Annotated in this window: 100 protein-coding genes, 1 other RNA gene and 1 pseudogene (2 of these 102 running past the window's edge); 51 read left to right on the top strand and 51 right to left on the bottom strand. The window is 53.3% G+C overall.

Annotation, left to right across the window (positions count from 1 at the left end; genetic code table 11):
- Window positions 1–266, top strand: the 3' portion of a protein-coding gene (locus tag ACJJIK_RS13545) for a hypothetical protein (RefSeq protein ID WP_444943047.1). It extends 61 nt beyond the left edge of the window; 266 of the gene's 327 nt are visible here — the last part of the coding sequence; its start codon lies off the left edge, out of view; the stop codon is at window positions 264–266.
- Window positions 267–570: 304 nt separating this feature from the next.
- Here the strand turns inward: ACJJIK_RS13545 and ACJJIK_RS13540 are convergent, their stop codons facing one another.
- The 4 genes from ACJJIK_RS13540 to ACJJIK_RS13525 all read right to left on the bottom strand — a co-directional run bounded on the left by ACJJIK_RS13540 (window position 571) and on the right by ACJJIK_RS13525 (window position 3,077).
- A complete protein-coding gene (locus ACJJIK_RS13540) occupies window positions 571–1,032 on the bottom strand; it encodes a YccF domain-containing protein (protein WP_444928830.1) in 462 nt (153 codons plus the stop codon).
- A gap of 233 nt (window positions 1,033–1,265) precedes the next feature.
- On the bottom strand, window positions 1,266–1,496 hold the full coding sequence (locus tag ACJJIK_RS13535) for a hexameric tyrosine-coordinated heme protein (protein WP_444943046.1): 231 nt from the start codon (window positions 1,494–1,496) through the stop codon (window positions 1,266–1,268).
- A gap of 79 nt (window positions 1,497–1,575) precedes the next feature.
- Window positions 1,576–1,953, bottom strand: coding sequence for a PH domain-containing protein (locus ACJJIK_RS13530; RefSeq protein WP_444928828.1), 378 nt, complete (start codon window positions 1,951–1,953; stop codon window positions 1,576–1,578).
- A 197-nt stretch (window positions 1,954–2,150) separates the two neighbouring features.
- Entirely contained in the window at window positions 2,151–3,077 is a 927-nt protein-coding gene (locus ACJJIK_RS13525) for a LysR family transcriptional regulator (RefSeq protein WP_444928827.1), read from the bottom strand.
- A gap of 160 nt (window positions 3,078–3,237) precedes the next feature.
- Here ACJJIK_RS13525 and ACJJIK_RS13520 point away from each other — a divergent pair, with 160 nt between their 5' ends.
- The 3 genes from ACJJIK_RS13520 to ACJJIK_RS13510 all read left to right on the top strand — a co-directional run bounded on the left by ACJJIK_RS13520 (window position 3,238) and on the right by ACJJIK_RS13510 (window position 6,908).
- Entirely contained in the window at window positions 3,238–4,683 is a 1,446-nt protein-coding gene (locus ACJJIK_RS13520; RefSeq protein ID WP_444943045.1) for an NAD-dependent succinate-semialdehyde dehydrogenase, read from the top strand.
- Between the two features lie 85 nt (window positions 4,684–4,768).
- Window positions 4,769–6,082, top strand: a complete 1,314-nt coding sequence (locus tag ACJJIK_RS13515) for an aspartate aminotransferase family protein (RefSeq protein WP_444943044.1) — start codon at window positions 4,769–4,771, stop codon at window positions 6,080–6,082.
- Between the two features lie 241 nt (window positions 6,083–6,323).
- Complete coding sequence (locus tag ACJJIK_RS13510) at window positions 6,324–6,908, top strand: HdeD family acid-resistance protein (protein WP_444928824.1); 585 nt, start codon at window positions 6,324–6,326, stop codon at window positions 6,906–6,908.
- A 97-nt stretch (window positions 6,909–7,005) separates the two neighbouring features.
- Here ACJJIK_RS13510 and ACJJIK_RS13505 read toward each other — a convergent pair whose 3' ends face one another.
- Window positions 7,006–9,738, bottom strand: coding sequence for a M1 family aminopeptidase (locus tag ACJJIK_RS13505; RefSeq protein WP_444943043.1), 2,733 nt, complete (start codon window positions 9,736–9,738; stop codon window positions 7,006–7,008).
- Window positions 9,739–9,878: 140 nt separating this feature from the next.
- Window positions 9,879–11,429 carry an alpha/beta fold hydrolase gene (locus ACJJIK_RS13500; RefSeq protein WP_444943042.1) on the bottom strand — a complete coding sequence of 517 codons (1,551 nt, stop codon included), beginning with the start codon at window positions 11,427–11,429 and terminating at the stop codon, window positions 9,879–9,881.
- A 326-nt stretch (window positions 11,430–11,755) separates the two neighbouring features.
- Between ACJJIK_RS13500 and ACJJIK_RS13495 the strand changes: the two genes are divergently transcribed.
- From ACJJIK_RS13495 to ACJJIK_RS13475, 5 genes are all read left to right on the top strand, one after another.
- Window positions 11,756–13,258 (top strand): hypothetical protein, encoded by a 1,503-nt coding sequence (locus tag ACJJIK_RS13495; RefSeq protein WP_444928821.1) that lies wholly within the window; start codon window positions 11,756–11,758, stop codon window positions 13,256–13,258.
- 222 nt (window positions 13,259–13,480) lie between these two features.
- Window positions 13,481–15,649 carry a transporter substrate-binding domain-containing protein gene (locus ACJJIK_RS13490; RefSeq protein WP_444943041.1) on the top strand — a complete coding sequence of 723 codons (2,169 nt, stop codon included), beginning with the start codon at window positions 13,481–13,483 and terminating at the stop codon, window positions 15,647–15,649.
- Window positions 15,650–15,845: 196 nt separating this feature from the next.
- Window positions 15,846–17,051 carry a hypothetical protein gene (locus tag ACJJIK_RS13485; protein ID WP_444928819.1) on the top strand — a complete coding sequence of 402 codons (1,206 nt, stop codon included), beginning with the start codon at window positions 15,846–15,848 and terminating at the stop codon, window positions 17,049–17,051.
- Entirely contained in the window at window positions 17,051–17,932 is an 882-nt protein-coding gene (locus tag ACJJIK_RS13480) for a hypothetical protein (protein WP_444943040.1), read from the top strand. Before ACJJIK_RS13485 ends, ACJJIK_RS13480 begins: the two co-directional genes overlap by 1 nt.
- A 244-nt stretch (window positions 17,933–18,176) precedes the next feature.
- Window positions 18,177–19,061: a hypothetical protein gene (locus ACJJIK_RS13475; protein WP_444943039.1), complete on the top strand. Its 885-nt coding sequence runs from the start codon at window positions 18,177–18,179 to the stop codon at window positions 19,059–19,061.
- Between the two features lie 430 nt (window positions 19,062–19,491).
- Here the strand turns inward: ACJJIK_RS13475 and ACJJIK_RS13470 are convergent, their stop codons facing one another.
- The 7 genes from ACJJIK_RS13470 to ACJJIK_RS13440 all read right to left on the bottom strand — a co-directional run bounded on the left by ACJJIK_RS13470 (window position 19,492) and on the right by ACJJIK_RS13440 (window position 28,840).
- Window positions 19,492–20,250, bottom strand: a complete 759-nt coding sequence (locus tag ACJJIK_RS13470) for a Kelch repeat-containing protein (protein ID WP_444943038.1) — start codon at window positions 20,248–20,250, stop codon at window positions 19,492–19,494.
- A 316-nt stretch (window positions 20,251–20,566) separates the two neighbouring features.
- On the bottom strand, window positions 20,567–21,028 hold the full coding sequence (locus tag ACJJIK_RS13465; protein WP_444943037.1) for a GNAT family N-acetyltransferase: 462 nt from the start codon (window positions 21,026–21,028) through the stop codon (window positions 20,567–20,569).
- 316 nt (window positions 21,029–21,344) lie between these two features.
- The gene (gene pepN, locus ACJJIK_RS13460) at window positions 21,345–24,038 is read right to left on the bottom strand and encodes an aminopeptidase N (protein WP_444943036.1); all 2,694 of its coding nucleotides are present in this window, start codon (window positions 24,036–24,038) and stop codon (window positions 21,345–21,347) included.
- A 141-nt stretch (window positions 24,039–24,179) separates the two neighbouring features.
- Window positions 24,180–25,520 (bottom strand): aspartate aminotransferase family protein, encoded by a 1,341-nt coding sequence (locus tag ACJJIK_RS13455; protein WP_444928812.1) that lies wholly within the window; start codon window positions 25,518–25,520, stop codon window positions 24,180–24,182.
- Between the two features lie 596 nt (window positions 25,521–26,116).
- Window positions 26,117–26,680 (bottom strand): phosphoribosyltransferase, encoded by a 564-nt coding sequence (locus ACJJIK_RS13450; RefSeq protein WP_444928811.1) that lies wholly within the window; start codon window positions 26,678–26,680, stop codon window positions 26,117–26,119.
- A gap of 11 nt (window positions 26,681–26,691) precedes the next feature.
- The gene (locus tag ACJJIK_RS13445) at window positions 26,692–28,053 is read right to left on the bottom strand and encodes an NCS2 family permease (RefSeq protein WP_444928810.1); all 1,362 of its coding nucleotides are present in this window, start codon (window positions 28,051–28,053) and stop codon (window positions 26,692–26,694) included.
- 1 nt (window position 28,054) lies between these two features.
- Complete coding sequence (locus ACJJIK_RS13440; RefSeq protein ID WP_444943035.1) at window positions 28,055–28,840, bottom strand: outer membrane protein OmpK; 786 nt, start codon at window positions 28,838–28,840, stop codon at window positions 28,055–28,057.
- A gap of 798 nt (window positions 28,841–29,638) precedes the next feature.
- On the opposite strand from ACJJIK_RS13440, the gene ACJJIK_RS13435 reads away from it, so the two are divergent.
- The gene (locus ACJJIK_RS13435; RefSeq protein WP_444928808.1) at window positions 29,639–30,055 is read left to right on the top strand and encodes a VOC family protein; all 417 of its coding nucleotides are present in this window, start codon (window positions 29,639–29,641) and stop codon (window positions 30,053–30,055) included.
- A gap of 56 nt (window positions 30,056–30,111) precedes the next feature.
- Here the strand turns inward: ACJJIK_RS13435 and ACJJIK_RS13430 are convergent, their stop codons facing one another.
- Window positions 30,112–31,638 carry a cryptochrome/photolyase family protein gene (locus ACJJIK_RS13430; RefSeq protein WP_444943034.1) on the bottom strand — a complete coding sequence of 509 codons (1,527 nt, stop codon included), beginning with the start codon at window positions 31,636–31,638 and terminating at the stop codon, window positions 30,112–30,114.
- Window positions 31,639–31,674: 36 nt separating this feature from the next.
- Window positions 31,675–33,234 (bottom strand): ATP-binding cassette domain-containing protein, encoded by a 1,560-nt coding sequence (locus tag ACJJIK_RS13425; RefSeq protein WP_444943033.1) that lies wholly within the window; start codon window positions 33,232–33,234, stop codon window positions 31,675–31,677.
- Between the two features lie 317 nt (window positions 33,235–33,551).
- Between ACJJIK_RS13425 and ACJJIK_RS13420 the strand changes: the two genes are divergently transcribed.
- Window positions 33,552–34,391, top strand: a complete 840-nt coding sequence (locus ACJJIK_RS13420) for a glycine-rich domain-containing protein (RefSeq protein WP_444943032.1) — start codon at window positions 33,552–33,554, stop codon at window positions 34,389–34,391.
- Window positions 34,392–34,430: 39 nt separating this feature from the next.
- On the opposite strand, the gene ACJJIK_RS13415 is transcribed toward ACJJIK_RS13420, so the two are convergent.
- The 4 genes from ACJJIK_RS13415 to ACJJIK_RS13400 form a co-directional block, all read right to left on the bottom strand.
- On the bottom strand, window positions 34,431–35,609 hold the full coding sequence (locus ACJJIK_RS13415; RefSeq protein WP_444943031.1) for a CaiB/BaiF CoA transferase family protein: 1,179 nt from the start codon (window positions 35,607–35,609) through the stop codon (window positions 34,431–34,433).
- A 66-nt stretch (window positions 35,610–35,675) separates the two neighbouring features.
- Window positions 35,676–36,824 (bottom strand): acyl-CoA dehydrogenase family protein, encoded by a 1,149-nt coding sequence (locus ACJJIK_RS13410; protein WP_444943030.1) that lies wholly within the window; start codon window positions 36,822–36,824, stop codon window positions 35,676–35,678.
- Between the two features lie 105 nt (window positions 36,825–36,929).
- Window positions 36,930–39,086: a 3-hydroxyacyl-CoA dehydrogenase NAD-binding domain-containing protein gene (locus tag ACJJIK_RS13405; protein WP_444943029.1), complete on the bottom strand. Its 2,157-nt coding sequence runs from the start codon at window positions 39,084–39,086 to the stop codon at window positions 36,930–36,932.
- Window positions 39,087–39,095: 9 nt separating this feature from the next.
- On the bottom strand, window positions 39,096–40,304 hold the full coding sequence (locus ACJJIK_RS13400; RefSeq protein ID WP_444928801.1) for an acetyl-CoA C-acetyltransferase: 1,209 nt from the start codon (window positions 40,302–40,304) through the stop codon (window positions 39,096–39,098).
- A 345-nt stretch (window positions 40,305–40,649) separates the two neighbouring features.
- On the opposite strand from ACJJIK_RS13400, the gene ACJJIK_RS13395 reads away from it, so the two are divergent.
- A complete protein-coding gene (locus tag ACJJIK_RS13395; RefSeq protein ID WP_444943028.1) occupies window positions 40,650–41,891 on the top strand; it encodes an OmpA family protein in 1,242 nt (413 codons plus the stop codon).
- A gap of 69 nt (window positions 41,892–41,960) precedes the next feature.
- Here ACJJIK_RS13395 and ACJJIK_RS13390 read toward each other — a convergent pair whose 3' ends face one another.
- Entirely contained in the window at window positions 41,961–42,995 is a 1,035-nt protein-coding gene (locus ACJJIK_RS13390; RefSeq protein WP_444928799.1) for an AraC family transcriptional regulator, read from the bottom strand.
- 375 nt (window positions 42,996–43,370) lie between these two features.
- Between ACJJIK_RS13390 and ACJJIK_RS13385 the strand changes: the two genes are divergently transcribed.
- Complete coding sequence (locus ACJJIK_RS13385; protein WP_444928798.1) at window positions 43,371–43,703, top strand: helix-turn-helix domain-containing protein; 333 nt, start codon at window positions 43,371–43,373, stop codon at window positions 43,701–43,703.
- Window positions 43,704–43,728: 25 nt separating this feature from the next.
- Here the strand turns inward: ACJJIK_RS13385 and ACJJIK_RS13380 are convergent, their stop codons facing one another.
- The 3 genes from ACJJIK_RS13380 to rpiA all read right to left on the bottom strand — a co-directional run bounded on the left by ACJJIK_RS13380 (window position 43,729) and on the right by rpiA (window position 45,700).
- A complete protein-coding gene (locus ACJJIK_RS13380; protein WP_444928797.1) occupies window positions 43,729–44,106 on the bottom strand; it encodes a DUF4168 domain-containing protein in 378 nt (125 codons plus the stop codon).
- Window positions 44,107–44,383: 277 nt separating this feature from the next.
- Window positions 44,384–45,010, bottom strand: coding sequence for a transglycosylase SLT domain-containing protein (locus tag ACJJIK_RS13375; RefSeq protein WP_444943027.1), 627 nt, complete (start codon window positions 45,008–45,010; stop codon window positions 44,384–44,386).
- A gap of 18 nt (window positions 45,011–45,028) precedes the next feature.
- Complete coding sequence (rpiA, locus tag ACJJIK_RS13370) at window positions 45,029–45,700, bottom strand: ribose-5-phosphate isomerase RpiA (RefSeq protein ID WP_444943026.1); 672 nt, start codon at window positions 45,698–45,700, stop codon at window positions 45,029–45,031.
- A gap of 215 nt (window positions 45,701–45,915) precedes the next feature.
- Between rpiA and ilvA the strand changes: the two genes are divergently transcribed.
- Together ilvA and ACJJIK_RS13360 are read left to right on the top strand one after the other, a co-directional pair.
- Window positions 45,916–47,430 (top strand): threonine ammonia-lyase, biosynthetic, encoded by a 1,515-nt coding sequence (gene ilvA / locus ACJJIK_RS13365; RefSeq protein WP_444943025.1) that lies wholly within the window; start codon window positions 45,916–45,918, stop codon window positions 47,428–47,430.
- 245 nt (window positions 47,431–47,675) lie between these two features.
- Window positions 47,676–47,813, top strand: coding sequence for a hypothetical protein (locus ACJJIK_RS13360; protein WP_444928793.1), 138 nt, complete (start codon window positions 47,676–47,678; stop codon window positions 47,811–47,813).
- Between the two features lie 99 nt (window positions 47,814–47,912).
- Here the strand turns inward: ACJJIK_RS13360 and ACJJIK_RS13355 are convergent, their stop codons facing one another.
- From ACJJIK_RS13355 to ACJJIK_RS13340, 4 genes are all read right to left on the bottom strand, one after another.
- On the bottom strand, window positions 47,913–48,491 hold the full coding sequence (locus ACJJIK_RS13355) for a 5-formyltetrahydrofolate cyclo-ligase (RefSeq protein ID WP_444943024.1): 579 nt from the start codon (window positions 48,489–48,491) through the stop codon (window positions 47,913–47,915).
- A 24-nt stretch (window positions 48,492–48,515) separates the two neighbouring features.
- Window positions 48,516–48,696, bottom strand: a non-coding RNA gene (ssrS, locus tag ACJJIK_RS13350) — 6S RNA.
- An 85-nt stretch (window positions 48,697–48,781) separates the two neighbouring features.
- Window positions 48,782–49,114, bottom strand: coding sequence for a cell division protein ZapA (locus ACJJIK_RS13345; RefSeq protein ID WP_444943023.1), 333 nt, complete (start codon window positions 49,112–49,114; stop codon window positions 48,782–48,784).
- Window positions 49,114–49,317 carry a TIGR02449 family protein gene (locus tag ACJJIK_RS13340; RefSeq protein ID WP_444928790.1) on the bottom strand — a complete coding sequence of 68 codons (204 nt, stop codon included), beginning with the start codon at window positions 49,315–49,317 and terminating at the stop codon, window positions 49,114–49,116. The genes ACJJIK_RS13345 and ACJJIK_RS13340 overlap by 1 nt, the downstream gene beginning before the upstream one ends.
- 195 nt (window positions 49,318–49,512) lie before the next feature.
- Here ACJJIK_RS13340 and ACJJIK_RS13335 point away from each other — a divergent pair, with 195 nt between their 5' ends.
- The 8 genes from ACJJIK_RS13335 (at window position 49,513) to gcvH (ending at window position 58,014) form a co-directional block, all read left to right on the top strand.
- Window positions 49,513–50,067: a UPF0149 family protein gene (locus tag ACJJIK_RS13335; RefSeq protein ID WP_444943022.1), complete on the top strand. Its 555-nt coding sequence runs from the start codon at window positions 49,513–49,515 to the stop codon at window positions 50,065–50,067.
- Window positions 50,067–51,419 (top strand): aminopeptidase P N-terminal domain-containing protein, encoded by a 1,353-nt coding sequence (locus tag ACJJIK_RS13330; RefSeq protein WP_444943021.1) that lies wholly within the window; start codon window positions 50,067–50,069, stop codon window positions 51,417–51,419. The genes ACJJIK_RS13335 and ACJJIK_RS13330 overlap by 1 nt, the downstream gene beginning before the upstream one ends.
- A gap of 64 nt (window positions 51,420–51,483) precedes the next feature.
- Complete coding sequence (locus ACJJIK_RS13325; protein WP_444928787.1) at window positions 51,484–52,722, top strand: FAD-dependent monooxygenase; 1,239 nt, start codon at window positions 51,484–51,486, stop codon at window positions 52,720–52,722.
- 49 nt (window positions 52,723–52,771) lie between these two features.
- Window positions 52,772–54,010 carry a UbiH/UbiF/VisC/COQ6 family ubiquinone biosynthesis hydroxylase gene (locus tag ACJJIK_RS13320; RefSeq protein WP_444943020.1) on the top strand — a complete coding sequence of 413 codons (1,239 nt, stop codon included), beginning with the start codon at window positions 52,772–52,774 and terminating at the stop codon, window positions 54,008–54,010.
- A gap of 142 nt (window positions 54,011–54,152) precedes the next feature.
- A complete protein-coding gene (locus ACJJIK_RS13315; RefSeq protein ID WP_444943019.1) occupies window positions 54,153–55,094 on the top strand; it encodes a rhomboid family intramembrane serine protease in 942 nt (313 codons plus the stop codon).
- A gap of 5 nt (window positions 55,095–55,099) precedes the next feature.
- Window positions 55,100–56,215: a CNNM domain-containing protein gene (locus ACJJIK_RS13310; protein WP_444928784.1), complete on the top strand. Its 1,116-nt coding sequence runs from the start codon at window positions 55,100–55,102 to the stop codon at window positions 56,213–56,215.
- 269 nt (window positions 56,216–56,484) lie between these two features.
- The gene (gene gcvT / locus ACJJIK_RS13305; protein WP_444928783.1) at window positions 56,485–57,573 is read left to right on the top strand and encodes a glycine cleavage system aminomethyltransferase GcvT; all 1,089 of its coding nucleotides are present in this window, start codon (window positions 56,485–56,487) and stop codon (window positions 57,571–57,573) included.
- A 54-nt stretch (window positions 57,574–57,627) separates the two neighbouring features.
- On the top strand, window positions 57,628–58,014 hold the full coding sequence (gcvH, locus tag ACJJIK_RS13300) for a glycine cleavage system protein GcvH (RefSeq protein WP_444928782.1): 387 nt from the start codon (window positions 57,628–57,630) through the stop codon (window positions 58,012–58,014).
- A 594-nt stretch (window positions 58,015–58,608) separates the two neighbouring features.
- Here gcvH and ACJJIK_RS13295 read toward each other — a convergent pair.
- The 4 genes from ACJJIK_RS13295 to ACJJIK_RS13280 all read right to left on the bottom strand — a co-directional run bounded on the left by ACJJIK_RS13295 (window position 58,609) and on the right by ACJJIK_RS13280 (window position 60,980).
- Window positions 58,609–58,971: a lysozyme inhibitor LprI family protein gene (locus ACJJIK_RS13295; RefSeq protein WP_444943018.1), complete on the bottom strand. Its 363-nt coding sequence runs from the start codon at window positions 58,969–58,971 to the stop codon at window positions 58,609–58,611.
- A 79-nt stretch (window positions 58,972–59,050) separates the two neighbouring features.
- Window positions 59,051–59,617 (bottom strand): hypothetical protein, encoded by a 567-nt coding sequence (locus ACJJIK_RS13290; RefSeq protein WP_444943017.1) that lies wholly within the window; start codon window positions 59,615–59,617, stop codon window positions 59,051–59,053.
- Window positions 59,618–59,700: 83 nt separating this feature from the next.
- Complete coding sequence (locus tag ACJJIK_RS13285; protein ID WP_444943016.1) at window positions 59,701–60,450, bottom strand: tetratricopeptide repeat protein; 750 nt, start codon at window positions 60,448–60,450, stop codon at window positions 59,701–59,703.
- Between the two features lie 74 nt (window positions 60,451–60,524).
- Entirely contained in the window at window positions 60,525–60,980 is a 456-nt protein-coding gene (locus tag ACJJIK_RS13280; RefSeq protein WP_444928778.1) for a macro domain-containing protein, read from the bottom strand.
- Between the two features lie 232 nt (window positions 60,981–61,212).
- On the opposite strand from ACJJIK_RS13280, the gene ACJJIK_RS13275 reads away from it, so the two are divergent.
- Entirely contained in the window at window positions 61,213–61,440 is a 228-nt protein-coding gene (locus tag ACJJIK_RS13275; RefSeq protein WP_444943015.1) for a hypothetical protein, read from the top strand.
- Between the two features lie 924 nt (window positions 61,441–62,364).
- On the opposite strand, the gene ACJJIK_RS13270 is transcribed toward ACJJIK_RS13275, so the two are convergent.
- The 3 genes from ACJJIK_RS13270 to ACJJIK_RS13260 form a co-directional block, all read right to left on the bottom strand.
- A complete protein-coding gene (locus ACJJIK_RS13270) occupies window positions 62,365–62,790 on the bottom strand; it encodes a hypothetical protein (RefSeq protein ID WP_444928776.1) in 426 nt (141 codons plus the stop codon).
- A gap of 1,222 nt (window positions 62,791–64,012) precedes the next feature.
- Window positions 64,013–66,265 (bottom strand): phosphoenolpyruvate--protein phosphotransferase, encoded by a 2,253-nt coding sequence (gene ptsP, locus ACJJIK_RS13265; protein WP_444928775.1) that lies wholly within the window; start codon window positions 66,263–66,265, stop codon window positions 64,013–64,015.
- Window positions 66,266–66,368: 103 nt separating this feature from the next.
- Complete coding sequence (locus ACJJIK_RS13260; RefSeq protein WP_444932350.1) at window positions 66,369–66,875, bottom strand: RNA pyrophosphohydrolase; 507 nt, start codon at window positions 66,873–66,875, stop codon at window positions 66,369–66,371.
- A 333-nt stretch (window positions 66,876–67,208) separates the two neighbouring features.
- On the opposite strand from ACJJIK_RS13260, the gene ACJJIK_RS13255 reads away from it, so the two are divergent.
- Together ACJJIK_RS13255 and ACJJIK_RS13250 are read left to right on the top strand one after the other, a co-directional pair.
- Complete coding sequence (locus tag ACJJIK_RS13255) at window positions 67,209–67,877, top strand: HAD family hydrolase (RefSeq protein ID WP_444945066.1); 669 nt, start codon at window positions 67,209–67,211, stop codon at window positions 67,875–67,877.
- 41 nt (window positions 67,878–67,918) lie between these two features.
- On the top strand, window positions 67,919–69,106 hold the full coding sequence (locus ACJJIK_RS13250; RefSeq protein ID WP_444943014.1) for an imelysin family protein: 1,188 nt from the start codon (window positions 67,919–67,921) through the stop codon (window positions 69,104–69,106).
- Window positions 69,107–69,171: 65 nt separating this feature from the next.
- Here ACJJIK_RS13250 and ACJJIK_RS13245 read toward each other — a convergent pair whose 3' ends face one another.
- Window positions 69,172–69,705, bottom strand: coding sequence for a DUF882 domain-containing protein (locus ACJJIK_RS13245; protein ID WP_444943013.1), 534 nt, complete (start codon window positions 69,703–69,705; stop codon window positions 69,172–69,174).
- A gap of 595 nt (window positions 69,706–70,300) precedes the next feature.
- Here ACJJIK_RS13245 and ACJJIK_RS13240 point away from each other — a divergent pair.
- Window positions 70,301–70,498, top strand: coding sequence for a hypothetical protein (locus tag ACJJIK_RS13240; protein WP_444943012.1), 198 nt, complete (start codon window positions 70,301–70,303; stop codon window positions 70,496–70,498).
- Here the strand turns inward: ACJJIK_RS13240 and ACJJIK_RS13235 are convergent.
- From ACJJIK_RS13235 to ACJJIK_RS13220, 4 genes are all read right to left on the bottom strand, one after another.
- A complete protein-coding gene (locus ACJJIK_RS13235; RefSeq protein WP_444943011.1) occupies window positions 70,471–71,625 on the bottom strand; it encodes a L,D-transpeptidase family protein in 1,155 nt (384 codons plus the stop codon). The genes ACJJIK_RS13240 and ACJJIK_RS13235 overlap by 28 nt on opposite strands.
- Before the next feature lie 55 nt (window positions 71,626–71,680).
- Window positions 71,681–72,907, bottom strand: coding sequence for a L,D-transpeptidase family protein (locus ACJJIK_RS13230; RefSeq protein WP_444943010.1), 1,227 nt, complete (start codon window positions 72,905–72,907; stop codon window positions 71,681–71,683).
- Window positions 72,908–73,094: 187 nt separating this feature from the next.
- The gene (locus tag ACJJIK_RS13225) at window positions 73,095–75,026 is read right to left on the bottom strand and encodes a L,D-transpeptidase family protein (protein ID WP_444943009.1); all 1,932 of its coding nucleotides are present in this window, start codon (window positions 75,024–75,026) and stop codon (window positions 73,095–73,097) included.
- A 408-nt stretch (window positions 75,027–75,434) separates the two neighbouring features.
- Complete coding sequence (locus ACJJIK_RS13220) at window positions 75,435–76,316, bottom strand: NRDE family protein (protein WP_444943008.1); 882 nt, start codon at window positions 76,314–76,316, stop codon at window positions 75,435–75,437.
- Window positions 76,317–76,351: 35 nt separating this feature from the next.
- Here ACJJIK_RS13220 and lgt point away from each other — a divergent pair, with 35 nt between their 5' ends.
- The 10 genes from lgt to ACJJIK_RS13170 all read left to right on the top strand — a co-directional run bounded on the left by lgt (window position 76,352) and on the right by ACJJIK_RS13170 (window position 84,918).
- The gene (gene lgt / locus ACJJIK_RS13215) at window positions 76,352–77,206 is read left to right on the top strand and encodes a prolipoprotein diacylglyceryl transferase (protein ID WP_444928767.1); all 855 of its coding nucleotides are present in this window, start codon (window positions 76,352–76,354) and stop codon (window positions 77,204–77,206) included.
- Window positions 77,207–77,212: 6 nt separating this feature from the next.
- Window positions 77,213–78,046, top strand: a complete 834-nt coding sequence (locus tag ACJJIK_RS13210) for a thymidylate synthase (RefSeq protein ID WP_444943007.1) — start codon at window positions 77,213–77,215, stop codon at window positions 78,044–78,046.
- Window positions 78,047–78,055: 9 nt separating this feature from the next.
- Window positions 78,056–78,565, top strand: a complete 510-nt coding sequence (locus ACJJIK_RS13205; protein ID WP_444928765.1) for a dihydrofolate reductase — start codon at window positions 78,056–78,058, stop codon at window positions 78,563–78,565.
- A gap of 287 nt (window positions 78,566–78,852) precedes the next feature.
- A complete protein-coding gene (locus tag ACJJIK_RS13200; RefSeq protein ID WP_444928764.1) occupies window positions 78,853–79,635 on the top strand; it encodes a DUF3450 domain-containing protein in 783 nt (260 codons plus the stop codon).
- Complete coding sequence (locus tag ACJJIK_RS13195) at window positions 79,632–81,002, top strand: MotA/TolQ/ExbB proton channel family protein (protein ID WP_444943006.1); 1,371 nt, start codon at window positions 79,632–79,634, stop codon at window positions 81,000–81,002. The genes ACJJIK_RS13200 and ACJJIK_RS13195 overlap by 4 nt, the downstream gene beginning before the upstream one ends.
- A 14-nt stretch (window positions 81,003–81,016) precedes the next feature.
- Window positions 81,017–81,544, top strand: coding sequence for a MotA/TolQ/ExbB proton channel family protein (locus ACJJIK_RS13190; RefSeq protein WP_444915343.1), 528 nt, complete (start codon window positions 81,017–81,019; stop codon window positions 81,542–81,544).
- A 112-nt stretch (window positions 81,545–81,656) separates the two neighbouring features.
- Window positions 81,657–82,058 carry an ExbD/TolR family protein gene (locus ACJJIK_RS13185; protein ID WP_444915344.1) on the top strand — a complete coding sequence of 134 codons (402 nt, stop codon included), beginning with the start codon at window positions 81,657–81,659 and terminating at the stop codon, window positions 82,056–82,058.
- 5 nt (window positions 82,059–82,063) lie between these two features.
- Window positions 82,064–82,681 carry an energy transducer TonB gene (locus ACJJIK_RS13180; protein WP_444943005.1) on the top strand — a complete coding sequence of 206 codons (618 nt, stop codon included), beginning with the start codon at window positions 82,064–82,066 and terminating at the stop codon, window positions 82,679–82,681.
- A 14-nt stretch (window positions 82,682–82,695) separates the two neighbouring features.
- Window positions 82,696–84,048: a tetratricopeptide repeat protein gene (locus tag ACJJIK_RS13175; RefSeq protein WP_444943004.1), complete on the top strand. Its 1,353-nt coding sequence runs from the start codon at window positions 82,696–82,698 to the stop codon at window positions 84,046–84,048.
- 225 nt (window positions 84,049–84,273) lie between these two features.
- Window positions 84,274–84,918: a TonB family protein gene (locus ACJJIK_RS13170; RefSeq protein WP_444943003.1), complete on the top strand. Its 645-nt coding sequence runs from the start codon at window positions 84,274–84,276 to the stop codon at window positions 84,916–84,918.
- Between the two features lie 39 nt (window positions 84,919–84,957).
- On the opposite strand, the gene ilvD is transcribed toward ACJJIK_RS13170, so the two are convergent.
- From ilvD to ACJJIK_RS13140, 6 genes are all read right to left on the bottom strand, one after another.
- Window positions 84,958–86,790, bottom strand: coding sequence for a dihydroxy-acid dehydratase (gene ilvD / locus ACJJIK_RS13165; protein ID WP_444928759.1), 1,833 nt, complete (start codon window positions 86,788–86,790; stop codon window positions 84,958–84,960).
- A gap of 135 nt (window positions 86,791–86,925) precedes the next feature.
- A complete protein-coding gene (argA, locus tag ACJJIK_RS13160) occupies window positions 86,926–88,239 on the bottom strand; it encodes an amino-acid N-acetyltransferase (protein ID WP_444943002.1) in 1,314 nt (437 codons plus the stop codon).
- Window positions 88,240–88,297: 58 nt separating this feature from the next.
- Window positions 88,298–89,461, bottom strand: a complete 1,164-nt coding sequence (gene argE, locus ACJJIK_RS13155; RefSeq protein ID WP_444928757.1) for an acetylornithine deacetylase — start codon at window positions 89,459–89,461, stop codon at window positions 88,298–88,300.
- Window positions 89,439–90,317: a carboxylate/amino acid/amine transporter gene (locus ACJJIK_RS13150; protein ID WP_444928756.1), complete on the bottom strand. Its 879-nt coding sequence runs from the start codon at window positions 90,315–90,317 to the stop codon at window positions 89,439–89,441. Before ACJJIK_RS13150 ends, argE begins: the two co-directional genes overlap by 23 nt.
- A 189-nt stretch (window positions 90,318–90,506) precedes the next feature.
- Window positions 90,507–91,781 carry an inorganic phosphate transporter gene (locus ACJJIK_RS13145; protein ID WP_444928755.1) on the bottom strand — a complete coding sequence of 425 codons (1,275 nt, stop codon included), beginning with the start codon at window positions 91,779–91,781 and terminating at the stop codon, window positions 90,507–90,509.
- Window positions 91,782–91,791: 10 nt separating this feature from the next.
- The gene (locus ACJJIK_RS13140; protein ID WP_444928754.1) at window positions 91,792–92,469 is read right to left on the bottom strand and encodes a TIGR00153 family protein; all 678 of its coding nucleotides are present in this window, start codon (window positions 92,467–92,469) and stop codon (window positions 91,792–91,794) included.
- 146 nt (window positions 92,470–92,615) lie between these two features.
- On the opposite strand from ACJJIK_RS13140, the gene ACJJIK_RS13135 reads away from it, so the two are divergent.
- From ACJJIK_RS13135 to ACJJIK_RS13125, 3 genes are all read left to right on the top strand, one after another.
- On the top strand, window positions 92,616–94,391 hold the full coding sequence (locus ACJJIK_RS13135; RefSeq protein WP_444928753.1) for a GspE/PulE family protein: 1,776 nt from the start codon (window positions 92,616–92,618) through the stop codon (window positions 94,389–94,391).
- A 155-nt stretch (window positions 94,392–94,546) separates the two neighbouring features.
- Entirely contained in the window at window positions 94,547–97,390 is a 2,844-nt protein-coding gene (gene glnE, locus ACJJIK_RS13130; RefSeq protein ID WP_444943001.1) for a bifunctional [glutamate--ammonia ligase]-adenylyl-L-tyrosine phosphorylase/[glutamate--ammonia-ligase] adenylyltransferase, read from the top strand.
- Between the two features lie 59 nt (window positions 97,391–97,449).
- Window positions 97,450–98,403: a branched-chain amino acid transaminase gene (locus tag ACJJIK_RS13125; RefSeq protein WP_444928751.1), complete on the top strand. Its 954-nt coding sequence runs from the start codon at window positions 97,450–97,452 to the stop codon at window positions 98,401–98,403.
- Between the two features lie 56 nt (window positions 98,404–98,459).
- Here the strand turns inward: ACJJIK_RS13125 and ACJJIK_RS13120 are convergent, their stop codons facing one another.
- Window positions 98,460–99,803 carry a UDP-glucose dehydrogenase family protein gene (locus ACJJIK_RS13120; RefSeq protein WP_444943000.1) on the bottom strand — a complete coding sequence of 448 codons (1,344 nt, stop codon included), beginning with the start codon at window positions 99,801–99,803 and terminating at the stop codon, window positions 98,460–98,462.
- An 18-nt stretch (window positions 99,804–99,821) separates the two neighbouring features.
- Entirely contained in the window at window positions 99,822–101,105 is a 1,284-nt protein-coding gene (locus ACJJIK_RS13115) for an O-antigen ligase family protein (protein WP_444942999.1), read from the bottom strand.
- A 325-nt stretch (window positions 101,106–101,430) separates the two neighbouring features.
- Between ACJJIK_RS13115 and ACJJIK_RS13110 the strand changes: the two genes are divergently transcribed.
- Entirely contained in the window at window positions 101,431–102,318 is an 888-nt protein-coding gene (locus ACJJIK_RS13110) for an ELM1/GtrOC1 family putative glycosyltransferase (protein ID WP_444928748.1), read from the top strand.
- On the opposite strand, the gene ACJJIK_RS13105 is transcribed toward ACJJIK_RS13110, so the two are convergent.
- Together ACJJIK_RS13105 and ACJJIK_RS13100 are read right to left on the bottom strand one after the other, a co-directional pair.
- Window positions 102,315–102,980, bottom strand: a complete 666-nt coding sequence (locus ACJJIK_RS13105; protein ID WP_444942998.1) for a YrbL family protein — start codon at window positions 102,978–102,980, stop codon at window positions 102,315–102,317. The two genes, ACJJIK_RS13110 and ACJJIK_RS13105, sit on opposite strands and share 4 nt — an antisense overlap.
- Complete coding sequence (locus tag ACJJIK_RS13100) at window positions 102,973–104,103, bottom strand: glycosyltransferase family 4 protein (protein ID WP_444928746.1); 1,131 nt, start codon at window positions 104,101–104,103, stop codon at window positions 102,973–102,975. Before ACJJIK_RS13100 ends, ACJJIK_RS13105 begins: the two co-directional genes overlap by 8 nt.
- Before the next feature lie 230 nt (window positions 104,104–104,333).
- On the opposite strand from ACJJIK_RS13100, the gene ACJJIK_RS13095 reads away from it, so the two are divergent.
- A complete protein-coding gene (locus ACJJIK_RS13095) occupies window positions 104,334–105,254 on the top strand; it encodes a glycosyltransferase family 2 protein (RefSeq protein WP_444928745.1) in 921 nt (306 codons plus the stop codon).
- Window positions 105,255–105,357: 103 nt separating this feature from the next.
- Window positions 105,358–106,683: a lipid IV(A) 3-deoxy-D-manno-octulosonic acid transferase gene (gene waaA / locus ACJJIK_RS13090; protein ID WP_444942997.1), complete on the top strand. Its 1,326-nt coding sequence runs from the start codon at window positions 105,358–105,360 to the stop codon at window positions 106,681–106,683.
- Window positions 106,684–106,696: 13 nt separating this feature from the next.
- On the opposite strand, the gene ACJJIK_RS13085 is transcribed toward waaA, so the two are convergent.
- Window positions 106,697–108,220 (bottom strand): TolC family outer membrane protein, encoded by a 1,524-nt coding sequence (locus tag ACJJIK_RS13085; RefSeq protein ID WP_444928743.1) that lies wholly within the window; start codon window positions 108,218–108,220, stop codon window positions 106,697–106,699.
- A 350-nt stretch (window positions 108,221–108,570) separates the two neighbouring features.
- On the opposite strand from ACJJIK_RS13085, the gene ACJJIK_RS13080 reads away from it, so the two are divergent.
- The 4 genes from ACJJIK_RS13080 to ACJJIK_RS13065 all read left to right on the top strand — a co-directional run bounded on the left by ACJJIK_RS13080 (window position 108,571) and on the right by ACJJIK_RS13065 (window position 112,849).
- Window positions 108,571–109,221 carry a paraquat-inducible protein A gene (locus ACJJIK_RS13080; RefSeq protein WP_444928742.1) on the top strand — a complete coding sequence of 217 codons (651 nt, stop codon included), beginning with the start codon at window positions 108,571–108,573 and terminating at the stop codon, window positions 109,219–109,221.
- 140 nt (window positions 109,222–109,361) lie between these two features.
- A complete protein-coding gene (locus tag ACJJIK_RS13075) occupies window positions 109,362–109,898 on the top strand; it encodes a paraquat-inducible protein A (RefSeq protein WP_444942996.1) in 537 nt (178 codons plus the stop codon).
- Complete coding sequence (locus ACJJIK_RS13070; protein WP_444928740.1) at window positions 109,891–112,275, top strand: MlaD family protein; 2,385 nt, start codon at window positions 109,891–109,893, stop codon at window positions 112,273–112,275. Before ACJJIK_RS13075 ends, ACJJIK_RS13070 begins: the two co-directional genes overlap by 8 nt.
- Window positions 112,276–112,297: 22 nt before the next feature.
- The gene (locus ACJJIK_RS13065; protein WP_444942995.1) at window positions 112,298–112,849 is read left to right on the top strand and encodes a DUF4136 domain-containing protein; all 552 of its coding nucleotides are present in this window, start codon (window positions 112,298–112,300) and stop codon (window positions 112,847–112,849) included.
- 90 nt (window positions 112,850–112,939) lie between these two features.
- On the opposite strand, the gene ACJJIK_RS13060 is transcribed toward ACJJIK_RS13065, so the two are convergent.
- Window positions 112,940–113,356, bottom strand: a complete 417-nt coding sequence (locus ACJJIK_RS13060; protein WP_444942994.1) for a phage integrase N-terminal SAM-like domain-containing protein — start codon at window positions 113,354–113,356, stop codon at window positions 112,940–112,942.
- 226 nt (window positions 113,357–113,582) lie between these two features.
- Here ACJJIK_RS13060 and ACJJIK_RS13055 point away from each other — a divergent pair, with 226 nt between their 5' ends.
- The 4 genes and pseudogenes from ACJJIK_RS13055 to ACJJIK_RS13040 all read left to right on the top strand — a co-directional run.
- Entirely contained in the window at window positions 113,583–114,479 is an 897-nt protein-coding gene (locus tag ACJJIK_RS13055) for a DUF4261 domain-containing protein (RefSeq protein ID WP_444928737.1), read from the top strand.
- 331 nt (window positions 114,480–114,810) lie between these two features.
- Window positions 114,811–114,954: a hypothetical protein gene (locus tag ACJJIK_RS13050; RefSeq protein WP_444942993.1), complete on the top strand. Its 144-nt coding sequence runs from the start codon at window positions 114,811–114,813 to the stop codon at window positions 114,952–114,954.
- A 152-nt stretch (window positions 114,955–115,106) separates the two neighbouring features.
- Window positions 115,107–115,238: pseudogene (locus ACJJIK_RS13045) on the top strand (IS3 family transposase); the annotation flags it as partial.
- A protein-coding gene (locus ACJJIK_RS13040; RefSeq protein WP_444945065.1) for an IS3 family transposase crosses the window boundary here: on the top strand, window positions 115,224–115,343 show its 5' end (the start). Its footprint extends 156 nt past the window's final position; the window shows 120 of its 276 coding nt (coding positions 1–120); its start codon is at window positions 115,224–115,226; its stop codon lies beyond the right edge, outside the window. The pseudogene ACJJIK_RS13045 and the gene ACJJIK_RS13040, both read left to right, overlap by 15 nt.

The raw sequence follows: 115,343 nt of genomic DNA, 5'->3' as shown, positions 1-115,343 counted from the left end.
TACTGGATTTAAGGGACGAGCCTAGCTTTGACGAAGCCTGGGTAGAGGCAAATGAGCTTGTGGGCGGGACCGAAACCTTCAATAGTGAGCAAAGTTGTTTCAGTCAACTGTTGGGAGTCACCGGGCAGCATGAAGTGTGTTCGTATATTTTAGATGACCTCAACCTTCTATATAGAGCTCGTACCAAGAATATAAATACACCTTTTATTCAGTACCTTAAAGGGTGCTACGAGCAAGGGGCTGTGCCACATCAATGGCCCAGCTAATAAGGCAGGTAACCCGACGGCTACGCCGCCGGTTCGCTTAAATTTATAATTTTCTTACTTAAGGAGCCTCTGAATAATTCCGTAATACCTCTGCGGGTCTTGAAGGCTACAGATGTTAGGCGCAGTTCGCCGCGAATGGCCCTAGTCCTTTGCAAGAGCTGCAACGCAGCAGCTGTGGCCTTCAAGCCCCACCCTTCGGGGCTTACAGAGCGATTCACACTCCGCGTTGCGACTTCTTGAAAGGTCTAGACATTCCTGCGAAGCCGCGCCTTGATTGTGAACCGCTCTGTAAGCCAGAGGCTCCTTAAGTACCACCTCGCAACCGGGTAACTTCAGAATCTGCGTTGCGCATTTTGGCGGATTGCGCCACTTCCTTGCTGACAATCGTTTTGCCGATTGGTGAGAGCGATATTGCTGCAAGCTTTAGGTGCTGTAGACCAAAGGGTATACCGATAATGGTAATAAAGCAGACAATGGCATGCAGAAGGTGGCCAATAGCCAGCCAGATGCCCGCGAGCAGAAACCAGATAATATTCCCAATTAAGCCAAAGCCACTAGTGCCAATATCTCCGCGCAGGGTGAGCTCCTCCCGGGAGATGGCTTCTTTGCCGAAGGGGAAGAAGGAAAATTTGCCCATCACAAAGCAGGCTCTTCCCCAGGGAATACCGATAAGACTGACAAAAGCGATCAGTGAGAAAAACCACCAGCAGAGCCCCATAAAGACGCCACCAAGAATAAACCACAGAAAATTTCCAAGTGTTCGCATAAGACTCTCCTGTTAGTGAATAAAAGTTATAAATAAGAGATAAGTATTTTGTACCATTTCTGGTGTAACTTATAAGTTACTATTATCTCTGATATTTAGACGCAGACAAACCCCTATTTGGATGCGCCTTAATTGTCATACCGGTTGGATTGTCTGAAGAAGAGAGATGGGCTAGTGCTATTTGGCTGGGAGGGTGGGTGTTTCATCTCAAGCGGATGAAACACCGGGCTAAATTAGCTGCGCCAGTAGTTATTGGCCGCTGCAACTGTTTGGAAGTTGATCGCAACTACCTGGGAGGAGGCGATTAGACTATCTGCATTTTCCTCGTAGGCGGATCTTAGCTTTCTCCGCACTTCATCTGAAGGCTGTGTGTACTTTACTCCCATTCTGGATAGTTTCATCGCAAGCTCAAAGCCCTGTTGTGCATTTTCAGTAATCAGGCTTTCTAACCAGACTTGTGACATGGATGTCCCTCTCTACTATCGAGTTGATTGATAAAGCTGTGGGCGCTATTGCCCGCTATTTTTTATTCCGCTGGCGATATCAGTCCAAAATGTACTGACTGATATACTTGTTGAACTGAATAAGGTCGAATGAACCCCTTATCTCGAATCTAACCTTGCCGATCTCACTTAAATAAACTTCTATTTCACAGTCCAAGTCGAAAGTACCGGCAGTCTCTACAGAAAATGCTTGGATTTTGCTGAAAGGTAAGGAAGTGTAATCTACTTTTGAGCCAGTGATACCCTGGACATTGGCGGCAATAATACGCTTGTTGGTAAATACAACCTGATCGCGAATAGTTTTAAATCCCGCAAAAATAAACTCGCCTTCGATTAGAAATTTGTTGAAGTCATCTCTGGTTTCAGCGGTATCTATGGGTTTAAGCTTAAAAACCGATGAGTTTTTGAAGTCTATCACGACCTATTCCTGTTACTTGTTGGTTGCTGAGATTACCACTGTGGCGGGTCAAATTACAGTTGATTTGTACGTCAGTGTGCTTTTGTTATTTGAATTTATTTAATCATTATGCTGGGTGATCAATACACGAGGGAGCATAATTTGCTCAGTATTATTGGAGAGGCTATTGCAGTATCAGCGCTGATAAAGCGAATTTGTTAAGTCTGTTGATTGACTTGCAGGGCTTGTAAAAAAAGTTGTACGGCGGGATGAGTGGTTGCGCTTTTTTTGAATGTGGCAGCATTTTGAATTTGATAGTGGAATCTCTCTGGCAGCAGGGGCAGAAGGGTTCCGGCCTCGACATATTTGCGGGCCAGGTATTCGGGTAAAAAACCGACAAAACAGCCCGACAATATCATCGCCAGTCTCGCCGCCATATGGTTGGCGGTAGAGCGCTTGGGAAACAGCCGGTACAGGTGCGCCGCCCCGGAGAGCACACTGTGGCTGGGCGCGGCCAGCTCCTGCTGGGTGAGCAGTTCCTCATCAATGCTCGAAGCCCGGGCACAGGGGTGGGTGTTACTGCAATAGAGGATCGACTGGTGGTAGAACAGGGGCTGGTATTCCAGCCCGGGCCGGCGCGAGTGCAGGGGGTTGATACCGATATCGGCGCGACCGGCGAGGATTTCCAACTCCAGTTCCTGGGGGGCGGCCAGCTGTACCTCCAGGCGCAGTTGCGGGGCCTTCTCCCGCAGCTGGGCGATGGTTGCGGGAAGATTCAACTGCGGTATTTCCAGCACGTCGTCGGGCATGACCAGACGCAGGGTGCCGGTGAGCTGGGATTGGATCGCATTGACCTGGCTTTTGAAGGTGTCCAGGTGCCCATCGAGCTCCAGAATAGCCCGGTACAGGGCCTCTCCCTCCGGGGTCAGCTTGAAGTCGGCCCGGCCCCGGGAGCGCAGGCACAGCGGCATGCCCAGACGGGTCTCCAGGTCGGAGATATGCACACTAATAGTGGAGCGGCTGATATTCAGGGTGACTTCGGCGGGGGTGATCCCGCCGGCGTGTACAACCTCGCGGAAGACCCGCAGCAGGCGCAAATCCATATCGCTGAGGCGGCCTCCCAGGGCATTTTTGGTCTTGCTCATAGGTGCACTTCCAGGTTGTTTCCGGCGCTACGGGCTGCGGATTCGATTAAAGTTTGATAAATATAAACTTTAGTTGGAAAAATACTACTATTCTCCTCAGTCAGCTGCGGCCAGAATCGCCGCATACTACTAATAACATCTATTTACTAGGATTTTCCCTGTGGAACTAGCAAATTCGGACCTGTTGAAATTTCAGAACTATATTGCGGGCGAATGGCGTGACGCTGCCGCCACTGTGGCTGTATGCGATCCGGCAAACGGCGAGCTACTGGGCCGTGTGGCCGACGGTAGTGCCGCAGATGCCGAGGCCGCAGTCGCTGCTGCCAGTGCGGCCTTCCCGGCCTGGAGCCGCCGCACAGCCACTGAGAGAGCTGCGTTGCTCAAGCGTTGGTACCAGCTGATCGTGGATAACAGCGACGATCTGGCCATGATCCTCAGCCTGGAGCAGGGTAAGCCGGTGGCGGAAGCGAAAGGTGAGATCCTCTACGGCGCCTCCTTTATTGAGTGGTTCGCGGAAGAGTGTCGCCGGGCCTACGGCCAGACGATCCCGACCCACAATCCGGCCATGCGCCTGAATACCATCCGCCAGCCGGTGGGTGTGGTGTCCTGTATTACCCCCTGGAACTTCCCCAACGCCATGATTACCCGCAAGGCGGGCCCGGCCCTGGCGGCGGGTTGTACCGTGGTGATTAAACCGGCCCTGGAGACCCCGCTATCGGCCCTGGCGCTGTGCCAGTTAGCTGAACAAGCGGGCCTGCCCAAGGGGACTATCAACGTAGTTACCGGCAGCGATTCCCCGGGCATTGGCAAGGTTCTGACCCAAGATCCCCGCGTGGCCAAATTCACCTTCACCGGCTCTACTGCGGTGGGCAAACTGTTGATGTCCCAGTGCGCCAGCACCGTAAAGAAAATGTCCATGGAACTCGGCGGCAACGCACCGTTTATCGTATTTGACGATGCGGATATGGATACCGCCATCAGCGCCTGTATGGCGACCAAGTTCCGCAATGCGGGCCAGGTGTGCGTGGCGACCAACCGTATCTATGTACACGAATCGCGTCACGATGAATTCGTGGAAAAGCTGCGTGAGCAGGTTGCCGCCCTGAAGATTGGCCACGGGACTGAGGAGGGGGTCAATATGGGCCCGATGATCTTCCGCAGGGCCGTAGACCGGGTTCAGAGGTTGGTCCAGGATGCCGTTGCGGCCGGCGCAAAAATTGAAATTGGCGGCGAGCAGCTGGCTAATGGCGATAACTTTTTTGCGCCAACCATCCTCACGGGCGTTACCGATAGCATGCGTATTGCCCAGGAGGAAATTTTTGGCCCGCTGGCGGCGATACAGAAGTTCTCCGATGAGGAGGATGTAGTTCGCCGCGCCAATGAAACGCCGTACGGCTTGGCCGCTTACGTTATGAGTGAAAATATTCGCCGCGCCAATCGCGTGGTAGAGGCGCTCGACTACGGCATGATCGCCTGTAATACCGGGGTTTTCTCCACCACTGTGGCGCCCTTCGGCGGGGTTAAAGAGTCCGGTATTGGCCGAGAGGGCGGCGTCGAGGGGATGGCCGAGTTTTACGAGACCAAATACTGCTGTTTCGGGGCTTGAGCCTCAGCCCGAACAGATTTCCGGGAGCCTGCGGCTCCCCTAATTAACAGTTTAAAACTTCAGGGAACTTGCGGAGATTAATACTATGTCTGAGATGCAAACCGATGCTTTCTGGATGCCGTTTACCCCCAACCGCACTTTTAAGTCGGCGCCGAGAATTGTAGAGCACGCCGAGGGGATTTATCTCACCGAGAAGGGCGGTCGCCAGGTGATTGATGCGACGGCGGGCCTGTGGTGCAGCAATGCGGGACACTGCCGCTCTGAAATTGCCGAGGCAATTTACCAGCAGGCAAAAACCCTCGACTACAGCTCTATTTTTAATTTCGGTCACGAGTTGGGCTTTGAATACTCCGAGCGCCTGGTAAAGCACACTCCAGATGGCCTGGATCATGTGTTTTTCGGTAACTCCGGTTCCGAGGCGGTTGAGAGCGCCCTGAAAATTGCCCTGCAATACCAGCGTGTGCGCGGCAAGGGCACTCGCACTATGTTTATCGGCCGTGAGAAGGGTTATCACGGGGTAAACTTCGGCGGTATTTCTGTGGGCGGTATTGCGCCCAACTACCAGGGCTTCGGCCAGCCGCTGAAAGCCAACCATATGCGCCACACTCTGGATATCGAGCGCAATGCGTTCAGCCGCGGCCTGCCGGAACACGGTATTGAGCTGGCTGAAGACCTGGAGAGGCTGGTCGCCTTCCACGGTGCCGAGCAGATTGCCGCTGTGATTGTCGAGCCGTTTGCCGGTGCCGGTGGTGTGGTACTGCCACCTAAAGGCTATCTGCAACGCCTGCGGGAAATCTGCGATAAGCACGATCTGCTGCTGATTTTTGATGAGGTGATTTCCGGCTGGGGCCGTACCGGTTCTGCGTTTGCCTCCACGGAGTTCGGTGTGACTCCGGATATGATCACCTCTGCGAAGGGAATTACCAATGCCACCGTGCCCCTGAGTGCGGTATTTGTTAGCGATGAAATTTATAAAACCGTGATGAATGCGGCCCCTGAGGGTGCGGTGGAATTCTTCCACGGTTACACCTACTCCGCACACCCGGTGGCCTGTGCTGCGGGTATGGCGACCCTGGATATTTACGAGCGCGAAGGCCTGCTGACCCGCGCCGCCGGTGAAATTGGCCAGCACTGGGAGAATGCCCTGCACAGCTTGGCCGATCTGGACAATGTGATCGATGTGCGCAATTACGGTTTAGTCGGTGCGATTGAACTGCGTGCGCCGCAGGACCTGAAAGGGAAATACGGAGCCAAAGTCTCTGGCATGGCCTGGGAGGCCGGAGTGATGGCCCGGGGTATCGGCGATGCCCTGTGTATGTCTCCACCGCTGATTATCGAGAAACACGAGATCGACGCGGTTGTGGATAAACTGCGCGGTGTGATCGGCTCTCTGGCCTGATTGTGCTGTTGCGGCAGCCCGCCTGGGCTGCCGCTCCCTCCAGAGTATTTCCCTCCTTTTTTTCTGACCCGCAGGGCAGTTTGCATAATTCTCCGATTGTCGTTTAGAGCTACACTGAAATTAGTGGCCTGCGGCGCGGTCGCAATCTTTGCAGAGTCGACTGCTTGGCTGCGCTCGCAGGTTGCTTTTAAAACGGTTGCGGATCTGGCCGTGGCTGCGGGCTCAACCTGGGGGCTTTTTTATGTCCGCTGAAACACCTTCCCTGGCGACCGGTCCTATTTTGCAGGTGCTGTCTGCCAATTGGTGGTTACTGCTACTGCGCGGTATCGTCGCGGTGATTTTTGGTGTGCTGACATTTGTCTGGCCGGAGCTGTCCCTGTTGACCCTGGTACTGCTTTTTGGGGTTTACGCTTTTCTGGATGGTGTCTTTTCCCTGGTGGCGGCGGTGATCGGGCGGCATAAGTCCACGCCGCTGTGGTGGTTGATTATCTCGGGGCTGATCAGTCTGGCCGCAGGTATTGTGACTTTTATTTTCCCGCAGGTTACCGCTTTGGTATTGGTGGTTTTTATCGGTGCCTGGGCCCTGGTGCGGGGTCTCTTCGAAATTATTGGCGCTATCCACCTGCGCAAGGAAATTGATAACGAGTGGCTGCTTATCGTTATCGGGGCTCTCTCGGTGATTTTCGGAGTTGCGATTTTAGTCAGCCCGGCTATCGGAGCCCTGGCACTGCTCTGGGTTATCGGCGGTTATGCCATTATTTTGGGGCTGCCATTGATTTGGCTGGCATTCCGGCTGCGCAAGCACAGCAAGTCCATAATGTCATAGGAACCTCAGTCAAATGCGAACAGCGATAAAAAAGGCCGGTATTACCAAGTAATACCGGCCTTTTTGAATCGCTATTTAAATAACAGCTTTTATTTTTTTATTGTTTAGCGGCGATATTGACTGCCTTCGGCAGGGCTCCCATTAATGCCTTGCCCTTTTTCTCTAGTGCCATACACAGCTGGATTCTCTCCTCGGCTTGCGCCAGGCTGCGCGGGTATCCGGGGGTTAAATCACCTTTCTGGGCAAAGAGCTGTTGCAGTTCACCCAGATGCTGTTTATCGCAGAAACCAGCGGCAAGTGAGGGGGTGCGGCGGCGGATCTGCGCCGGAATCTTATCTACCACCTTGTCAAAGTTCTGTTGCAGCCACGCCCAGTGCTGCTCCTGAACCCTGGATTGGGTCAGGGCGTAATGGATCAGGCCAAAGGATTCCCTCGGTCCCATTTCGTCGCTGAGCGCCAGTGCCTGAATGGTTTCCACTTGCTTGGGATTGTTGCTGCTGCCGATGGCATTGGCACTGGCATTTTCAAAGCGGGGATCATCCAGCTCGGCGCGCACTTTGATCAGGTGTGCGAGGAAATCTTCCCCCGCATCCTGTACTGCCACACTCAGGGCAGCCTGGTATAGGTCAGAGCTTAACGCCTTCGGGTCCCGTTCCTGCTTAAAGCCGGTAAAGGCGGTTGCCATTTGCTGTAATTGTTTGCGTGCATCTGGATCTTCGGCAACTTGCGCCATAAAGGTGAGCAGGTCGCTGTGCAGCATCTGCTGGTCGCTATCACCGCTGTCGGCGCTGCGCTTGAGTATCGGCAGGTACAGCTTCTGGGCAAAGTTCAGGAAGGCAGAGCGCTGGGATTTATCCAGGTAGTTATCCCGGTATTTCTGCAAATAGCGCAGCGGCATGGTGATCACCTGGCGCTTGTCCGCCAGCGCGGATTTACGCACCACTTCCAGTAGTGGCGCGGCGGTGAGATTGCCGGCTTCAAAAGCGGAGAAGGCGCTGTCGATAATGGATAGCTGCTCAGTGGCAGAGAACTGGGCAAATTGTTGAATCAGTGCCTGCCACTGCGCTTGGGGCAGGTTCCAGCGATAGTAGCCGCTGCCCTGGGCGTTGGGCATTACCCAGTTCGGGCAGGCAGTGCCGGTGATTTCCAGAGTCTCGCGCGGTTCGGTCAGGATCTGGCACTGCTGCGCGCCGCTATCGGTGCTGAAGCAGAAGGGGATACTCCACTTATCCTTGGTGTCGGCGATCGGGGAGCCGAGGGGTTTGTAACGGCTCTGCTGAACCACCAGTGAGGCCTTGCCAGCGCTATTGCAGTCCACAGAGATATCCAGTTGTGGAACACCTTTCTGCTCGACAAAACTGCGGAAGGTCTCGGTCAGCTCCGGGGTGTTGGTTTCCCGGCCGATCACTTGGTAGAAGGGCGGCGAGTCGGCCACGCTGTCGGAGAAGGTTTCCAGGTAGCGCCCCAGTGCCGGGCGGAAGTTCTCAGCGCCGAAATAGGTGTCCACCATGTGGATAACCCCCAGGCTCTTCGAGTAAGTGATCGAGTCGTAGGCGTTGCGGATATTGTTGTTGTCCGCGATGGGCTCGCGGATCGCGCGGGTACTGGCCAGTGAGTCCAGTTGCATGGCGCCGATCGCATAGGTGGCTGCGTTGAGGTCGTGCCCCTCTTCAGGTTCCATAATGGTGAGGGCCAGTGCCTCTCCCCAGGTAGCGAAACCTTCCTTCAGCCACAGGTCGTCCCACCAGGGCGGGGTAACCTGATTGCCAAACCACATATGGGCAATTTCGTGCGCATGCACTTCTACCAGGGCCAGGCGGGTGCCCGGTGCCGGGTTGTCGCCCACAAGGATACGCTGTTCGCGATAGGTAATTGCCGCAGACAACTCAGTCGCGCCACTGGGCCACTGGGGGGCGGCAATAATGTCCAGCTTCTTGAACGGGTAGGGGCGCTGTAGCTGGGTCTCGAAGGTCTCCACCATTTTGGGGGTGATATCGAGGATGTAATTCATATCCTCACCGCGACCTTTGCGGGCGAAGCCGCGCAGGGGGATCGGGTCCTTGCGATATTTGTTCGGCGGAATGGCCGGGCGCTCAACCAGGTCAAAGGGGCCCACCGACAGGGACAGCAGGTAGGTGGACATCGGTGGTGTGGTGGCGAAAGTGACTTTCTCCATGCCGTCACCCGCCGTTTCGCGCTTCAGCTCGGGCCCATTGCTGATAGCTGTGTAGCCTGTGGGAATGGTCAGGCTGACAGTAAAGGGCGCCTTCAGGCCGGGTTCGTCAAAGCCGGGTAAATACTTGCGGGCCTGGATGGATTCAGATTTTGCCAGGGCATAGGTATCGCCCTGTTCCTCGACCTTAAAAAGCCCGGCCAGGTTGCGGTCAAATGCAGCGCTGTAGTCGATATGCAGTTTGAAAGTGCCCGCATCAATCTTCTGCGCAAATTCTATTATGGCGACACCGCTGTCTAGTACTTCCCGGTATTCGGCCGGGATCTGGCGGCCGTCCTCAAGCTGTGCGTAAGCTTCGCGCACACTCAGGTTCTTGCCGTGCAGCCAGATATGCTGGGCGGCTTGCGCCAGCTGGATATCGATATCCACCTTGCCGGTGAAGGTGTCTTTGCGCGGGTCCAGCACCAACTCCAGCTGGTAATCCAGGGGGGTGGTTCCCTCGGGCAGACGGCCCTCTGGCGCCTTAGCCGGGGTCTTTGTTTCGACTTCCTGGGAGCTGAGGGGTTTTGTCGATTCCGCTGCTTTTTCTGCGGGGTTACAACCTGCTACTGAGAGCAGGGCCGCAGTCAGCAGGGCGAGCGGGATATTCTTTTTCATGGTGGGCGAACACTCGGCCAAAGATTGCAAAAGATTGATTGTACCGATTTGGAGAAAAATTACGCGCTGCAAAATAGCTGGAGAGAGGGGAAGGTGGGAGGAAACCCGGCGCTGAGTGCCGGGTTTCTGTGGAGTGAGACTTACAGGTGCGGTATGGTCAGGCTGGAGACCTTACTGCTGCTGTAGGGTACCGTGATACTGTAATTAGTATCCTCCGGCTTTTGGTAGACATAGCCCTGAGTATCAATGGCGAGGACCACACGGTGACCAACGGGTACATCGTAGCTGGTGGTGAAAAAGTCCACTTCAAATTTCTGCTCTTGTCCGGCCCTGTCTGAGTGCAGGGTGATTGGGGCATGGGTGATCAGGCGTCCCAGTCCCAAAGGGCCCACATCGTAGAGGTGTACATTGAGCTGGACTTCCTCTTTGCTGGGTTCCACCCACATTTCCAGTTTGGGTTCACCGCGAATCTTGAGGGTCTCCCATTGGGTGGGCGAGTTGTACTCTATGGCGTAATACCCATTGATGGCCATCATCGGGGCGTAAACGGGGATACCGAAGCCCTCAAGGGCATCGGAAATCAGCGGAATCCCGGTGCCGGCAAAGGTATCTGAGCCGCCGTGGAACTCATTGCTCCAGCTCCAGCCGTCGTACTTGTCAGTCTCCATACTGCCATTGTTGAACAGGGTGAAGCGGGGTTGCAGATGCCAGGTGGTGCTCTCGTCCGTTACCGGATAGTCCTCGAACTGCTCCAGCTTATTGCTGATACGTACCGTCATATCCACCTTGGGCTCGGTGTCGATGCCGTTGTCCTCACCCTTCAGGTGGTGGTCGAACCAGCGGAAACTGGTAGACCAGATATGGCCGTCATTACCGCCGAGGATCTCGGTAATCGCGTGGGTGCCGGGGTTTAGCATCAGTTTTTTAGGCCCTTCGAGCAGGGAGTAAAAATCGGTCATGCTGTTGGGTTTAAACAGGTAGTCGGCGAAATTGTTTGAGAGCAATACCGCTGTACCGTTTTGATTAATTTCGTTCACATAACCGACTGCGGAGCGCTGCGCACCGAAATTGATGACCTGATCCATATTTTCGCCATCGCGCAGATCACTCCATATCTGTTCGAGTTCCGCCTCTTTTTGGAAGGCGGTGGCAACAAGCAGCGTACCCCACACCAGATTGACGGTTTCATTGGGGTATAGGGCTTCCACTACATCGGCCCAACCGGAGAGTGCGGCCACGGCGTCGACGCGCGGGTGCTTGGCAGCGCTCATTAGTGAAATACCACCGCCGTAGGAAATTCCGGCCATCCCCAGTTTGCCCACTGGGTAATTGCTTTCCAGCCAATCGATCAGCACACCCACATCCTTGATGCTGTTATCCCCAGCGACGTCAACCAGACCTCCCGAATGCCCAAAGCCCCGGGTGGAGTAGCTGAGCACCAGGTAGCCGTTTTCTGCCAGCTCTTTGGCTTGGAAGTGATATTGGTGTTTTTCCAGCCCCCAGCTATTGGTAAAAATAACTGTGGGGTAACCCTCTGTCGGCGCGGGAGTCTCGGGGATAAACAGGTTTGCATCCAGGACTGTACCGTCAAAAGAAGTAATATCCACGTCGGCGAGATACTCCGGTGCCGACCAGGCATGGGCAGACATTAAGGCGCCGCCAAGCAGCGCCAGTAGTGGCTTGGTATTCATTAGCTTTCTCTCATTTACTGAAATCATTATTATTTTTTTGACCAGGATTCCCTCCTTGGTCGACCACGTACTATAGAAGTTTGCCCTGGTTTTGTGCATAAACAGGCTCAAATTTGAGATGCTCGTCTCTCTTCTTGTCGCAAGCTACCCCGAGAAATTTCTCCCGTCAGTCATTTATTTCGTGTCTTTTTGGTCACAAAAAAATTAGGCGAAAAGCTACTTTGCGATCAGTTTGCTCTTTTTTTGATCAGTAAAAGCCGCTACTGTGTCGTCTTCGCGAATCGGCTAGGGAGGGCTTGTGCAACAATGACTCGGTGGCCCGAATTATGGTTTCTCGTTCAGTTGTTCTATTAGTACTTTGTTTCGGATTTATCGCTTCTGCCTACGCCGCGCCGCGCAGCTTGGGGCAGGAGACCTGGTATGAAGTCGACAGTGATAATTTTCGTGTGATTACCGATGGCGATCCCAACGCCGTCAAAAGCCTGGTGGCAGATCTGGAGCGCTATCGCGCAGTAGCGTTGGAATTACTCGACGCAGATCCGAAGGGTGAGCGATTAACCATCTATGCCGCAGCCGACCGGGATACCTATGCGAATCTGGTGGGGGTTGAGCTGGCGGATATGACCAACGGTTTGTTCGACACCTCCGCAGAGGGCAACTACGCCCTGGTGAACTTAGATGGCCGCAGTGTTGAGAGACAGCTCAAAGCGCGCGAATTCCTGTTCCACGAATACACCCACTTCCTGAGCTATAACGGCAACACCACCCACTACCCCTATTGGTACAGTGAGGGTTTTGCCGAGTTTATGGCCACCATGTCCTTCCCGGAAAAGGGGCGCTACGAGATTGGCTCTATTCCCAGTGAGCGGGCTATGACCCTGATGTATACCGGGCTTATGCCGCTGGAAGACCTGCTGCGTGCCACGGTGTACAACACCGATGCGGAGGAAAAGGCCGATGTCTATGCCGGGGGCTGGATTTTGTCTCACTGGTTGATGATGAAAAGTGGTAAGCAGGACAATTTTGAGAATTTCGTCAAAGCCTATAACGAAGGTGCCGATCCGGTAGCCGCCCTGGAAGAGGCGCTGGGGATGTCGGTGAAAGAAATTGAGAAGGCCTATGTAGCAACTTATAAGGCGGATAGCTTCGAACATTTCAGTGGCGCTATCCCGGCGGACTTTAAAGAGGCCAGCCCTACGGTTAAGCGCCTCAGTAAAAGGGAGTCGGTGAGTATCCTGGCTGGATTTATTGCCCAGTCTGGTTACAACCTGCTGGCCCTGGACGAGCTGATTGAGTATGCATACAGCACCGGTATTTACAGTACTGAACTGGCGGCGATCAAAGCGAGCGCCGACCTGCGTCTGGGTAACTTCCCCCAGGCCAGCCACCTGCTCGCCAGTGTTCCCAGCCAGGACCGCAGACAACTCTGGTATCTGAGTGCCCACGCCTGGTTAACCGTTAATCAGCAGGCGATGGCGCCGGGCAGCCAGCGGGACTCGCACAGCTTGAAAATGGCGCAAGAGGAGTTCGACTTTTTGGTGGAGGAAGAGCCACAAAATGCATCCCACTGGTTTGGCCTGGCGATGGCGATGGAGATGCTGGATTACCCCCGAGAAAAGTACTTAGAGAAGCTCGAGCAGGCCTATAAGCGCGCTCCCCGCGAACTGCATATTGCCCAGTGGCTGGCAGAAGAGCTCTACCAAAAGAAAGATGCGGAATACTTTGCCCGGGTGGCGAAGCCACTGATGTTTGAGCTTTCCGATGAGGAGCAGAATCAACAAATAAAAATGAGGTTGGCAGAGCTGAAGGGCAAACCCAAGTCGTCATAGCAACAATAACAGTGCTCATTGAATAAGAAAGCTTGTCACTCTGTGTAAGAGACATCCAACATCCGCCAACGTATATTTGCCCGGCAATTAAGTTTGTCGGGCTTTTTTATAGGGGCTCGCCATAAGTTGGTACGATTGTCTGCGATAGCAGCAATCCCCTATCATAAGGTGCGTTAGTAGTTTCTATAGCGCAACACCTCATAAAATAAGAAAGGGTGCACTGTGGGCAGAAAGCGGCTTTCCGTTATCTTTTTGGTACTTATCTCACTATTATTAGTTGCCGCTTGCGAGCGGGGTGATGCTCCTATTGACAACAGCTCAGCGGCATTAATAGAACCCAGCAAAAAAGTAGAGCTGGCAGCACAAAAAAAGACAGCGACTGAACCCTCGTTTAACAATTATGTAGAGTTGGGGGATTTAGCGGCTTTGCTGGAGCGGGGGGTATTGCGCCTGCTTGCGCCGAAGGGGCCCCTGGAGAACACCCTGCCCCGCGAGGGGCTGCCAGCGGGGGAGTGGCGCAAACTCGCGGAAGAATTTGCCCACAGCCGGGGGTTAAAGCCCCAGTGGGTCTATGTGGATAACTTTGCCGATTTGATTCCCGCGCTTATTGACGGGCGCGGAGATGTGATTGCCACTAATTTTTCCCGCACCGAAGAGCGCAAGGCACTTGTGGCCTTTACCCGTCCGCTCAAATATGTCGATGAGTTATTAATTACCCAGCGGCAAGCGGGGCAAAAAGCGCAGCCCCTACAAGTAGCCCTGCGTCGTGGCAGCGCTTTTGCAGAAACGCTGCGGCAAAGGGCCGATGCAAAAAATTATCAAGTTACCTACCTGGATGGACCGCTAGGAAGTAGCGACCTGCTTGCTGCGGTGGCTGCCGGTGAATACCCGGCAACTATTATTGATAGTAATTTGGCCGATGTACTTCTGGGGGATTTCCCACAACTGGCAATTAGTCGAGAGCTGGATTCGCGCAGGGCAATTGCCTGGGCGGTACGCAGAGAGGCTACAGCACTAAGGCGTGAACTGAATGAATTCTTTACCGCCGAGCTGGTACTGGCCAGCCAGAACCGCGAACAACCACTGCGAGATTGGCCGGAAATTCAAGAGAGTGGAACCCTGAGGGTAGTTACGCGCAATCATCCGGCCTCCTATTTTATCTGGCGCGGTGAGTTGATGGGGTTTGATTATGACCTGCTAAAAGAATTTGCCCGCGAGCATAAGTTGCGTTTAAGTATGGTCGTACCTGACAAGGATCAGGACTTGAGCGAGGCATTAAATGATGGGCTCGGGGATATGATTGCCGCATCGCTCACTATAACCGAAGCTCGTCGCCAGCAGGGGCTGGCATTTTCCCGACCTTATATAACCGTTAAGGAACAAATAGTAGCTGCTAAGCCAAGTGCATCGGCTAACGAATTACTGCCTGCGGAGATTCTGCTTTCCGGGCAAACTGTCGCGGTTAATCCGACAACCAGTTATTACGAGAGTTTGCTAAAATTAATACAGAGGCAGCGCGAACAGAATATAGTGCCACTACAGATCCACCGCCTAAAAGGTTCTACCAGCGAATCTCTTATTGATGCCGTCGCCCGTGGTCTTTTTCCCTATACCGTGGTTGATTCACACTTGGCGGCTATTGAGAGTACTTACCGGGACGACTTTACCCTAGTGGGTGAGTTATCCGGCGAGCGGGATATTGCTTGGGCTGTTCGAACTGGTCAGCCGCTATTACTGGAGCAGCTGAACAGCTTTCTGAATAAGCATAACCGGGACCTGTTTTTTAACGTTACTTACAATAAATACTTCAAGGAACATAAACGTATCCTTCGACATCAGGGGCAGCGCCTGCGCGGCACTGATGAGTTATCGCCCTTTGATCCCATTGTAAAAAAATATACAGAGGCTACAGATCGGGATTGGCGTATGGTGGTTGCGCAGATGTACCAAGAGAGTCAATTTAACCCCCGCGCACGCTCTTTTGCCGGCGCCCAGGGTCTGATGCAGGTATTGCCCCGTACAGCCAAGCAGTTGGGCGTTAACGATCTTTATACTCCAGAAAACGGTATCCGCGCAGGAGTATCCTATTTGGGGTGGCTGGATAAACGCTTCCCACAAGATATACCTCTGGAGCAGAAAATCTATTTTACCCTGGCTGCATATAATGCGGGTCACGGCCATGTTCGTGATGCCAGGACGTTGGCTCAGCAGTTGGAATTAGATCCCAATCAATGGTTTGGCCATGTGGAACAGGCAATGCTGCTGTTATCCCGGCCGGAATACTACCGCCAAAGCCGCTTTGGTTATGTACGGGGGCGGGAACCGGTTAAATATGTGCGGGAGATTAGAGATAGGTACCTGGGCTATATCTATATTAATCGAAATTTATAATAAGCCAATATTTGAGCGCAGGGTTAGGGGAAAAAGAGAAGTGCCTCACAAAAGAACCTAATAGAATTTATCTGCTTATCGGTTTTGTACTGACTATCAGGTTTTATGTTTTGTTGGAGGGTTGGATTGAGGATATATACAATTATAGTTTTATATGATTGTAGATGTATGTATCTATCGGTAAGTTGAGTTAAATATGTTTTCAAATGAAATATTTAAGCGTGAATTGATGGTTGCGGGTAATGCAGCAGGAAAACCGGAAACCATTACCTCTCAGGCCGAGCCTATATATCATGAGATGATAAGTAAAGCGAGAAGAGGAAATTTCTGGGCGCAAATTTCGGTAAACGGACTGCACCAGTTCGTGTCAGGGGGGGTGCACCAAAATAATATCTTTATCAAACGGAGTGCGGTGCGTAGAGATGGAGCGGAAGAGTTTTATATGATTCTGCCCGGCTGTAAGGCAACAGTAGAAAAGCTGCCATCTAATACTTTTAAAATACTTTTTCTGGAAGCGAACTTGAACTTTTATGAGTTGCAGAAGCAGGAAGATAGGTCGGGACTTTTCTTGGCTTCTTTTAAAAGTGGTAAATGGAATACAAGATTTAAAAGAAAAAAAGGTATTGAAGAAAAGACATGCAGAAAAGTCGCGATTGTCGATGGTAGTTATGCTGATGCAGATGAAGCAGCTAAGGTTATATTTAAACGTCTTGCAAAGGCTCCTTTTACTTCAGGTGCCAACCTTGAAGCAACTGGATATGATTTACATTATACCCCTAAGTTAGAGAAGCTCCCTGGGTTGAAGTCATACCGCAATGCACTAGAGGATAAGCGTATACACGAATCAGCGCTTCTGCTGGCAAAAACCATGTATGATGCCAGAGAGACTATAGCTGTATGCTGGATTTCCGAATTTGGCGGGTCTGCGGTTTTGACTCAGGCGATGAAAATCCTGGCGGACCAAGATGTTCGATTGGAAAATCATTTTGTGTATATGCACAGGCCGACTACCCCGCCCCTGGATGCGATAAAGGCGGCACATAAACTCGGACTTAATATTGATAGACATTTCTCTAAAACAGGGCTAACCGATTGGGTAGGGAATAAAACGAATTTTAGAACGATTCTTGCCAGATGGAGAAATGCAGAGGATATATATAAGGGGACTCAGGCCATAATAGATACACTTGCCCTTGTAAAGAGTGCGCAGGGCGTGGCTGTATTAAGTGTGGCTGCTGCTATCTTGGCCGGATTGTCTATCTTTTTTCCGGCCATTCCTGAGATCTTAAAATTTGTGGGGGCTTATACAGTATCTGCTGTTGTGGCATTAAAAATGGCGAATGCCCTAACCAGAGGTTTTGCTCCCAGGTTTCATAATAAACATATTCAAGGTCGCCTTTGATGCGAAATTTTCTGAAATATTCAAGGTTGAGTCTGCGCGAGGTTGAAGTCCCGGTCACGCCTGTGGGGCCTGATTTTGAGAGTGCCAGGCGTAAGCAAATAATGATTGCTGGAGCTCAATTAAGCCTCCAGTTGCCCCGCCATGACGGAGGTGGGCGCAAGTATGAAACGATAAATCCTGGAGGAGATCATGTCAAAAAAGGCTATACCGATCGTTATCTTTCTAGCGGTATAAAAAACCAAGGCTGGGAGCGTTGGCCCATATTAAACCGTGTCTGGGCATTTTATGGCAGTTGGTTTACGGGATGCCTATCTAATATTCGATTTAATATTGCAGCTTATCGCTGGAAGTATCAGCCAGACAATACATCCGTTTTCCATCCCAAAATATTTGAATTGACGGTTGCGCATTTGCTCAATTCCGATTATGGGTATAGATCATCTGAAGGATCTCCCACGCATCAGGCGCCGGTCAATTGGCAGGTTGTTAATACTCTGCCGGTACCTGCGGCTAGATTTAGAGTTGAAGCTGAGCCGGGGTATAGCCCATCGGTAATGCAAGTATTGCTGTTTCCTGTGACTGATAACGTTATTGTCAATATTCAAGCAACCTTTGGTCAGAACTGTTCGAGGCTTATCGGCAAACTTGGCAAGGAAATTAGTGACAAGGAAATGCAGAGCCTTTTGGATAAGGTATTTGCAAGCGTGCAACTAGAATTTGACGATGCCGGTAAGCAGAGTTTGGCTAAATCCTTAAAAGTCAGTGGGAACACCACTTTAACTGAAGACTTTGCTCCGCTTAAATGGCCTATTTATGTCGATAAATACGGTAAGGAATCAGAGGAAATTAAAAAGAAAATTATTGAGGATAGAGGTTATTAGTTAAGTCATTATTTAGGCTGAATAGGGTTTTCTTGACCTCTTGATGTGTTTGCAGTCGCTTGGGGAAGTCTGCCCGGTGGGTCGCAAGTTAAGAGGCTGCTGTTATGGGGCCTTATGCCGAATCACTGAGCGGGCTATATTTTGCTGCTGGCGGTTAAGGTTGTAATCGGTAGTCGGCGTCAAATAAGGTGGCTGAATTTATGCATTTCAAGTTTTATCATAAATCAATTCAAGGTCGCCTTTGATGCGAAATTTTCTGAAATATTCAAGGTTGCGTCTGCGCGAGGTTGAAGTCCCGATCACGCCTGTGGGGCCTGATTTTGAGAGTGCCAGGCGTAAGCAAATAATGATTTCTGGAACTCAATTAAGCCTCCAGTTGCCCCGCCATGACGGAGGTGGGCGCAAGTATGAAACGATAAATCCTGGAGGAGATCATGTCAAAAAAGGCTATACCGATCGTTATCTTTCTAGCGGTATAAAAAACCAAGGCTGGGAGCGTTGGCCCATATTAAACCGTGTCTGGGCATTTTATGGCAGTTGGTTTACGGGATGCCTATCTAATATTCGATTTAATATTGCAGCTTATCGCTGGAAGTATCAGCCAGACAATACATCCGTTTTCCATCCCAAAATATTTGAATTGACGGTTGCGCATTTGCTCAATTCCGATTATGGGTATAGATCATCTGAAGGATCTCCCACGCATCAGGCGCCGGTCAATTGGCAGGTTGTTAATACTCTGCCGGTACCTGCGGCTAGATTTAGAGTTGAAGCTGAGCCGGGGTATAGCCCATCGGTAATGCAAGTATTGCTGTTTCCTGTGACTGATAACGTTATTGTCAATATTCAAGCAATCTTTAGTCAGAACTGTTCGAGGCTTATCGGCAAACTTGGTAAGGAAATTAGTGACAAGGAAATGCAGAGCCTTTTGGATAAGGTATTTGCAAGCGTGCAACTAGAATTTGACGATGCCGGTAAGCAGAGTTTGGCTAAATCCTTAAAAGTCAGTGGGGACACCACTTTATCTGAGGACTTTGCCCCGCTTAAGTGGCCTATTTATGTCGATAAATACGGTAAGGAATCAGAGGAAATTAAAAAGAAAATTATTGAGGAGAGAGGTTGTTATTAATTAGGTGGAATTGTTGTTCAGTGTAGGGAGCCTTGCTTAGTGTACTACTTGATTAATTGTACAGCATAAAGGAGCTCTTGGTTCGCTTGGATTAATAGATAAGTAATTGTTTAGGCGGGGTAGGATTTTTTTTGACTTGTTGCTGTGTGTACAGCTGGCTCGGGAATTCTGTTCAGTGGTTTGGGAGTATTGAGGAGGTCGTAAATACTATCGCGATAGCCGTTTGGTTATATGTATGGTGGAGAGCTAGTTAAGTATATAGGCGAGATTCGGGGTGGATGCATTAGATATTTAGGCGTTGACTGCCACCAAATCCATACAGGTATTGATGGCAGTATTGCTTCCCGCTTGATTAATGGGCCCTATAAGATCGTCGCTGAAATCCAGAGGCATAAAGGATTTGTTTGAGAGCACTTTTATAGCTAAAGCTTTAGCTCCAGCGCAGCTGTATTGTGGAAGCGAGAGTTTCTTGCGGTCCAACTTTAGAGGCTCCACCAATCAAGTAGAGGCTTTCTCCTAGGGCTACTGCTCCGTGGCCGTGTCGTGCCTGGGGCAAATGACCCTGGTTGTTCCAATCATCTGTGACTGGATCGTAAATCCAAATATTGTTAAATGCAGTACCAGTCTTCCAGTTGCCATTGGGGCCAAATGCCTCACCGCCGGTAACTATTAATTTATTATTTAATGGGGTTACTGTGAGTCCGGCAGCAGCCTGGGGGAGGGGGCGGATCTTTTCCCATTTGTCCAGGCTGGGGTCATAAACTTCGGCATAAGCTAGATTCCTGGCCTTGCTACCGCTGTCGCTAACCTGGCGGCCACCAACAACATAAATTCTGTTATTTAAAGTTGCCCCACCTGCGGAGGTTCGCTTGATGCTGGCTGGCGCTACTTGCTCCCAATTATCCCCTCTTGTAAGCACATAATGATAATTGGTATCTCTATTTTTAGACTGTTCGTTGGGGGCCCTACCGCCAATGACATGGATGTTCTCCCCGATGTTGGTGTAAATAGATTCAGCCAAGGGCCGGGGGAGAGGGCTGGTTTCTATCCAATGCTTATATTCGCTGGAAAGTTTATAAACGGTATTTCGGGCTTGCCAAGCGCTATCAGAATCGCCAAAAAATCCACCGATGCCATATAGGCTGTTGGAGTTACTGGCCATACCGAGGTGATGTCTTACCTCAGGCAAATTAGGCCCGGGCCTCCAGTTTTGTTCCCTCAGAGAAAAGATATGTGTTTGTTTAGTTGGAGAGAGACCGAAGAAAACTGCTGTATCCGCCCTGCCACATAGATATCGCCAGAAAAGACTGCGGGGTATATCTCCTGCAAAGGCATTTCCAGGCTGGGAAGACTTGATATTGATAGACTGGAATTAGCCTCTTTAGCGCTTAGATTGACTCCACCGAAAGTAAGAGAAGCTAAGCTGGAATATTTAATAAAGGATCTTCTGGATAGCGCCATGGTAACAAACACTCTCACTCTGACTGATAAAGAATACCTATTTATTATAATTTTTTACTTAAAAATAGGCTAAAAGGATCATTTGTATAGTTGCTGAAAGGGTCGCAATCTTCAAATCCATAACGGCGATAGAGCGCGATAGCCGGAGCAAAAGCTTCAGTGCGGCCTGTCTCCAGTTTTATCTCTTTATATTTACGCTGCTTTGCCTCCGCTAATATTTTTTCTATCAGGGCACCGGCAACACCTTTGCGCAGAAAACGTGAATCAGTTTTCATGGACTTGATTTCCCCCAAGCTAGAAGTGATCTCTTTTAGGGCACCGCAACCGGCCAAAACTCCGTCAATTCTAGCCCCCCAAAAGGTAACCATCGGGTCATTCAGCTTATCCGGGTTGAGAGCGTGAACGCTACCGGGTGGGGAATGTCGATACATTTCCTTTAGATGAGCTTCGAGAAGCTTGTTAATGGCGCCGTCGGATAGGTTGTCTAATTGTACGGATATATACATCTTTGTTTATTGGTCTTTTTTGTTGGCTAGAGGCAGGGTGACTTAGCCAGTTTTCAGGCTTTGAAATATCACTGTAACAAGAATCTCAGAAGAGGATAAGTAGAAGTTAACGGTTGTATTAAAATGCTTTATTAGAGTGCGTTGAGAGAAAATATGCACGTTTTTGCACTATTTTATTTCGCATAATCTCCTGCCGAAAGCCCGCCAGAGAAAGCTAAGGGCTTGGTTTAGCCCTTAGTTCAATATTAATATCTGGGGAGCTTCTGAAAACTAGAGATATCACGAAGTTATTCAGTGGCTCCCTGCTGTAATGAGGTTATAGTAGCCGCTTGCCGATATTGATACAGCGCTCTCCTGAGTAGCGATGATTTTTTAACGCTTTCACCAATATGGGCTTAAGTTGTTGTTTCTCCTGTAGTGACTTGGTGATTTTATCTACATTTTCCCTGGAGCACATTAATGGCAGGGCATAGGCATAAGCGCTAAGTAATTCCTGAGAATCATCTTCATTGATTTTATCCAGTGAGTCAAAAATAGGTTGGCTGTGGATATTAAACAGCTCTACTTGCTCTGCGGTGAAAAGAGACTCTGAAATTCTTCTAATTTCGCTTAACTTAAACTTATCTCGGTTAGATATAAGGTTGTCTACCCACTTGGATTTGTTTTCCTCCAGGGGGCGAATAACTTCGGCGGACAGCGCATTGAGCTTGGATCTATCGGAGTTATCTTTTGCCAGTTCTCTAGTGATCGCCTGCTCATAATCCGAGAATAGATAGCGATTCTGCAACTTGATAAGTTTCCAGCGCATATCGGGGTCAAGTTCCAAGCCCTCTATTGCAAACTCTCCCATCAATAGCTCTCTCGCGCTCGATAGAGCCGGAGTGGAGTGGGCGATATGGGTAAAAACATCGAACCAGATTTTTTGTTGGTCACTGCCTTCAGCGGCTCTTAGTAGTTGATCCCAGCTAAAGCGCTCCACAGCCTGAGTAAGCTCATTGCGACGTTGCGTATTTAGAGGGATTTGAGTGAGAAAATCGTAAGTGAATCCAATATATCTCGCATTTAAACGAATAACATTGATGTCCTGCTCGTCGGCGCCACTATTTACAATAAAGCTAATATACTCATCCAGAGGCAGCTTTGCGTCATAAGTGCTGTCGAATAGGCTTTGCCAGAACATTAGTCGTGCAAACGGTTCTTCAATATCATTGAGATGCTGAACCATATTCTTGATGGTAACTTTATCCAGATTTACCTTCACATAGGCCCAGTCTTCTTCATTGGGGTAGAGCCCCTGTGGACAGGGCAGTCCCTCGGCCTCTTGTACCTCGGTTCTGGCACCGCTATACAGCACTGGCAGAGTTGCAACCCGTTTCATGGTTCCAGCTACCATTTGGTAAAAGCCCAGTTGTGTGCGCTGTTCCCTTAATATCGGGTATTCTTCCGGTGCTGTTTGCTGAATTACTAAATGGCTGATTTGATTATTGTCACACTGGAAGCTGGCTTCAATTGTGTTGAGGCCGGCCTGGTAAAGCCACTGTTGTTGCCAGCTGTGGAGATCTTTGCCGGCAGCTTTGCCCAGGTGCTTGATAAAGTCACTGAGTGTTGAGTTATCGTAGGATAAGGCTTTTAAATAATTGCTGACGCCTTGGCGAAACTCCTCTTTCCCCAAGTAGTAGGGCAATTGCTTGAGTACCGAGCCGCCTTTGCCATAGGTGATGCCATCAAAATTGCTAAAGGCTTCATCGGTATTACTGACGGGTAATTGGATGGCATGGGTGGTTGGGCGTTGATCGGAATGATAGGCCCATTGTTTCGCTCCCAGGTAATAGTTCTCCCAGGCATTGTCGAATTCACTGTTTTCTGCCAGGGCGAGGTTGGCCATGTAGGTGGCAAAGCTCTCGTTGAGCCAAAGATCATCCCACCAATTCATCGTTACCAGATTGCCAAACCACTGATGGGCCAGTTCGTGAGCGATGACATTGGCCAAATGCATACGTTGTGCCTGGGTCTTGCCACCGCGTGAGATGTAACTATCGTTGAAGGTAACGGCCCCTACATTCTCCATAGCGCCGGCATTAAAATCGGGCACTAGAATTTGATCGTATTTTTCGAAGGGGTAGTCAATGTCAAAGTAAGGTTGGAAAAACTCAAAAGACTGTTTGGTAAATGTAAACCAGTCTTCAGTTTTTACATATTTTGACAGGCTCTGTCGCGCGAGCAAGCGTAGGGGGATTCCATTGGCTTCATCCTCCCAGGTATGGTAGGGGCCTGCATGTAAGGAGAAAATATAGGAAGAAAATTTCTTTGTCTGGGGGAAAAACCAGTGGTTTTTTTGCCCTTTTTTTTCTATTCGCTGCTCTCTCCGCGCGCTAACGACAAGCCAGTGATCGGGTGCGATTACATCGAGAGTATATCGCGCCTTTAAGTTGGGTTGATCGAAGTGGGGAAAGAGGCGATTGGCATCGTAGGGTTCAAAGTCGGTATACATATAGACTTTGCCATCGATAGGATCTTTGAAGCGGTGTAGGCCCGAGCCATTATTGGAGTAGGGGTGTTGGTAATTGACGGTGATACGGTGCGTTTTCTCGGCCAGGTATTTATGATCAATTGTAATAAAGTAACCATTATATCCGAAGGGAATCGATTTTCCGTCGACTTGTATTGAGTTAACGGCACCATTGGAAAAGTCGATGGTGAGCGGTTGTTTTAGTGGATGGTTAAACCTTATATCGCTGTGTACAGTTCCAGAGAAGTTGTTGCCCTCGTTATCGAGATTGACACTCAGTTGGTAATCGACTTGCGCGATTTGCTGGTGGCGGAGTCGGGCATAGGCCTCTGACAGCCCGGGCCCGTCTACTCTGACTATAGGAGTGTCTGTTTGGGCGGGTGTTGTTTGTTCTTGAGTCTCAGAAGGCCGTCCGCAGGAGGCCAGTAAGACACTGCATAAAATAGATATAGCGAGCTTATACTTTAGTAAAACTCTGCTAAAGATCGTAAGATTATTCATAGCATTATTTTTATAGGAAGTTTTGGGGGTATTGTTTTTCAGGCGCTATATAACCTTAATGGCATATAGGAGATGATACAAATGTTGTTTTAGCTTGAAGTAGCCTATTAATGGGTAAAAAAGTGGGGATAACAATTAAAACTATTGGCCATTTGCCACTTCCAAAACAGATTCGGCTAATGCGTTGATTACTCCGTCAATTTCCTCGGCCTGAGTAATAAAAGGTACTCCCAGTTGCAGTGTGTCACCCCCGTAGCGGATATAGAATCCTTTGTGCCACATTTTCATGGCGATTAGATAGGGCCTAAGTAGAGGCTCAGCTGGAGCGGATTCGATGGTCAATCCCGCAGCCAGTCCACAGTTGCGAATATCATCAATAAACGGCAGCCCTTTGAGCTGGTGGATATACTCCTCCAGGGTAGAGGCAAGTTCTGCGGAGCGCTTAAATAGCTCCTCTTTCGCGAGAATATCCAGGGTTGCCAGAGCCGCAGCGCAGGCCAGTGGGTGCCCGGAGTAGGTATAGCCGTGGGGCAGCTCCAGCTGGTAATCGGGCCCACCGGTCTGCATAAATAGTTCGTAGATATCCTGACGCGCCGCCACAGCCCCCATCGGGACTGCGCCATTGGTGAGCTGTTTGGCAGTATTGAGGATATCTGGGGTTACTCCAAAGAACTCTGCCCCAGTAGCTTTGCCCATTCGCCCAAACGCGGTTATTACCTCATCGAAAATCAGCAATATTTTATATTGGGTACAAATTTCGCGCAGGCGATCTAGATAGCCCTTCGGTGGTGGCAGCACGCCGGCGGAGCCTGCTACCGGTTCGATAATCAGAGCGGCGATAGTTTCTGCGCCGTGTAACTTGATCAGCTGTAACAGTTCGTCGGCTAAAGCTTTCCCTTGTTCCGGCTGCCCCCTGCTGAAACGATTCTCGGGAATCAGGGTGTGGGATAGGTGATCGGAATCGATAGCGGGGCCGAACATCATTTGATTTGCGCTAATCCCCCCTACACCAATACCGCCAAAGTTCACGCCGTGATAGCCCTTGGCACGACCAATAAACTTGGTCTTTCCCGGTAGCCCCATTTTCAGCCAGTAGGCCCGGGCGATTTTCAGGGCGGTTTCGGCGGATTCTGACCCGGAGCCGGTGAAGAAAATACGGTTGAGTCCCTCGGGCATAAGCTGGCTGATTCGTTCGGCCAACGCAAAAGCCTTGCTGTGACCAAATTGAAAGGCGGGAGCGTAATCCAGGGTGTTGGCCTGTTGTGAGATGGCGTCGATTATTTCCCGGCGATTGTGCCCAGCACCGCAGGTCCATAAGCCGGAGAGACCGTCGAATATCTGGCGACCATCGGCACTCCGGTAATAGCAGCCGCTGGCGGTGCTGATTATACGGGGGTCTCGTTTGAATTGGCGGTTGCCGGTAAAGGGCATCCAATAGGCATTGAGCTGTGCTTGCGAGAGCCCGGCTGATTTGTCGTTCATTTTTATTTTCCGACACTTGGCCTTATCGTATTAAGGAGCTATTGAGTCATTCCGTAATACCTCTGCGGGCCTTGCAGATTATAGATGTTAGGCACAGAACGCCGCGCATGACCTGCAGTCCCCGGATGTGGTAGCCGTGACCTTCAAGGCCCGCTCTACGGGGCTTACAGAGCGATTCACGCACCGCGTTGTGACTTTTGCAAAGGTCCAGACATTCCTACAAAACCGCGCTCTGATTGTGAGTCGCTCTGCAAACCAGAGGTATTGCGGAATTGTTTAGAGCTCCCTTAATTCTGGATCAAATCCCCCCGCTTTATAACTTATATTTTGAGCCGCACTCACTTTATTTTATCGACGGGATTGATTAAGCGGAGGCTTTGGATAGCGCCGTTATATCGCTGCGTATAACTATAACTTTATAAGATTGGCGGATATGAACCCGGCTCTGGATTGGCTCGCGCGGTTGCGCCTTGACTGTAAACTCCTCTGGGAGCTGTTATAGGCACGATAGCCATATACCAAGTGGAAGGGGGGGCAGATAGGGAGCAGGGGGAGAGAAAAGAACCGGGGGCACAGGCCCCCGGTAGTGTCACCGATTAAACAGCGGTGGCGATTTTGTCTACGTAAGGGGCGAGTTCTGGTTTGTTTTCCAGAATTTCCTCACGGGACAGACCGTCGATCTCGTGGGGGAATACCAGCCACTCTTCGGTCTTGTGGATAAAGTAATCCGGCTCGCGCTTGGCCTTGTTATTCTTCGGCTTGTAGTAAGGAGTCGCGATACGAATCTCCGGCGTGTTCTTTTTACAGGCAGCGCGCAGGTCTTCGATAGTTTGCTCAATACTCAGGCCGGAGTCGTGCACATCATCTACGATCAGCAGGGAATCGTGGGATTCCAGGCGCTTGATCAGGTAGTTCAGGCCGTGGACACGCACTTTCTTGTCGCGCTCACCGATACCGAGATAGGAGGAGGTGCGGATCGCGATATGATCTGCATCCACTCCCATTACATGCAGCAGCTCTTGTACGGCGATACCTACAGGGGCACCACCGCGCCAAACGCCGACGATATAGTTGGGGCGAAAGCCGTCACTATAGATTTGTTCGGCGAGAGCGTAAGAGTCTACTAGGAGCTGCTGTGCGCTAATAAAGTGCTTTTTCATCAATGTACCCCTCAGAAAAAGGCAAACTTGGCAACAAAGAGTGCCGCTAACACGTACACACTGATGCTGACGTCTTTGCTACGTCCGCTCAGTGTCTTAATAACTGCGTAGGAAATAAAGCCCAGGGCGATTCCGTGCGCGATAGAGAACGACAGAGGCATCATCACTGCGGCAATCACTGCCGGTGCGGCCTCGGTAATGTCATCCCAGTCAATAGATGACATACCTGAAGTCATCAGGACGCCAACATACAGCAGAGCGCCGGCAGTTGCATAGGCCGGAATCATACCGATTAGCGGAGAGAAGAAGGTCGCCAACAGGAATAGACCGGCGCAGACTACGGCGGTCAGCCCCGTGCGGCCACCGGCGGTAATGCCCGCCGTGCTCTCTACATAACAGGTGGTGGTGGAGGAGCCCAGTACAGAGCCGACCACAGAGGCGGAGCTGTCGGCCATCAGGGCCTTGCCCATACCGGGCAACTTGCCATTTTCATCCAGCAGTTTGGCGCGGTCGGAGACACTCAACAGGGTGCCGGCGGTGTCGAACAGATCCACAAATAGGAAGGCAAAGATCACGCTGATCATGCCCACTTCGAAGGCGCCGGCGATATCCAGCTCAAGGTAAGTGGGAGCCAGGCTGGGGGGCGCAGAGATCAGGCCGGTGAACTCTACCTTGCCAATTGCCAGGGCGATAACCGTTACCGCGAGGATACCGATCATTACCGAGCCCAGCATCTGGCGATAGGACAGGGCCACGATAATAAAGAAGCCCAGTGCCGCCAGAATCGCCTCAATGGACTTGAGATCGCCCAGGGTAACCAGGGTAGCCGGGCTGGCTACCACGATACCGGCACTCTTCAGAGCGATGATCGCCAGGAACAGGCCGATACCCGCAGCCAGGGATTGCCGCAGAGAGAGTGGGATACTGTCGATAATCCACTCTCGCAACTTGAAGATACTGAGCAGTAAGAAGATGATCCCTGATATAAACACGGCGCCCAGCGCCACCTGCCAGCTGTAGCCCATTTCACCGACGACAACGTAGGCAAAGAAGGCGTTGAGGCCCATACCCGGTGCCAGTGCGATGGGGTAGTTGGCGTAGAGCCCCATAATCAGACAGCCAATAGCGGCGGCAAGACAGGTCGCCATAAATACGGCGCCCTTATCCATACCCGCTGCGGCCAGGATATTGGGGTTCACAAAGATGATGTAGGCCATCGTCAGGAAGGTGGTCACACCAGCAATGACTTCCCGGCGAACATTGGTCTGGCGCTCGGAGAGCTTAAACAACTTCTCCAGAAAAGAGGCCTGGCCTCCAGCCTGGGGGATGTCGGACCCTGGGGTCGCCGATGTTTGAATATCAGTGGGTTTCATATCAGAAGTGGTACTTTACTAGCAGGTTAACGTTGCGCTCGTTGGAAGCGACACCATAGGTGCCATCCTTGATGCCAAACTTGTCATTCCAGTGTACGTACTCAATACCCGCGTACAGGGTCTTCGGTTCGCCCCAGGCGGCGCCGGCATCCCACTTCAGCTGGGAGGTGAAGTTGGTGCTCGGGTGCGCATCTTCTGAAGCGCTGCTCCAATCGATAAAGCCGTCGTAGACAAAGCTGGCATCGCCCAGGGTAAAGGGCATAGCCCAAACCAGGGTCAGCTGTTCGTTGCTGGCTTTGTCATCGTTATCGCGGTGGTAAACATTCGCCTGTACAAAGGAGAAACCGGGAACGGCGAGATCGAAGCCCACACCGGTCAGGTAATTGGTAAAGTGCGGGCCGGTGGCCGTTAAGTGATCCGGATCATCCATATTGCCCAGCTCAACCGTTGTGGCAATCAGCACATCGGTAACCGGTCCGAAAGCCAGCTCACTGCCGCTGAGCTTGCCCAAGCTCAGGCGGGGAGAAATCTCACTATACAGTTCATCGGAGCCATCTTCCGAGTCCAGGTAGTCGGCAAAAATAAACAGGTCGCCCCAGCTGTGGCCGCTGGCGTGTTCGAAAGTGACTACGGATCTCTCAGAATCATCCGTGTTGAGGCTGTAGTTAACCTCGTAATCGCGCCCGTAAAGTAGGCTCAGGCTGTTGTCACTCCAGGTCATCTCAGCTTGGGCAGCTGCGGACAACAGGCTAGAGGCCAGCAGTAGCAGGGGCTTGGTTGGTTTCATTCTATTACCTCTGTTACAGCGACAGGCGAAATTCGCACTGGCGGCCGATGAGAAAATCGGCAGTTGGTTAAAAAATAGTCGCGGAATGTACCAGAACTTGTCCCCTGTTTTCCAGTGTTTTTTCTCGGGATTTACCCTTTTTTCCGGGCTTTTTAAGTAACTCTGCACCAAAAAATCCCCTGGAGAAAAAATGGAATACTCACTTGTTGGGCGGTGCTGGCGGGCTGTAGCAAAAAAGTGCTGTCTGCTCAGTTTTAGCGCCGAGTATCGCCAATTTGCGGGAGTAATCTGCGAGAATTGTCCATAGGGTCAGCTTTTGCCCCGCGAAGGTGCTCTCCGGGGAGGGATGGGTGGTTTTGGTGCTTTTGCCGTTGTCCGCCAGCTATCGATCCCGGGCCGGTAGCGCTAGTCGTTCCCCACTAACGACCCAAAGGGGCTGAGTGATAGTAGTACATATAGTGCCCTATAAATGGGATGAAAATTTTAAATATCGGTATAATAGGCTGATTGAAGTGCTCCTTTTGGGAGCATTTCAGGCTCGGGGTTCAAAAGCGGCCCTCTTTTACTCCCTCCTTTATATGGATGGGGAGTGGCCTGTGGGCAAAGGGGGGGCGGAGCGCTTTTAGGCGCAGTGCGGCCTTCTATTAGCTGAGGCCCCGAATTGTAATCATTATTAGGATTGTTCCGCCGGGGGCTCCCCGTTCATAAGCCATAAGAATGAGAGCCAGTACTAGCTGGCCGGCATTTACCCTGACTTATGGGTCGATGAAAGGGCAATCAGTAGATATGGGAGACAGTATGAAATCGAATTGTTTGCACCTTGCGATTCCGGCAGGGGATCTGGAAACCGCCAAGAAATTTTACTGCGATGTTCTCGGCTGTAAGACTGGTAACAGTGAGGAAGGACGCTGGGTAGATATCGATTTTTGGGGTAATGAGCTAACTCTACACCAGAGCGAAGAAAAGCTTCCCAATGTTCGCCATAAAGTGGATATGGGCGAGGTCGCTGTCCCCCACTTTGGTATCCACCTGCCGGAAGATGAGTTTCAGGCTCTGAAAGGTCGCATCGAAGCTGCCGAGCTGGAATATCTGGATAAGCCCTATCGCCGCTTTGTCGGTAATGAATATGAGCAGGAAACGTTCTTTATCGAAGATCCAAACGGCAACGTTCTGGAAATGAAAACGATGGTTAATCCTGAGCTGATGTTCAAGTAATAACCCGGGCCCCGCAGATTGCTGAGTCTGTGGGGCTAAAGCCCCGCTTAAATAAGCTATGATCTCTTTGTTATAAATTCCTTTGCCCGCTGTTGTATTGCCGCCACTTCATGCCTTTCCAGCTTATCCAGAAGGCTGAACATCATCGCCATTCTAGGGTTGCCCTCTAGCATTTTTCTTTTCTCGATAAGAAAGTTCCAATAGAGGCTGTTAAATGGGCAGGCCTGATCCCCTGTGCGCTGTTTGACGTTATAAATACAGTCGCGGCAATAGCTGCTCATTTTATTGATATAGGAGCCACTACAGATATAGGGTTTGCTTGCCACTAGTCCGCCGTCGGCAAATTGACTCATGCCCCGGGTATTGGGCAGTTCGACCCACTGAATGGCGTCGATATAAATACCGAGATACCAGCTGTCCACCTGGTCCGGGTCTGTTTGTGTCAACAGGGCAAAGTTGCCAGTAATCATAAGTCTTTGGATATGGTGAGCATAGGCATTGTCGAGACTGTTTTTGATGGTGTGGTGAAGGCAGTTCATGGAGGTTTTAGCATTCCAGAAGAAGCCGGATAGCGGGTTGTTATTTTTCAGTTTGTTCTCAGATTTATAGCCCGGCATCGACATCCAGTAGACACCGCGCATATACTCCCGCCAGCCCAAGATTTGCCGGACAAACCCCTCGATCTGGTTGAGGGTTATGGTGGCTTTATTCTCTTGCCAATGCTTGAGCGCTGTATCGATCACCTCTTTTGGACTTATGAGTTTGCTGTTAAGTGAAAAGCTTATGCGGCTGTGATACAGAAAGATTTCATCGGAGTCCATGGCATCCTGGAAGTCACCGAAGTGTATCAATAGATGTTTGCAAAAGTGGTGCAGTAATCTGAGTGATTCCCCTCTGCTCGTTGGCCAGGTAAAACGTTCTGCATCGATGTTGCCGATAGTTTTTACTCCCGCTTTTTTTATTCTGGATAAAGTGGAGGTAACGTTATTTTGTATCTGATATTGCCTGGGCTTGCCCGAGCGTTGATGCCATTTGTTGCGATTGCTCTGGTCGAAGTTCCACTTGCCCCCCTCAGGTTTACCTTTATTCATCAAGATATTGTGCTTTTTGCGCATATGGTGATAGAAGCTCTCCATAAGTAGCGTCTTTTTTCCTTGAAAAAAATCACGCAGCTCTTCCCGGTCGGTTAAGAAGTGTTCGGTGTCGTAAGCCTGGGATTCTATCGCGAGTTTTTTCTGCAATTGCTGTAGCTGTTGATCTAATCGATACTCATCGGGCAGTTGATATTCAAATTTGTCGATTTTATATTTGCTGATAATCGCTTGGATATTTTGGCTGAGATCTTGTGTGTTGTTTTTATCATTTAGTCGATAGTAAATAACTTTAATTCCTTTACTTTGCAGCCATTTAGCGAAATTTTGCATGGCTTCAAAAAAAGCAACGATCTTTTGGATATGGTGAACCGTGTAATCGGTCTCCTGGCGCATTTCAGCGATAAAGTAGATGGTATTTTCCTGGCTTCGGCGAAACCAGGAGTGCTTCTGATTCAGTTGGTCTCCCAATAGCAAGCGTAGTGTTTTCATCTCACACTTCCCGTATTGAACCCATTTTAGGTTGAGCTATAGATAGATCTTTCTGTCTATACCCACCTGTTCGACAAAGGTGGAATCGTGGGATACCAACAGGAAGGTGCCGGGATAATCTATCAGCGCAGCTTCCAGCGCTATACGAGACTCCAAATCTAAGTGGTTGTCTGGCTCGTCCAGTAGTAGCAGGTCCGCTGCTCTGGTGCCACGGGTAGCGGCGAGTAAAGCGACTTTTAGTCGCTCTCCGCCACTTAAGGTCTTTATCGGCTGAAGTGCGCTGTCACCTCGAAGCTTGAGCGTTGCCAGGGCTGTGCGCCAGTGCTTGGTTTCTTTATCTGGATGCAGGAGAGACAAATTTTCCAGGGCGGATAGTTTTTCGTCAAATTGACTTAGGTGTTGATCTAAGTAAAAACAGCTGCCGTAAGTTCTACATAAGCCCCCGGCAGGTTTCAATTGACCGGCAATAATTTTTAACAATGTGGACTTTCCGCTACCGTTTGCCCCACAAATCTGCCAGCGCTGGCCACTGTGCATGGTTAATGAGATAGGCCCAGTTTGATGGCCGTAGGGTAGTCTCAGCGCTTCCAAATGCAGGCGGATGCCGCCAGTGAGCCCCGTTTTATTGAGGTGTATGTTCAAGGGTTTGTGCTCTTTATAATCTTTTTGGGCGTTACGTAGCGTCTGTTTGAGCTTGTTGTGCTGTCGATCCAGGTTTCTGGTCAATTTCCCCAAGCTTTGTCCTGCGCGATCTTTCTTGGCGTCCAGTAGCACCTTGCATTGAGAACCCTGTAATTTTTTACCCTGATTTCTGCGGTTGGCAGATTTTTCCGCAGCGTTTTGTTTCAGCTTGTTTAGCGCGTTTATTCTTTTTTTGGTACTGTCGATTTCTTTTTCTATTGATTGGTTCTGTCTGTTTTTTAACGTGTGATAGTGCGCGTAATTGCCGCCATAGGCTTGGATTTTGCCTCGCTTTAATTCCAGTATGGTATCTACCCGTTGCAGCACATCACGATCGTGGCTGACTATGAGGGCCCCCGCGCGATGATCGAGAATTTTGCGGTGCAGCCAGTCCCTGCTGCTTGAATCTAGGTGGTTGCTGGGTTCATCTAGCAACAAATAGTGATCTTTGCGAGAGAATGCATTGATTAAGGTTAGGCGCCTTCTCTCCCCACCGCTAAGGTCTGCGATCGGCGTATCTAGCGCGAGGTTTATGCCGGCACTGAGCAAATGTTGCTGCCACACTGTAGGTAGCGTCCATGCATCTGCGACTCGTGTTAGATCTTCCTCGCAATAAATGCCGGACTGTATACGGGCAAAACTGTCATACAGGCCCATAGGGTCGAATATATCCACAATTCTCTGCCCGCAAAGGCGCTCTGCCTGGTCGACAGCAAAGTGATCGCGGTACCAGGTAATATTTCCCCGCCCGGGCTTTATCTGTCCTGTGAGGAGTTGCAAAAGTGTGGATTTTCCACAGCCGTTATCTCCCACCAGGCCGACAAGCCCCGCAGGTAACTCAAGGTTGAGTCGGGTAAATAGCGATTTACCCGATACATTAAAATAGAGGTTTTTTATAGAGCAAATGTTCTGCATATCACCCTCCGCTAGTCGGAATGGGTGGCGCAGCACCATTATTTAGGAATAAGTTTGCAGGAAATGGAGTACGCCACTTGCACAGGAATTGATGGCCTCAGCTAAAGCCGGTTTATATCCAGTGTGTGCAAGTCCTAATTCATTGGCGTAGGTGACTCCGAAAAGAAAGGTTCGAGGTGCTTTAGCTTAGTTAATATGCAGTGAGACTTCAACCCCAAGCGCCCAATTGGTACGCTCGCCGCTAAAAAAGACACTGGCGCAATCGTTTGATTCCTATTACATTGCGACGCGATGATTTTAATTAATAATGGAATATTATGACATTTGAAGTATTTGTCGCAGCAGGTCTGGCCGTTGGTCTGTTAGTTCTTAGTATAGTGATTTTTTTCTTTTATCGAAGGTCAGTGCGAAATCGCCTGGCATCGACACAAGTTCGTTTTGTAAAAGAATATCAATTTCACCCATCGATTAAACGGCGGGTGAAGAAACAGTATCCCCATCTCAATGCACAACAACTGAATACGGTGATTGATGGTTTAAGGGACTATTTTCTTATTTGCCAGACGGCGGGCAAAAAAATGGTGGCCATGCCATCTCAAGTTGTCGATGCTGCCTGGCATGAGTTTATATTGAGCACGCGCCTATATGACGATTTCTGCCAAAAGTCTTTCGGCCGCTTTCTACATCACACGCCCAATGAGGTGATGCCCAGTAAGAAATCACCGAGTGAAGGTATCAAAAGGGCGTGGCGCATTGCCTGTGCGCATAGCAAAATTGATCCATCCAGACCAGACTCGTTACCGCTTATTTTTTCGATTGATAAAAAGCTGAAAATTAAGGATGGTTTTCATTATTCATTGAACTGCCGCTCCAAGAAAAATTCCGGCAAAGATTACTGTGCCAGCCATATGGGCTGTGCATCGGATTGTGCCGGAGATATGGACTCTGATGGATTGTGGCGTAGTGATTATTCTGCGGATTCCGATGGCAGTTCTTACAACAGTTCCAGCAGTGATACTAGTAGCAGTTCCAGTAGTGATACTAGTCGTAGTTCCAGCAGCAGTTCTTACAGTAGTTCCAGCAGCGGCTCTGGTAGCAGTTGTAGCAGCGGCTCTGGTAGCAGCTGTGGCAGTAGCTGTGGTGGAGGCGGAGATTAGAGGCAGCCGTAGCTGTCCTCTCTCCGCTATAGTCTGTGATTACTGGGGCGCGCCTTGAACGTCACAGATCTCCTCAATTTCCTCAGTGCTAAAACCGAGTTCGCTCAGCACGCTCTGGTTGTGTTCCCCCAGTGTGGCCCCGCGCTTGAAGGCGTGGGGCTTGCGGTTATTAAACCTAAAGGGCGTATTGATTTGTTTTATTTCCTCATCTACTGAGCAAACCATCCCTCGGGATTGCATAAGCTCGCTATCGGCGGCTTCGGCAAAGCTGAGTACCGGTTCAATACACGCATCGACATCCTGAAAAAGAGCAACCCATTCCGTTTGGGTTTTGCTGGCGATAACGCTGGCAATATCCTCTTTGAGTGTTTCCTGCTGATCTTCTTGCACAATGCGACTGAGCCATTCTCTATGGCCTATTTGGGTAAAGAAGCGCTCGGCAAACTGGGGTTCTAAACTGCCTACCGCGAGATAGCGATTGTCTGCTGTGCGATAGTAGTCATAGTAGCTACCGCCATTTAACAGCTCGGATTCCAGTTGTGGGGAGGTATTTAAGGCCAGGGCATTGGCGCCGCTGATGGCATTTAAAGCAAAGCAGCAGTCGGTCATACTGATATCGATATAGCTACCCTTGCCGCTATTCTGTCGCTGGTATACCGCTGCCAGTATCGACATGACCGCATGGTGGGAGCCGCCGGCGATATCCGCCAGCTGGGTACCGCTCAGACTGGGGCCGCTATTGCGCTTGCCGGAGTAGCTGGCCAACCCGGATAAGGCAAGGTAATTGATATCGTGGCCAGCGCGCTGTTTGAGCGGGCCGCTTTGCCCGTAACCGGTGATGGAGCAGTAGATAATATCGGGGCAATGCTGCTTTAAATCTTCATAACTCAGTCCCAGCCGAGCCATAACACCAGGGCGAAATTGTTCTATTACCACGTCGTACTGTTCGAGCAAGCGCCGGATCACCTCTTTGGCTTTGGGGCTTTTCAGATCCAGTGCCAGGGAGCGTTTATTCCGGTTAATCGTTGCGTGTGCCGCTGAGACTGAATTTCCCCCCACCATGGGGGGAAAGCCTCTCAGTAGATCGGGGCGCGATGGAGACTCTATACGCAGTACTTGCGCGCCCAAATCCGCCAGCAACATCGTTGCGTAGGGACCGGGGAGAAGGGTGGAAAAGTCGAGAACTTTGAGCCCGTCTAAGGGGGTACAACCGATCATCGCATTAACCTTCACTACTGTTATCGTTATATTGGGGGCGATAAGTTATGGAAGTTGAATCTTTCGCTAAGTTTCTTTCAGTAACTCGCGAGAAATAATCAGCTTCATAATCTCATTGGTTCCGGCAAAAATACGGGCTACACGGGAATCTGCCCAGGCGCGCGCTACGGGGTATTCCCACATATAGCCATAACCGCCGTGCAGCTGGACACATTCGTCGAGCAACTTGCACTGGAAATCGGTACACAATAATTTTGCCTTGGCTGCGGTGGGAACATCGAGCTCCTTTTTGTAATGGAGTTCCAGGCAGCGGTCGACAAATACACGCAGGGCGGTCAATTCGCTATCCAGCTCGGCCAATTTAAATTGGGTGTTTTGAAATGCGGAGATGGGTTTACCAAAGGCCTTGCGTTCACGCACGTAGTCGATAGTCCATTGCAGGGCCGCTTCGGCATTGGCAATCGCATAAATGGCCACGCTCAGTCTTTCCTGGGGTAATTCCTGCATCAGGTAAACAAAACCCTGGCCCTCAGCACCCAGCAGATTTTCTGCTGGGACGCGCACATCGTTGAAGAAAAGCTCGGAGGTATCCTGGGCTTTCATGCCGATTTTTTCCAGATTACTGCCCCGCTTGACCCCTGGGCTGTCCGCCTCCACAAGCAGTAAGCTGACGCCGGAGGCACCCTCGTGGGGGGCAGTTTTGGCGACCACCACAATCAAATCCGCCTGCTGGCCATTGGTAATAAAGGTCTTGGAACCATTCAGTAGATAGTGATCGCCATGACGAATGGCGCTGCTCCTGACGCCCTGGAGGTCCGATCCGGCTCCGGGCTCGGACATGGCGATAGCGGTAATCATCTCTCCACTAATACATTTGGGGAGATATTTCTTTTTCTGTGCCTCTGAACCGTAATTAATAATGTAAGGTACAGCGATATTCGAGTGCAGACCCCAACCAATACCCGAGAGTCCCGCTCTGGCTATTTCCTCGTCAATAATGGAGTTGTAGCCATAGTCCAGGCCCAGACCACCGTAGGCCTCATCAATTTGTGGACAGAGAAACCCCATCTCTCCGGCTTTATGCCACAACTTGCGATCGACCTGCCCCTCTTTTTCCCATTGCGGGTGATAGGGCACGGCTTCGTTTTCCAAAAACTTGCGCACCGTGTTGCGAAATTGTTCGTGATCTTCGTTGTAAACTGTTCTTGGTACCATCCTTTTACCACCGCATTATATTATTGAGTTATTGATCCCGTATTTTCACAGCGGTGCGAATATTGGCTGTAAGACAAACCTATTCGCACCGCTGAAAACGCTGAGTTACGGATTGTCGGTCAAGGTTTTTTCGGTCTCTGCCAGTTCGAGTAAAATGGCTGGTGGACTAAATCGCTCACCATAGGCTTCGGCCAGCTGTTGCGCCCGCTGGGTAAATGCCTTTAGGCCAAACTGGTTGATATATTGCAGAGCGCCCCCGGTCCAAGGCGGGAAACCGATACCGAAGATAGAGCCGATATTTGCATCGCGCACACTGCGGAGAACGCCCCCCTCATAGCAGCGGAGGGTCTCCAGGGCCATAATAAACAGCAGCCGCTCCTTCACATCGTCGATAGGCAGTGGCGCTTTGGGGGCGAACTCTTTTTGCAGCCCACTCCAAAGGTGCTTTTTACCGCCCTCGGGGTAGGAGTAAAAACCGCCACCTGCGGCTTTACCCCCGCGCCCCAGCTCAAGCATGCGATCGATAACCGCATCTGCCGGGTGGGTGGGGGCGGGTTTGCCCTCTCTCTGTAGGTCGTTAATGGTCTGTTGGCGTATTCTCCCCATCAGGGTCAGAGAGACCTCGTCGCTGACTGCCAGAGGGCCGACTGGGAATCCGGCCAGGGCGGCGGCATTTTCAATTGCGGCGGGATTGACTCCCTCGCTGAGCATGCTGATGCCCTCGTTGGTAAAACAGCCAAATACCCTGGAGGTGAAAAAGCCCCGGCTGTCGTTGACTACAATTGGCGTTTTGCCAATTTCCAGCACGAAGGCGAAGGCCTGCGCGAGGGTTTCATCGCTGGTTTGCTCCCCGCAAATAATTTCTACCAGGGGCATCTTGTCGGCGGGGGAGAAGAAGTGCAGGCCGATAAATTGTTGTGGGCGAGCGGAGGCCTGAGCCAGTCCGGTAATCGGCAGTGTCGAGGTATTCGAGGCAAATACCGCATTGCTCGGCAGTTGTTCCTCGGCCTCCTGGGTCACTTTGCGCTTGAGTTCCCGGTCTTCGAAAACCGCCTCTATCACCAGCTGGCAGTCGGCCAGGTCCGTATTGCTGTCTGTGGGCGTGATACGGGAGAGAATTCCATGGGCTTTATCCTCGGCAATACGGCCCCGTTGCAAACGTTTTTGCAGGGATTTTTCCGCATATTGTTTGCCGGCTGCGGCAGCTTCCATGGAGATATCTTTTAATACGACCTCTACCCCTTTACTGGCACAGGCGTAGGCAATTGCCGAGCCCATCATGCCGGCGCCGAGTATGCCAATTTTCTGCACGGGCGAGGTTTTATCATCGCGCGCGGCGGCGGGTAGGGATGCGCCGGCTTTGACCTCATTGAGTGCAAACCAAAAGGTGCCAATCATATTTTTGGCAACCTGGCCGCAGGCGAGGTTTACAAACTGGCGGGATTCAATTCGCGTTGCGGTTTCGAAGTCGACCTGGGACCCTTCGACAACGGTTGCCATAATGGCTTCCGGTGCGGGCAGGCAGCCCTTGGTTTTTTTCTCCAACATGGCCGGGGCTATCATTAATAGCTGGGCATTTTCAGGGTTTTTGGCATCTCCGCCGGGCATTCGATAGTCCGCTTGATCCCAGGGCTGCGCGGCAGCTTGCTTGCCGTGCTCGCGAATAAAAGCGACGGCCCGCTGAAGTAATTCCTCTTCGCTGGCAGCCAGCTGATGTATCAGCCCGGCCTTGAGTGCCTGTTGTGGCCTCACCTGTTTTCCCTCCAGCAGGTAAGGCAGGGCCCCCTGAATACCCAGGAGGCGGGGCATACGCACGCAACCGCCACCGCCGGGCAGCAATCCCAATGTGACCTCAGGTAATCCCAGTTTTATGGCTGTGCTATCGATAACTATGCGCTGGTGACAGCTGAGGGCAATCTCCCAGCCGCCCCCCAGGGCTGTGCCATTAATGGCGGCGACTACCGGTTTACCCTGAGTCTCCAGCCAGCGCAGGTTGGTTTTTAACCGTTCGCAGGAGTCAAAAAAGGACTTGGCCTCTGCAATTTTTGCAGCATATAAAGAGTTGAGGTCGCCACCGGCAAAAAAAGTATTTTTTGTGGAGCGAACGATAATTCCAGAAAACTCTACCCGCTTGAGCTGCTCAACCGCTGCGCTCAGCGACTCGGTAAAATCCCGATCCATCACATTGGCTGAGGCATTGGGGTTGTCCATTATCAGGTGGACAATGTTGTGATCGTCTTTTTCCAGGCGAATGGATTTCATAGTCTGCCCCTAAACGCGTTCGATAATGGTTGCTACACCCATGCCGCCGCCCACACACAGTGTGACCAGGCCGTAGCGCAGCTGTCGCTGTTCCAGTTCATCCAATACTGTGCCGATCAGCATTGCGCCGGTCGCGCCGAGGGGATGCCCCATGGCGATTGAGCCGCCGTTAACATTGAGTTTCTGTGGGTCCACATCCAGTTCCTGCTGGAAGCGCAACACCACTGCGGCAAAGGCCTCATTCACCTCAAAGAGGTCGATATCCTGTGCGCTCAGACCTGCGGCCTTTAGGGCTTTGTGCGTGGCCGGAGCGGGGCCAGTGAGCATAATGGTGGGCTCGGTTCCCACCACTGCGGCGGAGACGATGCGGGCGCGGGGACTGAGCCCCAGATCCCGCCCGGCCCCTTCGCTGCCGATAAGCAGGGCGGCGGCGCCATCGACGATACCGGAGGAATTGCCCGCAGTGTGAACATGTTCGATAGATTCGACCTGGGGGTAACGGGATAGGGCAATGCTGTCGAAGCACAGATCTCCCATGCCGGCAAAAGAGGGCTTGAGCTGTGCCAGGGCCTCCATGGAGGCATCGGGGCGTACAAGCTGATCGTGATCGAGTAGTGTCAGGCCATTTTGGTCGCGCACGGGAATAACGGATTTCTCGAAAGCCCCGCGTTTCCAGGCGGCCGCCGCTTTGCGCTGGGAGTCCAGCGCAAACTTATCCACATCCTCGCGGGAAAACCCGCCGAGGGTGGCGATCAGATCGGCGCCGATGCCCTGGGGGGCAAAGCCCGTGTCCATAGCGGTGCGGGGGTCCAGTGCCCAGGCGCCGCCGTCGCTGCCCATGGGCACCCGCGACATGGACTCTATACCACCGGCCACCACCAGGTGCTCCCAGCCCGAGCGAACTTTGCTGGCAGCCAGGTTGACCGCTTCGGCACCGGAGGCGCAGAAGCGATTAAGCGTCACTCCGCCGATATTCCAATCCCAATTGGCAGCTAATGCCGCAACTTTTGCGATATCGGCGCCCTGGTCTCCGATCGGCGTGACACACCCCATCACGATATCGTCCACCTTGGCGCTATCGAATTGACTGCGGGTTTGCAGTTCTGTCAGCAGGTCTGCAAGCAGGGTAATAGGTTTGACTTCGTGAAGGGCACCGCTGGATTTCCCTCTGCCCCGCGGAGTGCGGATAGCATCGTAGATATAGGCTTCTGTGGGCACGGTTTTGGCCTCTATTTATTTTATGGTTGCGGCTATAACCATAGTGCGGCGCGCCCCGGGTTCAATGATAAAAGGTGCCAGGGAAGATGACTCTGCTTCCAGGCCAGAGCGGGGCATTCCTAGTCAAATATCTTTTTATTTATTCCAAATTAGACTAACCGTGTGGAGGTACTGCCGTACACTCAAGTAAGGCGCCTAAATCTATTGAAATTTTGGCGATAAAAACTGGCATTTAAATTATCTTTGTACGGGAGATTTATTTTCTTCCGGCAAGGGGAGTTGTGGGTGGCCCCGGGCAAATAAATCGACTTTGCCGGTCCCTGCGGTGGTGAGTGAGGTTTGGCGATGGCGGATAATGTATTGGATATGGCTAGCGCCCAGTTGGGCTCCGGGAGTATCGATGCTCTGGCACAGCATTTAAAATTGCCGGCGGGACAGGGGGAGGCTGCGCTCTGTTCAGGCGTCGCCTATATACTGGCCGGCATGTTGAATCGGGCCAGCAGTAAAACCGGGATGGGTTATTTATTTAATTTGGTGTCCGAGAGTGAAGCACTGGATTTAGCCAATTTTGCCGGAGTTGTCTCCTCCCCGGAAAAATGGCTGTCGATCAAGAGTAGCGGCGCTAAGATGCTGGATAAAATCTACAGCGGCCGGAAAAGGGAAGTGTTGGAAGTCGCCGCCAGCAATTTGGGCGACGGGGCTGAAGATTTGCTGACAATATCTGCACCCATCGTAGTTTCACTGATGCAAAATCAGGCCAAAGCGCAAAATATGGATGTTTCCGACTTGGCGTCATTTCTGATCGGTCAGCGGGATCACTTGCAGGGCTATGTACCGGATAACCTGTTGCAGGCGATTGATGTTTCCAGTTTTGACAAGCTGGGAGAAACCCTGATAACCCATGGCCACGAGCAGCCGCAGGAACCTCGGGTTGCGGCAATACAGGGGCCTGAGGAGAAGAGAAAGCCCGTCAGCTTCAGCAGCTGGTTTTTTCCCCTGTTGTTGGTGTTGGTGGTTCTCTATGCGCTGAACATGTATATGCTGAAGGGGAAGGATAAATCGTCGCAAGAGAGTCCCGCAAAGGTCTCTCAGGAGGCGAGCTTTATGGAGTCGCCCTCGGAGCCCGTGGGCAGTTCGCCCCTGGCCAGAAAAGTGGTGGAGGCGGAGCTGGGGCCCGATGATTTTTCCAGTAATTTGCGTGACTACCTCAGCAGTTTTGCCGAAAACCCCGATCGGGAATTTCCCATGCGGGTACACTTTGCCAAGGGGACGGCAAAAATTATCAATGCCTCGGCCGCTGATATCACGGCGTTGGCGAAAATTATGCAGGATAACCCCAATTTATTTATTGCCATTGAGGGGCGTGTAAAAGGCGAGGGCAATGAAATTGCCGAGCAACAAATTTCCCAGGAGCGCGCGAATGTGGTGAGAGACCTGCTGTTGCAAAAGGGTGTCTCAGCAAACCGGGTTACCGCAACGGGTATGGGGTCGAGTAGTCCGCTAACGGAAGATGTGCCGGGAAAAAAGGAGAAGAAGGTCTTCGATGCAGAGAGAATCAGCGTGCGGGTGGTCACCAATGCACAGTAGTCGAGGGGTTGTTTAATTGCCCCAGACAAAAAATCCCGGTGCTTGAACCGGGATTTCTTATCAGCGGACTCAATTTCGGAATTTGTCCCGGTAGGCCCCGGGAGCGAGGCCGGTCCACTTTTTAAATGCGCGGTTAAAGGCGCTGGGCTCGGAAAAACCCAGGCGCTCGGCAATTTCTGCCACCGCAGTCTCCTGCTGCTTCAGTTGATAGACCGCCATATCCCGCCGGACAGAATCTTTAATATCCTGCCAGCTGTTGCCCTCCTCTTTGAGACGGCGGCGCAGTGTCTGCGGCGATGTATACAGTCGCGCGGCAACATCGTCGAGAGAAAGGTTCTCGATACTGTTTTGTTGCTGCAACATACGGCGAATGCGACCGGTGAAGCTGTGGTCGGACTTATATTGAGTCAGCAGGCACTCGGGCGCGCGGGAGAGAAAGTCTGCCAGTTGCTGCTCATCGCGTACCAATGGCATCTGCAAGTAGCGGGTGTTAAATACCAGGCAGGTTTCACTCTGGTTAAAGTAGTGCCTGCAAGGAAACATATCGCTGTAGTCTTCGTTGTAGTCGGGGGGAGGAAAAGCCAACAGGACCCGCTCCAACAAAATGGTACGATCGATCAACCAGCTGAAAAAGCGCAGCCAAATAACGGCGATGGATTCGACGAAAATCTGGTTGGGGAGGTTTTTTTCGTTGCTGTGGTGAATGATCAGGCGGGCTTCTTCACCATCCTCTACCAGCTTGATATGCAGATCGTCGCTGACCATGCTGATAAATCGGCCGGAGCGGAGCAGAGCGCGACGCAGATTGGGACAGCTGACACAGGCGTGTCCCATCATGGCAAAGGTCCCGGGCAGCCAGGGGCGCGCCAGGAAACCACCTGACTCATCATTCAGAAAGTCCCACTCAAGGCGCAACAAGTTAGCCATCTGCTCCCGGCCTACACGGCTGTCGGGGTCATCCAGCTGAGCGGGGGCTATGCCACTATCGATGAGCAGTTGTTGGCAATCCAGTCCGGCTGCCTGTGCACCAATCAGATGGGCCTTTACCGCAGCGGCGGGAATACCTAGCCCCACTTCGCGGAGTTTGGGGTTTTCATTGTCCACTCTCTCAGCCTCACAATTATTTTCTGTCTGCTGCTGCTGTTGTTTCAGATATACGGTGTGGATTATGCGCAAAGAGAGAGAAAAAGTCAGGCTTCTGTCTAATTTATATGCAGTGGTTTATAAGCTTATTGGCACTAAAAGTTCTGTTCGTAAGGCGCCGATAGAATAAAAGTTGTCGAGTTCCGACCCTCGACGTGTATTTTTTGCGCTAACGGCTGAACTCCCCGGGTTGTTTACAGCCGTTGGATACGCCGAGTTCTGTAGGAATTGCGAGTGTCTATGGGGCGCTGTGCCGTTAACGCCTCAGTATTTTCTCGACCTGTAAGTCAGATTCGTCAACAATAGGAAAAATTATTTTAATGAAGGACTGGTCGAATGCCATCTACGCCTGTTGCAAGTCTGTTAAACCCGACCATTTGCCGGCGAATGTTAATCGCTTATCTGATCGACTATATTCCGCGCCCTAATAACCCCGCTTTAGAAGAGGCGACCGGTTGGCCACGGCGAACCGTGCAGGACATTATTGCCAAGGGACTGCCCGGACACGGCACTATTGTAGAGTTTATTCAGGAGGGAGTGCGCCATAATGATGGCTATTACCTGTTGCGCGACTGGGGCTCTTTCGACAGGGATTGGGTGAAGGATAATCTGCCAATTATTTGCCAGGTGTTGAAGGTTAAACTGGATTTGAGCGGCGTGAAGAACTGACCAGCACGCCGCCCGGAAACTGCAATTACTGTTGTGGGGCGTGGGCCTGCTGAAGGATTTTATTAACCTTATCCAGTAGATCCGGATTCGATTTAATACTGTTGGCAATTTCCTGGTATTTGTTTTTGGAAAGCCCAGCTTTTTCAATAGCGGCAATCATTTTTCCCTGAGCCTCCTGATTAATCGCCTCCGCCTCCTTGATATCGGCGGCCGCTTTCAACTTGGGGGCGTATTCGCGGCTCAACATCACAATGGAGCGGTAGGCGTCGGCAAACTGCTTTAGTTGTGGCTCGCTAAATGCGGCTTTGGGGGTGTTTGCCTGAGAGCTGGCGGGCTGTGCAAAGGCCAGTGGCACGCTGAATAATATTGCCAATACAGCCAGGGATTTTACCAAGAGTTTCATTGGGTACTCCAAAAAGTATGTGGACGCTTTCGCTTCTCTGGGGAGCACCCAGCGTCACGTTAGGGCTGTAAAGTTATACTTGTCACAGCACCGCTACAGCGGCCTGAAGCCAGGCCCAAATCTCGGGCTATTAATTTCCAGCGTAGTCAGTTTTTGACACCCGGGAGCGCCATTTTCCGCCAGCACTGAGAATTTTTTCCGAAGTCGTTGGAGGGGGAGGCAATAAGGTGGCCTGCCAGTACCGTCCCTGGTACAACACGGGATTGCCGCTGTGACACTAAAAAAACCAGAGAAACTTCTTGCGCCTTTTTAGTGACTGCTCACAACTGTTGAGTTGCTGTTGGTACTTTTGTGCCCTGGCAGATACCTTGTGCGAGACGGTTTTCAGCCAGGCCTTGTTTTGAAAGGTGCGCCGGTTAAAGCCGCCGTGTCCCTCGTGATAGGCCAGGTACAGGCTGTAGCTGTCACTGGTGCGTATCTGACACTGGCGCGCACTGGTATTGTTGTACCAGCCGATAAAATCGATAGCATCCCCAAAATCATCCCGGTCGGCACCGTAGTTAAAGGAAGACCTTTGGTAGGTGCGCCAGGTAGTTCCCAGGGCCTGTGGATAGCCGTAGGCATCTGAGGGGCGGGGGCCGGGAATAAAGCCGAGAATCTTTGTGCGCGGCGGTTTGGCATCGTGCACAAAGCGGGACTCCTGGTGCATGATTGCCATCATGACCGCGACAGGAGAGCCCCACTTGTCTTCAGCCCGCTTGGCCTCGCCATACCACTTCTTTTTTTCCTGGAAAATAGCGCAGATATTGTCGAGATTTTGCGGGGGGCTGGTCGCGCAGCCTGTGCTCAGTGCCGCAACACCGAGCAGAAGGGCCAGCCCGCATTTTTTATTTTTCTTGTGCATAACTTTTTCAGAACAGATTTATATGGTGATCGTTTTCACCCCAGCACTGCTGCCAAGCAGCAAAATATCGGCGGAGCGTTTGGCAAATATACCGTTGGTAACTACCCCGGTGATATTGTTAATCGTTTCCTCAAGGGCTGTGGGGTTGTCGATTTGCAGATTGTATACGTCGAGGATGGCATTGCCGTTATCGGTGATCACACCTTGGCGATAAACCGGGTCACCGCCCAGTTTTACCAGCTCCCGGGCCACCAGAGAGCGGGCCATGGGGATGACTTCAACCGGTAGGGGAAATGCGCCCAGCACTTCTACCCACTTGCTCTCATCGGCGATACAGATAAATTCCTCGGAGCAGGCCGCGACAATTTTTTCCCGCGTCAGCGCCGCGCCGCCGCCTTTGATCAACTCCAGCGCCGGGTTGGTCTCATCGGCCCCATCGATATAGAACTGAATGCTATCGACCGCATTGAGTTCATATACCGGGATACCGTGGGACTTGAGCCGCTCTGCGGAGGCCTCGGAGCTCGCCACCGTGCCGTCAAAGGTCCCCTTGATCTCCGCCAGGTAATCGATAAAGAAGTTAGCGGTGGAACCGGTACCTACGCCGACAATGGAATTGTCCTCCAGGCGCGGGGCGATATAGTCGATAGCGGCGCGCGCAGTCGCCTGTTTCAGTTCATCCTGGGTCATACTCTGGATAGTTTCCTTTGCAATTATTTCGCCTCAATTTAAATCTGACGATAAAAAAAAGCGCGATAGGTTGTTTTGTGTGGCAAATATGTTTCTCAAGCCTTAGACTGTCATGCCGATATTGCGCCCCTTCAGCGGGGGTATCAGCGGCTTTTGTCGCCGATCGACGCTGAGTTGCGCACAGAAATTCACTGTTACGGCCGTCAAGACACGTCATGCCCAAGTCCTATATCAAGCGCATTTTAGACGCACGTATTTACGATGTCGCTACCGAGACGCCGTTGGAGCCGATGCGCCAACTGTCCCACCGCTTCAACAATCGCATTTTGCTAAAGCGCGAAGACCTACAGCCGGTGTTTTCCTTCAAGATCCGCGGTGCTTACAACAAGCTCCTGCAACTGCCCGCCGAGGAGAGGGCCCGGGGGGTCATAGCGGCATCGGCGGGCAATCACGCTCAGGGGCTTGCCCTGAGTGCGGCGCAAATGGGGGTGCGGGCCACGATCGTGATGCCGAAAACCACCCCGCAGATCAAGGTTGGCGCTGTGCGTATGCGCGGGGCTGAGGTGGTGCTGCACGGGGATACCTTTGACGAGGCGGCGGCGAGGGCCCGCGAGCTGGTCGAGGAGCGGGGGTTAGTGTTTATCCACCCCTATGATGACCCGGATGTGATTGCCGGACAGGGCACCGTTGCTATGGAGCTGCTGCGCCAGCACCCGGGCAATCTGGATGCGGTGTTTATCCCTGTGGGAGGCGGGGGATTGGCTGCGGGTATGGCCACTTATATTAAGTATGTGCGCCCGGAGACCAAAGTGTACGGCGTTGAGCCCCAGGACGCGGCCTGCCTCAAGGCCGCCCTGGAGAGCGGTGAGCGGGCGCGCTTGCCGGAGGTGGGGCTGTTTGCCGATGGGGTTGCCGTTGCCCAAATTGGCGAGGAGACCTTCCGGGTTTTGCGGGAAACCATCGATGGGGTTATCACGGTCAGTACCGATGAAATTTGTGCGGCGATCAAGGATATCTTCGAGGATACCCGCTCCATCGCCGAACCGGCCGGGGCCGTTGGCCTGGCGGGGTTGAAGAAACACCTGGAGCAAAGTGGCAACCGCAACGGTGCTTTTGCGACCGTGTGCAGTGGGGCCAATATTAATTTTGATCGCCTGCGCTATATCAGCGAGCGCACCGAGATCGGCGAAAAGCGCGAGGCGGTCCTCGCGGTGCAAATTGCCGAGCGGCCGGGCAGTTACTTGCAGTTTTGCCGGGATCTGGGCGATCGCTCAATCACCGAGTTTAACTATCGTTTTGCCAGTGATAGCGAAGCGCATATCTTTGTCGGCCTACAGGTGGTATCCGATGAAGACCGGCGCCAGTTGATCAGTCAGCTTGAGAGTAAAGATTACCAGGTCACCGATCTGACCGATAACGAAATGGCAAAGTTACATATTCGCCACCTGGTGGGCGGCAGGGTGGCGGGCCTGCCCGATGAAGTCATTTATCGCTTCGAATTTCCCGAGCGCCCGGGGGCTCTGCGCAAATTTCTCGAGCACCTGGCCGGGCGCTGGAATATCACCCTGTTTCACTACCGCAACCACGGGGCAGCTTACGGGCGGGTTTTGGTCGGATTGCAGGTGGAGCAGGCCGCGCGGGGCGAGTTACAGGCGCTGTTACAGCAGCTTCAATTCCGCTTTTGGGATGAGACGGAGAACCCGGCTTACCGATTATTTTTGGGCGCTTAAGCCATCGCTTACCCGTATTTGAGCAAGACGTCTTATTTATTGAGGGGTGTATAGACTGCAAATCCTGTTTTGTCGAACTTGCTTGTCTAATTATGAGACAAAAAACTCATAAAATATCCAATAAACGGTTACTATTAGCCGGTTTCTTGAGTATCTCCGATTCGCGTGGAACTTTTGCTGTGGCCCCGGTCATAAGCGGGGCGAAACGCATATAAAAACAAAATTGATCGTACAGGATGGTCCCTATGAAAGCCGATGCGCTGACAATCGCTGTGGTTGTCTTTGTCGCGGGCGTTCTGTTGAGTACCAGTGGTTTATCTGAGGTCTTTTCCTCTGAAGTTGAACCGCCGGCCGCTCTGCAACAGGGAGTGGTTACCCGTTAGGCTAATGCCGGGGGGGCGCTCTGCCCACGCGCAAACAAAAAAGCCGAACACCCAGGTGTTCGGCTTTTTTTATTCCAGCTTTATTCCTGTGGCCCTTTTTTAGTGGCAGCGGTAGATCTGCTGCTCCGTGACCACCATATCCAGCGGAATATCCCAGTTGTCTGTGGGCAGGTGATCGACACACTGTAGTTGGTGGGCGGCACCGATAAGCTGTGGCCCTGTACCTGGTAATAACTGTTTGTGCTCAAAAGTGCGGTCGTAAAAACCGGCTCCCATTCCCAGGCGCGCGCCACTGGGGTCGAAGGCAACCAGTGGCACCAACACCAGGTCCAGCAGTTTGGGCGCGCGATAGGTGGTGCGCACGGGTTCGGGAATCCGATAGCGATTGCGAAAAGCCAGGGGCTCGCCCTGCCAGCGCCTGAATCTAAGGTGGGGGTGTGGCTCTGCCGGCAGCTGCGGTAAATAAAAGTGTTTTGTCGGGAAGCGACTCAGCAGGTAGCGAATATCCAGCTCGCCGTCCATCGGCCAGTAGATACCGACGTGCGCTGCGCGGTTCATTTGCGGAATACGGCTCAAAAGAGTGATGGCTGCACGGCCATGCAGGCGCTGCTGGTAGGCGCTGAGTGCCCGTCGTCCCGCGCGCATACGGCGTCGCAATTGCGCTTTGCTTTCAGTCATGCTGGGAGATGAGTGGAAAAAATAGGTTACCCCGAGTGTGCGGCTGTAGACGGAGCCTTGAACCGTAAGGTTCAAGGTGGTGGTGTCCGGAGTACATAAGGCTTTCCGCTTCAAGGCGGACCTGCGCACCAGCACCCGCTGGAAACCACCGGGGTAAGATTATCGGCTCAAGGACATAGTCTGCTGGCCAACACCCCAGGGTATGGGCCAATTATAACTTGTAGAGGGGGGGGCTGTTAACCGGAAATTTACATGAATTGACTGGTAGCAGAAAGTGGCCTCTTGTCACCTTACTTTGTCGGTGTTTCTGCCGGGTCTATTTCACCCAGTGCATTTTGCACTTTATCTGTGAGCCGCTCTAACATTTCCTCTTGCAGGGGAATGGAGCTGAGTTCCGCTTTCGCCTGGATAAGCTCGTGGGCAATATTAAGCGCAGCCATTACGGCGATACGCTCTAAACCGATAACCGTTCCCGTTGCGCGGATACGGGACATGCGCTCGTGCAGCAGGTGTGCCGAAGCCTGTAACCCGGCGCGCTCGCTTTCCGCACAGGCGACACGGTACTCTTTATCGAGAATAGAGACAGTTACGGTTTCGGAGAGTGGTGATGCGGTTTCGGACATCAGGTATCTTGCGTTAGCCCCTTAAGACGGTTAATCATTGCTTCTACCCGCGAGCGGGCAGCCTCGTTATTTTTTATCAGGCGCTGGCGTTCCCGCAGCCAGTCGGCTTCCTGCCGGCGCAGCTCACGATTGTCATCCGCCAATTGTTGGCAGCGGGCAATCAGTGCATCCACGGTGCTCTCTAGCGCTTGCAGCTTATCCATATTTCCTGCATTTGAGGTCGACGTCGGAGTTCGCAACACGACAGACTGCGAGGGATTCCGCTACTATATTGCCGGCGTATTGGTGGGTCAATCGCTGCACCTGCGCGGACAATCACAAAATTGTCTCTTAATACCTCAATTTCCCGGTTTCGTACCGGATTGAAAGCCCAATTCACGAAAAGCTGTACGGTAACCATGACTTCTGACGCAAGCCGATTTGAACTTCTCGCCAACGCCATTCTCTCTGCCGGGGGGCAGGCTGACCCCAGTGAATTGCACGGTTTTATCTGCGGTATCCTGGCGGCGGGTGAGCGCCCGGACAAACAGCGCTGGCAAAATGAGCTGGCCAGACTACTGGATGTGGAGGCGGTGCCGGCAGATCTCAACCGGGATTTTTTTCAGCTGGCGAAAGAGAGCCACAAACAACTCGACGGTTCCAATTTCGATTTTCAATTGGTGCTGTGCGATGACGAAGATGTGATCTCCCGCGCGCTGGCGCTGGGCCACTGGTGCGATGGATTTCTGCACGGCTTTGGCGTCGGCGGCGCCCGGGAAAAATTGCTGCCCACCAGCGATGAGGCACTCAAAGATATCAGTGCCATCGCCCAGTTGGATGCCGAACAGGTTGAAGAGGGCGAGGAGACAGAGCAGCAACTATTGGAATTACAGGAGTACGTACGAGTTGCCGTACTCAATATATTTACCGAGGTAAAGGGCAAGTCATCCGACAGCGAGCGCACTATTCACTGATGGCAGAGAACTCGACAACTACAGCGGGTATCAGTCGATCTGAATACACCCGCCGACGCGAGCGCCTGATGGCAGAGCTGCCTGCGGGCAGCTTGGCAATTGTGTCATCCGCCGGGGAGCAGTTGCGCTCCCGGGACACTTTTTTCCCGTTTCGCCAGGACAGTGATTTTTTATATCTCACCGGGTTTGATGAGCCCGAGGCACTGCTGGTCCTGGTGCCGGGGCGGGCGCAGGGAGAGGCGCTGTTATTCTGTCGCGAGCGCGACCCGGAGAAAGAGAGGTGGGACGGTCCGCGCCTGGGCCCTGAGTGTGCGGTGCAACAGTGCGGACTGAGCGATGCATTTCCCATCGGCGACCTGGATGATATTTTGCCGGGGCTGCTGGAGGGGCGCGAGCGGGTCTACTTCCCCATGGGGCGCTATGCCCATCTGGACCGGCGTCTCCGCAACTATTTGGAGCGGATAGCCATGGCGCCGGGGGCGGGCAGGGCACCGGAGATGGTAGATCTCGATTACCAGTTGCGCGAGCTGCGCCTGTTCAAGTCGGCACAGGAAATACGCCTGATGGCGCAGGCGGCAAAAATCAGCGCCGAGGCCCATTGCCGCGCCATGACCCGCTGTCAGCCGGGCCTCTACGAATACCAGTTGGAGGCCGCCCTCCTGCATACTTTTGTGGATTCCGGAGCCCGTGAAATCGCCTATCCCACCATCGTTGGGGGAGGGCGCAATGCGCTGGTTATGCACTACTGTAGCAACCACGCACCACTGCGCGACGGGGATATGGTATTGGTGGACGCTGGCTGTGAGTACCGGGGCTATGTCGCTGATATTACCCGCACCTACCCGGTCAACGGGGTATTTAGCGGGCCGCAGCGCGCACTTTACGACATTGTACTGGCCGCCCAACAAGCGGCGATCGAACAGGTTGCCGTGGGCAATCACTGGGACCATCCCCACGCCGCCAGTGTCGAGACCATCACCCGGGGGCTGGTGGATCTGGGACTGCTGCGAGGCGATATCCAGGGACTGATTGAATCCGGCGCCTACCAGCGCTTTTATATGCACCGGGTGGGCCACTGGCTCGGTATGGATGTGCACGATGTGGGTGATTATCGCGTCCACGGCGCTTGGCGCCAGTTGGAAGCTGGTATGGTAATGACGATCGAGCCCGGTATTTATATCCCGGAGGACGATGAGAGTATTCCCGCAGAATTTCGCGGGATCGGAATTCGTATCGAGGACGATGTTGCGCTCACTCACAAGGGGCCACAGATCCTCTCAGCGGCGGCTCCGAAAACGATTGAAGATATTGAATACACCATGCTTCACGGGCGCGATTTACTGACCCGTTAGAAGTGATTGTTGGATTGTTCGGCCATTATTATCACCATGCCGAATAATCATAGGGGGAATTGGGATGGGTGAGCCGGCGCGTAAAGTGGATGTAGCTATTGTCGGTGGCGGTATGGCGGGGGCCAGCCTGGCATTGATGTTGGCACATTTTTGTCCGCAGCTCAGTGTGGCGCTTCTGGAGCAGAGGGCGCTGCCGGATGCCGCAGCCAGCATTCAGCTGCCGAGTTTTGATACGCGGGCCACGGCAATTGCCGCAGGCAGTTTGCAGCTGTTTGCAGAGCTGGGGCTCTGGCCCGCCCTACAGGCCTACAGTGCGCCCATCGAACGTATCCATGTGAGCGATCGGGGCCATGCCTTTGGCGCCTCCCTCTCGGCACGCGAAGGACGGGAGGTGAATTTTGCCGGCATGCTGGGCGCCGTAATAGAAAATGCAGCGCTGGGTCCGATTCTCCACAGTGCCCTGAGCGGCACTGCCACCCAATTATTGGCGCCGGCGCAGGTGACTGACATTACCATGACCTCTGCAGGGGCAAACCTGCTGTGGCGAGGCGCTGAAAATGCCCCCGAGCAGGCGTTGTCCTGCGGGCTACTGGTGGTTGCCGACGGGGTGAACTCGCCGCTGTGCCGCCAGCTGGGGATAGAAATTAGCTCGGTTAAGTACCCGCAGAGAGCCCTGGTCGCGACAGTCGGCCTACAACAGCCCCACCGGGGGGTGGCTTACGAACGCTTTACCCGCCTGGGACCCATGGCACTTTTACCGCTGCCGGACAGAGAGGGCCAGCACCGCGCAGCACTGGTGTGGGCCTGTGCCGAGGGTGAGGCTGAAGCGGTCAGTGCAATGTCCGAGAGTGAGCGCCTGGAAAAACTGCAACGGGTATTTGGCTGGCGCGCCGGGCGCTTTGCCAGGGTGGGATCTGTACAGGGGTATCCACTGAGTTTGTCCCTCGCCCGGGAGCAGTGGCGGCGCAATCTGGTGCTGATGGGCAACTGCGCCCACTTTTTACACCCGGTCGCGGGCCAGGGGTTTAACCTGACGTTGCGGGACTGTTACGGCCTGGCGCAGGCGCTGTCGACGGTATCGCCGGATACACTGCCCGAGCGGCTGGACTTTTTGCGGCAATACGCGGAGTCGCGCCAGTTGGACCAGCGTTTGACTATTGGCTTCAGTGATCGTATCCCCACACTGTTCTCCTCCTCCGGCTGGTTGCAGCAGGGAATTCGCCAGTTGGGAATGCTCGGTCTTACAATGGTCCCGCCGCTGCGCCGGGAGTTTGTCAGCCAGGCGGCGGGATTTGGGCTTTAACGGTGCAGGGTCGGGGACGACTGCTGCCACTTCAGCGGAATGGGCTTTTATGAACAGACATCGTTTGGATTTTGCCATCGTGGGTGCGGGCATGGTGGGTATGGCCCAGGCGGCACTGCTGGCGGTTCGATACCCGGGTATGCGTCTGGCCCTGCTGGAGGCATCCCACGAGACAGCGCCGCAATTATCGCAGCAGTATGAACCCCGCGTGGTGGCCCTAACCCAGGCCTCCCGCGAGCTGCTCGAAGAGGTGGGCGCCTGGGAGGCTATCGCCGGCCGCCGCGCCTGCCCCTATGTGGAAATGCGCGTTTGGGATGCGGATGGCACCGGATCGGTCAGCTTTAACAGCCGCGATGTGCAGCTGCCCAACCTCGGGCATATTGTTGAAAACAATGTCATTGTCGCCGCTTTGCGAGCGCGGCTGGAAGCGCTGCCCAACGTAGAATTGGTTAATGGCTTTCGCCTGGAGAGCTGGTGGCGCGACTGTGGTCTCTGGCATTTACAGCCTCGCGGTGACGAGCGCTTAAATGAAGAGGAAGACCTGCGCGAACAACCCGAAACCGTGCGCACGCGCCTGTTAATCGGTGCCGATGGCGCCCGCTCGAAAGTGCGCGATTTGTTGCATATTCGCTCCCAGGATACCGATTACCATCAAACCGCACTGGTGTGCGTGGCGCGCTGTGAAAAGTCGCACCGCCACACCGCCTGGCAGCGCTTTTTACAAACCGGCCCGCTGGCATTTTTACCTCTGGCCGGACTGGGGGATGACAATCACTGTGCCGTGGTTTGGTCTGCAGATAAAGATCTGGCGCAGGAACTATTAATGCTGGATGACCAGGCCTTTGCCCTGAGTTTGCAGCAAGCCTTAGAGCGCCGCCTGGGGGTGGTTGAATCTGTGAGCGAGCGCTTCTCTTTCCCTCTACGCGCGCGTCATGCGGAGCGCTATTGCGGCCCCGGCGCCGTCTTAGTGGGCGATGCGGCCCACAGTATCCACCCCCTGGCGGGCCAGGGCGTCAACTTGGGGCTGCAAGATGTGCGGGTGCTGGTGGATGAAATAGATCGCGCCCTGGCGCGAGGCCTGGAACCCTCGCACCCCTCGGTTTTGGCTCGCTACGAGCGCCGCCGTCGCGGCGACAATGCCGCCACTATGAAAGCGATGAGTGCCTTTAAGTCCCTGTTTGGGGCCGGCGATGTGCACTGGCGCTGGCTGCGCAATACCGGCTTGAGCATGGTGGATGCCAGCCCCATGTTAAAGAAACGAATTATTATGCGAGCTATGGCGGTTTAAAAATCTCTGCACAGTGAATTGGGATAAAACGTCCAGTGAGCGGTCAGAGCAATAGCGAGTGCTTACCTGTTTATTCAGAGGCTTTTTTCCCTGGGGTGGTGGGGTATAAAGCCTTGTCGTCGGTTAAAAAGGTTAATTTCAATTGAGTCAGTGGATTACGGTTTACTCTTTTCCTATATCAAGGGATCTCAGCGCGCTTTTTCGCCTAATACAGCGTTACCAGTTACCTTTGAGAATTGCTGAGGAGGAAAATCAGCAAGCCTTACTGACAACAGAGCCCTGCATAGCCAAATTCATAACCCCTCTGCTGGAGGACTGGGAGCGGGGATTAGTGGATCTGGATAAAGTCCAGCTCAACAGGGCGGAGCCGGCGGCGGGTGACGATTTACACAGTGAAGAGGAGCAAGCACAAGGAGAGGAGGCGTTGGCTAGGCCCCCATTGATTCCCACGTTTCCACTAGATAAAACACCGATCAGCCTACTACTGATCGCGCTGTGTTTTTTCGGTTGGTTTTTACATGCGAATAATTTATCTGATGCATTTTTAATATATCCAGATAGTAATAGCGGTCAAAATTTTTCCCAGTCGTCACTTATGTGGCATTTGCAGAACGGAGAGTTTTGGCGATTGTGGACCCCCGCGATTATCAACTTCTCTTTTCAGCACGCCCTGTTTAATGCCCTGGCTATCTGGGTATTCGGGCGCTCGCTAGAGGCGCGCGGAGGGCCGCTTATTTACTGTGCTTTGGTGTTGCTCGGTGGGGTGGCTGCCAATTTATCCCAGTACGCCTGGAGGCCCGAGGCAGTTTTCGCTGGGATGTCCGGTGTTGTATATACCCTGGTCGGGTTTGCTTTGGTAATGCAGCGCTGGCAGCCGGCGTGGAGAGATATTCCCCCGGGTATGATTACTCTGATGACAGCGTGGATGATATTGTGCACTCTTGGGGTGATTAACTACCTGATTGGAATTCGTATCGCCAATGCCGCGCACTTTGGAGGCTTTGTTGCCGGCCTTTTGGTTGCACTGGTTTACTGCGCTGCCGGTGGTGCGCGAAAATTTAACTCTTATCCCGCTTCAACCTAAGTTATATGATTTTACTGATTACCTATATCTTTATTGCCCTCGGCTTTTCCTTTCTGTGCTCTATCGCCGAATCGGTGATCCTCAGTGTGACCACGCCATACGTGCGGCTGATGGAGCGGGAGGGACATAAAGCGGGCCCACTGCTGCGCAAATTGAAGTCGGATATCAATGCCCCCCTGGCTGCAATTCTCACCCTGAATACCATCGCGCACACAGCCGGCGCTGCGGGTGCGGGGGCCCAGGCCGCAGCGGTTTTTGGCAATGAATACCTGGGGATTGCCTCTGCGATCCTGACGCTGTTGATCCTGATCTTTTCTGAAATTATCCCCAAGACCCTGGGCGCGGTGTACTGGCGCCAGCTGGCCCCCGGCACCGCCTATGTCCTGCGCGGCCTGGTATGGCTATTACACCCGTTTGTAAAAATGTCCGAGTGGTTGACCAAAGGCCTGTCCCACGGCCCGACGCTGACCGGCTTCAGCCGCGATGAATTCGCCATTATGGCGGAGATTGGCGAGGCGGAAGGGCAATTGGAGCAGCGGGAGTCCAGCATCCTGCGCAACCTGTTCTTTACCCTGCGCGATCACTCCGTGCGCGAAGTGATGACCCCGCGCACCGTGGTTTTCTCTCTACCGCAGGATATCAGTGTGGAAGAGGCCTACGAGGACGCGGAGAAAGGGCGCTTTTCCCGCATCCCGGTGTATGAAAATCGCGATCCCGATTGTGTCGTGGGTTTTGTCTTGCGACAGGAGCTGCTGCTGGCCTATGCCAAGGGTGAACACCAAAAATCACTGGCCGAATTTCGTCGTGAAATGTTGATCCTGCCGGAAACGGCCACGATTTACCAAGCGTTCCAGAAAATGTTGTCCCGCCGCGTGCAGATCAGTGCGGTTATGGATGAGTACGGTAGCTTGGAAGGCCTGGTGACTCTGGAAGACTTGCTGGAGACCCTGCTCGGCGAAGAAATTGTCGATGAGGCAGATAAAACTCCCGATCGCCAAGAGCTGGCCAAGCGCTTGTGGCGCTGGAGATCGAAGAAGTACGGCCTCAAAGTGGATGAATCCGCAAGAGCCAGCGAGGACACAGAAGGGGCGAGCCAGGGGCGCGATCGCGACAGCGACTGAGGAAACCTTCAGCGGGTTAAAAAATGCCCAGATGTATTCTGGGCGAACGCGGGAGACAGGCAGCAATGCGCCATTCGCGCAGGTAAATGACTGCCGGGTTAAGTCTCAGCGGAATCTTTGACGGCCTGTGTGAATCTGGACAGGTTTTACTATCGATGCCTGCTAGGCTTGCAGAGCATATATATTGCTGTGCTTGCCCCGCTGGCAAGGCCAGTGCCCAAGCCGCTAGAATACGCCGCTTCGGAACCTGACGGACTGAGATTTTAAAAATGGGAAATAGAACGTCTCTGTATGACACACATGTCGCTATGGGCGGCAAAATGGTGGATTTCGGTGGATGGGACATGCCACTGCACTACGGCTCTCAGCTGGATGAGCACAATAAGGTGCGCACCGATGCGGGGATGTTCGATGTCTCCCATATGACCGTGGTCGACGTCGATGGCGCCGGTGCCCGCGATTACCTGCGCTACCTGCTGGCCAATGATGTGGCCAAGCTGGATGGCAACCCGGGCAAGGCCCTCTACACCGGCATGCTCAATGAGCAGGGCGGAGTCATTGACGACCTGATCGTCTACCTGCGCGACCCGGGCTATCGGGTGGTGGTTAACTGTGCAACTCGCGAGAAAGATCTGGCGTGGATGCGCAAGCAGGCAGAATCCTTCGACGTGACCCTGAGCGAATGCCCGGATGTAGCGATGATTGCGATTCAGGGCCCCAATGCCATTGAGAAAACCAAAGAGGTTTTGGGTATTGAGTGGACCGCCGCGATCGATGCGCTGAAAGTTTTCCAGAGCGTTGCCCGAGGTGGCTGGTTTGTCGCGCGCACCGGTTATACCGGTGAAGACGGCCTGGAAATTATGTTGCCGCAAGAGGACGCCAGTGGTTTCTGGCGCGCCCTGGCCGAGGCAGGTGTGGCTCCCAGTGGACTGGGTGCTCGCGATACCCTGCGCCTGGAGGCGGGAATGAACCTCTATGGGCACGAGATGGACGACGATACCTCGCCACTGGCTGCCAATATGGCCTGGACCGTTGCCTGGGCACCGGAGAGCCGCAACTTTATCGGCCGCGAGATCCTCGAGCAGGAAAAGGCCGATGGAGTTAAACACAAATTGGTGGGCCTGGTACTGGAAGAGCGCGGTGTATTGCGCGCAGGTCAGCCGGTCGTGGTAGACGGCAGTGACGACCGGGGTATTATTACCAGCGGCACCTTCTCGCCCACACTGGGCCACTCTATCGCTTTGGCGAGAGTTCCCGTGAGTGTTGGCGATACCGCACAGGTGGAAATCCGCAAAAAACTGCAACCCGTCAAAGTGGTTAAGCCCTGCTTCGTACGCAACGGCAAGTCAGTTATTTAAGCGTCGCCCCGAGGTGTACGCAATAAACTTAGATGCTTATCAAGGGATAACAGCATGAGCGAAATCCGCAATGAATTGAAATACCTCTCCAGCCACGAGTGGGCACGCCTGGAAGAGGACGGCACTGTGACTATCGGCATCAGCGATCACGCACAGGACGCCCTGGGTGACGTGGTATACGTTGAGACGCCAGAAGTGGGCAGCACCCTGGCTGCTGGCGATGAGGCCGGTGTGGTTGAGTCCGTGAAAGCGGCCAGCGATATCTACTCCCCGGTTTCCGGTGAAGTGGTCGCGGTGAACGAATCTCTGGAAGATGCTCCAGAAACCGTAAACTCCTCCCCTTACGACGATGGCTGGTTCTTCCGCATCAAGCCGTCCGACGTGAGCGAACTGGAGAATATGCTGGACGCAGACGCCTATCGCTCCGAGTCTGAAGACTGATAGAGCGCATGGGCTGAAACGCCTATTGATAAAAAAGGCTGTGGGGATTACCTACAGCCTTTTTTATTTATCCTGAATTTTTCTCAAGGTTAACCTTGAGCTGAATTTTTAAAACTGGCCTAATCATAACGATAATAGTTTCGTTCCGATTTATCTTGATATAGAGCGCATCGTCTTGTACTTGGATATCCTGAACTCCGGCCGCAGAATATTCATAAATATTTCCGCCCCCCGACCATAATATTAGGCGCACATCTTTATGATACGGGTGAATGGCACAGGTAAATGTTATATTGCCGTGAATTAGCGTATATACGGAATCATCGAACGACCATACAGCATCAAGCCCTTGTCTTTTGGGCTCCTGCTCGAATAATCCTGCTAACTGCCACTCTTCCGCACTGATCTTTTACATGGTTCCCTGTGTTAGCTACATTGAGTAAAGCGGTAGCTCCATAGAGGGGCTGTTGGTTCTTTGTTGTATATTTATTGTTTGTAATAAACAATCACTGAGAGCGTTCCTGTTCAATGGTCTCAGCCCTCGTTTTTAGTATCAGCGGCATCGCCGCTACGCGCTAATTGAAACATAGAGCCTTAACATGGATATGTGGTATCTATTAAGGTATCGTTAAGTTCTAGAGTTTTATCTCTACATTTTAGCCATGCTAACTGAGACTGTTTTAGTAGGCTTTTCTCCTCATCGCTCAACATTTCTCTCAACTTTGAATAGTAAATATTTAACTCTCGGTCCCATAAGTTAGGCGTAATTAAGCATGGGATACTTCTAGTTCCTCCGCCAGTGTTATCTAGACAATCTTGAATATAAGTGTCATAGTTATTTTCAAATGATGAAAGTTCGTTGAAGTCGCTTACTGATTTATACTCAAAATTTATGGCGTAATTTTTGGGTGAAAAACACAGCAGTGTCAATAAGGCTATCTTTGTACGTTCTTCCATTTTCAATGTTAAGCTAGCGCCCGAAATGGTGGGGCTGGAACTATAAGGGTGTTGCTCCCACCCTTTAGTTTATGTCTTTTTATAGGCCAAAGCTTTCAAGCCCCGTAATTTTATTGGATCGATTAATGGTAATAATGTGGATGCCGACCTGTTTCATTAGTGGTCTAGTTCTCCATTGTTTTGCCAAGCTGATAAACTTTTCGGACTCCGGTATTGCTACTGCAAGAATATCACTATCTCGCACATGCTCTGCGGTCATTAGCTGACCAATAGCCTCCCTGACTAAGGGGTACTCCTGGGAGTTGCGCTTCGCTATTAATGGCCCTTTTTTAGACTCCACTCTTAATCTGCAACCATTCTTTAGTTCTGAAACTAGGTCTCCTTCACCAGCGGCTGAATGTATGACTATTTTTTGTGGATATTTATTGTTTACGTAGGCACCTTGCCAGGCATCCTTATTTTTAGATCTGTGCCAGCCGTTGGCTGATAAAAAGTCTATAATTGGGAAGATAATATTTTCCCCAACTTGAACCTGGGCTCCATCAACTGCACAAATGACGTCCTTAGAGGTGTATGCATTGTTGATTAAAAACATAGCAAGCCTTAGGGTCACTTCTGCTTCGGGCATTCTATCTTCAAGCAGCACGATTTCTCCTGAATAACTAACCTTGAGATTTGGAGTTGGCATAGAGTCTGAGAAAAATAATAACTTTAGCCGAAGGTGGTTTATTATTTGTTAGTCTTTTGACACAATCCAATATTAAATTCCGCTGACTTGATCTGTCTTTTCGTATTATTCGGTAGATCTAAGTGCTTGGTGAGCAAATCTACCGCCTCAGTACATCTATTCTGACGAATATAGACAAGTGCTAGATTGTTGGCGTCGCTTAAGTTCTCTTCCCTGTGCATGCGGTATGCATTTAAATACCATCTTTCCGCCAGTTTATAGTTTTTATTTTGGTAGGCTTTAAGTCCTAAATCCATAAATTGGCCGTGACTATACTGAGAATCAAATTCTTTTACATAAGTTTTGCCATCGAAGGAGTAAACATCGGTAACATAAATAGGGTTGGTTCTATGCCCGGTATAGGTTGCAACTAATATCCTTGGATACCCATTTTTGAATTTACCATACCGCCACGAATTAGTTCCCCATGAAATTTCTCCAGCCGGCTGGTAAGAGTTCTTGTTAGCCATTAATACGATGGTGAACTCATGCCCCCTATCAACATGGGCCGGTGGTGGCGTTAGCAGGATTTCACAGGCACCATCTCCATTGAGGTCCACCGCCTGGGCTGAAGCCGAACCTGAATGGCGCAAATCTGTATCTGAATAGTAGGTCTCTATATCATCAATGATTTTACTGTCTATGCTGCAATTAATATTAATGTCTATGGTGGGCGGATAAATATAAGTCTCTAATCCAAGCGCAGTTGAAGCAGAAAATACAGTGAAAAAATAGCTTAATAACTTTATCATTTTTACCCTAAAAGATGGCTTCTCTCTAGAGCTGATGTGTTGATCTGAGGGAGGTGAATGAGGTGGTGCCATTTTTATGGTTTAAATTTAACAAGGGTGTGATCCTCTCCTGCAAGTGCTTTTTTTATAATGTTTGAGATTATTTCCCAGTCACCGCCAGCTAAGCCCGCTCCAATCAATGGGTAGCCAATCCGTTTTCCGGAAAAATCCTGTTTGATTTTCTCAAAGATCTGCTGAATCGCGTTATAATCAGCCTTAACGCCCTTGCCTCTCCAGTGGAGCTGGGTATAAGCATTGACGATGGTAAAAGTTGAGTCTAGCCTCGTTATCTCGGCACTTGAATATGAGCCTAATTTTTCTTTTGCTCCTTTTTTAGTGGTTAAATCAGCTTGGTACGCCTCAGGAAAAAGCCTTTTAATGGTCAAAGCGATACCTTTGCCCATTTGGCATTGACAGTTGCAGCCGTGAATAATGACATCAAACGCCCCGTCAATGGCTAACTGGATTAAGTTACCTTCAATTTCCTTCACTTTCGATTTCCTTTTAAGTTGTATCGCTTTGCCTGTGTTTATACACAGGTTTTAAGCCCATTCAAAGCCTTCGCTTAAAAATAAAGAAAGGTAGTTGGCACTATTGATCTAATAGAGGCTTTAGTAGAGTGAAGTAATTTCAACTTTCATAGAAAAAATATAGTTTGGGTTGATTATTTAGAGTTACGAACTGATAATTTTTAGGAGTCTTATGCAATCAGGAGTCAAAAGAATGAAGTGGAAAAGAGGAAAGCCAGAGTCCTCTGGTGGATATTATGCTGTTGCAGTGGAGTACCCTAATGCAATGGTTTATGACATCTCGTTTCTTGCCAGTGACCCTGCGGAGGGGCTGTACTGGAGCCCGTCAGATGATAGTTATGCTGGATCGGTCATAGCCTATATACGGTTGTATGAGGCTTTGGAGGCTCTTACAGGAAAAAACGCACCAGAAAAAAAGTAGAAGAGGGTGATGCAGAGGGGTTCAACTGGAGCTTTGGGGAGCCACCTAAAGACCAGTATGTTCTGGTATCAACTCCTGTTGAATACAATATAATAAAGTGGAGCCCAGATACTGGCTGGCCTGACTATATGTCTCATGTTCAGGGGTATGTAACAGTTAAAGAGCTGCTCCTGGCGATAAATAAATATTTTCCTTTCGAGGATAGGGAAAAAGGGTAAAGAACCGATTAGAACCCTTGTAAGTTTATATTAATTTACTCCTCCATATTCCCATTTAAATATATGGGCTAGCTGAGAACTTATTTCCGGACAGTTTATACCGGTGCAGCTAGCTATCTTTGTATTAATTTTACTTAATATCTGTTGCCAGTTTTCGAGTGGGAAATTACAAGCACATGATTGTAATCAATTAACCATGAAACCAGAGCTTGAGTAATAATTTGAGCTCCAAAATTATCGGAGCCATCCTCTCCCTGCACACCAATTGATAGGTTGCACCAAATATCCACTTCAAAAGTATCATTTGCTTTTCAGTCATCAATTAGATCGTATTCTATACAGTCCCAATACTTAATTTCTGGGTGTTTCATGTTTTTATACCTAAGGAGCCTCTGAAAAACTCCGTGATGCCTCTGGCTTACAGGGCGGTTCACAATCAAGGCGCGGCTTCGCAGGAATGTCTAGACCTTTCAATAAGTCGCAACGCGGAGTGTGAATCGCTCTGCGAGCCTCGAAGGGCGGGCCTTGAAGGCCACAGCTGCTGCGTTGCAGCTCTTGCAAAGGACTAGGGCCATTCGCGGCGAACTGCGCCTAACATCTGTAGCCTTCAAGACCCGCAGAAGTATTACGGCGTTGTTCAGAGGCCCCCTAACTACTACTGAGCTTGGAGGCTGCGAAATGTGAATATAGGAAAGAGTGTGCCCCGCTACTGATCAAATCTAACTTTTGGCATCTTAAAATAATGCAATATCGATAAGATAGTTCCAAGCGGTAGGTTGAATAAGGAAAATGCTGAAAATATATGAAGCGGGACTTGACACCAGGCTTTTCTCCGAAAATAACCGATAATGCAAAATATTTCAGTCCCGCAAAATAAAATGGTAAAGCTAAGAGCTACTACAGCAGTTGTTGGTTTAATATTGTAAGATGTGATTGCCCCAACTGTAATGAATAGAATAGCAATAATATTAAGGATAAGCCTTAATCCCCATATAAAATTTAAAGTTTGGATTGCATTGGATTCTTCCATTTGTCGCCGCGATTCCGCTAGTTTTTCTGAGGGAGATAAAACCTTAGTTGATTTCGCTGATTCTAGTTCGGATTCAGGTGCGCTATATATTGTTTTTCCCACTTCTATTTCCTTGTGTGACATACGGAGGTCTAATACTTGGTAGAGCTACAGGTGATGCTGAGTGATTTTTTCTTGATTTAAGCATCACGGGATTATTTGAATGTTAATGAAGCGCCTGGGTTGCTTCTTGTGGTTTGTTAAGGTTTTCTATATTTCTAAAGGTATTTTCTTGTCAGATGGTCGGCCTTCTTAAGGAGCGGTTATCTATACACTATCGAACCTTAAATTCTATACCATCTTGTGCTTTTAAGTCTATGGGTGTCTAGGGGGTTGTGGTTGTATACTTAAGCCCTGAAATTGTCATTTATCCCAACAAGTATTACACCCGCAGCATAATCTGAATTTGATGAGAGGCTCGCTGACTACCAATGATTTACTAGTAAGAATCGCTGCGCAGGATTATTTGCACCCTCTAAATTTCCTGCCACCTAATTTACATTTTTGCTCGATTTTAAAATCTATCTCGCTAAAGTTAAACCGATAGCCATTTTTAAATTTTATAGTCCGCTTCGGGTCACCTTCTTCAGTTATAAATATAAGCGGCAAGTGAGAGTTGTTAAGCTAAATATTTAATCCGATAATTCTGCCAAAGGAAGAGCTTTGGTTGTTAGCTTGGTGTGGTCGTCATATTTTATTTTTGAAATATTTTTAAAATATAGTTTATTCCGTAGATAAAAGTGAATCCAGTGATCCAAAAGAACAAGGAGGGAAAGTAGATGTGCTTCAAATCAAATTCGAAATTAACCGCTGTTCCTTCTGAAAAAATTGTAAAAAAGCAAGTGAGTGGTGAAAAGAAAGGGCCAATGGGAAAGTGGCTTTGAGTAGGAAATAACCGGCTGATTGGTATCCATATTATAACCCATGCTAGGAATAAGTATCTTTTTCTCACAATATTACTTTTCTTGTATTCCTTGAGTGTTTAGGCTTTGCTGATTTGTTTATATGACGCCCGCAGTACGGTCAGTCGAAGTGGTGTGCCTGTGATTGTTGAGTATTATTGGTGCTATGTTCCTGGCTCCAACAAAAGTAAACAAATAATTAGTAGCTATCAAATAGGGGGGTAGCTGCATAATTGTAAACCCCGTGAGTTCCATAGAGCTACCACCAAATTTGGAATACAACAAAAATACCAAAAGTGCAGCAAAGAACTGAATATTCAGAATGATCGTACCAATAAAACGGGAATACCGGGCTCCCCAAAGCCATTAGCTGACCAAATCCCCTACGGCTGTAAAGACACCTTCAACCCCGCCTCATTGAGAAACTCCTTCACCGCAGCTTCGATCTGCTCGGGGCTGTGCATTTGTAGGACCCGCTGCAACAGCTGTTCAATATCGGCCCGGCTGACCGCGCGCAGCGTAGCTTTTATCCGCAGTAAATTGGTGGCATTCATCGACAGCATATCGTAGCCCATGGCGACTAATAGCAGTGCGCCGCTGGGCTCGCCAGCCAGCTCCCCGCAAATCCCCACCTCGGTATCGACAGCGTGTGCGGCGCTGACTATTTCCTGTAGGGCGCGCAGGACCGCCGGGTGCAGGGCGTGGTAAATATTCGCCACCCGGCTGTTGTTGCGATCCACCGCCAGCAGGTATTGAGTCAAATCGTTGCTGCCCACAGAAATAAAATTCGCGTATGCAGCGAGCTCCCGCACCTGATAGATCGCCGAGGGGACCTCTACCATCACTCCGAGCGGGGGCATCACAATTTCGTAGCCCTCTTCCAGTAATTCCCGGTAGGCCCTCTCAAGCAGTTTGCGAGCGGCTTCGAGTTCGTTGAGGCCGCTGATCATGGGCAGCATAATCCGCAGGTTATTGAGCCCTAGGCTGGCTTTCATCATGGCGCGCACCTGCGCCAGGAATATCTCCGGGTGGTCGAGAGTTACGCGAATACCGCGCCATCCCAGAAAGGGATTGGTCTCTTCGATAGGGAAATAGGCCAGTGCTTTATCGCCGCCGATATCCAGGGTACGCATGGTCACCGGCAGCGGGGCAAAAGCGCCCAGTTGCTCCCGGTAAATTTCCCGCTGTTCTTCCTCGGAGGGGAAGCGGTCTCGCAGGAGAAAGGGGACCTCGGTGCGGAACAGTCCCACCCCCTCGGCGCCGCGCTCCAGGGAGCGCACGACGTCGGCCATCAGCCCGGTATTAACCATCAGGCGAATACGGTGGCCGTCGGAGGTGACTGCCGGGAGCTGCGCCAGGTGGTCCAGGTTGCGGGCCAGTTGCTGCTCTTCGGCGACAATATCGTCGTAGCGGCGCTTGAGTTCTGCGCCGGGGTGAATATGTAAATCACCGCGGTAGCCATCGACGACCATATCCACGCCGTCGATGGTTTCGTAGGGCAGGTCCTGGACCCCCATCACGGCGGGCAGGCCCATGGCGCGGGCAATAATGGCCACGTGGCTGTTGGAGGAGCCCTTCACCGAGACGGCACCGATCAGCTTTTCCCGCGGCACTTCGGCCAGTACCGCTGCAGTCAGTTCCTCGCCGATAAGGATGGTGTTATCGGGGAAATCCCGGTCGACCTGCTGCTGCTGCCGCAGGTGTACCAGCACGCGGGCGCCCAGATCGCGGACATCGGCAGCCCGGTCGCGAAAGTAGGAGTCGGACATGGCCTCAAAACGTCGCACATGCTCCAGCATCACCTCGGCCCAGGCCCGCTGGGCACTGAGCTGTTGTTGGATACGATCGCACACTTCGACGGCCAGAGAGCTGTCATCCAACATGCTGATATAGGCATCGAATAGAGCCCGCTCCTCGGGGCTGAGGTCGCTCTTCAGGCGCTCACCGACCTCGCGAATCTCCTCCTGCGCGGCCGCCAGGGCCTGTTGAAACAGGGCCAGCTCGGTGTCGATATCCTCGCACTCGGAGTAGGGTACGGTGCTGAGATTGGCCTGCGGGATGACGATATGCACCCGTCCAATTGCGACACCGGGGGAGGCGGCAATACCGGAGAAGTGGGTTTCGCGCCGCTGCTGGCCGATACTGGCGAGCAGTCCGGTGGCCTCGGCGTGGGCGATAACTCCGGCGAGTTGTGCCGAAAGGGTGACCAGAAAGGCTTCCTCCCACTCGTCAAAGCGGCGCTTCTCTTCCTGCTGGACCACCAGGACACCGAGGACGGCGCGGTGGTGGATAATCGGTGTGCCGAGAAAGGCGCTGAAGCGCTCCTCTCCGGTGGAGGGAAAATACTGGAAGGCGGGGTGGGACTCGGCCCTCTCCAGATTGATAGGCTCCTCGCGGGTGACCACATTGCCCACCAGGCCCTCGCCGGGGGCCAGGTGGACCTGGCCCACCGCTTTGGGGTTGAGGCCATTGGTGGCCATCAAGACATAGTTGCCGTGTTGCTTGTCGCGCAGATACACGGAACACACGCGGGTGTGCATAATTTCCCGCACGCGATGCACGATGATTTCCAGCACCGCAGAAAGGTTCCGGGCGGCGTTTACTTCCTGAACGATACTGCGCAGCGATCCGAGCAATGGCCTGTCCTCGCCAATCAACGGAGAAATTCTCAGGTCCCGGAAAGAAGTGAGTCGATACTGACCGGGGCCGCTTGGTGGAGATGTGGGGCTACTCTGGCGGTCAGCGCTCCTGTCCGCGCAGCCAGCGTTTCTCCAGCTGTATTTGTTGTGGGGCCAGCTCGGTCAGTGCGCGCCGGTATACTTCACGCTTAAAGGTCACCACCTTGCTCAGTGGGTGCCAGTAACTCACCCAGCGCCAGTGGTCGAATTCAGGTTTGTAACCATTGTCGAAGCTGATAGAGGATTCATCTGCCTCGAGTTTCAGCAGATACCACTTTTGCTTTTGTCCGATGCACAGCGGCTCGGAGCGGCGTCGAATTAACCTTTGTGGCAGGCGATAGCGCAGCCAGCCCCGGGTACAGGCAATCATACTGACTTGATCGCGAGTAAGGCCTACTTCCTCGTATAGTTCCCTATATAGCGCCTGTTCAGGGGTTTCGCCTGGATTTATACCCCCCTGGGGAAACTGCCAGGCGTCCTTGCCACCGACCCGCCGCGCCCACAGTGCCTGACCGCGGGCGTTGAGCACAATAATACCGACATTGGGGCGAAACCCCTCGGCATCGATATTGCTGCTCTCGCCACTCGCGCCCCGGTTTTTTCCGGCCGGGGCTTTATCATTGCGATTCGAATGCTTGGCGGGCTTACGGCGGTACTTTCGACCGGCCTGTGCCGGCTTGCCGTCGCCCAAAATACCATCCTCAATACTGTTGTGTGCGGCCGTGCGCTGCACTTACTTGCTCTGCATTGTTCCACAGCGGGGGATTTACAGCAATTCAGTGACGCAGTCCGTGTGCTGTCGTGCGCTGCAAGGTAAAATCGGCGACAACCGGGGAAGGCGTTTTAGGCGCCTTGGCGGTCAAACGCTTATGGGAAACCTATAGTTATGGGAGAGTCGACAGTGCACTTGGCAATTTTTGATCTGGATAACACGCTGATTGGTGGCGACAGCGATCACGCCTGGGGCGAATTTCTGGTGCAGCGCGAGCATGTCGACGGGGCCCGTTACCGCTCGGCGAACGACCGCTTTTATCAGGACTACCAGCGCGGTGAACTGGATATCTTTGCCTATCTGGAATTTGCCCTGGAACCCCTGGCGCAGCTCTCGCGCGGCCAGCTGGATAATTTGCAGAGCGAGTTTATGCAGGAGGTCGTCAGCGAGTTGTGGCTGCCTCGGGCCCAGGCGCTGATCGGCGAGCACCGCCGCAAAGGCCACCACATCATGATTATCACCGCTACCAACCGCTTTGTGGTTGAACCCATAGCCGCGCGCCTCGGTGTCGATACCCTGCTGGCCACTGAGCCGGAGGAGGCGCAGGGGCAGTTTACCGGGAAGGTGGTCGGTGAGCCCTGTTATCAGGGCGGGAAAGTGCTCCGCCTGCGCCAGTGGCTGGCCCAGAATCCGGAGTACCACCCGGGTGAAAAGTGGTTCTACAGCGACTCCATCAATGATCTGCCCCTGCTGGGGGAGGTCGAGCACCCGGTTGCGGTGGACCCGGACGACCGCCTGCGCGCAGAGGCCGAGGTGCGCGGTTGGCCGGTGATCAGCTTGCGCGAAGAGAGTGAATAGGCACTACCAGTATTTGTGAAATACACAAAATGGGGAATTGAGTGAACGGATCTATTATCCAGTACCGGGCTCTGGCTTGTTTGGTCGGGGCTCTGGTCGGACTTTCTGCCTGCGAGCAAAAAGCGGTAGAAAAACCACAGCAGGCGCCGCCACAAACGGTTGTTGCCCCACAGCCTGTGAACGAACAGGCGGCAGCAGAGCTGTCCCTGGCAATTTGGCAGGCGGGGGAGGCCCAGGTGACTCACACCCACGCCGCTGTTGAAACCCTGCAACGCGCAGTGGATGGACTCCTGGTCCAGGCGAATGACAACAAATTGGAAAATGCCCGGCTCGCCTGGTTGGAGGCGCACAGGGAGTTTGCCGCAGCCCTACCTTATATACAGCTGGCCTTCTCCCCGGGGGAGCTGCGCAGCCAGGGGCGCAAACTGCTGTTGTCACTGGACAGTTGGCCCGCGCAGGCGGGCTACCTGGATACGGTGCCGGGTTACTCCGAGAGCGGTATTGTCAACGATACGGCGATTGATTTGACCCTGGCGAACCTGCGCAAACAGCACCGCCTGACCGCGCATGAAGAGGCTAGTACCGGTTTCCACGCCCTGGAAATTATGCTCTGGGGCCCCACCAGCGAGCGAGCGGCGGAGCAGTTTTTGGCCGAATCCGGCGGTGAAAAACCCGAGGCCCTGGCGGTCAATCGGCGCCGGGAGCTGACTCGCCTGATCGCCAAAGGCGTGGAGGAGGATATGGCGTGGCTGGCCCGCCGCTGGCCGACGGCGGCTAACAGCCTGTCGCAGTCCTATCTATCCCTGGGGCCGGTTGCCCGGTTGCAGCAGATTCGCGCGGCGCACACCCGGGTAATCGATGAGCAGCTGTTGCGCAGATTGCCGGAGAGCTCCGAGAGCGATGTGGAGAGTAGCCGTGCCGCCGATTCAAAACAGGCGATATTGGCGATTATGGCTACCCTACAGTCAAATTGGATTCCCACTGGTGGTGGTGGCTTGGCAGAGGTGTTGCTGGATCGGCACCAAGTGGCAGCTTTGAGGCAGGCTTTTGTGGACTTTGAGGGGTTGCTGTTGCGCATGGAGGACCCGATCGAGCTGGCGGAGTTGGCTCAATTGGCCCAGGCGCGCAAACTGCTGGAGCGTATCGCCGGACTGATGGCGGGCACCACCCAGGTGCCGGTACCGAAACAGGATGTGATGCCGGTGAGCCTGCCGGTGGATGGCGAATAGTTCCACGCTTATAGAACTGCATAAAAAAACCCGGCGACTGCCGGGTTTTTTGTAGCTGGAGGGAATTACCAGCGGCGTACCGGGCCTGTGTCCACGTGTACGAAGTTGCTTTTCGGATAGTAGCCGACCCCACCCGCCTTCAGGTCGAGAGCCGCCTGGCGCAGTTTCGCCAGGGGAACGCCGGGCATACGGATATCTATAGCCATTCCACGAGTGTGGTAACTGCGCTTGGCGACGCCCCGGCCCGCTGCACGCAGCTTGGCATTGGTTTTTGGCGAGCGGTATCCAGAGATAATCTCAATGGTCCCTTTGTAATTGAACTTCTGCTTCAGCTTGTAGACGATATCCAGAAGCTTGGGGTCCATCCGGGTCACTTCGTTGGCACGGTGGTCGCGAAGCAATTTATTAAACTGCGACAGGCCTCCGCTACTGTAATCTCCATTGCTCCAGTAGGCGGCCTCCAGTTTCTCTCCGGTGTGCAGATTGCGCATTTTCAGGGTGCGGGCGCTACCTACTTTTGCGAAAGTTGGTCCGGCGCTGACGGCCGCCGCAGTTGCACAAGTCACAGCCAGGAATCGACGTCTGGATGGATTCTTCATAATTCCGCCTCGTCGTTAATCTCTCGTCGGTGTGCCTTAGTTGGCGCAACCGGGTACGGCGGAAAATGTACAAAAAATAACCAGTTGTTACAAACCTGAAGCTGCTAATTCGGAAATAATTAGATTGTTGGGCTGGTATATTTTTTCTTTTTTACTAGCTGGCTGTGGAATTTTTATCGGCGCTAAGGGGTTTGCGCTCAAGGTCTGGAGACAGCGTTGTCATTGCAGGTTAATCACTAAAAAATTATTTTTTTGCGACTCTCAGGTTTTGTAAAACGGGTGAGTCAGTGATTGTGGATATATGGCTAAAGTCTCGGCTGAGAGTTCTGGGCACTTATAGTCTCTGTTGTGCCCTGGCCCGGGTGGCGTGGGCCCGCTTTAGCGAGAAGCTTCTTTATTTATAGGGATTTTTCTTTTGTCTATACATGTATAGACAAGGTGGGGCTGCGGTGTTGAGTGCTGTGATATAAGTGCTGCAGAGGGGAGATGATAGAGAGCCAGGTGTTTGTATTGGCTGCGATTGCCCGATCAGTGATGTCCAGCTAGCGCAGTACTTAGCGAGTGAAAACCGCCCCCGCCGGCCCCAGTGAGCGCAATGCGAAGCCCTCGCTACTTTGCCTACGGCGATGAGGAGCGGGGACAGCGTAGCGATCCCAAATCCGGGCGGCTGGATAAAGTAGCGGTTTACAGGGCGGGCGGCTATCACATCAAAGGTATGGGCAGGCCGCAGGGGTGGGTGCCGGCCAATGCCGGAGGCCGGTCCCTTCAGGGCGCCACTTTGTCGCGGTGGTAAATATCCGAGCGGAATTGGGGGCGCCCATCCCGATCTATCCAGGCGGTCATATAGACAATGTAAATAGGCGGTGCTTTCTCGACCCGTATATTGAGCGCATCGTAGCCACTGGCTGCCTGCGCTACCCGGGTCCTGTCCCAGCCTTGAGCGCGGAGCAAAAAATAAGCCAGCTCCTCGGGCGCTTGTAGCCTGACACAGCCGTGACTGAATGCCCGTTGGCGCTGCTTAAATAAGCTCTGCGCCTGGGTATCGTGGAGAAAAATAGCCTGCTTGTTGGGGATGATAAATTTCACTTTGCCCAGGGAGTTTTCCGGGCCGCTGATCTGCCGCAGGGTCGCCTGCCCTGCGGCGGCTTTGGCGATAGTTTCCGCAGTAATCGGAAAGGATTTACCGCTGCGATACTGCACCACCCGATAGCCCCGTTTATGCATCGCTATCGGATTGTGCCGTGCCTTGGGGAGTAGTTCGGTGATAAGAATACTTCGCGGTACCGTCCAGGTGGGGCTGAAAACAATATTGGTAATGCGGCTGTGCATATCCGGTGTGCGGCTACTTCTCTTGCCCACGACAGTTTTCATCTTGAGAGTTACTAAACCATCTTCCACCAACTGCAAGTGATAGTCGGGAACATTGACAATCACATAGCGGCCCTCGCCAGGGATATCGAGTTTTTCCCAGCGGCTTGCATTTAGTTCCATTTGTTGGGCGCGCTCTACAGGGGATATTGCCAGCACGGCCAGTGTCTCCTCATCCGCGATACCGTTAACATTTAAACCGTGGCGCTTTTGGAAGCGCTCCAGTGCCGCCTGTAGTGCACTATCAAACCTTCGCGAATCTTTTTGCGGTGCGGAAAGCGGTCCCGGTTGACCGCTATAGTCCCGATAGAGTGCCAGCAAGTTGCGCAACTGTAAGACTCGCCGGTCTCTGTCCCCCGGTTGTAACGGCTTTCCCTCGGCGATGGGGCGCCAGTTTTTTGCCATTACCCGGTAGGCCTGGGCGGTGGCACGCAGCTGCTGGCCTGTACTGGCGGCTTCGCTGGCGCTGGCGGATGCGTTCAGGGGCGCAGCCCAGATGATCATCAGGCTGATCAGTGCGGCGATGCCGAGCGGGAGAGGAGCATATGCCATACCAATTTCTCATCAGTTATATCGGTGACCACTACTGCCTGCAGGTTTCGGTCTCCTATTGTGGGTCCTGGTTGTAGATATCCGGGCGAAACTGGAGTTGTCCATTTTCATCGACCCAGGCGGTCCAATAAGCGATATAAACCGGCAGTGGATTTTTGAGAGTGATGCCGTGGCTGCGCTCACTGTCCACGGCGCGATTGATACGCTCCTCACTCCAGCGGTTTTGTTGCGCCAGCATCATGCGGGCAAATTGCAAGGGTTTTTCCAGGCGGATACAGCCGTGGCTAAAGGCCCTTTGGGGTTTTTTAAATAAATGTTTGCTGTTGGTGTCGTGGAGGAAGATTGCCTGGCGATTGGGGATTACAAACTTCACCCTCCCCAGCGCATTGCCGGGTCCACTTTTTTGCTGTAATGAAACCTGTCCGCGCCGCACGGCCGCCACGTTGCCACGGGTAAAGGGCACCGAGTTGCCCCGGTGATTCATCAGGCGGTAGCCCTTGGCCTTGAGTGCAGAGCTGCCCTTGGGCAATAACTCGCGCAGGGCAATATTGGGCGGGACGCGCCACACCGGATTAAATTCAATCCGGGTCATACGGGTGGTAATTTGCGGTGTCTTGTGTTTTGGGTTTCCCACCACCACCCGCATGCGGAACTGTTCTTTATTGCCTTCCATAAGGCGCAGATTAAACTCTGGAATATTGACGATGATATAGCGCGGACCTAAATCCTTGGGTAGTTGTTGCCAGCGCTGAATATTGGCTGCCAAAATTTTGGCGATTTGTTGCGGCGGGGTATTGAGGCGCTCGCGGGTACCCTCGTCAACCAGCGCGGTCTGCTTTAAACCGTGGCGCTGTTGAAATTTTTTAACCGCCTGCTGCAATTGATTGTCATAAATATCCGGGGGGGAATGATCGGTACCGTACTCTGCCGGGCGGTAATCCCCGTAGAGCATTAATAGACTTCTCAGTTGCAGGACTCGGGGGCTGCGACTGCCCGGTGCGATAGGTTGTCCGGCACCGAGGGGGCTCCAGTGATTTCCCTGGGCCAGGGACTGATAGCGAATTAACTCCTCGTTGAGTAGGGAAAAGTGTCTCCCCTGCGGTAAAAAGGGATTGCCGCTGCTGATAGGGACGGGCGCGGCGCTATTGTCCAAGTTGGAAAGGGTGTGCGGCGATTGAATTCCCAGTGATATTGCGACGGCAACCGCTGCGATACTCGCTCTGAGGGAAGTGAATTTATCGCGCGGCAAAAAAGCGGAAAGAAATTTGCTGGCAGCACCCATAAGTCACCCATGCAAGCAGTCAAAAATCAGTGAAAGGCATCACTGTGCTCACATTGGTAACTTGTGACCGGTGGTCTCTAAATAATTTTCAGGAATGGCTCAGCTTAAAACGGAGTAATTAATGGAATAACTTGGCAAAACCTCGGCGGATTATAACCGGGGCGGCGGGTCGCCGCCCCGAGTGGTGTTAAAACTGATTATCGACCAGTCCATCTTTGCCATAAATATCCGGGCGGAAATTCAGGTTGCCCCGTCCATCAACCCAGGCGGTCCAATAGGTGATATAGACCTTTACCACCTGGGACATATCGACCTCGGTGGTTTTGTCACCGCTGGTCAATTGGTCGATACGCCACTGATTCCAATTTCCCTGGGGGCGCAGCAGTGCCTCAGCTAGATGGCGGGGTTTTTCCAGGCGAATACAGCCGTGGCTATAGCCGCGCGTGGTCAGGGAAAATAGTTTGCGCGCGCGGGTATCGTGCAGGTAGATATCGTGAATATTGGGAATTTCAAATTTGACCCGCCCCAATATATTTTCCTCCCCGCCCAGTTGGCGCATCAGATAGGAACCGGCACCGGCTGCTGACAAGTTCTGGGGGGTTAAGGGGAGCTGTTCACCGCTGCCGCTAATTACCCGGTAGCCCATTTTTTCCATACCCGCCGGATTTTTGCGTGCCTTGGGGAGTATCTCGTTCACCAGGATACTGCGCGGTACTGTCCAGGTGGGGTTGAAGACAACTTTACTGACGCGGGTAGTTATTTCGGGAGTCGCGTGTTTTTTCTTGCCGACGACCACATTCATCGCCAGTTTGACCTGGTTATTTTCCACATACTTGAGGCGGTATGCGGGGATATTGACCTGGATAAAACGGCTGCCCATTTGCTCCGGCAATGCTTCGCGGCGCTGGATATTCATTTCCACAATCCGGGCTCGCGCAGTGGGGGATAAATTGAGCCGCTTGCGGGTTGAGCGCCCGACAATGCCGTCGGGTCTGAGCCCGTGGCGTCTCTGGAAGCGCACCACTGCTTGGTGCAGGCCCCGGTCAAAGCGGTTGCGATCAGTACCGCCGTAGCTGTAGTAGGACTCGTAATCACCGTACAGGGCGAGAAGGTTGCGCAGGTGGCTCACATGTGGGTGGCGCGCGCCCAGAGTCATCGCGGGTCCCGGGGGGATAGGGCGCCAGCGGCCGCTGGCGGACATTTCGCGCAGCCGTTGCAGTTCATTGCGCAGAGCCCGCACATTGTTGCCGTAGGGCCTGTTTTCCTCGTAGTAGGGCCCCTCGCTGTTTGCAGACCGAATTGGCACCGCAGCAGTATTTGATCGCCCCTGATTGTAATAAACACGGCTGTCGCTGTTTGAGGTGCTATTACTGTCGCGGTATTGGCGGCGTGTGGTGGTGAAATAGCGGCGGCCGGAGTCCTGACTTGTGGTGTCGGCGTTGTACTCCCGCGCGTAAGAGCGGCTGCGCACCTGACCGCCGAGATTGGCGGCTCGGTCGTATCCGCGAAAGTACTTGCGGCCACTGGGTTCAGCGGGGGGCTGTTGCTGCCTTGTATTGAGTGCCACCAGGCGAAAGCCCTGGTTGTCCCGCTGCACCGGCGTGATTCCCCGGCGCGGGCGACTTCTGGGTTTGATCCGGTCTAACTGGGTATCCTGTGCGTAGGAGACAAAGGCGTCGGTCAGCAGAACATCCAGTACTGCGGCCATCTGTAGGTGCTGGGGGGTGTCTTGCAGGGTGCGGTCGAAGTAACCCAGGTGGTAGCGATAGTCGACCATGCTGCTGGGATTGCCGGAGCTGGCCGCAGTGAGTTGTTTCAGTAGGTCGTTGGCACTATCACTTAGGCTGTAGTTATCGAACCAAAGCAGGCGGTAATCGGTACGCTGATAGATTCTGCGCACAGCGGCGGGATTGAAGATGGGGTCCTGGGCCGGCCAGGCATCCGGGTTTTCTTCCAGCCAGTGCACTAGATGGGGGCGGACCGCATTCTCCGGTAAAATCGGACGGGTCCTCTGATTGGCCGCAAAAGCGTAATAGAGGATAAAGACACAGAGGCTACCCAGTGTCAGTAGTGGAAGTATCGATTTGCGTCTGCGATGCTCGGGGTTGAAATACGACATGGTACCTCAGCGATTCTGCGGGGGCCCGGTGCGATATTTTAGAAAATGCCGGGCGCCAGATCGTTCATACCTTCCCAACCTGCGGCGGGCCTATCCAGATACTCTTCAATATTATCGGTGACCCGCACGTGTCATGCGTCCCGCGCGACTTCCTTTTATTGAGACTTCAGTAGGTGCTCCGCTTGCGCGAAACTCAACCGATTGCAGTCTGTGAAAGTAAGTATGGCAATAAATCCCAACTTTGCTTGGCGCTTCATTCTTTTTAGAGTAAGGATTTCCGAATAATGTATTTTGCGCCAATATTCTTTCTCTGTGCCTCAAGGGCAGGCGGCCCATAGAAGTAATTTGACTAGCTGGCGGTGCATTAGACAAAAAAATACGCCCAATTCAACGGTTAGTGCGAGAAATTTAGGCTAACTGTGGCGTTTTGAGGTGGCGCAGGGGGCCACTCGGCGCGCCGTTGACAAATGTCTGTTCCCACAGTTGGCAGTGCCCCTTGCGGTCAATGGTGATCACGGTACTGGCGCGGGTGCCGTAGCCGCCATCGGGGAGCATGGCCGCTGTCGCCGGGCTATTGGCAACTATGTGGATGAATATAGGCGAGAGCGCCCGCTCGATCTCTGTTGCCAGCCCGGTTTGCGGCAGCTGTGGGTCCGGCGCGGGGGTGCGGTCTCTGAGCAGTGCCAGGGCCGGTTCGACAAAGTTTGCAAACGTCACCGGCTGGTCGGCTCCAGGTATGATCTCGGCCAGCGCCGCTTTGCCTCTCTCTACCTTGGGCCAGGGTTCGTCCGCTGCGCCGTTGGAGATACCGTGAATACCCGCTGTAAAAATAAATGGCGTGTGCCGGTTGCCGGCACACGCGAGCGAGTTTTCACTATCGATATCAAATAGCAGGGCGTTAAAGCCTCTGTAGCGTTGAGGTTGTAGGGATTGGATAAATTGTTCCGGACTATCCCGTTTGCATAGAAACTGCTGTGGTATCTCCCCGCGGGACAGTGCCTCTAGGGGCTCCGGCACCCCCGGTTCGCGGACATTGGTCACCGCTGCGATTCGTCCGGGGGATGCTCCGGCCCAGGTTCCCCGGGCCTCCAGATCTCTACCGGCGATTAACTGAGTGCCCGGCCAGCGCGCCGCAGGGGCGCTTGGGCGCCGATAGAACTCGTCGCGATTGGCGATCAAAAGCAGTGGATAGCTCGGGTGGCATTGGTAGGCAAATAGCAGTAGACACATGGCGATCTTCCCGGATCTAGAGACAAGCCGCCCTTTCACAGCGGGGGGCTTTGCGACCATAATACGCCCTTTTAATTAGCAATCGCGATTCCCCCATGCTGACCTATCCCGAAATCGATCCGGTAGCCTTTGCAATAGGCCCTTTAAAAGTGCACTGGTATGGGCTGATGTACCTGACCGGCTTTGTCGCGGCCTGGTGGTTGGCACTGCGCCGCAGCGCTAAACCCTGGTCGCCGGTGATTAAATCCGAAGTGGAGGACCTGATCCTCTACTGCGCCATTGGTGTCGTTCTCGGTGGTCGCCTGGGATATATGTTCTTTTATAACTTCCCCCAATTGCTCGAAGACCCGCTATCGCTGATTCGTTTGTGGGAGGGGGGAATGAGTTTCCACGGTGGCCTGATCGGGGTGATATTGGCCACCGTGCTCTACGCGCGCAAGATTGGTACAACCTTTCCGGCCCTGATTGATTTCGTCGCTCCACTGGTGCCCATCGGGCTCGGGCTCGGGCGAATCGGTAACTTTATTGGTCAGGAGCTCTGGGGGCGCGAAACCGAGGGCCCCTGGGGCATGGTCTTCCCGAGGGACCCGGAGCTTCTGGTCCGACACCCATCCCAGCTGTATCAGGCCTTCCTGGAGGGGTTGGTACTCTTTGCGCTGCTCTGGTGGTTTTCCAGTAAGCCGCGCCCGCGCCTCGCGGTAGGCGGTATGTTCGTGATGTTCTACGGAATTTTCCGCTTCCTGGTGGAGTTTGTCCGCGAGCCCGACGGGCATATTGGTTTTGATTTATTTGGTTGGATGACCCGTGGGCAGCTGTTGAGTTTGCCGATGATTATTGCCGGCATTGCATTGCTGGTGTGGAGTTATAAAACCCAGTCTCTGCCAGAGGGGCGGAGTGGGCAGAGTAAGGGTAAGAAGACAGGGTCTTCCCGAGTTAAAGGCGGAGCATAGCAATAGATGAAGCAGTATCTCGATCTAATGCGCCATGTGCGCGATAACGGCACCGTTAAGGGTGACCGTACCGGCACTGGCACCCTCAGTGTATTTGGCTACCAAATGCGCTTTGATTTAGCCGAGGGGTTTCCCCTGATCACCACGAAAAAGTGTCACTTGCGCTCGATTATTCACGAGCTGCTGTGGTTTTTGCAGGGGGACACCAATATCCGCTACCTTCAGGACAACAAGGTGCGGATCTGGGATGAGTGGGCCACTGAGGAGGGCGACTTGGGCCCGGTTTATGGCCACCAGTGGCGCTCCTGGCCCACCCCGGATGGTCGCCAGATCGATCAGATAGAGCAGCTGGTGGATCAGTTGAAAACCCGCCCGGACTCCCGGCGCCTGATGGTTAGTGCCTGGAACCCCGCTGACCTGCCGGACGAAGGTGTCTCCCCGGCCGATAATGCCCGCGAAGGGCGCATGGCCCTGGCGCCCTGCCACGCTCTGTTTCAGTTCTATGTGGCCGACGGCAAGCTGTCCTGCCAGCTGTATCAGCGCAGTGCAGATATCTTCCTGGGGGTGCCCTTTAATATCGCCTCCTATAGCTTGCTGACTCTGATGCTGGCGCAGGTATGCGGTTTGCAGCCCGGTGAGTTTATCCACACCTTTGGCGATGCCCACCTCTACTCCAACCATATGGAGCAGGTTGAGCTGCAATTGCAGCGCGAGCCCCTTCCCCTGCCGCAGATGCACCTGAATCCAGAGGTGCAAGACCTGTTCTCTTTCCGCTTTGAGGACTTTGAACTCAAAGGCTACGAGGCCTACCCACATATTCCAGCACCGGTAGCGATCTAGGGGGCAGCGATGACGGTTTCTATTGCGTTGATTGCGGCGGTTGCCCGCAATGGTGCTATCGGCAAGGATAACGAGCTGCCCTGGCGCATCTCCGGTGACTTGCAGTTTTTCAAGCGCACTACCATGGGGAAACCTGTGGTTATGGGAAGAAAGACCTTTGAGTCAATTGGTCGCCCCCTGCCGGGGCGGGTCAATATTGTCATTACGCGTAATCCCGACTGGCTTGCAGATGGCGTCGAGGTGGTCCAGTCTCTGGATCAAGCCCTCAGTTTGGCTCAAAACTGCGCAAAAGACAGCGGAGCCAGCGAGGTGATGGTTATCGGTGGCGCACAGATTTACCGCCAGGCACTGCCACTCGCCACCCGCTTATATGTCACTGAAGTGGATGCAGATGTCGATGGGGACGCCTTTTTCCCCGATATTGATGACTCTTGGGTCGAGTCGGTACGCGAGTGTTACCGGGCCTCCGACAGGAATGAGTACAACTACTCATTAGTCCAATATGACAGATTTAAATAAAAACAATTTGATCAAAACTTGATCGATCTGTTAAATTCTCCGACAGCTTACACAGGAAACGTCGCCGCGAATGTGTGCAAGTGACTCGGAAATGTTACCCAAGTGTTACCTTGTTACCCAAGCGGGCCGATGCTGGCAATCGGCATTTGAATAATCAAATCGGCTGTTTACAATGTGCGGCTCTTAGCTGTCTTCTAACCAATGTTTTTAAAACAAAAGGACACCGCGTTGTGGCAGCTAACTCATCGCGACCATGTTGTGAAATATTGAACCCACTGGGGGGTCTAATGAAAACCAAGCGATTCATGGCTGTGGCGCTGACCACTGCGCTGTCTGCCGGCGCGCTCTACGGCAGCGTAGCCACTGCGGATACTCTCGATAACGTACTCGCCGTCGGCCAGCAGAAAACCACTGCGGCCCAGGCATCGCAAAAACGCATCGACAAGATTGCCGACGAAACCAGCAGCCTGCTGCAGGACTTCAAGGTGGTTAACAAAGAAATCGATGGTCTGCGCGTATACAACCGTCAGCTGGAGAAGCAGCTGGCCAACCAGCTCGAAGTAATCAATGAGCTGGACGAGTCTATTGCCAACGTTACTGTTATTGAGCGTCAGATTCAGCCGCTGATCCTGCGTATGCTGGACGGCCTGGAACAGTTCATCGAGCTGGACGCACCGTTCAAGCTGGAAGAGCGTATGGCGAACCTCAATGGTGTTAAGAGCACCATGGACCGCTCCGATATCAGCGTTGCGGAGAAGTTCCGCCAGGTGCTGGAGCTGTACAACTTCGAAGCTGAATACGCCCGTAAGATCGACTCTTACCGCGACACTCTGACCGTTGCCGGTCAGGAGCGTGAAGTGAGCGTTCTGCAAATCGGCCGTATCGCCCTGCTGGCTCAGACTACTGATGCTGAAATTTCCCTCGCCTATGACAAAGCCAACAGCGCGTGGGTTGAGATCGATGCTGGTGAATACCGCCGCGCTCTCATGAACGGTCTGAAAATTGCCAAGAAACAGGCCACTATCGACATCATGACCATGCCGATTCCGGCTCCGGAGGCAGCGCAATGAAAACCTCTTTCGCCAAACGCGTTTTAGTAGCGGCAGCAGCTGGCCTGATCAGCTTCTCCGCAGTTGCTCAGGAGAAGGCCTCTTCCCTGGACGACCTGTTGAAAATGGTTAAGGACTCCAAAGTTGCCGAGTCCAGAGAGCACAAGCAGCGCGAAGCTGAGTTCCGCCGTCAAAAGGCCAACCAGAACGCCCTGCTGAACCAAGCTAAAAACACCCGTACCGCTGAAGAAAAGCGCTCTGCTGAACTGGAGAAGAAATACCAGGAGCAGGAAGTCGCTGTCGATCAGAAGCGCCAGCAACTGGACCAGCGCCTCGGCTCCCTGAAAGAGCTGTTCGGCCACATGTCCTCTACTGCTGCCGACCTGCGTGCCAACATCGGTTCCTCTCTGGTATCCGCTCAGTACCCGGGTCGTACAGAATTCATCGACGGTCTTCTGGCCAAGATGAACAGTGCTACCAAACTGCCGACGATCGAAGAGATCGAGCGCCTGTGGTTTGAGATTCAGCGCGAAACCGTTGAGTCCGGCAAGATCGTTAAGTTCAACGCAACTGTGATCAAGCCCAACGGCGAGCAAGCTGAGCAGGAAGTGGTTCGTGTAGGTAACTTCAACCTGGTTTCCAACGGTAAATACCTGGAAATGAACAATGCCTACAAAATGGCTGAGCTGATCCGTCAGCCGGATGCCAAGTTCCAAGGCATGGCTGAAGCTCTGCAAGCTTCTACCAGCGGCTTCAGTGCCTTCGGTGTAGACCCGACTGGCCCTACCGGTGGTTCCTACCTGAAAGCCATGATCAACAGCCCGGACATCGTAGAGCGCTGGCACCAGGGTGGTATCGTGGGCTACATCATCTCCGCAGTTGGTGCCTTCGCAATGCTGCTGGCTATCTTCCGCCTGATCGTTCTGACCGGTGTTAGCGGCAAAGTAAATACACAGTTGCGTTCCTCTACCCCGAACACCAATAACCCACTGGGCCGCGTACTGTCTGTTGCGGAAGAGAACAAGGGTGTAGACGGTGAAACCCTCGAACTGAAGATGGAAGAAGCGGTACTGAAAGAGCGTCCGGCGATCGAATCCGGCCTCAACCTGCTGAAGATCATCGCCATGGTTGCTCCGCTGCTGGGTCTGTTGGGTACCGTTACCGGTATGATCATCACCTTCCAGGCGATCACTATCTTTGGTGCGGGCGATCCCAAGGCAATGGCCGGCGGTATTTCCTCAGCCCTGATCACTACTGTTCTCGGTCTGGTTGTGGCTATCCCAACCGTTCTGATGCACACCGTAGTTAATGGCCGTGCCAAGCGTGTCCTGCACATTCTGGAAGAGCAGAGTGCTGGTATCGTGGCAGAAAACGCCGAGCGCAAATAAGAGGAGGCGGCAACATGCACGCATTAAATGACGCATGGGCCGCCGTCAACGCCTTTATGGCGTCGGGCGGGCCAGTACTGTTCCTGATCGCCGGCCTGACCTTCTTTATGTGGACGCTGATTTTTGAACGTATTTTCTACTTTAACAAAGGGTTGAAAAGTGACGTTCAGGGTGCGGTAGACCAGTGGGAGGGGCGCGGTGAGCGCAAATCCTGGGGTTCGCACCAGATCCGTTATGCAATGATTTCCCGGGTATCCGAGAAAATTCAGGACAATATGGACATGATCCAAGCCTGTGTCGCCCTGGCCCCTCTGTTTGGGCTGCTGGGTACGGTTTGGGGCATGATCAACGTGTTCGATGTTCTCGCGATTACAGGTGGTGGCGACGCCAAGCAGATGGCCAGTGGTGTATCCATGGCAACTATCCCGACAATGGCGGGTATGGTTGCGGCCCTGTCAGGTGTATTTGCCAATACCTACCTCGCCCGTAAAGCTGAGCGTGAAACCCAGCTGCTGGAAGATCATCTGACAATGGATCACTAAGCATCCACCAGCGAATAAGCCAGCTTATTTGCTGTGAAGGTTTAGCCAAGCCAGATACTTTCGCCGGGGGCTCCCCGAGCCCCCGCTGGAAAAGTTCGCTAAGAGAGTTGCTATGAGCAAAAGACAAAATACGGCAGAAGAAGAAGCCGGCGCAATTGACCTCACGCCCATGCTGGACGTGGTGTTTATCATGCTGATCTTCTTTATCGTCACTGCGACCTTTATCAAGGAGCCGGGTGCTGATGTTGAGAAGCCGGAAGCGACAACCGCTGAACTCAAGGCCGCCTCTATTCTGGTAGCGATCAACGACAGTGACGAGGTCTGGATTGCCAAAGAGAAGGTCGATGAGCGTCAGGTACGAATTGTCCTGGAGCGTCTCTACTCGGAAAACCCGAAAGGGTGGTTGGTAATTCAGCCCGATAAGGGAGCGAGTATTGAGAAGATTGCCCTGATTGCAGACGCAGCCAGGAAGATTGGTATCAAGAAAGTTTCCGTCGCTACAGAGAAGAGTTAACAGCTATGAATCCGGTAAGACTTCTTGGGGCAGGTACGCTGGCGTTAGCCACAACCTTTGGCCTCATCTTCACCATGCATCAGCTGATTGCGGCAAACATGAAGGCTCCAGAAGATAAGGAGCAGTTCAAGGTTGCCGATGTGGTGATGCCTGAGACGAAGATTGAAACACAGTACGACACCGCCAAGCCGGTAAAACCAGACGAGCCAGAGACTCCGCCACCGGAAATGCCGGAGCCCGACTTTGAGGAGCCGAATATTGATGGCAACATCAGTATCGCCGCTCCGAAAGCTGGGGGTGGGGTTAAGCTGTCTGGTTTCAGTTTTGGTGAAGGTGACTACCTACCGATCGTAAAAGTACAGCCTCAGTACCCCCGTCGCGCGCTACAGCGCGGTATGGAAGGCTATGTAATCGTTGAGTACACAGTGACGACAAACGGTTCTGTACGCGACCCGGTCGTAATTGAAGCGTTTACGCTGCAAGGTAAACCGACCACGGTTTTCAATCGGGCTGCCCTGAAGTCCGCGCTGAAGTACAAGTACAAGCCGCGGGTAGTCGATGGCAAGCCGACCGAAGTTCCTAATGTTAGGACTAAGATCAGCTTTAACATGGCTAAGGACTAAAAAGGGGAAGCACTATGAAGTTGACGACCATCACTAAAGGTTTGTCCAAGTTCGCTCTGCGCACGTCAGTAGCGCTACCCTTGGTTCTGGCACCGACGGTCAGCGTTACCGTGTTGGATGCGGTGGGTGTATCGGCACCTTTCGCCTCAGCACAGGCGCAGGAACAAAAAAAGCCGAGCAAAGAAAAAACCCGTAAAGTTCCGGCGATGCGTGAAGCTGCGTATAAGAAGCTGGAAAAAGCCCAGGAAGCTGCGGATGCAGAGGATTGGGCGGCGGCACTAGTTGCACTGCAAGAAATGGATGCAGCTAAGAAGCGCTTCAACGGCTATGAAATTGCCCAGATGTATAACTTCTTCGGTGTTGTTTACTACAGTACTGAGCGTTACAAAGAGGCGATTCCCTACTTTAAAAAGGTGTTGGATCAGGGTGAAAAAAACCTGCCGGTAGCTTTAGAAGTGGGCACTTTGTTTACCCTGGCTCAGCTGTATTTTGTCACTGAGGATTACAAGCAGGCGATTAACTACCTAAACAAGTGGTTTAAGGTTTCCGATCGCATCACTGCGGACTCCTACGCCTTGCGCGCCCAGGCTTACAATCAGATTGGCAACCAGGACAAAGCACTCGCGGATATCAATGTTGCGGTATCCATGTACGAGAAAGAGGGCAAAACACCCAAGGAAAGCTGGTACGGATTGCAGCAGTACGTTTATTTCGAGCGCACTGACTACAAGAGCGTATCCGCTGTTCTGGAAAAGCTGGTGCAGTACTATCCAAAGCCTGTGTACTACAAAACGCTGGCTGCTATGTACGGTGAGCTCAAACGCGACAAAGATCAGCTGCATATGATGGAAGCAGCTTACCTTGCCGGAGCCCTGGAGAAGGACAGAGACCTGCTGAATATGGGTTACCTCTTTATGGGGCATGAAATGCCTTATAAAGGAGCCAAGGTGATTGCCAAGGGTATTCAAGAGAAGAAGATCCCGCGCACGGCGAAAAACCTGGAAACCCTGGCCCAGGCCTACCAGATGGCCCAGGAGCTGCAAAAGGCGATTCCCCAGTTGGAAGCGGCCGCACAGCTTTCCGATAAAGGCGAGATCTATTCACGCCTGGCCGGTATCTACCTGGACCTGGACCAGAGCGAGAAAGCCATTTCCATGGGCAAAAAAGCCCTGGCCAAAGGTGGCATCAAGCGTGTTGACCAGCTGCATATCGTAATGGGTATGGCCAGTGCCAACCTGAAACGCTATGACTCAGCCTTAAAAAGTCTCAAGCTTGCACTGAAGGACGAGCGTTCTGAGAAGTTCGCCAGACAGTGGATTAGCTTTGTCGAAGGTGAAAAGGAGCGTGAAGCGCAACTGGCTATTTAGTACCAGTTAAGGGTTTCACTTCCACTAAAGCCGCGCAGCAATGCGCGGCTTTTTTTATGCTTTTTTGTCTCTGCTTTGCGATATAAAAATTTGAAACAACCTGTATTAACGAACTATTTGCATTTTTTTGTGAATTGGCTAATGATTAAAGTCAGCTGATCAGCTTTTCCATTTTCGGCACAAGGATGCCGCTTATCGCACCCTAACAATAATAGGAGAGGTGTTATGGACAGAGCTTGCCAGTCGATTTCCAACCCCATATTTTTCCCCCCTCATCTGCTCGCGGGTTACGCGAAAGGCCTGGGCTATGCCGCAGCGACAACTGCGGGGTTACTTTTTTTGATGAGCCAGCTGGTGGCAACGGATATTGAGGAGCCGGCAGTGCAATCGCTAGCGCCGATAAAGCCGATACATATGCCGAAGCAGGTGATCATTACGGAAAACTATGAGGCACCTGCGCCACCACAAAAAGTGATTGAACAGCCGACTATGCGGACTGAGGAAACTGAGGTAGTGCCGGTCAAAATAGATGTAGTGATTGGTACACCCACGCCAGTCACTGCCACGGGAGTGCAAATATCTCGCGATCCCCCGCCGGTCTATAAAGCGAAACCGCGCTACCCGAATGCCGCATTGCGCAGGGGGATTGAGGGCTATGTGGTTGTGGAATTCACCGTGACTAAAACAGGCGCGGTGCGCGATGCCCGTGTGGTTGGAGGTTACGATTCCAAAGGCAACCCCACGAATGTGTTTAATCGCTCCGCCATCGCGGCGGCAGAGCGCTTTAAATACCGCCCGCAAATGGAGGACGGCCAAGCGGTTGAGCGCTACGGGGTGCGCAATCGGATTAGCTATAAATTGGCGGAATAAAAAAACGGCCCTCAGGGGCCGTTTTTTAGCGCAGCTTAATCAGTCAATTTCTCTCACCGCGCCCCGGTCCGCGCTGGTGGCGAGCATGGCATAGGCCTTTAGTGCCTTGCTCACCTTGCGGGGGCGCTCTGCGACAGGTTTCCAGCCGCTGGGGCTCGCGTCCATTTCCCGGCGGCGCTTGTCGAGTTCATCTTCCTCTATAGCGATCTCAATTTTTCTCGCCGGGATATCGATACGTATTGGGTCGCCATTGCGCACCAGGGCGATATTCCCCCCAGCGGCCGCCTCCGGTGATACATGTCCGATAGAGAGGCCCGAGGTGCCGCCGGAGAAGCGGCCATCGGTAATTAATGCGCAGTGCTCCCCGAGCCCTTTGGACTTCAGGTAACTGGTGGGATAGAGCATCTCCTGCATACCGGGTCCACCTTTGGGGCCCTCGTAGCGAACGATAACCGCCTCGCCTTTGCTGACTTTTCCCGCGAGGATATTGGCAACGGCCTCCTCCTGACTCTCCACGATATGGGCGGGGCCCTCAAACTTCCACAGCGACTCATCGACGCCGGAGGTCTTCACCACGCAGCCATTGGGGGCCAGATTGCCAAACAGCACAGCGAGCCCGCCCTCTGCGGAGTAGGCGTATTCTGCCGAGCGGATACAGCCGCGCTGGCGATCGGCATCCAGAGTGGACCATCGGCAGTCCTGGCTGAAAGCGGTTTGGGTGGGGATACCTGCGGGCCCTGCGCGGTAGAACTCGAGCACAGACGGGTCGTCAGTGCGGCAAATATCCCAGCGGGCCAGGGCATCGGCGAGTGAGCCGCCGTAAGCCGTGGGTTGAGAGGCGTCGATAAGCCCGGCGGCCTCCAATTCGCCCAGGATCGCCATAACACCGCCGGCGCGGTGTACATCTTCTACATGGTATTTCTCGGTATTCGGGGCCACCTTGCACAGCTGCGGTACTTCGCGGGAGAGGCGGTCGATATCTTCCAGGGTGAAGTCAATCTCCCCCTCCTGGGCGGTGGCCAGCAGGTGCAGGATCGTATTGGTGGAGCCTCCCATGGCGATATCGAGTGCCATGGCATTGCGGAAGGCGGTTTGGTTGGCGATATTGCGCGGCAGGGCAGTCTCGTCATCCTGTTCGTAATAGCGTTTGGTCAGGGTTACGATCTCGCGGCCAGCGCGCAGGAATAGCTCTTTGCGGTCGGCGTGGGTCGCCAGCATAGTGCCGTTGCCGGGCAGTGACAGGCCCAGCGCCTCGGTCAGGCAGTTCATGGAGTTGGCCGTGAACATACCGGAGCAGGAGCCGCAGGTGGGGCAGGCGGAGCGCTCGTACTCGGCTACCTCCTCATCGGAGGCCGTATCTGTGGCGGCGATCACCATAGCGTCCACCAGGTCGAGCTTGTGGTCGGCCAGTTTGGTTTTGCCGGCCTCCATGGGGCCGCCGGAGACAAAGATTACCGGAATATTCAGGCGCATAGCGGCCATCATCATGCCCGGGGTGATCTTGTCACAGTTGGAGATACAAACCAGGGCGTCGGCGCAGTGGGCATTGACCATGTATTCCACGGAGTCGGCGATAATTTCGCGGCTGGGCAGGCTGTAGAGCATACCGTCGTGCCCCATGGCAATACCGTCGTCCACCGCGATGGTATTGAATTCCTTCGCCACACCACCGGCGCGCTCAATCTCCCTGGCGACAAGCTGCCCCATATCCTTGAGGTGCACATGTCCGGGGACAAACTGGGTAAAAGAGTTGGCAATGGCAATAATCGGCTTGTGGAAGTCCTCATCCGTCATACCGGTGGCGCGCCACAAGGCGCGGGCTCCGGCCATATTGCGACCGGCGGTAGAGGTGCGGGAGCGGTATTGGGGCATAGTCACAGATTCCAGCTGGCAACAATGAATGTGCCAGCTTAACAAGAAACGGATTTTTCTGGGATGTTTTTGCGCCTTAACGATCCATAAAAGGAAAATTAAGGATAAACATCTCAATCCCTATGGCTCTGTGGGCTAGGTCTTGCCCAGGTGTTTGCGCAGGATTCTCGAGTTGCGCTGGATGTTGTATAGGGATTTTCGCGCCGCTGGCAGTTCGCTGATACCCACCTGCTCAAAGCCCTGCTCGATAAACCAGTGCTCGGTCTGGGTGGTGAGAACGTAGAGCTCATCGACATCCACCGCTTGCGCCTGTCGTTCTAGGTGGCGCATCAGCTTGGCGCCGCGCCCACCGCCGCGAAACTCCGGGTGGCTGGCGAGGCAGGCGATTTCAGCTGCCGTGGTTGTGCCCTGGTCATCCCGAATGGGGTAGAGAGCGGCGCAGGCCACCGGGGTACCGTCTACTTCCACGAGTGTGAAGTGCTCAATTTCCGCCTCGAGTTTCTCGCGGGAGCGCCGCACCAGTACGCCCTCTTTTTCCAGCGGGCGGATCAGGCCGAGAATACCGCCCACATCGGTAATTCGCGCTCTGCGCACCACCTCGTAACTGTCCCGGTAAATCATGGTGCCGGCGCCCTCGCGGCGAAACAGCTCCTGAATTAAGGCGCCGTTTTGGCGAAAACTGAGCAGGTGAGTGCGTGCAATGCCGGCATTGCAGGCGCGAATCGCGCAGCGCAGCGCGGCGCTTGGCACCCTGGATGAAACCTGTTCGGCTTGCAATATGCTCAGCTCGTGTACGGCATTTCCGTCCACTTGGAGCTGTTCGGGCTCGCGAAATAGCACCAGTTTTTCGGCGCGCAGCACTCTGGAAGCCTCGGCGGCCAGGTCGAGGTAATTGATATTGAAGAGCTCCCCGGTCAGGGAGGTGCCCAGGGGAGAGAGGAGGACCAGGGCGCCCTGGTCCAGGGTCTGCTCCAGGGTGCCGACATCCATACGCCTTACGGTGCCGGTCCAGCCCAGGTCTACGCCATCCAAAACTCCGCTGGGGCGGGCGGTGACAAAATTGCCCGAGACCACCTTGAGCGCTGAGCGCGCCATGGGGGAGTCCGGTAGCCCCTGGGAAAACGCGGCTTCAATATCGAAGCGCAGTTTGCCCACTACGGATTTAACCACCTCCAAAGTCTCGCGGTCGGTAACGCGCTGGCTCTCGTGAAATCGATTTTCAATACCGCGCTGGTCCAGATCCCGATTGATCTGTTCCCGCGCGCCGTGCACAACAACCAAGCGCACGCCGAGGCTGGCGAGCAGGGCCATATCGTGGACCAGATTGCGGAAGTTGGTGTGTTCCAAAGCGTTGCCGGGAATACCGATGACCAGAGTGCGACCGCGCAGGTCGTTGATGTAGGGCGCCGCGTGGCGGAACCAGTTCAGGGAGGCGTTATCGTCGCTCACTAATTATTACCGTGTGCAAGTCTTGTGATGTTATAGCCCCGGAGGCAGCGCAGGCTTATTACAGGCAGAAGCGGCCAATTAAGTCGCGCAGAATATTGACCATAGGGTTGATACGATCCAGGGCGAGAAATTCGTCCGGCTGATGGGCTTGATCAATATCGCCGGGGCCCAGCACGATAGTGTCAATATTCAAACTCTTCAAGTAGGGGGCCTCGGTGCCAAAGGCGACACTTTCCGCAGGGTGGCCACAGAGCTGCTCTGCGGCCTTTACCAACTCGGAGTGGGCATCCTGCTCAAAGGGCTCGGTACCGGGAAATAAAGAGGTTACCGCCACCTGAATTTTAGGGTCCTGTGGAATGGTGAGGATGCGCCGGTTTAACTCTTCCCGCAGGTCTGTGAGTTGCATCCCCGGCAGCGGGCGAATATCAAACTGAAGCTCTGTGTGGCCGCAGATTCGATTGGGGTTGTCACCCCCATGGATACAGCCCAGATTCATTGTGGGCACGGGAACGGTAAACCCGGGGTTATTGTATTTCTGCTGCCACTCCTGGCGCAGGGTTAACAGCTCGCCGACGACTTTATGCATGGCTTCGAGCGCGCTGGCTCCCAGGCTGGGGTCCGATGAGTGGCCGGATTGCCCGGTAATGCGCACCGCCTCCATCATTACGCCTTTGTGCATGCGGATCGGGCGGAGTCCGGTGGGCTCGCCGATCACGGCGTAGCGCGCTCGGGGCTTGCCGGCCTCGACCAGGGCGCGGGCGCCGCTCATACTGGTCTCTTCATCGGCGGTGGCGAGGATAATCAGCGGCTTTTGCAGCGGCTTGTGGAGAAAAGTCTGCACGGCCTCTATCACCAGGGGGAAAAATCCCTTCATGTCACTGGTGCCGAGACCATAAAAGCGGTTATCGCGCTCTACAACTTTAAAGGGGTCCGATTGCCAGCGGTTTGCATCAAAGGGGACCGTGTCGGTATGCCCGGACAGGACGAGGCCGCCATCACCACCGCTGCTCCCCGCAAGTGTGGCGATCATATTGGCTTTATTGGGCGAGCCCTTGAGCGGCATTATCTCGACTGTGAAGCCGAGTGTTTCCAGCCAGCCGCCCAGAAGCTCGACTACCGGGCGATTGCCCATATCCAGAGAGGGGTCTGTCGCACTGATACTGGGACAGGCGATCAATTGGTGTAATTGGGTTTTCAGGTCAGGTACTGCGATACTCGCCATGGTGATGCTCCCTATTCTTATAGCGCCATTCATTCAGGATAACGGCGGCCCCGATCAGGCCTCCCCCCAGTGCGAGGCGGGCCAGATCGGCATCCCGGTTCCAGATTAACAGATTGACCAGAAGGCCCGCAGGAATCAGGGCATTGTTCATCGCCGCCAGGGTGCCGGTGGAAACCTGTGTGGCGCCCTTATTCCATAAAAAGTAGCCCAGGCCCGACGCCGCCAACCCCAGCCAGAGTAGCACCCCCCACTGCTGCAAACCCTGTGGGTACTGCGGCTTTCCAAACAGGAACCAAGCTGTCAGCGTGACCAGGCTGGCGCCGATAAAAAACCAGGCGAAGGTTTGTCGCGGCGGCAGGGCCTGCTCGCCGGACATCAGGCGCTTGTATGCGACCTGTCCCAGGGCAAAACACAGATTGGCGCCCTGGACGACCGCAAAGCCGAGCCAGAAATCGCTGCTGGGAGAGCCCCAGCGAATCGTGGCGGCCCCCAATACGGCGACGGCGGCGATAGTGAGGTTCCAGGGAGAGATGTGCCTGTTTAGGAGGTCTTCAAGGGCGGTGATATACAGGGGGGTGAAAATGGTAAAGAGTAATACCTCGGGAACACTGAGCAGCAGGAATGACTGGTAGTAAAACAAATACATCAGTCCCAGCTGCACCGCGCCGATTACGATTAAGTGGATGGCGGTGCGGGGAGGGCAGTCCCTCCATCTCAGCATGGGCAGAAATACGGCGCTAGCTAGCAGCACCCGAGTCATTGCCGAAAAATAGCTGTCCACCTGTCCGGCCAGGTAGACACCGATCAGGCTGAAAGAAAAGGCCCACAGCAGTGTGACGAACAACAGTAATGGCATCGGGGATAATTCGCAGGCATAGATGGATCGGCGGGCTTGGCCCGGCTTATTGCCCTAAATACTACTGCCGCTGGAGAAAAATAGATATCGACAGGAGAGACCGCAGTCGGTTGTTTTAGTTGGGGGCAGGGGCACAAAAAAGGGGGCTAAAGCCCCCTTGATATATGTGCTCTGTGTGCTACTTCAGTATCAGCCGAACAGGCCTTTAAAGAAGTAGAAGAACAGGATCGCAATACCCGCGCCCGCTGGCAGGGTAACGACCCAGGAGGCGGCGATCGTGGTGATCATACGCAGGTTGAGGGCGCCGATGCCCCGCGCCAGGCCGACGCCCAATACCGCGCCCACCAGGGTGTGGGTGGTGGAGATCGGCAGGCCGGTACCGGAGGCCAGTACTACGGTGGAGGCCGCACCCAGCTCGGCAGCGAAGCCGCGGCTCGGTGTCAGTTCGGTGATTTTTTTACCGATAGTGGCCATTACCTTGAAGCCGTAAGTCGCCAGGCCCACTACGATACCGACACCACCGAGCAGCAGTATCCACGAGGGCATGGTGGACTTCGCGGTGATAGCGCCGCTCTGGATGGTATTGACTACCGCCGCCAGAGGGCCGACGGCGTTGGCCACGTCGTTGGAGCCGTGGGCGAAGGCCATGGCACAGGCGGTGAAGATCATCAGAATCGCAAATACGCGCTCGACGTTGGCGAAACGGTTTTCCTCTTCCGCCGCCGGGTCGCGCTGAACGCGCTTGAGCATGGCGACACCGATACCGGCAACAGCGAGGCCCACCAGGGCGGCGATACCCGCATCCTGAATAAAGCTGAGCTGGATATTGGCATCTTTAAGCACGTGCTTGAGACCCTTGGTAAGGGTCACCATCGCAATCATCCAGCCCACGGCAAACATGTAGAAGGGGATGTAGCGCTTGGCGTTGTTGAAGGGGTCTTCCGTATCCAGGATCAGGCGCTGAACACTGCGGAATAGCATAAAGGATATGGTGCCCGCGAGTACCGGGGAGACCACCCAGCTGGCCACAATGCTGCCCACTTTGCCCCAGGATACCGCGTCTGCGGAGATACCCACCGCAGAGAAGCCGACAATGGCGCCGACAATAGAGTGGGTGGTGGATACCGGCCAGCCGAGGATACTGGCGACCAGTAGCCAGGTGCCCGCCGCCAGCAGTGCGGAAAGCATACCGTACACCAGCAAATGCGGCTGGTCGGCGAAAATCTCCGAATCGATAATGCCTTTGCGGATGGTTGCGGTAACCTCTCCGCCGGCCAAGTAGGCGCCGGCAAACTCAAAGATCATGGCGATCACAATCGCCTGTTTGATAGTCAGAGCACGGGAGCCAACGGAGGTCCCCATCGCGTTGGCCACGTCGTTGGCACCGACGCCCCAGGCCATAAAGAAGCCCGCGACACAGGCCAAAATCAATAAAATATGGCCGTATTGACTAATAATTTCCACGCCAAACCCCCTAACGTGCTAACAACAACTGCAATCGGTTACCCACGCTGTGGGCGCGATCGGCGAGTTCACCGATCCATTCAATAATCCGGTAGAGGAACATAACGTCCACCGGAGGTAAGTCTTTTTCAATGGCAAACAGTGACGCGCGGATCTCGACTTCGAGTTTGTCTGATTTGCGCTCCAGTTCGTCCAGCTCTTCGGTCATGCGCTTGGCGATATCCACCTCGCGCCCGGCAAAGCCGCTCTCCAGCAGTTCGTCCAGCTCGTTGATAGCGCGCAGTGCCTGTGCAGAGGTGGCGACAGCGCTCTCTACAAAGGTGGTCATCAACGATTGAAGCGGTGCGGGAATTTGCATTTTTCTCCCCACAGCCAGTCCCGCGATATCCTGCGCGGTGTTGGCCACTTCATCCTGGGCGTGCAGCAATTCCAGTAAATCGCTCCTGGATACCGGCATAAACAGGCTGTCCGGCATATGCAGGCGCAGGTCTCTCTTGATATCGTCGGCGCGGTTCTCCGAGGCAGAGATGCGCAATTGGATCTGTTCGGCCTCCTTGAGATCACCTTGAATCAGGGCCTCAAAGAAGGGAATCAGATCAGCCGATGCCTCGTGGGCCGTAGCCATATGCTTCTCGATTGGCTTAATCGGAGAGCGGCCAAATAAGTTGGCAATATTCGACAGGGCCATGGTTAGCTCCATTGCTCAGAATGCGAAAACGGCGGCATGGTACCCCAATCGGGGCAACTTCGTAACAGTGCGTTAACAGCGCACTTTCACAGCTTGATGATAGGGCTACAATGCAACGTCGCCATATGAGAATAAAGAGGTTGCCAATGGCAGAGAGCAGAGTCGCAGACCGCTTGCTGGAACTGCGCGGTTTACTCGAAGATCTGGTGGTGCAGGGCTTTGTCAGCCGAGAGGATGCCAACCGCATTGTCGGCACACCGCGCACCGCAGAACAGGCTCAGATGCACCCGCTCAGCTATATCGCCAGCTGTGATCTGGTAAATCGCAAACAGCCGGGCAGCCCGCTGGATAGTGAAACCCTCAGTGCCTGGCTGGCGGAGAGTTCCGCTCACCCCCTGTATCATATCGATCCGCTGAGGGTGAATGTGAGCGCGGTCACCGAGGTGATGAGCTTCCAGTTTGCCAAGCGCCACCAGATCCTCTGCGTCGAGGCGGGGGCTGACGAACTGCTGGTGGCAACGGCGCAGCCGTTTACCCACGGTTGGGAGGAGCAGCTGGAACACACCAGCGGCCGCAAGGTGCGGCGCGTGGTGGCGGATCCGGCCGATATCAAGCGGCACTGTGTCGAGTTTTACTCCCTCTCCAATTCAATCTCCGGTGCCAGTGGCCTAAAGGGCACCTCAGCGGCCAATAATTTTGAGCAGCTGTTGGAGTTGGGCGCCTTAAAAGATCCGGAAGCCAACGATCAGCACATCGTCAATATTGTCGACTGGCTGTTGCAGCACGCCTTTGATCAGCGCGCCAGTGATATCCATATTGAGCCGCGCCGGGAGGTGGGGCGCATTCGCTTTCGTATCGATGGGGTGTTGCACCCGATTCACGAGCTGCCAGATCAGGTGAACGCGGCGGTTACCAGTCGCCTGAAGATTCTCGGCCGCATGAATGTGGCGGAGAAGCGCAAACCCCAGGATGGCCGCATCAAGACCAAGAGGCCCGATGGCAGCGAGGTGGAGTTGCGCCTCTCGACGCTGCCCACCGCCTTCGGTGAGAAGCTGGTTATGCGGATCTTTGATCCGGAGGTGTTGGCGCGCTCCTACTCTGATCTGGGGCTTGGGGGAGAGGACCTGGCGCGCTGGCGGGGGATGCTGTCACGCCCCAACGGTATTGTGCTGGTTACCGGCCCCACCGGTTCGGGCAAGACCACGACCCTGTATACCGGCCTCAAGCAGCTGGCCACCAGCGCGGTGAATGTCTCCACCGTTGAAGACCCTATCGAAATGGTGGAGGAGAGCTTTAACCAGACCCAGGTCCACCACGGGATCGGCTTCGATTTTGCTGCGGGAATCAGAACCCTGATGCGCCAGGACCCGGATATCATTATGGTTGGTGAGATCCGCGACCTGGAAACTGCGCAGATGGCGGTTCAGGCGGCGCTGACCGGCCATCTGGTGATCTCCACCCTGCACACCAATGACGCCCCTACCGCAGTTACCCGCCTGCTGGACCTGGGCTTGCCGCACTATTTGTTGAAGTCCACCATCCTCGGGGTGATGGCCCAGCGCCTGGTGCGCACACTATGTCCCAACTGCAAGCAGGAGGACAAAATTGAAGAGGCCGACTGGCAGTCTCTGGTAAAACCCTGGAGAGCGCCGCTGCCGGAGAAGGTCTACCGGCCGGAAGGTTGCCTGGAGTGCCGCAATACCGGCTATCGCGGGCGCCAGGGGATTTATGAAATCCTGCCGTTTAGCGAACCGGTACAAGCTATAGTCACCTCCGATTGCGATCTGCAACAGCTGCGACGCCAGGCGATGCGCGAGGGTATGAACAGCCTGAGGCTTTCCGGTGCGAAAAAAGTGGCGGCGGGCCTGACCACTGTGGCAGAGGTGCTGCGCGTGGCTCCGCCGCCGGATATCGCCTTCTAGCCTCTCTGGCGCATCGCTTTGACTGGGGTGGGAGCTCACGGCTCTAGAGGCAGCTTGGCTCCGCCGCGTATAGTTACTCACTCTCACCGCGAGCTGCGCTATGCCCGCAGCTCAGCAGAACTACCCGCTGATATCAGCGCCAAGGATTGTCCCCCATGTTCGACCATATCCAGTGCCCAGCCCCCATTCGCAGCCAACTCCAGTCACTGTGGCGTGACTGGAGCGAGGGGGCAGAGGCCGCACTGGTGCTTGAGGTGGAGGGCTTGCTGGCAGATTTGTCCCTGGCGCAGGGCGTGGCCCGAAGCTTTATGGGGTCAGAGTTTTTTTATCAGCAGTGCTGTCGCCGCCCCGAGCTGTTGCGCGATCTGTTACTCAACCGGGACCTGGGCCTCGCCCTGCCGGCCATCGAGAGCGATGAGGCGCTGGATCTGCAATTGCGTCTGCTGCGCAACCGGGCAACGGCTGAAGTGATATTTCGCGATTTTGCCGGGCAGTGGGAGATCCCCCGGGTATGTCTGCGCCTGAGCGAGTTGGCGGAGTTGTCTATTCGCACCGCGATGCACTGGCACCACGGGAAGCTGGTCGAACGCTATGGCGAGCCCCGCAGTAGAGCGGGCGAGGCCCAGTCGATGGTGGTGTTGGGGATGGGCAAACTGGGTGCCGGCGAACTCAATCTCTCCTCGGATATCGACCTGATTTTTGCCTACCCCGAGCCCGGTTATACCGATGGTGACAAGAGCCTAGAGAATCAGCAGTTCTTCCAAAAGCTGGGGCAGCGCCTGATTAAGTCCCTCGATGCGATAAATTCTGACGGCTTTGTGTTCCGCGTGGATATGCGGCTGCGCCCCTACGGAGACAGCGGCCCCCTGGTGAGCCACTTTGCGGCGCTGGAGGATTACTACCAGACCCAGGGGCGAGAATGGGAGCGCTACGCCATGGTAAAGGCGCGCCCGGTTGCCGGCGGGGAGGCGTTTGCCGAGGAATTGATGGAGCTGTTGCGCCCATTTACCTATCGCCGCTATATCGACTTTAGTGCTATTGACGCTTTGCGTGAAATGAAGGCACTGATACAGCGCCAGGTGCGCGCGCGGGGCCTGACGGACAATATTAAACTCGGCCGGGGTGGCATTCGCGAATTGGAGTTTATCGCCCAGGCCTTCCAGTTAATTCGCGGCGGGCGCGAGCCGGCTCTGCGCGAGCGCAGCCTGCTCAAGCTGTTGCCCCTGCTGGAGCGCGACGGCCATGTCGAGCCGGGTGTCGCGGGGAAATTGACGGACTGTTACCTGCTGCTGCGGAGAGTTGAGCACGCTCTTCAAGCTTACCGGGATCAACAGACCCAGGCACTGCCGCCAGAGGCGGAGGCCAGGGAAAAGTTGGCATTTGCCCTGGGGCGCGATAACTGGGCGCAGCTGGAACGTGAGTTGATCGCGGTCCGCGCGCTGGTCGAGCGGGAGTTCGATACGGTGATAGCGCCGCCGGAGGAGCTGGCCACCCCCAGTGTGGCCGAGGAGTGGCAGGGGCTGTGGGCAAGCTGCGGCGATGAAGCTGCGAATGAAGAGAATTTACACTGTTTGGCCGGTGCGGGTTTTCTTCCGCAGCAGCAGGCGCTCGAGCATTTAAAAGAGCTGTGCCAATCGGCCATGGTAGTAGCGCTGCCGGCCTCTTCGCGCGCGCGCCTGGATCAGTTTATGCCCACGTTACTGGCGGCAGCGGGGTTGCAGGATGATCCCCTACTAGTACTCACCCGTGTTTTGCCACTGGTGCGCTCAGTGTTGCGCCGCAGCGCCTATCTCGTCCTGATTAATGAAAACCCCCCGGTACTCAACCAGCTGGTGCGCCTTTGCAGTGCCAGCCCGTGGATTGCCGAGCAACTGGCCCGCCACCCTATTTTGCTGGATGAATTACTGGATTCCCGCCGCTTATTGGCACCGGCTAGCGCAGCAGATATCGCCAATGAATTGCGCCTCGAGTTGTTGCGGATCGATCCGGAAGATCTGGAGTTACAAATGGAGGCGCTGCGTTATTTTAAGCAGAGCCAGAGTCTGCGTATTGCCGCTCAAGAGGTCAGCGGCGCCCTGCCACTGATGAAGGTCAGTGACTCCCTCACTTGGCTGGCGGAGGCGATCTTGCAACAGTCGCTGCAACTCGCCTGGGCGCAGATGGTGGATAAATACGGCGTGCCGGCGGGAGCCTCGGCAGAGGATATGCGCTTTGCCATTATCGCCTATGGAAAGCTGGGTGGATTGGAGCTGGGCCACGGTTCCGATTTGGATATCGTTTTTGTACACGATGCGGAGGCGATGCAGGTTACCGACGGCAAAACCAGCATTGATAACCTGAGCTTTTTTACCCGTTTGGCACAGCGACTTATCCACATATTGCAGACCCGCACGCTGAGCGGCCCCCTGTACGAAGTGGATACAAGGTTGCGGCCCTCCGGTAATTCCGGGCTCTTGGTGACCTCCATGGCGGCCTTTGACAAGTACCAGCGGGAGAGTGCCTGGACCTGGGAGCACCAGGCGCTGGTGCGGGCCCGCCCGGTTGCCGGCAGCACCCGGCTCAGCGAGTCGTTTCAACAGTTGCGTACGAAATTGCTTTGCCAGTCGCGAAAGAGCGATAAATTGCGCGATGAGGTGGTGGAAATGCGCAATAAAATGCGTGCGCATCTGGATAAGAGCAACGATAAAAAGTTTGACCTCAAGCACGGCGAGGGCGGTATTGTCGATATTGAATTTATGGTTCAATATGCGGCTCTGGCCTGGGCAAAAACTTCGCCCTCGATCGTGCGGTATACCGATAATATCCGCATACTCGAAAGTCTTATTGACGCGGGCCTGATGCCGGCCCAACAAGCCGGACATCTGATCGATGCCTACAAAGCTTACCGATCTGAAGGTCATCGCCTGGCACTACAACAACGGCCAGGGATTGTGAGCGATGACCACTTCACAGCGGAAAGAAAGACCGTTCAAACAAACTGGCAGCAATTACTCGGTTAAAACTGAGCCTCTAGCCGCTGCCCGATTAAACTGTTTTTCAGGATTTGTAGGAGTTACCCATGTCTTTTGCCGACCGCGACGGCGTTATCTGGTTTGATGGTGAATTGGTTCCCTGGCGCGACGCCCGGGTACACGTGCTCACTCACACCCTGCACTATGGAATGGGGGTGTTTGAAGGGGTACGCGCTTATGAGACCGGCGATGGCACCAGTATTTTTCGTTTGCAGGAGCACACCCGCCGGCTGTTTCGCTCTGCGAAAATAATGAATATCCCCATGCCTTACAGCGCCGATGAGCTGAATGAAGCTCAGCGCTTGGTGGTGCGCGAGAACAATTTGCGTCAGGCCTATCTGCGGCCAATGGTATTTTACGGGTCAGAGGGAATGGGACTGCGTGCGGACAACCTGACCACTCACGTGATAGTCGCCTCCTGGGAATGGCCCAGCTATATGAGCCCCGAGGCTCTGGAGCAGGGGATCAAAGTGAATACCTCCTCGTATACCCGGCACCATGTGAATATCAGCATGTGTAAAGCCAAGGCCAACGGCAACTATATAAATTCGATGCTGGCGCTACAGGAAGCGGTGCGCAATGGTTGCGAAGAGGCGTTGCTGCTGGACCCGGAGGGATATGTAGCCGAGGGGAGCGGTGAGAATATTTTTGTGGTGAGCGATGGGATTATCTATACCCCTGAGTTGACCTCCTGCCTGGATGGTATTACCCGCGATACGGTTATTGAGTTGGCGCGGGAGTGTGGCTATCGGGTTGTGGAGAAGCGTATAACCCGGGATGAGGTCTATATCGCCGATGAGGCCTTCTTTACCGGTACGGCAGCGGAAGTATTGCCGATTAGTGAATTGGATGGGCGCGCTATCGGCAGTGGGCGTCGCGGCCCTATTACCCGGCGTTTGCAAAATCTCTATTTTGATGTGGTACAGGGGCGCAGTGCCGCACACCGGGGCTGGCTCAGTGATGTGGCCGGCCAGACAGAGATGAAAATGCGCATAGCGTGATCGAAACAATAAAAAACCCGGCATCTGCCGGGTTTTTTATTTTGAGCGCGATTGGCTTAGTGGGCGCGGGTGGTATCCGGGCGCCCTACGCAGTAGTAATCAAAGCCGGCCTCGCGCATCTCCTCGGGCTCATACTGGTTGCGCCCGTCAAAGACCACCGGGGTACTGAGAGCGCTGCTGACTTCATCGACATCGAGAGATTTAAACTGCTGCCACTCGGTGGCGACAATCAGGGCATCGGCGCCCTGCAAGGCCTCTGTTTTGGAGTCGCATAAGATCAGGTCTTCGCGATCGCCAAAAATGCGCTGGCACTCCTCTATTGCCTCGGGGTCAAAGGCCCGCACCTTCGCTCCCTGCTCCCACAGGCGTGCCAACAGTACCCGGCTGGGCGCTTCGCGCATATCGTCCGTATTGGGTTTAAAAGACAGGCCCCAAAGTGCGAAAGTCTTGCCCTGAATATCTCCGTTGAAGTGGTTCAGGATTTTTTCCACGAGGTAGTGCTTCTGGCGCTCGTTGCGGGACTCCACAGCGGCGAGAATATCTGCCGCAATACCCAGCTGTTGTGCCGAGGAGATCAGGGCTTTCACGTCTTTCGGGAAGCAGGAGCCACCGTAGCCGATACCGGCGTAAATAAACTGATAGCCAACTCGCGGATCTGAACCGATGCCGGCCCGCACCGCTTCGATATCGGCGCCCACCTTATCGGCAATATTGGCCATTTCATTCATAAAGCTGATTTTGGTTGCCAGCATACAGTTGGCGGCGTACTTGGTCAGCTCCGCACTCTTAACATCCATCACCAGGATTTTTTCGTGATTGCGGTTAAATGGCGCGTAGAGGTGGCGCAGTTTCTGCTCTGATTCTGCTTCGGAGGTGCCGATAATAATTCGGTCCGGGCGCATACAGTCATTGAGCGCCGACCCCTCTTTGAGGAATTCGGGGTTGGAAATAATATCGAATGGCAGATCAGTTCTGTCTCGCTTGGCCAGCTCTTCCCCAACGGCGGCCCGCACCTTATCAGCAGTGCCCACCGGTACTGTGGATTTGTTGATAATGTATTTTTTAGATTCCATGTGTTTGGCAATAGTTCTTGCAACTGTCAACACATGGCGAAGGTCCGCCGAGCCATCTTCATCGGGGGGAGTACCCACGGCGATAAAAATCAATTCCCCGTGCTCTACGCCGAAGGCGGCATCGATTGAAAATGATAGGTTGCCGCTGGTGATACTGTTTTTCACCATGGGCTCCAGGCCGGGCTCATAGATAGGGATAATGCCCTGCTTGAGGCGGTCGATTTTGTCCGAGTCTATATCGATACAAACTACTTTATTGCCAGCTTCAGCCAAGACTGCTGCTTGCACCAGGCCCACATAGCCGGTGCCAAATACGGTTACATTCATCAGTGTGACTCTTATCTCTTAGCGGTTACTGTTTTGAGGGTTACTTGCCGGGGGCATCTCGCCTTGGCTTAAGCTCTGGTTTTCGAGGCTACTTCGCGCCAGCAGAATAGCCAGGGGAATCCAGTAGAAGAACCAAATATAATTGGGTTTCACCAAAGGCTGCTGTGAATAGACCAGCATGGCCAATACACCGAACAAGAACCAGATGAAGTACAGACCGGGAATCCAGCTCAGAAGTTTCTCTTTGGATCTCACCGTCCATAGAGCTGCCAGTCCCTGCCAGGCACAAGCTGCCAGTCCCAGTAGCCCATTGAAGCGCGCGATATCCAGCAGGAAGTTATGCGGGTGCGGCACCATCCTGTTGAGTTCAATAAACTTCTTGTGTACCAGCCCCTGACCAAACAAGGGGGATTGCAGGAACTCTGCAAAGGTCTTCTGCCAGAGAGTCAGGCGAACGGAATAGGCACCACCCCGGTGTAGCAGGGGCAGGTCACCATACAGGGCAAAATAGGCCAGTGGCAGTACGCAAATGATGGCGACAACCACTAAAATTTTCAGCAGCCGCGAAAGGTTGCCGAACACGACCAAGAAGATTGAGAAGCCCGCCATAACAATAGGGACTTTGGTTTGCGACAACACTATATAGATACAGGAGGTGAGTAACCCCGCTCCCGATAGCCAGCGCCATATACGCGGCTTTTGGTAGAGGCCGTAGCAACAGAATAGGGCGTGGAAGCCAAATAGCATTCCTGTTTTATCAATATTGCCTTCGAGGGAGATACCACCAATCCGGCGCAGGTCCTGAAAACCGCCATCGAGCCAGTAAGCCGTTAGTGAGGCAATACTGGAGAGCAGGCCAATCACAATCAGTGCGAGTAATAGCTGGTGGAGAATGGCGTCGCCATACTGCTCCAATAGGAAGAATATCGCACAGTAAAACAGGGCCAGGTATACCACTAGCTTCCAGTAGTAATCTGACGGCTTATAAACATCGGCGCTATCTGGTGATGCCCACAGAGTCGATAGCGCCAGCATAACTGGCAGGCTGCAAAAAGTAATAAATTGCCAGGAAGTGAGCAGCTGGTAGTTTCTGCGCCACACCAAGAGTAAGAGCGCAGAGGGGAGCAGTGTCAGGTAGAAGCTGGTTTGTACCCCTGAAATTTTGGGGAAAACATAGTAGCCACATACCAGCAGCAACAATCCCAGAAAGGCCCATTTGAGCAATCCTGAAATCCATAGTGAGTTTTGCTGGCGGTAAACGGGCTGGGAGAGCTTGTTTAGGGGACTTCCAAATTCAGACATAGGTGCAACTGTTGGCCATGTAGAAAAGATTGTCTCAAGAGTGCGGAAATAGGTTGTAGGGGAGGGTACTATATAAAAGTCTGTTGTCCATGGGCGCTCAATTTTTGCTTTTTGGTGATACTTGTGGGGCTTTACACAAAGTGAAAGCGGACCCTGTTGGGGCTGAGCGCTTTAACGAGCCTCCTGCTATATGGGTTTGTGGAGCCCTGTCGAGGTAAGCGGGCCAGTATACTGGAGCTCCCATGGCCTTGCCACGCTAGCCGCACCGCTGAGTGCTAGGTACACTCGCCACCCCCCCGCTGTTTGAGTAGTTTAGGATTCTATCTTGCAACTGACTGTTTGGTGTTTTTTAGATGGCAATCGGGCCCATGAAAAGCAGAGTGCGGCTTTGGTTGAAGGGCTGCGCCGGCGCTATGCCGGAGAGGTACAGGCTTTTGAGATACCGCCGGAGTACACCGCCCGCCGCATTGCCCTAAAGCGGGCAGAGATGCTCGAGGGGCTGCCCGCCCCGGATTTTTTGATTGGCACCGGCCGCCGCAGTCGCCTTCCTATGTTGTCCGCCCGGCATCGGTTTGGCGGCCGCACAGTGGCTATTAACCGCCCTCAGTTGCCCTATCGCTGGTTTGATTTTGCCATTGTGCCGGAACACGATCGCCCCCCGCCCCTGGCCAATGTGATTGTGAGTCAGGGCGCGCTGACTGAACCCCTTAAAGGCGATGGGCTACAAGCCGGCAAGGGACTTATTTTATTGGGGGGCCCCAGTAAGCATTACCGCTGGGACCCGGACTCAATCCGCGATCAGGTTGAAGACTTAGTGGCTCAGCCTTTGCGCTGGTGCATTTCCGATAGTCGGCGAACGCCACCGGGCACTATGGCGCAGTTGGAAAAAAGTGGCGCAGAGCTGATTGATTGGCGCTCCTGCCCGGTGGGTTGGCTGCAAGAACAGCTGTCACAAGCGGAGAGAATCTGGGTTACTGAGGACAGCATCTCGATGCTTTTTGAGTCGCTGCAAAGTCGGGCGCAGGTGGGCGTTATCCGGGTACCGAGCCGCAGCCGCTCCAATAAGGTGCGTTCAGCGGTTCTGCGGCTTTTGGATCAGGGCTCGATCAGCGAGCAGTTTGAGCTGAAAGAGGGGGGTGAGCGTCAACCCCTGGATCAGTATCTGCTGTGTGCTCAGGCACTGTTGCGCCGCTCGGGGCTGCCAAGTCGCTAGCGCTTGAGCCCCTCGGCCTCAAATTTTCGCCAGGGGATTTCCTTGTCGGAGATCTCCCACTCGACCCTCAGCCACATACGCTCAATGCGGCGGTGGATATAGCGCTTTGCGAAGTAGCTGGAAACCTTGGGCAGAGGCAGGAAAGAAGCGCAGCCCAGCCCATCGATCAGATAGACTTGTAGCTCGCCCTGCTCTTCCCGCAGGACCAGATTGTGAGCAATCAGATTCTTGGTGAGCACTTCATATTCGAGCAGCCACTGGGAAAAGCGCTGTAGAGATGCGCGTATCTCGTCATTGAGACCGTGTTGGTTGAGGTATTGGCGCAGGGTTGGCGCTGGTTTGCCATCGCTGTCGAGGATCATATCGGTGACGGCGGCGGGGCCGAGGCTGGTGTCCTGTATTCCGTACCAGCGGGGGAGATGCTGCCAGAGTCCACTTCGATTAGCGGCTATCGCCCGCTGGCTATAGCCCTCTTGCTCGCGAAGATTGTCATCAAAATAGGACTCCCCCCGCCAAGTCTTATACCAGGGCGCGCGCCCCAATAGTTCTGCGGTCCGCCTGGGCCGCATGACCTTGACACAAATTTCCGCTTGTTCCGGATGTCGGTAGCAAAAGCGATTGCCTCCACTGGCAAACGGCTCGCTCTGGCTTAAATCAATCACTCGGGCTGGCTCCGGTACGCTCTGAGAGTAGGCTTTTGTAGATTTCAAGGGTGTGTTCGGCCTGTCTTCCCAAGGTGAAGTCGGTAGATAGGTGGGGCTTTTGTTCCGGGCTGTCGAGCAGCTCTTGAGTGCGCGCAAATAAAGCTTTTGAATCATTGATATCCACTAGCCCTTGGGGGAAGCAGGCGCGCAGTGATTCGGCCGGGCCCCCAATGTTATAACCGATGATCGGTGTGCCCATCGCGGCGGACTCTATAACGGTTCTGCCAAACGGCTCGGGTCGACGTGATAGGTTATACACCAAACTGGAGGCACTGTACCAGTGGCGGATATCACTGCGGTGGCCCACTAATGTGACGTGGTTCTCAAGCTTTAGCGCGCGAATTTTTTGCGCTAGTTCATCGGCATAGTGCTGCTTGTTCTTCTCCGCCCCGCCGAGAATGATGCCGTGGATATCGTTGCGGCACTCGGCCAATTGATGGATCAGGTCGATAAAGTCCTCCTGCCCCTTCCAGCGTGTCAGGCGCCCCGGCAGCAGTAGCCAGCGCTTGCCGGCGAGTTGGGGGAACTCCCGGTGTATTTGTTGGTACCAAGATTCCGGTGGCCGGCGCGCGGGATTGAACTCGTCGGTATCGACTCCCCGGTAGACGATTTGCGGGGGCCGCTGTAAATACTCCGCGTAATTTTCCAGTAAGTAGTTATTTACACACCCGGAAATAGCGATCACCTGTTCGGTTTTCGCCATAATCGCACTGTAGCGGTTGATGGAGTAAAGACCGTGAGCGGTGCTGACGAGACGGGGGCGCTCGGCTGGGGCTAGGTTGCGCCAGGCCAGGTAGGTTAGCCAGGCGGGCACCCTGGAGCGCACGTGGAGGATATCGGGTTTTTCGCGGGCAATAAGCTCCCGAAGCGGCCGGACCTGCAACAGACTGAGGAGCGATTTCTTGTGGATTGGCAGCTCAATATGGGTCGAGCCCTCTGCTTTGAGCTGCTCGACCATGCTTCCCCCGCTGGAGACAACGACTGATTGGTGACCGCCTGCCACCAGGAAGCGAGCGAGATCAAGGGTTCCCCTCTCGACTCCCCCAGAGTTTAGAGCGGGCAGAAGTTGCATAATTTTCATGGGGAGAGATACCAGCGGTTATAGCGTTTGTTCTTTAAATTAATTTGGATAACAGATTGTGTATTAGCGGGAAAGGTCGGGCAAAAGCGGGTGGTGTGGAGCATAGATGCCCTGATAAAACATTTGGCAAAAGTGATATTATAGACAGGTCATTCTTAAGGGTATAGGCTGATTCCCTCTTATATCCAGCCCGTATTCGATTTGTACCTGGCCGTTATCTGGAGTTTACCTTGCACCCCTTGTTAGTGATCTGTATTTGTACTTATCAGCGACCGGAGCGGCTTCGCAGAGCCCTGCAAAGCCTGGCCAAACTCCAATTGCCGCCGGATTTGAATGTGGCGGCACTGGTTGTCGATAACGATTCGGACGCTCAGGCGGGTAGGGCTGTGGTAGAGGAGCTGTCGGCGAGCTTTCCCTTCCCCCTCCACTGCGCGGTTGAAGAGCGCCGCGGAATCCCCTGTGCGCGCAACCGCTGTATCGATGAACTGAACACTAGGGAAGCAGACTACCTGGTGTTCATCGATGATGATGAATGGGTGGAGTCCGATTGGTTAACGGAGCTCTACACCTATTCCCAAGAGCTGGGGGGCAACCGCGTAGTTTGTGGCAGTGTTGTTCGTCGTTGGCCCGACACTGTACCGGCCTATTACTCACAGATTTTTTATCGACAGAAGCGTAAAACTGGTGAAGAGCTCAACTATTGCGCAACCAGTAACGTACTAATACCGATGGACAGTATTCGCTCATTGGGTTTGAGGTTTAATGAGCGAGATCCCCTCGGTGCTGGTACCGATGTGATTTTTTTCACAGAGTTTAAGGCAAAGGGCGGAAAAATCGTCTATTGCCTGGAAGCTAGGGTCTATGAGTCTGTACCGGAGAGCCGCGCCAATATGCGCTGGCTATCGCGCAGAAAATTTTCCGCCGGTATTACCCTGGCAAAGCACAAGCTTGCCAAGGGACGCGGCCACGCCAGCATCTTTGTCTCTGCGCTGGGGCAATTGCTGATCTCTGGCATCGGCTGTATTTTGGGCTTGATCGTCGGCGGTAAGCGCCTGGCGTCGGGCCCCTGGCTGCGCGCCTGTCGCTCTGCGGGTATGGCCTGTGGTGTCTTTGGGGTGCGCTCGGAGTTTTATCGGGTGGTGGATCACTAATATTTTGCCACTGCCACTGCGCAGGTGTTTTCCCTAGAAGAGATAACCGTCATCATAGCGCCTTCCCCGATGACAAAATTGATCTTTTGGTGACGCCCGCTTCATGCAAACACTGTACTCCTGGCTCTTTCGCCTGTTTTTACCTGTAATTCTGTTGCGCCTCTGGTGGCGAGGGCGCAGTCAGCCCGCCTACCGGCAGCGTTTGCGGGAGCGCTTGGGGCAGGTACCTAAAAGGCACAGCCGGGCACCGTTAATCTGGGTTCACTCCGTTTCTGTGGGTGAAACCCTGGCAGCCGTGCCGGTGATCTCCAAGCTGGCGGCTCGCCACACCGATTGGCAGTGGCTGGTGACGACGACAACCCCGACGGGGTCTGAGCGTGTACAGGAAGCCCTAGAGCCCGTTCTGGGTGGCCGCTTACTTCATTACTATCTGCCCTATGACCTGCCCGAATGCCTGGCGCCATTTCTCAATGCGCTCAGCCCCAGTGCGCTGGTGATTGTAGAAACGGAGCTCTGGCCCAACTTACTCAAGTTCTGTGCCAGCAGAAATATCCCCACCCTATTGGCCAATGCGCGCTTGAGTGAGAAGTCTGCGCGGGGTTACGGGCGCTTTCCCGCTTTGAGCCGGGGGATGTTGAGCAACCTGGAGCGCGTCGTGGCGCAATACCCCGCCGATATGCAGAGGTTTATCGATTTGGGTTTGCCGGCGGAGCGAGTCGTGGCCAACGGCAATATCAAGTTTGATCTCAGTATTGATCTGGGGTTGGCCAGTGAAGCCCAGGTGCTGGCGCACCAGTGGCGGGGGAAGTCCTCCCGGCCTATATGGTTGGCGGCGAGTACCCATGTGGGGGAGGATGAGATTGTCCTAGAGGCCTTCTCCATTCTGAAGAGAGAATTCAGCGACCTATTGCTGGTACTGGTGCCCCGGCACCCGCAGCGCTTTGATGGCGTTGCACGCCTGTGCCGGGAGCGGGGGTTTAGCTTGGTGCGCAGGAGTAAAGGCAGCGCGATCCAAGCCACTGATGAGATTCTTTTGGGCGATACCATGGGGGAGTTACTGCGCTTTTATGGTGCCTGTGATATCGCCTTTGTGGGGGGCAGCCTGGTTTCTGTCGGCGGGCATAATATGATCGAGCCCGCCGCCTGGGGGGTACCGGTTATTTCCGGCCCCCACCTGCATAACTTCGCCACGGTATCCCACTTGCTGCAAGAGGCTGGGGCTATGGCGGTAGTCGACGGTAGTGAGTCAATGGCTTCACAGGTTCAGGTTTGGCTGGAAGATGTGGGGCAGAGAAAGGCCGCCGGGAAAAGAGGACAGCAGGTGGCAGCAGAAAACAGTGGTGCCTTGCAGCGCTTAATGGGCGAAGTGGAAAGTTTAGTGCTGCAAAATGAGGCCCAGAGAGAGGATAAAAATCCTGCTCTCTGGTGACTACAGCCCCCGTTTACTTGGACGGGGCTGGCAGGCTGGTTGTAGCGGATTCAGACACCCGGGCTACATTGCTTGCGGGGTTTAGCATGCTGTCTAAGTCCTGGAGATCTTTGGGGGAGAGCAATCCCGCCGTCTGCTTCAAACTCAGTGAATTGAGGATGTAATCGTAAAGCGCATTGGCGTAATCGGTTTGCGCCTGGAACAGGGTGCGCTGTGCCAGCAATACATCGACAATATTGCGAGTGCCCACTTCATATCCCGCTTGAGTGGCATCCAGTGCGCTTTTGGCTGAAACAACCGCCTGTTCGCGGGCGGAGACCCGGGATACATCGGTAACGACCGCGCGGTGTAGAGTGCGGGTGGTTTGGATGGTGTTTCGCTCTGTCAGGGTACTCAGGTCCTGGGCCTGGAAGGCCAGGTTGCGGGCCTGGCGGCGGTTGGCGCTGAGCAGGCCACCGGTGAAGAGGGGCACAGATACCGTCACCGAGGCCGATGATTCCCAGTTCTCAGCATCTTCGGGGAAGCTGGTGAGCTGGGTCCCCGAGGTGTCGAATGTTCGGGCCTTTTCCTCCCCCCTGCTCGTGGCTTTCGAGTAAGCGAGAGTACCGGTGACGGTGGGGAGGTGCTCGCTGGCCGCCGAGCGGGCACTGTAACGGGCGGCATCCGCGCCGAGTCGGGCCGCTTTTAAGGTGTAGTTATTGGCCAGGGCAAACTCAACCCAGTCAGCGCGATCGGCGGGAACCGGCGGCGTTACCTGGAAGTCGGCAACCAGAGGGGCGAGCTCGGCGTGATAACCACCGGTCAGTACTGACAGGGCGTCAAAGTTACTGAGTAGGTCGTCCTGGGCGGTGAGGCGACGGGCAACAGAGCTGTCGTAAGCGGCCTGGGAGTCGTAGACGTCGGTAATGGCGGTGAGACCCACTTCAAAGCGCTGCTGTGTCTGTTCCAGCTGTTTGGCCAGGGCCTGCTCTTCGGCAATCGCAGCTTCGAGAACATCGTATGCGCGCAATACATCAAAATAGGCGGTGGCAACGCGAATCATCATGTCCTGCTGATTGGCACTGAACTCTGCCGTTGCCTGCTCAGTTAGCTTTTTGCCCTGCTGAAAGTCGAACCAGGCGGGTGCATCAAAAATAGCTTGATCGAGGCTGGCGCCGTAGCTTCTGTTTTGCACGGAGTTAGTGGTTCTGTATCTATAATCTACCGGCTGGATATCTTCCGGCTCTCCCTCTCCACTGACATCGACAAGCTGGAATGAGTTGCCGGAGGAATCAGTATGGCTTCTTTCGGCGGTGTAGCTGGCCGCCACCTGGGGAAGCAAGTAGGCGCGATACAGATTTTTGGACTCAATGCCCGCATGGTAAGTAGCGCGGTCGGCAGCCAACTCCGGGTCATTCTCCAGTGCCTGTGTATAGATATCCCACAGGGTGTCGGCTTGTGCCTGCATGGCGCCCAGGCCCAGCAGCGTAGCGGCGATTAGTTTTTTCAGTGGACGCAACTTGCGGCCTTGTGGCTCGGCGCGGTTACTTCTTTTCATCTATTTCGACTTCCTGTGGCGGGTAGGGTCTTCAAGCGTTGGCAAGTTATCTGGAGCTGCCGTTATGCAGTGGGGATATAGAGGCTCCAGCTTGCGGTTATTACTAATATTGCCAGTCTCCCCAGTAGCTGTCGCGAGAGTTTACCCGGGGGTAAACCGACCGTCGAGACGGCTTGCGGATTTTTGCTATATCTTCGTTAAACCGACGTCTACATGCGGTTATCGGTAATTTTTTGGCAATAATACAGGGCTCTTGAATAATGGTTGAGCGCCTATATTTCAATAGACGCACCTCATAAGCATTTGGATGCGGCAAATATTATGCAGAATAAGGCAAGGACTGAAAGCCCATGGACGCGGGGCGCAACGAGGTGCTGAGCGATTGGCAGAGGGCCTGCCATGAATGCGATCTGCTCCTGACCGGAGGGCTGGCCCCGCCGGGACAAAAGCTGGTTTGCCCCCGGTGTCGCTGTACTTTACACCGCAATGGCAATCACAGTATTTATTTCACGACAGCGCTCAGTCTCACCGGTCTTTTATTATTTATTCCCTCGGCCACTCTACCACTTTTGGATTTTTCCCTGTTCTCGTTTGGTGCAGAAAGCACTCTGCTAAATGGCGTTTACTCTCTTTTTAAAGCCGGGTTTATTTGGCTTTCTATACTGGTGCTATTTTGTAGTGTTTTGGCGCCAGTGGGGAAATTTGCCCTTTTGTTATTTATTTGTTGTGGCAGTGCCTGGGGGTGGCTAGATCGGCCAGTATCCAACGCTGTGCGTTTTTATCAGCATCTAAAAGAGTGGGGCATGCTCGATGTCTATATGCTCGGGATCTTGGTGGCCCTGGTTAAATTACAGGACCTGGGCCAGATGACGGTGGGAGCGGGTTTGTACTGTTTTGCGGCCACGATGCTATTGGCCAATCTATCCTCCCTGAGTTTTGATCAGGCGGCAATTTGGCAGCGCTTGGCCCAGCGCCGTGCGCACAAGGAATCAGTGTTGTGAGTGGCGTACCAGGTAAAGGGCTAAATAAGGGCTTAACCAGCTGTTTGTGTTGCCATCAGTTAATTATTTTACCGAGCGGGGGCCGCTGTCGCTGCCCTCGCTGCGGAGCTAGGGTACACGGGCGCATTGAGGGCAGTTTGATGTTGACCTGGGCCCTGGCGATTACCGGTGCTCTACTGCTGCTGCCAGCCAATATTTTGCCAGTGATGACGGTCGTTTATCTGGGCGCCGGCGATCCCAGCACTATTATCAGTGGAGTAATGCAACTCTATGATAGCGGCATGTGGGGTATCGCCCTAATCGTGTTTATTGCCAGTATCGCAGTGCCGGTCATGAAATTGCTCGGCCTGGTATTACTGCTAATCCAAATTCAGTGGCGTGCTGCTTTTGATCCCATTCAGGCGATGAAAATTTACCGGGTGGTTTCCGGTATCGGGCGCTGGTCTCTGCTGGACCTATTTATGATTTCTATTTTGGTTTCGTTAGTGGATATGGGCTTTGTTGCCCAGGTAAGCGCCGGTGCGGGCGCCACAGCTTTTGCTTCGGTGGTGGTGGTCACTATGTTGGCAGCGCGGACCTGTGATCCCCGTTTAATCTGGGATGCGTATGATGGCGACTGCTCTAAGCCCGCAATAGTTGCCGAAACTGCACGGGGGAGTGCGGCGGAAAATGGCTGAGGATTCCCCCGCGCAAAATGCCAATGCAGAGGCGCGCCTGGATGGCGGCGCCCAGCGGGGGGAGGTGCGAAGTAGCAGGGGCTTACCCTTAGTGTGGATTCTGCCGTTAATCGCAGGGTTTATTGCGCTCTGGTTGCTCTATCAGGATATTTCCGAGGGCGATGTTAAGGCGACAATCCTTTTTCACTCCGGGGATGGCCTGGTGAAAGGGAAAACAGTGGTGAAATACTCGGGGGTCGATATCGGTGTGGTGCAGGATGTGCGCCTGGTGCCGAATGCCAAGGCGCTTAATGGCGCCGATGGTGTCTTAGCCGAGGTTAGCTTAAATCGCAGCGCAGAGTATTTACTGGTGGAGGGGACTGAATTTTGGGTTGTAAAACCTGAGCTTTCCATTACCGGTATTCGCGGTTTGGAAACGCTGCTATCCGGTAATTATATTGCGGTTGAATCGGGTAGTGGAAAGCGCAAGCGGAACTTTGTCGCACTGGATCAGCCGCCCGCATTTATTCGAGGGGATGGTTTGCGGGTTGTTCTGCAATCCCATCGCCTGGGTTCTTTGAGCCGTGGATCGCCGGTATATTACCGGCAGCTGCGGGTGGGGCAGGTCGCAGATTACCGTTTGGATCGCGATGGAAATGAAGTGCGAATAGACGTATTTATTCGCCGTGAGTACGCCTATCTGCTTCATCGGGGCAGCCGTTTTTGGAATAGTTCGGGAGTATCTATTGAGGGGGGTATTAGCGGCATTAATATCAATTTGGAATCCCTCGCCGCACTATTTGCCGGAGGCGTCAGTTTTTATACCCCAGAAAATCAGCGCCAATCGCCACTCGCGGTCAATGGTAGCGAGTTCAAGTTGTACAAAAATTTTTCCGCAGCTGATGCGGGTATTCCAGTGACCCTCAATTTTGATCAGGGGGTCAATGTCACCCCGGAAACTACCAGGGTGTATTACCAGGGTATCCAGGTCGGGGAGGTTAGTGCGACTAAGGCAAACCGCTATTTAAATGGTATGGAAGTCACCGTCCTGATGGACCCGGCTATTGATGAGCTTCTCACTGAGAATACCCGCTTTTGGCTGGCTCCTCCGACCTTTGATTTGACTGGCGGACTCAATGATTTAATTCAGGGGAACCGTATCGAAGCGGATTTACGCAAAGGGCAGCGCTCACAGCGCACTTTTACTGCGCGAACCTCCGCGCCGCCCATGGACCCCCGTGTGCCGGGGTTACACCTGCGCCTCACTTCGCGCAATCTGGGATCTCTACAGCGAGGAGCCCCCGTTTACTTTCGCCGTATAGAAGTGGGAACCGTTCAGGGGATGGAGTTGCGTGGGGATGGCGAAGGGGTTGAGGTCTATGTGGTAATAGAGCCGCGTTATGCACACCTTGTGCAGAAGGGCGTTCGATTTTGGAATATTAGCGGATTGCGCGCCAGTGCCAGCCTGACTGAGGGCGTGGAAGTGGAAGCGGATTCACTGATATCGCTGCTGCGCGGCGGTGTTGCGTTTGGTATACGGCGGGAGGACCTTGGTAAAGGTGAGCCGGCGAAAAACGGCGATCAGTTTCCACTCTATCGCACCCGCGAAGCGGCGCTGGAGGAGGGGATACAGATCCAGATCAGCCTTGTCAGTGCCGAGGGCTTAAAGGTTGGAGCGCCTTTGCGCTACCGCGGGGTGCAAGTTGGAGAAATTACCCGCTTGAGGCTCGATCCCACTCTGGGAGAGGTATGGGCCAGGGCTAAGCTCTATCACAGAGGGGAGCAGTTTGCCCGGGCCGGAACCCGCATATGGGTGGTCTCTCCACAACTCGGTATCGACAAGATCGCCCACTTGGACACCTTGATTAGCGGGCGCTATTTGGCGCTTGAACCGGGATCTGGCGATCCGCAGCGCAAGTTTTACGCTTTAGCGCAGGCGCCGCGCGAGGACTTAGCGCAAACCTTAAGCCGCCCCGGGTTGGGGGTTATCCTCGACGCTGCCAGGCGGGGCTCATTGGTAGCGGGAAGTCCGGTTTATTACCGCCAAGTAAAAGTGGGGGAGGTTACCGGTTTTGCCCTGGGAGAGTATGCTGATCGAGTGTACATCTATGTTCATATTGAACCCCAATACCAGCCCCTGGTACGGGAGCACACGGTGTTTTGGAATGCCAGCGGTGTGGAGGTGACTTTTGGCTTGAAAAGCGGCCTTAATATCAATACGGAATCGGCCCAGGCGCTGTTGCAGGGGGGCATCGCGTTTGCTACGCCAGAAGCCCCCTTTATGGGGTTTGAGGTGGAGTCGGGAAGTCATTTTCCCCTCTACCCAAAAGCCGATCCCAAGTGGTATACCTGGAGCCCCAAGATAGAACTTTACAGCACGGTTGAACCGGTAAAATAAGTACGGAAATGTAGGAGTTTTTATGCGCTATTTATCAACAGGCTTACTTGTGGTGCTGCTGTTGGCGGGTTGCCAGGAGCTACAGGTAGAGAGAGTCACTACCGGCGAGCCAGCGGTCGCTTTTAGCACTTATAAATGGGGAGTCGCGCCACTGAGTGGCACAACTGATGCCTCTGCCCAGCTGGTGGAGCTGGATGAAGAAATGCGCGATATGGTTGCCGCAGCGTTGCAGCAGCGGGGCTATCGCCAAGTGGCTCAGGACCAGGATGCGGATATGGTTGTGGATTACCAGGTTGCGGTAGTCGATGAGTTTTTCTCTGGTGACACACGGGACCCCAGCTGGGACAAGCAGTTTGACAGCAACGCTCCCCAAGGTGTGGTGGAGCTGCCGCCCCTGACGGATGCACCGCTGGTGATTATGAGTGTAGGCATTGGCCGCCCCGGAGGTGCTGTGATTTGGGGGGGGAGAGCCAGTGAACTATTAACACGCCCCGATAGTGTTGAGCTGCGCCAGCGATTGATTGCCAATGGTGTCAGTGAATTGTTGCGCAACTTACCGCCGGCTTATCAATAAATAAGCCTTTGTCTCAACAAGAAAAATTAACCATTAATTTAGCAGCCACTGAAATATTAGTGGCTGCTTTTTTATGCTACTACAAATAGGTTAACCCTGAGCATAGGCGTTGGTGGCCAGGATTTCTGAGTTATTCAGAGTGGTTAATTTAAACAATCCTTGCTTGCGCCCTGCATCAATATCCCCAACTTCAAGAGCCAGTGTTTCACTTAATCGCAAGCCCATGGAATAAGTTGTGAGAATAAAAACACGATAGCGCAGTTTACGTGCCGCCCCGATAAGTTGCGTAATCTCCTGTGGCGTGAGAATATCGGGTAACGACTGAATTTTGGGTGCTTTGACGATATCCAGCCACTGCCACTCGCGCTTGAGGATATGCTTCCAGAAGAACTGTAGGCCATTGCGATCAACCTTAACGGTACTCCAAGAGTGGGAGTCCACTAGCTCAGAAAAATATTGTTCGAGTTTATCGGGGCAGACATTGAAATGCCCAGACAAGCGCCGCACAGCACATTCAGTTGAATCTGAGTTTATGCACTTCAGTCATTGGGTGAAAAGGTGAAGATGGGTGGAGTGAATAGCTTTGATAGGATTTAGCTGCGCGGTAAATAATATAACTGAGGAGCCGGATGCGATAATTCCGCACGTCCGGATCTGCGTGGGGGCAGTCGGCTAACTGGCTGTCCTACCACTACGCACTCAACGGTAGTGAACACAAATAAAGTGGAAGAATATGAGCATAACATCTAGATTTTTCGGGAAAAAAGAAACAGTCTTTGAACGAGGCTTAGTTGCAAATCCTGAACTTGATCACCCTCTTAGTCTACAGGTTCTTTTCAAGAAAAGTTTTGAATTTAGTGCGTGCGAGTTAAAAGAAAAGTTTAACTCATATCACCCAAGTTTAGCCAAAGCAAAAGTTGAAATTGATGAAGAGCTAAAAAATAGTGGAACACCAATTGGGCTTGTAGGTTGGGGAGAGCACGTCATTCAGATTGTAGGCTTTAACCAACCATTCCCATCTGATTCTTTGGAGCGCTGTATTACACCATCCCATTATGGCAAGGAACTTAAAGATCAGGCTAGATCCCATCGGGCACATTTGATTCTTTATTACAAAGGCTATGATAACAATCCAATAGCTCAATATACCTCGTTAGCATTAGTTGGTGGTTTTCTAGCTGATTTTGGTGCAATCGTAGTTACTAACGAAAGTGGGCATACTTCTTTTCCTGCTATTGCGTTGTCTGGAAATGAGGTCGAAGGAGATATCTTTGAGTTTCTTAAGTCACTTCCCTTGCCAATTCTTTACTGTGGCTTTGTTAAGTATGAAGTTGAAGGTATAGATGGAGTCTGGTTAAGGACATACGGAGCACCATTACTTGGTTTACCTGACATGGCATCATTAGTGGAAGACCACTCATTTAGTCAGGGTATATTCGAAATATTTTGTAACGTATTTTCTTATTTACTGGAGTCAGGCGCGAAATTCGCAGCGGGAAATACGATGCAAGTTGGCGAAGATGTATTTATGAAATTACGACTTAATACTGATCAAGAATACTTTCTTGCTAGTAAAGATGAGCTATTTGTTGCTGAATTTATATCAGAATCTGAGATAAATCATTGCTAAAAAGTAATATGCGGACCTAAGGGTCTATACTAATAGACTCCTATAGCCCTTTTAAGTACAAACAACGAATAATCTTCTTTATCAAAATCTAGAGTTTTGGAAGACTTGTAACAAAGAACTGGGGTATGAAGTGGTCTAATACTTCCGGACACTTCGCTAAGATGGTAAAACTACCAAGCGAGGTGATGTATGACAACGAAAGGTACACGCCGGCAATTCAATCCGGAGTTCAAGAAAGACGCCGTAGCCCTAGTCTCTGAGCAAGGGTATTCGATTTTTAAAGCTGCAGAGGCTGTACCACTGCCAGCAACCTGCGACGCAGGGAAAAGAGTTGAAGCAGGAAGAGAGCGGAGTAAGGCTGGATGCCGGCGAGCGCGCTGAATTGGATCGGTTGCGACGCGAAAACAAGCAGTTACGGATGGAGAAAGAAATCCTAAAAAAGGCCAGTGCCTTCTTTGCGAAAGAAATGAAGTAAAGTACAACTTTATTAAAGAACAGCAAGGCAGCTTTCCAGTTAGGACGTTATGCCGAGTGATGCGGGTAAATAAGAGTAGCTATTACGAGTGGTGTCAGCGCAGTGATAGCTCAATAGATAGCTAGACATGAAAACTATGCCATCGTTTAAAGGCCTTATTTTCTGAATCTCGGCAGAGTCTCGGAATCCGCCGGCTAATGAAGCTATTATGCAAAAAAGGCTTTAAAATTGCTCGCTATCGAGTCCGCAAGCTAATGAAGAAGCTAGGTTTGACAGTAAAACGCAAGAAGCGATTTACACTGACGACAGATAGCAAACAGCAACTACCGATCGCGGAAAACCTTCTGAATAGGAATTTCTCACCGAATGCATCGACGGAACGCTTTTTT

The sequence above is a fragment of the Microbulbifer regidiadema (SeqCode) genome (genome assembly GCF_052466995.1).
The sequence above is the reverse complement of the archived record's forward strand: the minus strand, read 5'-3'. Positions and strand labels throughout refer to the sequence as shown.

Coding starts and splice junctions, on each gene's coding strand:
- ACJJIK_RS13540 (WP_444928830.1), bottom strand. CDS start 1,032: ATGCGAACACTTGGAAATTTTCTGTGGTTTATTCTTGGTGGCGTCTTT.
- ACJJIK_RS13535 (WP_444943046.1), bottom strand. CDS start 1,496: ATGTCACAAGTCTGGTTAGAAAGCCTGATTACTGAAAATGCACAACAG.
- ACJJIK_RS13525 (WP_444928827.1), bottom strand. CDS start 3,077: ATGAGCAAGACCAAAAATGCCCTGGGAGGCCGCCTCAGCGATATGGAT.
- ACJJIK_RS13515 (WP_444943044.1), top strand. CDS start 4,769: ATGTCTGAGATGCAAACCGATGCTTTCTGGATGCCGTTTACCCCCAAC.
- ACJJIK_RS13510 (WP_444928824.1), top strand. CDS start 6,324: ATGTCCGCTGAAACACCTTCCCTGGCGACCGGTCCTATTTTGCAGGTG.
- ACJJIK_RS13505 (WP_444943043.1), bottom strand. CDS start 9,738: ATGAAAAAGAATATCCCGCTCGCCCTGCTGACTGCGGCCCTGCTCTCA.
- ACJJIK_RS13500 (WP_444943042.1), bottom strand. CDS start 11,429: ATGAATACCAAGCCACTACTGGCGCTGCTTGGCGGCGCCTTAATGTCT.
- ACJJIK_RS13495 (WP_444928821.1), top strand. CDS start 11,756: ATGGTTTCTCGTTCAGTTGTTCTATTAGTACTTTGTTTCGGATTTATC.
- ACJJIK_RS13485 (WP_444928819.1), top strand. CDS start 15,846: ATGTTTTCAAATGAAATATTTAAGCGTGAATTGATGGTTGCGGGTAAT.
- ACJJIK_RS13480 (WP_444943040.1), top strand. CDS start 17,051: ATGCGAAATTTTCTGAAATATTCAAGGTTGAGTCTGCGCGAGGTTGAA.
- ACJJIK_RS13475 (WP_444943039.1), top strand. CDS start 18,177: ATGCGAAATTTTCTGAAATATTCAAGGTTGCGTCTGCGCGAGGTTGAA.
- ACJJIK_RS13465 (WP_444943037.1), bottom strand. CDS start 21,028: ATGTATATATCCGTACAATTAGACAACCTATCCGACGGCGCCATTAAC.
- pepN (WP_444943036.1), bottom strand. CDS start 24,038: ATGAATAATCTTACGATCTTTAGCAGAGTTTTACTAAAGTATAAGCTC.
- ACJJIK_RS13455 (WP_444928812.1), bottom strand. CDS start 25,520: ATGAACGACAAATCAGCCGGGCTCTCGCAAGCACAGCTCAATGCCTAT.
- ACJJIK_RS13450 (WP_444928811.1), bottom strand. CDS start 26,680: ATGAAAAAGCACTTTATTAGCGCACAGCAGCTCCTAGTAGACTCTTAC.
- ACJJIK_RS13445 (WP_444928810.1), bottom strand. CDS start 28,053: ATGAAACCCACTGATATTCAAACATCGGCGACCCCAGGGTCCGACATC.
- ACJJIK_RS13440 (WP_444943035.1), bottom strand. CDS start 28,840: ATGAAACCAACCAAGCCCCTGCTACTGCTGGCCTCTAGCCTGTTGTCC.
- ACJJIK_RS13435 (WP_444928808.1), top strand. CDS start 29,639: ATGAAATCGAATTGTTTGCACCTTGCGATTCCGGCAGGGGATCTGGAA.
- ACJJIK_RS13430 (WP_444943034.1), bottom strand. CDS start 31,638: ATGAAAACACTACGCTTGCTATTGGGAGACCAACTGAATCAGAAGCAC.
- ACJJIK_RS13425 (WP_444943033.1), bottom strand. CDS start 33,234: ATGCAGAACATTTGCTCTATAAAAAACCTCTATTTTAATGTATCGGGT.
- ACJJIK_RS13420 (WP_444943032.1), top strand. CDS start 33,552: ATGACATTTGAAGTATTTGTCGCAGCAGGTCTGGCCGTTGGTCTGTTA.
- ACJJIK_RS13415 (WP_444943031.1), bottom strand. CDS start 35,609: ATGATCGGTTGTACCCCCTTAGACGGGCTCAAAGTTCTCGACTTTTCC.
- ACJJIK_RS13410 (WP_444943030.1), bottom strand. CDS start 36,824: ATGGTACCAAGAACAGTTTACAACGAAGATCACGAACAATTTCGCAAC.
- ACJJIK_RS13405 (WP_444943029.1), bottom strand. CDS start 39,086: ATGAAATCCATTCGCCTGGAAAAAGACGATCACAACATTGTCCACCTG.
- ACJJIK_RS13395 (WP_444943028.1), top strand. CDS start 40,650: ATGGCGGATAATGTATTGGATATGGCTAGCGCCCAGTTGGGCTCCGGG.
- ACJJIK_RS13385 (WP_444928798.1), top strand. CDS start 43,371: ATGCCATCTACGCCTGTTGCAAGTCTGTTAAACCCGACCATTTGCCGG.
- ACJJIK_RS13380 (WP_444928797.1), bottom strand. CDS start 44,106: ATGAAACTCTTGGTAAAATCCCTGGCTGTATTGGCAATATTATTCAGC.
- ACJJIK_RS13375 (WP_444943027.1), bottom strand. CDS start 45,010: ATGCACAAGAAAAATAAAAAATGCGGGCTGGCCCTTCTGCTCGGTGTT.
- rpiA (WP_444943026.1), bottom strand. CDS start 45,700: ATGACCCAGGATGAACTGAAACAGGCGACTGCGCGCGCCGCTATCGAC.
- ilvA (WP_444943025.1), top strand. CDS start 45,916: ATGCCCAAGTCCTATATCAAGCGCATTTTAGACGCACGTATTTACGAT.
- ACJJIK_RS13360 (WP_444928793.1), top strand. CDS start 47,676: ATGAAAGCCGATGCGCTGACAATCGCTGTGGTTGTCTTTGTCGCGGGC.
- ACJJIK_RS13355 (WP_444943024.1), bottom strand. CDS start 48,491: ATGACTGAAAGCAAAGCGCAATTGCGACGCCGTATGCGCGCGGGACGA.
- ACJJIK_RS13345 (WP_444943023.1), bottom strand. CDS start 49,114: ATGTCCGAAACCGCATCACCACTCTCCGAAACCGTAACTGTCTCTATT.
- ACJJIK_RS13340 (WP_444928790.1), bottom strand. CDS start 49,317: ATGGATAAGCTGCAAGCGCTAGAGAGCACCGTGGATGCACTGATTGCC.
- ACJJIK_RS13335 (WP_444943022.1), top strand. CDS start 49,513: ATGACTTCTGACGCAAGCCGATTTGAACTTCTCGCCAACGCCATTCTC.
- ACJJIK_RS13330 (WP_444943021.1), top strand. CDS start 50,067: ATGGCAGAGAACTCGACAACTACAGCGGGTATCAGTCGATCTGAATAC.
- ACJJIK_RS13325 (WP_444928787.1), top strand. CDS start 51,484: ATGGGTGAGCCGGCGCGTAAAGTGGATGTAGCTATTGTCGGTGGCGGT.
- ACJJIK_RS13320 (WP_444943020.1), top strand. CDS start 52,772: ATGAACAGACATCGTTTGGATTTTGCCATCGTGGGTGCGGGCATGGTG.
- ACJJIK_RS13310 (WP_444928784.1), top strand. CDS start 55,100: ATGATTTTACTGATTACCTATATCTTTATTGCCCTCGGCTTTTCCTTT.
- gcvT (WP_444928783.1), top strand. CDS start 56,485: ATGGGAAATAGAACGTCTCTGTATGACACACATGTCGCTATGGGCGGC.
- gcvH (WP_444928782.1), top strand. CDS start 57,628: ATGAGCGAAATCCGCAATGAATTGAAATACCTCTCCAGCCACGAGTGG.
- ACJJIK_RS13295 (WP_444943018.1), bottom strand. CDS start 58,971: ATGGAAGAACGTACAAAGATAGCCTTATTGACACTGCTGTGTTTTTCA.
- ACJJIK_RS13285 (WP_444943016.1), bottom strand. CDS start 60,450: ATGATAAAGTTATTAAGCTATTTTTTCACTGTATTTTCTGCTTCAACT.
- ACJJIK_RS13275 (WP_444943015.1), top strand. CDS start 61,213: ATGAAGTGGAAAAGAGGAAAGCCAGAGTCCTCTGGTGGATATTATGCT.
- ACJJIK_RS13245 (WP_444943013.1), bottom strand. CDS start 69,705: ATGAAGAATCCATCCAGACGTCGATTCCTGGCTGTGACTTGTGCAACT.
- ACJJIK_RS13240 (WP_444943012.1), top strand. CDS start 70,301: ATGCGAAGCCCTCGCTACTTTGCCTACGGCGATGAGGAGCGGGGACAG.
- ACJJIK_RS13235 (WP_444943011.1), bottom strand. CDS start 71,625: ATGGCATATGCTCCTCTCCCGCTCGGCATCGCCGCACTGATCAGCCTG.
- ACJJIK_RS13230 (WP_444943010.1), bottom strand. CDS start 72,907: ATGGGTGCTGCCAGCAAATTTCTTTCCGCTTTTTTGCCGCGCGATAAA.
- ACJJIK_RS13225 (WP_444943009.1), bottom strand. CDS start 75,026: ATGTCGTATTTCAACCCCGAGCATCGCAGACGCAAATCGATACTTCCA.
- ACJJIK_RS13220 (WP_444943008.1), bottom strand. CDS start 76,316: ATGGTCGCAAAGCCCCCCGCTGTGAAAGGGCGGCTTGTCTCTAGATCC.
- lgt (WP_444928767.1), top strand. CDS start 76,352: ATGCTGACCTATCCCGAAATCGATCCGGTAGCCTTTGCAATAGGCCCT.
- ACJJIK_RS13210 (WP_444943007.1), top strand. CDS start 77,213: ATGAAGCAGTATCTCGATCTAATGCGCCATGTGCGCGATAACGGCACC.
- ACJJIK_RS13205 (WP_444928765.1), top strand. CDS start 78,056: ATGACGGTTTCTATTGCGTTGATTGCGGCGGTTGCCCGCAATGGTGCT.
- ACJJIK_RS13200 (WP_444928764.1), top strand. CDS start 78,853: ATGAAAACCAAGCGATTCATGGCTGTGGCGCTGACCACTGCGCTGTCT.
- ACJJIK_RS13195 (WP_444943006.1), top strand. CDS start 79,632: ATGAAAACCTCTTTCGCCAAACGCGTTTTAGTAGCGGCAGCAGCTGGC.
- ACJJIK_RS13190 (WP_444915343.1), top strand. CDS start 81,017: ATGCACGCATTAAATGACGCATGGGCCGCCGTCAACGCCTTTATGGCG.
- ACJJIK_RS13185 (WP_444915344.1), top strand. CDS start 81,657: ATGAGCAAAAGACAAAATACGGCAGAAGAAGAAGCCGGCGCAATTGAC.
- ACJJIK_RS13180 (WP_444943005.1), top strand. CDS start 82,064: ATGAATCCGGTAAGACTTCTTGGGGCAGGTACGCTGGCGTTAGCCACA.
- ACJJIK_RS13175 (WP_444943004.1), top strand. CDS start 82,696: ATGAAGTTGACGACCATCACTAAAGGTTTGTCCAAGTTCGCTCTGCGC.
- ACJJIK_RS13170 (WP_444943003.1), top strand. CDS start 84,274: ATGGACAGAGCTTGCCAGTCGATTTCCAACCCCATATTTTTCCCCCCT.
- ilvD (WP_444928759.1), bottom strand. CDS start 86,790: ATGCCCCAATACCGCTCCCGCACCTCTACCGCCGGTCGCAATATGGCC.
- argE (WP_444928757.1), bottom strand. CDS start 89,461: ATGGCGAGTATCGCAGTACCTGACCTGAAAACCCAATTACACCAATTG.
- ACJJIK_RS13150 (WP_444928756.1), bottom strand. CDS start 90,317: ATGCCATTACTGTTGTTCGTCACACTGCTGTGGGCCTTTTCTTTCAGC.
- ACJJIK_RS13140 (WP_444928754.1), bottom strand. CDS start 92,469: ATGGCCCTGTCGAATATTGCCAACTTATTTGGCCGCTCTCCGATTAAG.
- ACJJIK_RS13135 (WP_444928753.1), top strand. CDS start 92,616: ATGGCAGAGAGCAGAGTCGCAGACCGCTTGCTGGAACTGCGCGGTTTA.
- glnE (WP_444943001.1), top strand. CDS start 94,547: ATGTTCGACCATATCCAGTGCCCAGCCCCCATTCGCAGCCAACTCCAG.
- ACJJIK_RS13125 (WP_444928751.1), top strand. CDS start 97,450: ATGTCTTTTGCCGACCGCGACGGCGTTATCTGGTTTGATGGTGAATTG.
- ACJJIK_RS13120 (WP_444943000.1), bottom strand. CDS start 99,803: ATGAATGTAACCGTATTTGGCACCGGCTATGTGGGCCTGGTGCAAGCA.
- ACJJIK_RS13115 (WP_444942999.1), bottom strand. CDS start 101,105: ATGTCTGAATTTGGAAGTCCCCTAAACAAGCTCTCCCAGCCCGTTTAC.
- ACJJIK_RS13100 (WP_444928746.1), bottom strand. CDS start 104,103: ATGAAAATTATGCAACTTCTGCCCGCTCTAAACTCTGGGGGAGTCGAG.
- waaA (WP_444942997.1), top strand. CDS start 105,358: ATGCAAACACTGTACTCCTGGCTCTTTCGCCTGTTTTTACCTGTAATT.
- ACJJIK_RS13085 (WP_444928743.1), bottom strand. CDS start 108,220: ATGAAAAGAAGTAACCGCGCCGAGCCACAAGGCCGCAAGTTGCGTCCA.
- ACJJIK_RS13080 (WP_444928742.1), top strand. CDS start 108,571: ATGGACGCGGGGCGCAACGAGGTGCTGAGCGATTGGCAGAGGGCCTGC.
- ACJJIK_RS13075 (WP_444942996.1), top strand. CDS start 109,362: ATGTTGACCTGGGCCCTGGCGATTACCGGTGCTCTACTGCTGCTGCCA.
- ACJJIK_RS13070 (WP_444928740.1), top strand. CDS start 109,891: ATGGCTGAGGATTCCCCCGCGCAAAATGCCAATGCAGAGGCGCGCCTG.
- ACJJIK_RS13065 (WP_444942995.1), top strand. CDS start 112,298: ATGCGCTATTTATCAACAGGCTTACTTGTGGTGCTGCTGTTGGCGGGT.
- ACJJIK_RS13055 (WP_444928737.1), top strand. CDS start 113,583: ATGAGCATAACATCTAGATTTTTCGGGAAAAAAGAAACAGTCTTTGAA.